Source organism: Bradyrhizobium sp. 18BD, assembly GCF_054185225.1.
Window position 1 is genome coordinate 57,321 of the sequence record NZ_JAVAYL010000009.1, and the last position, 115,343, is coordinate 172,663.

A 115,343-nucleotide genomic window follows, 5' to 3' on the forward strand; every position below is an offset into this window, starting at 1 on the left:
CATGACTAAATCGTCAAGTAACCTGACTAATCGCGATCGTCGAGCGTGTCGTATCTCTCGCCATAGGCCGCCAGCCCCCTCAGGATCGCGTCCATCGCGGGCTTGCCGAGCTCGGCACGCATCTCCTGCTCGGCGACGTCGACTGCGTCGCGGAATGCATTGAGCCATTTGCGCCCGGCCGGCGTGAACATGACGATGCGCGCGCGCCGGTCGGTCGGATCGGCGATGCGATCGACGAGACCGAGCTCGGCGCATTGATCGACCAGCTCGCCCATCGCCTGCTTGCTCATCGACGCACGGCGGGCAAGCTCGGTGAGCCGCGTCCCCTCCACGTCGAGGTTGCGGGTCAGGCTGACATGCGCGATGCGCGTCTCGTCGTGGCCCTTCTCGCTCATCAGTTCGAGCACGCGGCCTTCGAAGCGGCGCACGGCGTTGTTGAGCAGCCGACCGATATTGGCATGCCGCCACGCCGTGCCGGATGTCCTGGCTTTCAATGGATCTGCTTCCGAATCGACCGATCGAGATCGTGCAAGGCTAACACAAGAGCCGCCCCGCGCGCTCCTACGGCAGCTCGGCGTGTCTTGGCGGCTATGAAAGGCAGGCGGCGTGGATCAAAACGCCGCCAACCATGGCGTGTTGGAGTGGTCTCTGTGGCGGACGACGCCTTACTGCGAGCGGTCCGAGGTCCAGCCCTTGTACTCGGCGACATTGTCCCTGGTCACGAGCTTGGACGGCAAGAGCTCGACGGTGGATGCCGGCTTCTGGCCATTGAGAATGCCGACGCCGACCTGCACGGCCCGCCGCGCCATGAAGAACGGGTCCTGCGAAGCGGAGGCCTGGATCTGCGGCGACTGCGGATCCTTCAGCGCCGCCTCGATGTCGGGCGCGCCGTCGACCGCAGTGATGATGATGCCGCTGCGGCCCTGCTGGCGCGCCGCAAGATCAGTGCCGATCGCCTGCGGATCGTTGATGGCGAAGATGGCGTCGATCTTAGGGAAGCGGGTCAGATAGCCCTGCGCCACGTTGAGACCGCCTTCGCGCGAGCCCTTGCCGTCCTGGTCGCTGGACAACACCTTGATGCCGGGGTTCTTCGAGAAGACGTTCTTGCAGCCGACGACGCGATCGATCACAGCGGAGACCTGCGGCCCGTTCTCGATGACGACGTCGCCTTTGCCTCCCAACTTGTCGACGATGTACTGGCAGGAGATCTCGCCGGCCTGCACGTTGTTGGTCGTCACGGTGGCATCGGCGCCTTCAGCCGCGGTGTCGACCGCGACGACAACGACGCCTGCCGCCTGCGCCTTCTTGATCGCCGGCCCGATCGCCTTGGGATCGCCCGGGTTCAGCAGGATCAGATCCACACCGGCAGCGATGAAATTGTCGATCTGGGTGACCTGCTTGCCGAGATCGTATTCGAAGCCGACCGCCGTGATCTTCACATTGGGATTGGTCTTCCTGGCCTCGAACTCGGCGCCCTTCGACAGCGCGACGAAGAAAGGGTTGCCCATCGAACCGAGCGAGACGCCGATCGACTTGAGCTCCTTGGCGAAGGACGGCGCGGTGCTTAGGGCGAGCGCCATGGCAGCGCCGGCGAGCGTTATCGTCTTCAACATTGGCTTCCTCCCTGGTCTGTCTTCATCCCCGGCACGGCAGACCAGTTGCCGCAACGGAACATCGCATCAGGCCACGCGCACTCGGCTGCGCGCCGGGCCTTTCACGTTCTGGCCGACCCTTGCAGGCGGTAACGGTCGAGCGCCACGGCGCCGATGATCACGAGGCCCTTGATCACATATTGCCAGATATCGGAGACGCCGATGAGGATCAGGCCGTTCGACAGCACCGCGATGATCAACGCACCGACCAGCGTGCCCCAGATCGAGCCGATGCCGCCGACGAACGAGGTACCGCCCAGGATCACGGCGGTTATCGCATCGAGCTCGTAGGACTGGCCGAGCTGCAGACCGTTGGCCGCATAGAGGCGCGCCGCCTGCATGGCGCCGCCGAGCCCCGCGAACAGTCCCGAGACGCCATAGACGAAGATCAGCACGGCCCAGACCTTGATGCCGGCAAGCCGTGCCGCGCTTTCATTGCCGCCCACCGCATAGATGTGCACGCCGAGCACGGTCCGGCGCAGCACCAGCCAGGAAATGAGGATGACAAGCAAGGCGATAACCGAGAGCCACGGGATCGACGCGACGCCGGGAATAAGCGTCAGCGAGCCGTTGCCGATGAACGCATAGGGAATCGACGGATTGAACACGGTCGTGTCGGCCCCGAGCAGTCGCGCCAGGCCGCGCACGGCGGTGAGCGAGCCGAGCGTGACGATGAAAGGTGGCAGGCGCAGGAGCGCAATCAGCGCGCCGTTGACGACGCCGAAGCCAAGGCCGGTAAGCAGCGCAGCCGGCAGCCACAGCATGCCGAGCTCCGGCAGCTTGGACATCGTCAGCCCGGCCATCGCGGAGGCCGCCAGGATCGAGCCGACCGACAGGTCGATGCCGCCGGTGAGGATGACGAAGGTCATGCCGGCGGCGAGCACGGTGTTCACCGCGGCTTGTTGCAACACGATGCCGAGATTTTGTCCGGTGAAGAAGCGGCCCTCGGACAGGAAGTGGAAGCCGATGCAGAGAATCAGCAGCACCGGCAACATACCGAGCGCGCTGATCAGCATCCTCACCTGCTGACGCTTCGTCTCTGCTGCGGCACCATTGGTCGCCATCGGGGTGGAACGGGCCTCGGAAGCACCATTGTCAGGCATCGAGATGCTCCATCCCCGTGGCAAGCGCCATGATGTCTTCCTGCGCCAGCGGCGAATTCGGGCCGCGCGTGACTTCGCCGGCGATGTGCCCGGCACGCATCACGACGACGCGGTCGCAGATGCCGATGATCTCGGGCAGATCGGACGAGATGACGAGGATCGCGGTGCCGGCCTTGGCCAGATTATCGATGATCGAATAGATCTCCGATTTGGCGCCGACGTCGACGCCGCGCGTCGGCTCGTCCAGGATCAGGACCTTCGGCGCAATGGCGAGAAGCCGCGACAGCAGCACCTTCTGCTGGTTGCCGCCGGACAGGCCACCGGCGGCGACGCCGACATTGACTGCGCGGATGCTGAGCCCCGCGAAGGCCCGCTCGGCGCGCGCACGCGCCTTGTCGCGATCCAGGATCCAGCCGAGCTTCGCATCGCGCCCGAGCACGGCGAGATTGATGTTGTCCAGGCATGACATGTCGAGGAACAAGCCGAGCGCCTTCCTGTCTTCCGTCAGGTACGCGATGCCGGCCTCGAGCGCCTCGCCCGGCGTGCGGATGTCGATCGGGCGTCCCTCCAGCTCGAGGCGGCCGGCAGTCTTCGGCGCCGCGCCGATGATGAGATGCGCAAGCTCGGTGCGACCGGCGCCGATCAGGCCGGCGAGCCCCACCACCTCGCCTGCATGCACGGTGAGCGAGCAGCCCTTGACGCGGTGCCCGTCAGCCATGCCGATCGCCGCGAGCACCGGGTGTCCGCGTCCCGCTTCGGGATCGTGTTCCTTCTTGTAGAACGACGACACATCGCGTCCGACCATCATGCGGACGATGGCGTCGGCGCGGATGTCCTGCTTGTCGAGCGAGCCGACCAGCCGGCCATCGCGCAGCACGGTGACACGGTCGCCGAGCGCGTAGACCTCGTCCATGCGATGCGAGATGTAGATGATGGCGAGCCCCTCGGAGCGAAGCTGGCGGATCAGCGCGAACAGCCGCTCGCTTTCGGCGGCGGACAACGAGGTTGTCGGCTCGTCCATGATCAGGATTTTTGATCTGGCGTGCAGCGCCCGGGCGATCTCGACCAATTGCCGCTGTCCCATGGACAGGTGCGCCACCAGCGTCGACGGCAGGAAGTCCGCGCCCAGCCGCTTCAGGATAGGCCCGACGCCCTCACGCATCTCGCCGCGCGCCAGCAAGCCCGCATGCGATAGCTCCCGTCCCAGATAGATATTCTCGGCAACGCTGAGATTGGGAGCCAACGACAGTTCCTGATAGATGATGGAGATGCCCGCCGCACGGCCGCCGAGCGGACCTTCGATCCGAACCGGATGTCCTTCGATGCGGACCTCGCCGCCGGGATCAGGCCGGTAGGCGCCGGACAGGATCTTCATCAGCGTCGACTTGCCGGCGCCATTCTCTCCCATCAAAGCATGGATCTCGCCGGCATAGACGGTGAGATCGACGGCACGCAGCGCCTTGATGCCGAAGAAGGATTTCGAGACCCCGCGCATCTCGAGGACCGGATCGTCCATCGTGCCTCCCGACGCACAATGCGTTTCCTAACCGCGTCTCTCTTGTCAGCGCGGTTCACGCATTAAACAAAAGGCCGCAGCACAGGGCAATACCGAACAGGCACAAATGCGACGTCGAGGCGAAGCTAGTGGCGCGGCCGATACAGTTCGCGCCAGGCGGGAAGCCGTTCGACATAGGCATCGACCAGTCCGGCGTCCGGTTCATACGTCTCGATGCGCTGCGGCCGCGTACACACGGCGGCGACCGCCTCTCCGGTGACAGCAAGCCGCCCCAATCTCGCCGCACCGAACGCCGCGCCGGCTTCACCTCCGGCAAAACGATGGATTGGAACATTCAGCACGCTCGCCAGCACCGAGAGCCAGAACGGGGACCGCGAACCTCCGCCAATGGCATCGGCCTCCGCGATCGCAATGCCGGCGTCGGCAAGTGCGTCGCGACAATCGGCCAGCGCGAAGGCGACGCCTTCGAGCACGGCCTGCACGATCGTGCCGCGATCGGTGCCATGGCTCAAGCCATCGAGCATCCCCCGGACGTAGGGATCGTCATGCGGCGTCCGCTCGCCGGCGAGATAAGGCAGGAAGCTCACCGGCGACGGCGCCCGCGGGTGCGATCCAAGCGGCGCCAGCAACTCGGCCTCGCTGGCGCCAAACAGGCGCGCGATCCAGGCGAGGCAGGAGGCGGCCGAGAGAATCGCACCGGCCTGGATCCACATGCCGGGAATGGCGTGACAGAATGTATGCACCGCGCGATCCGGGTTGGCGGCGATGGCGCTGGTCGGCGCCAGCAAGGCGCCCGAAGTTCCCAACGACACGAATGCTGTTCCAGGCCGGATCGCGCCGATGCCGACGGCGCCCGCCGGATTGTCACCGGCGCCGCCCGCGATCACCGGCTGCCTGCGCATGCCCCAACGCTGGGCGAGCTCGCTGCGTAGCATTGATGCGGGCGCGCATCCCTCGACCAGGCGCGGCATGTGAGCGCGTGATAGGCCTGTCGCTGCCAGCGCGGCGTCGGACCAATTCCGGCGCGCGGCGTCGAGCCACAGCGATCCCGATGCATCCGAGGCGTCCTCGACGGCCTCGCCTGATAGCACCAGGCGCAAATAGGCCTTTGGCATCAGAACGAGCTTGGTCGCCGCAAATGTTTCGGGCTCGTGCGTTGCGATCCAGAGCAGCTTCGGCGCCGTGAACCCCGGCATCGCCTTGTTGCCCGTGGTCGCCCGCAAGGCGGGCCAGCGTCGTTCCAGAATGCGACACTCTGCGGCCGCGCGTCCGTCGTTCCAGAGGATGCAAGGCCGGAGCGGCCTCAAGCTCGCATCGAGCAGCGTGGCGCCATGCATCTGACCGGACAGTCCGACGCCTTCGACGGCCGCCAACGCACCGGCATGGCTCGCCTTCAGAGCGTCCAGCGTGGCGAATGTCGCATCGATCCACTGAGCGGGGTCCTGCTCACAATAGCCTGATAGCGGCGAGGCCGTCACAAGCGGTCGGCTCTCGCTTGCGATCACGCGTTGCGCATCGTCGACGAGAACGGTCTTGACCGCGGAGGTCCCAAGATCGATGCCGAGATACATGGATGCTCTCCGCTCACTTTGCCGCGTCGATCCAGATGCCCGGCTGTGACTGCTCGCGAATATAGCTGACCAGGAAGTCGGAAAAGACCCTGATCTTGGCGGGCAGCCTGACGCGGTTTTGATAGGCGATGTTCATGGTGAGCAGCGGCAGCTCCCAGCCCATCAGTACCGGCACCAGCCGGCCGGCCGCGATATCGCTCTGCACGATGTAGAGCGGCTGGATCAGGATGCCGAGCCCGGCACGCGCGGCGCCGCAGATGATCTGGCCGTCATTGCTGTCGAGCGTCGGCGCAATCCGGATGGTCTGCGTCGTGCTGCCCTTGCTCAGCCGCAGCGAATAGGGATCGTTGGCGAGATTGTAGATCAGCATGTTGTGGCGGGCGAGATCGGCGGGCTGCTCCGGCCGGCCGTGCTTCTCAAGATATGACGGAGCAGCCGCGAGCACGCGGTGCATCTGGCCGATGCGGCGGACGACGATATTGGAATCCGGCTCGTGCTCGCGCGTGCGGATCGCGACATCGATGCCGGCCTCGATGAAGTCCAGATAGCGGTTTGCGCTGATGATCTGCACGCTGAGATCGGGATAGAGCGCGCGGAAGTCCGGCAACATCGGCGCGAGATAAATCATCGCGAAGGACAGCGAAGACGTGACGCGCAGCATACCCTTCGGCGACAACGCGCGGTCGGAAACGGCATCCTCGGCTTCGGCGAGTTCGTTCAGAAGCGTGCTGCAGCGCTGCAAAAGCTCCTGCCCTGCCTCGGTCAGCCATTGCCGGCGCGTGTTGCGCTCGATCAGCCGGACTGCGAGCCGCTCCTCCAGCGCGCTGAGATGGCGGCTGGCGGCCGCGTTCGACATCCGCAGGATTTCGGCGGCCTTGGACAGGCTGCCGAGCTCGGCGGTTTTAGAGAAGACTTCGAGTTGTAACAGCCGGTCCATTTTTGCAGAAAGAGGAAAAGAGACTTACGAAGATTGACCTTTATTTCCGATTTCTGCAAGGCAAAATGGCATCAACAAAGCACAATGGCAGGCGAGGAAATCAGGAAATGTCGGGCCCGATCAGGCACATCGTGATGTGGCGGCTGCGCGGGGAGACCCCCGAGGAGCGGTCCGCCGCCCGGGTCAAGGTCAAAACCCTGTTCGAGGGCCTCAAGGGGCGGATCGACGGCCTCACCCATATCGAAGTCGGCATGGACGTCAGCGCGGTCGACTACGCCTGCGACGTGGTGCTGTTCTCCGAGTTCACCAATCAGGCCGCGCTTGCGGCCTATGCCAACCACCCCGAACATTTGCGCGTCCGCGAGGCACTGGGCGACTTGCGGATCGGGCGCTTCCAGGTCGATTATCCCATCAAAGAGACCGGCGCATGATCGGTTCGTTCACCTTTGAAAACCTGCCCTGCCGCGTTGTGTTCGGCAGCGGAACGTTGGCTAGCGCCAAGGCCGAGGTCGAGCGGCTCGGCGGCAAGCGGGCGCTGGTGCTGACGACGCCACAGCAGGAGGCGCAAGGAAAGAATCTCGGAACCGCGCTCGGCCCGCTCTATGCCGGCATCTTTCCGGGCGCGACCATGCACACGCCGGTCGACGTCACCGAGCGCGCGCTCGCGGCGATGAAGGTCTGCGAGGCCGATTGCGTCGTCTCGCTCGGCGGCGGCTCGACCACCGGCCTCGGCAAGGCGCTGGCCTTGCGCACCGGCGTCAACCAGCTCTGCATCCCCACCACCTATGCCGGCTCGGAGATGACGCCGATCGTCGGCCAGACCGAGAATGGCCTGAAGACCACAGTGCGCGATGCGTCCGTGCTGCCGGAGACCGTGATTTATGATGTCGATCTCACCTTGACGCTGCCGCCGAGTCTGGCCGCGACATCCGGCATCAATGCGGTCGCGCATGCGGTGGAAGCGCTCTATGCGCGCGACACCAATCCCGTGACATCGCTGATGGCGGAAGAAGGCATCCGCGCCCTCGCCCGCGCCCTGCCCGCCATTGCCGCCAAGAGCGACGACCGCGAGGCCCGCACCGAAGCACTCTATGGCGCCTGGCTGTGCGGCGTCTGCCTCGGCACCGTCGGCATGGCGCTGCATCACAAGCTCTGCCACACGCTCGGCGGCACGTTCGATCTGCCGCATGCCGAAACGCACACGATCGTGCTGCCGCATGCGCTCGCCTACAACGCACCGGCCGTGCCGGAGGCAATGGCGCGCATCTCGCGCGCGATCGGCGTGGCCGATGCATCGCAGGGACTTTTCGAACTCGCCAAACGGCTGGGCGCAAAGGTCGCGTTGCGCGATGTCGGCATGCCCGAGAGCGGCATCGACAAGGCGGCAGATCTCGCCGTCACCAATGCCTACTGGAACCCGCGCCCGCTGGAGCGCAATGCCATTCGCGACCTGATCGCGCGCGCCTGGGCCGGCGAGCCGCCCGGCGCCGTCAAAGCGGCGGCGTGAGACGATGCGGCGCACGCTGATCAGATCGGCCACCGTCATCACCATGGATGACGCGATCGGCGACCTCAGCACCGGCGATGTGCTGGTCGAGGGCGGTCACATTGTCGACGTGCGTCCGTCGATCGACCTCGGCAGCGGCGCGGCCGAGACCGAGATCGTCGACGGTAAGGACCGCATCGTCATCCCCGGCCTGATCAACGCGCATATGCACACCTGGCAGACGGCCTTGCGCGGCTATGCCGCCAACTGGACCCTGCTGGAATATTTCCGCCGCATGCATGCCGGGCTCGCTACCGTGTTCCGGCCTGAAGATATTCACATCGCGACCCTCGTCGGCGCGCTGAACCAGATCAATTGCGGCACCACCACGCTGGTCGACTGGTGCCACAACAATCCAACGCCCGATCACACCGACGCGGCCGTGCGCGGTCTGATCGAGAGCGGCATCCGCGCCGCCTTCTTCCACGGCTCGCCCAAGCCGGAGCCGAAACCGGGCCAGCCGCATTTCTCCGAGATCCCGCATCCGCGCCGCGAGGTCGAGCGGCTGCTGGCCGGCCCCCTCGCCGATCGCGACGGACTCGTTACGCTCGGGCTTGCGATCCTCGGGCCGCACTATTCGACGCTCGATGTCGCCATGCACGACTTCCGCCTAGCGCGCGAACTCAACCTGATCGCATCGATGCATCAAGGCGGCGGTCCGGCCAAGACGCCTGGCCGCTGGGATAAGCTGATCGAGGCCGGCCTGGTCGGGCACCATATCAACATTGTCCATGGCAACGATCTGCCTGATGATTTGCTCGATCGCCTCGTCGATCTCGGCGTCTCCTTCTCCGTCACGCCCGAGAATGAGATGATCCAGGGCCACGGCTTTCCGATCACCGGCCGCCTGCTCAAGCGCGGCGTGCGGCCGACCATCGGCATTGATCTTGAGTCGGTGCTGGCCGGCGACCTCCTCTCCGTCGCGCGCGTCGCGCTGTCGATGCAGCGGGCGCTCGACAATGCGGAGTCGCGTAAAGTCAGCGGCACCATTCCGGCGACGACCACGATCCCCGTGCGCGAGGCGCTGCGCTGGATCACCACCGAAGGCGCGCGCATGCTCGGCCGCGAGCACCAGATCGGCTCGCTGACGCCGGGCAAGCTCGCCGACCTCGTGGTCATCAACGCCTCCGATCTCAATCTCCATCCGGTGCACGATCCCGTCGCGACCGTCGTGATGCAGACGAGCCTCGCCAATATCGAGGCCGTCATGATCGGCGGCACGTGGAAGAAACGGAACGGACGGCTGCTGGTCGAAGGACTGGAGACAAAGAAAGAGCTGCTGGCGCAATCCGGCCAGCGGCTGGTGCAGGACATCGAACGACAAGGACGCGCCGCCTGAAGGCGCCTACGGACAAGAGCAATGACAGACACTGCAAGGAACGTCGCTTTCATCGGGATCGGCAAGATGGGCCTGCCGATGTCCGTGCTCGTCGCTAAGGCCAGCTACGCCGTGACCGCGTACGACCAGAGCGCTACGCGCATCAGCGAGGCACGCGCGCAGGGCATTTCGATTGCCGCTTCGCCGGCCGAAGCCGTGGGCGGCAAGGCCGCGGTCGTGACGTCCCTGCCCGACGATACAGCCTTGCGTGGCGCGCTGCTCGGCCCTGCCGGCCTTATCGCCGCGATGACGCCCGGAGCCGTCTTGATCGAAACCAGCACTGTGAGCGTCGAGGCCTCCACCGAAGTTGCGGCTGCGGCACAGGTGCGCGGGATCGCCTACCTTCGTTCGCCGGTCTCCGGCAATGCCAGCATCGTTCACACCGGCGCCCTGACCTGCTTCGTCTCGGGGCCGAAGGACGCCTTCGAGAACGCAAAACCGCTGTTCACCGCCTTCACCCGCGCCCAGACCTATCTCGGACCGGCCGAGGAGGCGCGCTACGCCAAACTTTCGGTCAATCTGATGATCGCGGTGTCGGCCGCAATGATGGCGGAGAGCCTGGCGCTGGCGCGCAAGGGCGGCATCGCCTGGCAGGACATCTTGAAGGTGCTCGACGACAGCGCGGTCGCTTCCCCCATGGTGAAATACAAGACCGCGCCGCTGCGCACGCGTGATTTCGAGTCCACTTTTTCCTGCAAGCAGATGGCCAAGGACCTCGATCTCATCCTGGGTGCCGGCCACGCCGTCGGCGTGCCGCTTCAGCTCGCAGCCCAAGTGCGCGAGACCTATGGCTCGCTGGTCGCGCAGGGTGATGGCGACACCGACTTCATCGCGACGGTCAAGCACCTGGAACGGTTGTCCGGGCTTGACGAACCCAAACTCTGATCGCGGAGATCAAGATGCGTAACTTCAACGAGAACACGATCACCGACGCGGTGCTGGAGCGGATCAAGGACGCGATCGATCCGCGTATCAAGCAGGTCAGCGAAGCGCTGGTGCGCCACATGCATGCCTTTGTGCGTGAGGTACGGCCGACCCAGAAAGAATGGGAATACGGCATCGACTTCCTGACCCGCACCGGGCACATGTGCGACGACAAGCGCCAGGAGTTCATCCTGCTGTCGGATACGCTCGGCGTCTCCATGCTGGTCGATGCGATCAACCATCCGGTGCCGGAGGGCGCGACCGAGACCACGGTGCTCGGCCCGTTCTTCGTGCAGGCGGCGCCCGAGAAGGACAGCGGCGCCGACATCTCCGGCCCGATGGAGGGCGATCCGATGCTGGTGACCGGCTCGGTCTCGACCGTCGACGGCAAGCCGCTGGCGGGCGCCACCGTCGATGTCTGGCACTCCGACGATGACGGCTATTACGACGTGCAGCAGCTCGACGACATCGGCGATCTCGCGATGCGCGCGCGCTTCCACACCGATGCCAATGGCCGCTTTCATTTCTGGTCGATCAAGCCCGCCGCCTATCCGATCCCGCATGACGGCCCTGTCGGCGAGATGCTGGAGGTCCAGGGCCGCCATCCCTGGCGCCCTGCGCATGTCCACTTCATGATCTCGGCGCCCGGCTTCGAGCAGCTCGTGACGCACGTGTTCGTCGCCGGCGACAAATATCTCGACTCTGACGTGGTGTTCGGTGTCAAGGACAGCCTGATCCGCGAATTCGTCCGGCATCCCGCCGGCCGTGCGCCGGATGGTCGCATGGTCGACAACGATTATTTTCACCTCAATTACGATTTCGGCCTGAGGCAAGTCGCGAGCAACGCGAGGGCCGCCTAAGCTGAAGCGGCGACGGACCAGCAGAGTCCGGCGACAGGGAGCAGACGGGAGCCAAGGATGGGACCGCGGGTCAGCACAAGCATATTGGCCGAACGCCTCACCGGCATGATCGGCCCGCGCGCCAGCGTTGCGCGCGGCGTGCTCGATCAACATGGGCAGAGCGAGTCGCATTATCGCAACTTGCCGCCCGATATCGTCGTGTTCCCCGAGACCACGCAGGAGGTCGCAGAGATCGTCAAGCTGTGCGCGAGCGCGGGCATGCCGATCGTTCCGTTCGGCGCCGGGACCTCGCTTGAAGGTAACGCGGCGGCGGTCGCAGGCGGTGTCTGTTTCGACTTCGGGCGCATGAACAAGGTGCTCAGCGTTCACGATAGCGACATGGATGTCGTGGTGCAGCCCGGCATCACCCGCAAGCAACTCAATGCGGAGCTGCGCAATACCGGACTTTTCTTTCCGATCGACCCCGGCGCCGACGCCTCGATCGGCGGCATGACCTCGACGCGCGCCTCCGGCACCATGGCAGTGCGCTACGGCACCATGAAGGACAATGTCATGGCGCTCGAGGTGGTGCTGGCCGACGGCCGCATCATCCGCACCGCGAAGCGCGCACGGAAGTCGGCCGCCGGCTATGATCTGACGCGCATGTTCGTCGGCGCGGAAGGCACGCTCGGCGTCATCACCGAGATCACGCTGAAGGTACACCCCGTGCCGCAGGCGATCTCGGCCGCGGTCTGCAGCTTCGACACCCTGCACAATGCCGTGGACACCGCGATCTCTGTGATTCAGTCGGCGATCCCAGTGGCGCGCATCGAGCTGCTCGACGACGTCATGATGCGCGGCATCAACGCCTACGCCAAGCTCGGCTATCGCGAGGCGCCCACCCTGTTCTTCGAATTCCATGGTTCCGAGAGCTCCGTCGCCGAGCAGGCCGAGGCCGCGCAGGCGATCGCCGCCGACCATGGCGGCCACGGCTTTGCCTGGGCGAAAGCGCCGGAAGACCGCAGCCGGCTCTGGCACGCCCGCGACAACACGCTCTATGCGGGCCTGGGCCTTCGGCCCGGTGCACGTGCCGTGATCACCGATGTTTGCGTGCCGATCTCGCGCCTCGCGGAGTGCCTGACCGAGACGCGGCGCGATGCGGACGAACACGGCTTTACAGCGCCGATCGTCGGCCATGTCGGCGACGGCAATTTCCATATGCTGATCCTGATCGACCCGGCAAAGCCCGAGGAGACTGAGGGCGCCAAGGCGCTGCAGGCCCGCATGGTCGCCCGCGCCATCGCCATGGACGGCACCTGCACCGGCGAGCACGGCATCGGGCTCGGCAAGATCGACTATCTCGCTGACGAACTCGGCGAAGCAGTTGACGTGATGCTATCGATCAAGACCGCGCTCGATCCGAATGGACTGATGAACCCCGGAAAGATTTTTGCCAGCGGAGCCAGGGCATGAGCGACGCGCTCCCGATCGAAGTCACCTCGCCCACGCCGCTGCTGGAGCTGCGCGGTATCAGCAAGGAATTCCCCGGCGTCAAGGCGCTGGATGACGTGTCCTTTGCGGTCTACCCCGGCGAAGTCCACATGCTGTTGGGAGAGAACGGCGCCGGCAAATCGAGCCTGATGAAGGTGCTGTGCGGCGCTTACCGCGCCGATGCCGGCGAGTTCTATTACAAGGGCGACAAGGTCGCGATCGGCTCGACTGCGGATGCGCAGAAGCTCGGCATTGCCGTGATCTTCCAGGAATTCTCGCTGGTCCCCTATCTCGACATCGCCCAGAACATCTTGCTCGGCCGCGAGCCGAAGGGCCGCATCCCCGGCACCATCGACCGCCGCCGAATCCTGGCTGACGCCAAGCGCGTGCTCGACACCATTGGCTTCGACATCGACCCCTCCACCACCGTCGACAAGCTCGGCGTCGCGCAGCAACAGATGGTCGAGATCGCCAAAGCGATCAGCCAGAATGCGCGCATCCTCGTCATGGACGAGCCGACCGCGGCGCTGTCCGATCGCGAGACCGAGCTGCTGTTCGCGCTGATCGCGCGGCTGAAGGCCGACGGCGTCTCGATCGTCTACATCTCCCACCGCATGGCCGAGGTGTTCGCGCTCGGCGACCGCATCACGGTGCTGCGCGATGGGCGCCGCATCGACGGCGTCAAGCCCGCCGATGTCACGCCGGACCAACTCGTTCGCATGATGGTCGGCCGCAACGTCGACATGACCTATCCGCGCAACTTTGCCGACAAGCCCGGCGAGCTGCTGCTCGAGGTCAAGGGCCTGTCGGCGTCGACCGGCATCGCTGACATCAACATCGAGGTGCGCCGGGGGGAGATCGTCGGCCTCTGCGGCCTGGTCGGCTCCGGCCGCAGCGAAGTCGCACGCGCGATCTTCGGCGCCGATCCCGTCAGTTCCGGCGAGATCATCTTCGATGGCAAGAGCATTTCCGGCGAGCCGGATCTCGCCGCCCGCCGCGGCATCGCGCTGATCCCGGAAAGCCGCAAGAGCGAAGGCCTCGCGCTGCTCCGGTCAGTGGGCGACAATCTGGTGGTGTCGGCGCTGAAAAAGCTGTTCCCGAGCGGGCTGTTCGACCAGCGCAGTGCGCAGCGCACTTCCGACGGCCTGATCCGGCAGCTCCGGATCGCGACCCCAAGCGCGCGTCAGACCGTCGGCCTGCTCTCGGGCGGCAACCAGCAGAAGGTCGTGATCGGCAAATGGCTGGCGGCCGGCTCAAAGCTCTTCATCTTCGACGAGCCGACGCGGGGCATCGACATCGGCGCCAAGTCTGAGATCTTTGCGCTGATCGACTGCCTGGTGGCCGAAGGCGCCGCGGCGCTGATGATCTCATCCGAGCAGGTCGAGATCTGCCATGTCTGCGACCGCGCCTATGTGATGCGCGAGGGGCGCATCGCCGGGCATTTGGCGCGCAACGAACTGACTGAGGAGAACATCGTGCGACTGGGGATGCATCATGCGTGAGGCCGCGGTCGTTTCTCAACCCAATCCGCTGCAGCGCATTCCCGGCGTTGCCATCGTGCTGGTGCTGCTGATCGCGTTGTTCAGCGCGATCGCGCCCGGCTTCCTCTCGGTCGCCAACCTCTCCAACGTGCTGGTGCAGTCGACAATCCTGACCATGCTCGCGCTGCCAATGACCTTGATCATCATGACGGAGGGACTGGACCTGTCGATGGGTGCGGTGCTGACGCTGACCTCGCTCTGCGTCGCGATCGTGTCGCTCGCGACCCATTCGATGCTGCTAGGCCTTGGGGCCGGTCTGCTCGTCGGCGCAGCCTTCGGCGTCGTCAACGGCTGGCTGGTTGCGATCCTCGGTATCCCGCCGTTCGTCGCGACGCTGGGAACGCTCGGCATGGCGCAAGGTCTGTCGCTGATCGTCAGCGACGGTCAGAGTGTGGTCGGTATCCCCCACAGCGTGCGCGACATCTATTCATCGACGCTGCTCGGCATTCCTGTGCCGATCGTGATGGCACTCGTGACCTACGCCGCCTTCCACGGCCTGCTCTATCACACCCGCTTCGGCACCTACATCTTTGCGCTCGGCGGCAATCGCGAGGCGCTGCGCTATGCAGGTCTCTCGCCGAACAAGCTGCTGATCGCGGTCTACGCGATCGGCGGCGCGATGGCCGGCATCGCGGGCCTCTTGATGACCGCGCGGATGAATTCTGGCCATCCCACCGCCGGCCTCGGCCTCGAGTTCGACGCGATTGCTGCCGTCGCCGTCGGCGGCACCTCGTTCGAGCGCGGCAATGGCTGGCTGCTCGGCACCGTGCTCGGCGTCTTCGCGGTCGGCGTGCTGCGCAACGGGCTGAACCTGATCTCGCTGCCATCCTCTGTGCAGGTCGCAAGCGTCGGCGTCCTCGTCATCGTCGCCCTGTTCCTCGACGGCCTCAGGAGCCGCGCATGACCGACATCTCCAAAGAGGCGATGATGCCGTCCCGCTCGTTCCTGTCGCAAGACGCGATCCAGGTGTTCTATCGCCTGCTCGCGGCGCTGCTGATCTGCGCGGTGCTCGCCGTGCTCAGCGATTCCTTCCTGAGCCTCGGCAACATCCTCAACGTGCTCCGGCAAGCGAGCCTCACCTTCTTCATCGCCTCGGGCCTGACGCTGGTGGTGCTGACCGCAGGCCTCGATCTCTCCGTCGGCGCCAACGTGGCGCTGTCGGCCTGCATCGCCGGCACCGTGATCCACAAGACCGGCTCGCCGGCGCTCGGTATCCTCACCGGGCTTGCCTGCGGCGGCATCGTCGGCCTTCTCAACGGCATCATGGTCACGGCGCTGCGCATCCCCTCCTTCATTGCCACCTATGGCATGCTCTGGGTGCTGAACGGCCTCACCTATTGGTACATGGCGGGCGAAACGCTTCACGGCTTCCCCACAGGCTTCCGCCAGATCGGCAGCGGCTATCTGTTCGGTCTGCCGATCCCGGTCTATCTGCTGCTGGTGTTCCTCGGCATCGGGACGCTGTTTGCGCAGCGGACGATCTGGGGCCAGGAGATCTACGCGATCGGCGCGAATCCGGTCGCGGCACGGCTCTCCGGCATTCCGGTCGCGCGGCGCCTGCTGCTGGTCTACGCGGTCTCAGGCACCATGGCGGGGCTCGCCTCGATCATCTTCCTGTCGCGACTCAATTCGGCTGAAGCCGACATCGGCGAAAGCCTGACGCTGCCGGCAATCGCGGCCGTGCTGATCGGCGGCACCTCGCTGTTCGGCGGCGTCGGTACCGTGTTCGGCACCTTCATCGGCGCGCTGATCCTGACGCTGGTGCTGAACGGCATGAATCTGCTCTCGGTCAGCGCCAACTGGCAGCCGCTGGTGACAGGCATCATCGTCATTCTCGCGGTCTGGCTGGACATGAAGACCCGCCGCCGCGCGCAATGAGCTCTTAGAAATCCAACAAGCAAAATGAGGGATGGAGGCAACATGAAACAGAAACTGGGCTATCTCGCGCTACCGCTGCTGATGGCGGGTGCGTTCACCACGCAGGCGCGCGCCGACGGCGAGACCATCGCCGTCTTCACCAAGAACCAGACCAACCCGTTCTTCCAGACGGTGCGGGTCGGCGCCGACAACATGGCGAAGGCGCTGAACGCGAAGACGCTGCAATACATCCCGACCAAGCCGGATTCGATCCCCGAACAGCTCAGCCAGATCGAGGACGTGGTGGTGAAGAAGCCGAGCGCGATCGTGTTCACGCCGGTGGACTACAAGGCGATGGTGCCGGGCGTCGAGAAGATCAACGAGGCCAAGATCCCGGTCGTCAACATCACCGACCGCTCGGCGGGCGGCAAGTTCCTCTCCTTCGTCGGCGCCGACGATTACAGCCTCGGGCTCGAGACTGCCCGCTTCCTGCTCAAGACCTTGGGCGGCAAGGGCAACATCGTCATCATCGAGGGCGTCAAGGGCTCGCTGACCAATGTCGACCGCGTCCGCGGCTTCAACGACGCGCTGAAAGAGACCCCCGGCGCCAAGCTGCTGGCCTCGCAGCCCGGCAACTATCAACGGCTGCAGGCGCTCCAGGTGATGGAGAACCTGATGCAGTCGAACGCGCAGATCGACGGCGTGCTCGCCGCCAATGACGCCATGGCGGTCGGTGCGATCGAGGCACTCGACGGCGCCAATCGTAAGGCCCAGGTGATCGGCATCAACGGCACCAAGGAAGCGATCGACGCCATCAAGTCCGGCAAGCTGCTCGCGAGCGGCGACTACAACGGCTTTGCGCAGGGCTGCCTCGGCACCATGATGGCGGTTCGCTCCTTGCGCAATCAGCCTGTTATCAACGAGATCGTGCTGAAGCCCACCGTCATCACCAAGGACAATTACCAGCCGTTCGACGTGCCGCTGGAGCAGCGCTCCTGCCCGACCTTCGAGGAAGCCGGCAAGCTCGGCGCCAAGTAGGCTAACTCATCACGACGAACACGGACGGCCGCGGTCGCGGCCGTCTTGACAAAAATGGAGACACAATGCTTTTCGCCATCCACGCCGTCGACCGCGCCGGCGCGCTTCCCACCCGGCTCGCCAACTATGACGCGCACAAGACTTTCCTTGGCGACACCTCGCCGTTCGGCGTCAAGATCGTGATGTCGGGACCGCTGGTCTCCGACGACGGCGCGACCATGATCGGAAGCTTGTTCCTGATCGAAGCCCCCAGTCGTGCGGAAGCCGAAGCCTTCAACCGCGCCGATCCCTTCGCCGCCGCCGGCATCTGGGAGAAGGTCACGATCACGGGCTTCCTGCGCCGCCAGGGCTGAGGCTCAAAAAGGCTGAAGCCAAACCAAAAAAGGCTGAGGCCAAACCAAAAACGCGAAAACAACCCCATGCACAGTAGAATGGGGGTTGTTTCGACTAGCGAATTTCGCACCGGCGAGCGACGTTGACTCGTCGGGCAAAACAGGAGCAGAATGCAATCATCCCCCGATGATGTGACGAACGCGGCGACTGGGTCAGTCAGTCGTACTGCGCGGTGTGCGAGCTGCCTCGCGTCGCCTTACTTTCCGCAACTGCCGCTCCGATTGCGGAGACACCATCGGGTGATTTCGTCAGCTCCAACGTCTCGGTCAGTTCACCGCGTGCCATGATCACCTCCCGGCGATGCACTGAACGAAGTTGCCAGCCCTGATAGTCGGCGTCGAGCTTGAGGCGCAGTGTGGCCTTGCTGTTCTCGTCGAAGAAGATCCCGATGCTCTGATCACCGCCGATAACGGTTCCGACCAACACCAGGTGCAGCTCCGCTTGCTGGACGGGTGGCGGCAGTGGCGGTGGCGCGTTTGCCGCAGATGCCGAGACTGCGGGTGGCGGCGGCCGCCGCGAGGCCGAAAAGATCGGGCGTTCGCCAGTCTCCGACAGTGTTGCGAGTGGGACCGTCCAGAGTGGATTGCCTTTCATCGCCTCCCGCGGGACAGAAGACGGCAATCGCACGCCAGGATTCACAGCCGGAACTGATGCTGCGGGGACATCCACAAGGGGGCGGTCGAGCCCCGTCCCGGCGAAGCTTGGCACATCGACATCCGCGAAATCCGCGGGTAGCGCGAAGCTCGGGACGGAAACGGCGAGCAACGGCGCCAGCATGGGCACGAGCCACGCCGAGAGACGCCGTATCGCCCGATGTCCTCTCATGGTCCTCGTCATCGGCGACAGCAACGCGCAAGATTCTCAGTCAGGAAAAGCCGGACCTGCGTTCGACAAGCGGGACTCGCCGTGCGTAGAACCGGGGGAGCAAGGCTTATCGGCCGCCCATGTGACACCCGTGCGAAGCGGCGGCCATCGCGTCCACGTTTCCACCGCCTATTGCGCTTCCGGCACTCCGCGGCCTCTCGATTGCCGCCAGACGCCAGTATGATGTTGTTGCTCGATCGTCATACTCACCCTATACGGTGGGTCCTGCTGAGGTTGATTGTCGGACGGAGACGTGGTCGTGCGTGGGGCGTTGTTGAGGGTGTTTTCGGCCGCCGCATCGTCCACCCTGTTTGCTCTTCCCACGGCGGCCCACGAGCGCGCGGTCGCGCCCGGCGAGCTTCCACCGATCAGCGTTGCGGCGCCGGACCATCCACATCCCCATCGGCACGCCCGCAAAAAGCCACCGAAAAACGCCGGTGCGCGCAATCAGACTGCGGCTCGCACGGACAGTCCGACCGAGGGCGGCGGTGCGGGCGGCGCCGCGCCCGACGGCGCGGCCGGCTTGCAACCCACCGCCGCCAGCGCAACGCGCATCAGCGGCAAGGAGGTGAACGCAGTACCGTTCTCGCGGCCCGGCGAGGCGCTGGAGGTGGTGCCAGGCCTGATCGTGACGCAGCACTCCGGCGAGGGCAAAGCCAATCAATATTTCCTGCGCGGCTTCAATCTCGATCACGGCACTGATCTTGCGATCAGCGTCGACGGGATGCCCGTCAACATGCCGACCCATGGGCACGGGCAAGGCTACGCCGACATCAATTTCCTGATCCCCGAGCTGATCCAGTCGGTCGACGTCCGCAAGGGACCGTACTTCGCCGACCAGGGCGACTTTGCCTCGGCCGGCGCCGTGGCGATCGACTACGTCAACAAGCTGCCGAACAATTTTGCGGAGATGACCTTCGGCAGTTTCGGCTATCGCCGCGCATTGGCGGCAGGATCGACCAAGGTTGGCGAGGGCACGCTGCTGGCTGCGATCGAAGCCAACAAGTATGACGGCCCGTGGGACGTGCCCGACGATGTCCGCAAGCTGAACGGCGTCCTGCGCTATAGCCAAGGCACCGCGACCGACGGTCTGACCCTGACGGCGATGGCTTATTCCAACGGCTGGAATTCGACCGACCAGGTCCCGCAGCGCGTGATCGACCAGGGCCTGATCAACCGGCTCGGCACGCTCGATCCAACCGATGGCGGCACCTCCAGCCGCTTCAGCCTGTCGAGCAACTGGGCACAGTCGAGCGACTATGGGCAGACCAATGTCAGCGCCTATGTGGTGCGATCCGACCTGCGGCTGTTCAACAATTTCACCTACTTTCTCGACAACCCCGTCAACGGCGACCAGTTCAGCCAGCTCGACGCGCGTACGCTCGGCGGCGTTGACGCGCGGCATACATTCGACTGGCGCTTTGCCGCCTTCGAAATGCAAACCCGCGTCGGCATAAAGAGCCGCTATGACGACATCCATGTCGGCCTGTTCAAGACCGAGCAGCGATCATGGCTCTCGACCGTTCGCGATGACCGCGTGCAGGAGGGCAATGTCGGCCTGTGGACCGACACCACCACGCGCTGGAACGACTGGCTGCGCACCACGGTCGGCATCCGCGAGGATTTCTTCGCCGGACACGTCTTCAGCGATACGCCGGAGAATTCGGGCAACGCGCAGGCGTCGATGGCGAGCCCGAAGGCCGGCATCGTGCTCGGCCCCTGGTACAAGACCGAGTTCTACGGCAATGCCGGCTACGGCCTGCACAGCAACGATATCCGCGGCGCGACGATCACCGTCGATCCCAACGACAAGGCGACCCCGCTCGAGCGCGTGCCGCTGCTCGTGCGCTCCCGCGGTGCCGAACTCGGCATCCGCACCAAGGTGATCGAGGGCCTCACCAGCTCGCTGGCGGTGTTCGTGCTCGATTTCGACTCGGAGCTGTTGTTCGTCGGCGACGCCGGCACCACCGAGCCGAGCCGGCCCAGCCGCCGCGTCGGCGTGGAGTGGACGAACCAGTACAAGCCGTTGCCGTGGATGACGGTCGATCTCGACGTCGCCCAGACCCATGCGCGTTTCACCGATTTCGACCCCGCCGGATCCCGCATCCCCGGCGCACCGGCATGGGTCGCCAGCAGCGCGATCACGCTGGGCGGCGACACCGGCTGGTTCGGCGCTCTCAAGGCGCGCTATTTCGGTCCGCGCCCTCTCATCGAGGACGACAGCGTCCGCTCGAAGTCGTCGCTGATCTTCAATGCGCGCGCCGGGTACAAATTCGACAATGGCCTGCGGGTTCAACTCGACGTGCTCAACCTCTTCAACGCCCAGACCAACCAGATCGAATATTACTATCTGTCGCGCCTGCCGGGCGAGCCGATCGACGGCGTTGCCGATCGTCACGTCCATCCGGCCGAGCCCCTCGCGGTGCGGCTGACGGTGGCGGCACGGTTCTGACCGTAGCGACTGCCGGCGCTGACCGGCCGTCACAAATCCTGAAAAAATCTGACATAGAGCAAATGCACTGATCGGCCGAGACCGCCGGCTCGACCGGTGCAGGTGCGACCCACACAGCCGGTTCGCGTTCGAAGCAGGAGTGAGGGAATGCAATCTGAGCCGGACAGCATGGCGATCGCTTCGGCCGACCGGTTCGACGGCGCGGTCCGGGACGAGGTCGCATCGGCGCGGACGCGTCAGGCGGCACGCCGCGCCTGGGCTCTCGTGCCGATCGTGACCGCGTCGGGCTTCGCCGGCCTCGGCTACGAGATCGTCTGGACGCGCCAGTTGAGCCTGGCACTCGGCACCGAGATGATGGCGGTGCTCGGCGTCATTGCCGGGTTCTTCGGCGGCCTTGCGCTGGGCGCATTCGCGCTCGATCGGCCGATCCGCCGTGCGACATCGCCATGGCGCGTCTATGCGATGCTCGAAGCCGTCATCGCCGTGTGGGGCCTGATCAGCGTCTGGCTGCTGCCCGCGGCCGGCCGCGCACTGTCTCCCCTGCTCGGCACCGAACCGTCCGCTGCGCTACTCTGGGCCGGGAGCCTCGCGCTGCCGACCCTTGTGTTGCTGCCGGCAACGATAGCGATGGGCGGGACCCTGGCCGCGCTGGAACGGATGATGCGAGACGCACGTGGCGAGGCCCGCGTCACGGCCGGCGTCTATGGGGCGAATACGGCCGGAGCTTTGGCCGGCACCCTCGCCTCGACATTTCTGCTGATTCCGGCGCTCGGATTTTCGGGAACGCTGATCTGCCTCGCCGGCATCAACGCGCTCTGTGCGCTGGGCGCGCTCGCGCTCGGATCGGCGGCGGGCAAGGCTGATGCCGAGAAAAGGCGGCCGCAGCGAATTCGCGATTTGCGGCTCACCATCACCTTGTTCGCCACGGGACTCCTGGGAATTGCCTTCGAGGTCCTCGTGGTCCGGCTCGCCGCGCAGGTCATGGAGGACACCGTCTACACCTTCGCCGGCCTGTTGGCAGCCTATCTGCTCGGCACTGCGGCGGGGGGCCTGCTCTGGCAGCGAACGGGGCGAGGTGCAGACGATGGAAATCTCCGCGGCCTGCTCGCCCTGACGGCGTTTGCCTGCGTCGTAACCGCGGTGCTTGCGCCGTATGCCGGCCTCCTGGTCGAGGCCATATCGCCTGCGGACATATTCGGTGAGCTGGCCGTCGCGATCGCGCTGTTCCTGGTGCCTGCAACCGCCATGGGCGCGCTGTTCGGTCTGCTGGCGCAACGGGTGAGCGATCAGCGCGGCTCGGTCGGATCGGCGGTCGGCATCAACGCCCTTGGCGCCTGCATCGCGCCACTGCTGGCGGCGCAGTTCCTGATTCCGACCCTTGGCGCTTGGACGGCGCTGCTTGCCGTTGCGGTAGGTTATCTGCTGCTGCTACCGCCGGGCCGATCAGCGCTGCTGTGGTCCGCAGCACCGGCGATCTCCGTGCTCGTCCTGTGGCTCAATCCCGCGCCATCGCTGACGCGCGTGCCGGCAGGCGGTGCGCTGCTGGCGGTCCGTGAAGGGCCGATGGCGACGGCGAGCGTCGTCGATGACGCCGCGGGCACGCGCTATCTCGAGATCAACGGGCACTTCCGCATGGGCGGAACGAGCTCGACGCGATCCGATTACCGGCAGGCGATGCTGCCGCTTCTGCTTCACCGGGATCCCCACAGCGCCTTGTTCCTCGGCATCGGCACCGGCGCCACCATTGTCGGCGGGGCGCAGATGCCGGGCGTCAGCGCGCGGGGTGTCGAACTCTCCCGCGAAGTGGTGGAGCTGCTGCCCTGGTTCCTCAATCCGGCACCCACGTCAATGCCGCGAGTGACCGTGGCGGATGCCCGCCGCTACGTCGCGGCGGATACGGGCCAGCATGACGTGATCATCGCTGACCTCTTTCATCCCGCCCTCGACGGCAGCGGCGCGCTCTATACGGTGGAGCATTTCGAAGCGGTGAAACGCCGCTTGGCGCCCAGGGGGATTTTTTGCCAATGGCTGCCGCTGTACCAGCTCGACCTGCCCTCCCTGCGCGCGATCGTCCGCGGCTTTCTGAACGTCTATCCCGACGGCTCGGCCTGGCTCAATCACTACAGCGTCCGCACACCAATGCTCGCACTCATCGGGACGCGGGATGGCGGCCGTCTCGACACCGAGACGCTCGCCGCGCGGCTTCGTGATTCTGCGACCGCAGCGGTCGTTCGTCCGCTCGGGTTCGAGGCACCGATCGATCTCCTCGGCCAATATCTGGCGGGACCGCGCGCCCTTTCCGCGTTCGCCGGCGATGGCCCGCGCAACACGGACGACTATCCGTTCGTGACCTTCGATGCGCGGCGCAACGTCCGTGCGCTCACGGCAGCCCCCTGGTCGCTGCTGCTCGCCGTCACGAGAGACATTCGCCCCGATCCGAACGAGCTCCTCGCGCACGCAGCCGATCGCGAGGCGCTGGGCGGGCGCCTCGCTGCCTATTGGGCCGCGCGCAACCGCTTTCTCGAGGCCGGCGCGTCCCTGCCGGGCGATCCGCGCGGCGCCGCGCTGATCGAGCTGGCATCGCCCGGCCTCATCGACGCACTTCGCCTGAGCCCCGAGTTCGATCCGGCCTATGCGCCGCTGATGGGGATGGCGCGATCCCTGCTCGGCTCGGACCGCGCGGCAGCCGCACGCCTGCTGCGTAAGATCAACGAGGCGGCGCCGTCGCGCCGCGAAGCACGAGACCTGCTGCTGCGGGAATTCGGCTTGAGAAACGAGTGATCAGCGGCCTCAGGGCGCGAAATTGATGCGATAGCCCCAGCAATCGAGATGATCGGGAATGGCGTTGAAGGCGATCGTAATTCGCTGCCCGCCCTGATTCCTCGGCACCTCGTGATAGAGGTAGCTGGGAAACAGCACGAGATCGCCGGGCTCGGCCTCCGGCAGGGCGTACTTTCCGGCATTGTAGGGCCCAATGGCTGCGCTTCGCGTGTGATGCCGGAAGGAGAAGTCGAAACCACCTGGTGGCCGCACGAAGACGGTTTTGCAGGCCGGATGCGAGGGCGTCAGATAGAAGATCCCCGAGACGAAACTGTTGGCGTGCGAATGCAGCGTCTGGTTGCCGCCGGTCTCGAGCATGTTGGTCCACATCTCCTTGACCGTCCAGCGCAGCTTCTCACCGAACAGAAGGACGCCGAAATCGACCAGCTTCGGAATCGCGAGCTCGGCGATCTGGCGAAACAGCTCGTTATCGCGGGGGTCGGCGACCTCGGTGTGGAAGAGCTGGCCCGAGCGCAGATTGCCCTCCACCCGGGTGTCACGAATCGCCGCGACTGCGGCTTCGTTCAGCGCCGGCGGGAGCAGCCCCGGCGAGCGCAGCAGCGGAATCGGAAAAAGCGGCTCGATCTGGTCCATGTCGCAACGTCTACCTGTTCTTGAAACGCGCGCCGACAATGCGCGGGCAAAGATGACGCTGCGATGACAGCGCGCAGGATCTGCAAAATTCTACGGTCCTGCTACTCGTCAGCCCCGAGCACTTTCAGCTTCTCGCCCGGTTGCAGCTCATGGCGCCGTTCGCGCACCTCGTCGGAGGCACGCGCGGCCATGTCGACGCATTCGTCGAACTCGCCGTTCCCGGCTTCGGCCATCGCCTGGTGCAGGTGCCGTTCGGCGAAATAGCGCGAGAGATGATCGGCCGGCAAAGTGGCCGCCAATGCGCGCGCCTCAGCAACCGCAGCGTTACATTGTTCCCGGGTCGGCTCCTCCGAAACGGAGACGTCAGCAGCGGGGGCGGCCGCAGCGCAGCCGATGCCTGCGAGCAGGCTCAGTGCGCAGAAGGTGATACGAAACAGATGCATGTCAGTCGTGCCGGGCATGAGGCCGCTTCAAAAAGAGTACGACGGGACGCACCGATCGTTGCGCCCCGCCGGATGGCTTCACATCACATTAGTGGTGGTCATGATGATGATCGTCGTGGTCGTGGTCATGATCGTTGTCGGCCCGCTGACCGAGCTTACGCGCCAGCTCGGCATTGGTCTCGACCAGAAGCTTCGGCGAACCTTCGGGACGGATGAAGATCGGGTTGGCGTAGAACCAGACGTTCGAATAGGCCTGAACGTCGTGGGTCACCTTCTTGGCGCCATTCACGGTCTCCAGATGCGTCGGGCACGCCGGATCGGTGCAGCTGACCTGCGCGTTGTTCGCGTCGAGCAGCGGATTGCCGGCGGTATCGGAGACGTTCGGAGTGCCGTTCGGAATGTTGGTTCCGCGCGCACGGATGTAGAACGGCTTGGTGCCCGCGACAAACGTCGTCGTGAACCGCAGCCGCACGCCATCACGGTCGCCCCGATGCTCGCGCTGCATCTGCTCCGCGGAGATCTGCCGGGCGATGGTCGCCGACGGATTGTAGACGATCGCCGCACCGGCCGTGCCCGCGGCATTCGCCACCGCGTAATTGGCCGCGTCAGGCGCAACGACGCCGGTGATCTGGCCGGTGATCAGATCGACGTGGTCGAGCGTCGGCTTGTTCAGCGGCTGCTTGATTCCCACCGGCAACAGCAGCGGGTTGTCGAAGCTGTAGGGGCTGTTGTTCTCCTTCGGGACAGTCAGCTCCATCTCGACCGTGATCTTTTCGCCGGGCCGCACGACCAGGGTCTCGCCCATGGTCTTCCAGTCGTCGCCACGCGTCTTGGCACGGAACACCATGTCCGGACCGATCAGGTCGGCGTTGACCGAGTAGGAGTTGCCCGAACGCATCCCGTCGATGACGTGCTGCGAAGAGAAGCGTCCCGCATTCGGCACATACAGCTTGGTGTATTCGCCGGGGATGAAATCGGCCGTGGTGAAGGAGTCGCGCGCACCGGCCGCACCGCGGCTGTGCCAGTCCGAGCTCACATACATGAAGAAGTTGCGGCCTTCGCCGAGCAGTCCGTCCCAGAGGCCGCCGACCTTCGCGGTGTAGATGCCGCTCATGCCGTAGGTGCCGCCGCCGACCGCGTTGGTGGTGTACGAGCCGGAACCGCCGCTCGCTCCGCCCTCAGCGAAGTGACCGGGCGATTCGATGCCGAACGCAACCGTCGGGCCCGCGTTGTTGAAGTCGCGGAAGTGCTCGATGTTGTAACCCTTGTTGGCGGTCGCGCTGAACGGCCCCTGACGTTCGGTGTGAGTCGGGATGATGTAGGACTGCAGCGGATAGTTCGCCTGCAACCATTTGACGCCGGTAAGCGCCTTCTGATGGCCCGCCGTGCCGGTGTTGTTGACGTTGTCCTTGCCCGGCCAGAGCTGATTGCCGCCGGCGTCGATGACGGGACCGATCGCGTCGGTGTCGGCGCGGTCGAAGCGGTATTCGAATTCCGCCATCTTGTCCGCGTTGCCGGGCCCCTTCTTCTTGTGCATCGGATGCTGGCCGGTGATGACGGCCACGTCGACGTGTTCATGGCCAGGCGCGATCCACTCGAGACCCTCGATCAGCACCTTGTCGTACTTCGCCGAGCGATCGACGATGGTCGGATACTCGATCTCGCGGATCGACTGCCAGCGCCACATCTGCGCACCGGTGCCGGATCCGTTCGGGGTGCCCTTCAGGCTGCTGATCGTGATTCCGTCGATGGTCTGGCCGAGCGTCTGGCTCCAGGTCGTCGTGGTCTGTCCCGGGAGATTGGCGCTGGTGTCGCTGAAGCGGCAATCGCGATTGCCGGAACCGCCGTGGTTGCCGAGCGTGAACCAGTCCAGATCGAAATTGTTGCCGCCCGCGGACGCGGTGCCGCGCCCGACAGCGCGGTCGATGGTGTAGCCGGCGGCAACCGAACCGTCCGTGCAAGTGTTGTGATTGTGCATGTCACCGGCGACATACGGATTGCCGCGGCGCTCGTTGTGCCCAAAGCCCTCGGCTGCAGCGCTCTGCGTCAGCGCCAGGGATGCCGAAGCCGCGGTCAATAGGATTGTCTTGCCAGATGGAAACATGTCGCCCCTCATTTGAAGTCAGATATCGCGAATGCACCGAAGGTGCCGGGATTGAAGACCGGGTGGCCTGACCGCGTGAGCGGCTCCCTACGGTCGCGATAGAGACCAGAGTTCCGATACAGCTTCGTGAAAGATTTGTGTTCGACCAACGCAGGCCCGCACTGTCGGTGCGGCATCTTGTCTCTTGCATTTGCCTGTTGCATTTTCCCGCGCGTCGTGAGCGTAAGACGACAGATGAGATGCTCCGCCGCGCAACGCGCAGCGGCGCTGTGCTGTGGGAATTTGTGACAACCATATGTCAATGCAAGCGACACCAGTTGAAGTGCAGTCCTTTCCGAGATCGCACACCGAAGGTTCGGACGGCGCAACGAAGCCTTCGCGTTCCCTTGTCTCCGTGCTCTCGCGGCTCGCGCGCGAACCGTTGCTGCACTTCACCTTGCTCGGCGCAATCATCTTCGGCGCCGACGCCCTGTTGCATCCGCCCGCCAAGGACGAGAAGGTCATCACGGTGACCAAGGCGATGCGCCAGTCCTTCATCGACAATTTCGACGAGGACAAGGAACGCGCGCCGTCCAACGACCAGCTCCAGAAAATGATCGACAGCTGGGTCGCGAGCGAGATCCTGTACCGTGAAGGCAAGACGCTCGCCGTGGACCGCGGTGACGAGACGATCCGAGATCGGATTGCCTACAAGATGCAATTGCTGATCTTCGACCAGATCCGCGTCCCCCGTCCGACCGACGAGCAGCTGCAGGCATGGTTCGCGGAAAATCACACCCGCTTCGACGAGCCCGAACGCGTGTCGTTCTACATCACGCCGCCGACGGACCAGGCCACGGCACAGCATCAGCTCACGGACATCGTCGAGCAGCGAGAATCCGAGGAGCTGCAGAACCTGACGCGCGCCATCCTTGCCCGGCCGGTCGCGAGTCTCGCTCCATCCTTCGGCGAGGATTTCCGCGATGGCCTGCTGAAGATGCCGGAGGGGGAATGGAAGCTGCTGCAATCCAGGGACGGCTGGCACGTCGCCCGGCTGGATTCGCGGCGTCCTGGAAATCTCGCCAGTCTCGACAAGGTGCGCGATGAAGCCGCCCGCATCTGGCATACGGAAGAAACCCGCAAGCTGGCCTGGGAAGCGGTCAAGCGGCTGAAGGCGTCCTACCAAGTGCGGTACGAGTAGTGAAAACGTTCCGATATCTGCGATTGATGCTGCTGGCGCTGACCTTGGCGCTGGCCGCACTCATACGGCCCTCGGCGCTCAGTGCGCATGAAGCGGCGATGGGCGTGCTGGAATTCCGCGAGGTCCGGCCCGGCGCATTCGTCGGCCGCTGGAGCATCGAGCCCTCGATCGGCGCATCGCGCGTCGATCTGCGGATGCCGCCCCATTGTTTTCTCCGCCTGCCCGAGATGAACTGCGGCCAGAAGGGGTTGGTCGGTCCGATCACGATCACCAATCTCGGCTCCAACATGTCGGTCGTCCTGATCAAGGTGATCCCGGTCGAGGGCGAGCCGCGCAGTTACACGATCTCGACGGCTAATCCCGTTGTCTCCGTCCTTGGCACCGGCGCCCCGACGCTCGAGGCGTGGATCGAGCTGGCCAGGACCTATGTGAACTACGGAATCGATCACATCCTGCTCGGCGCCGATCACCTGCTGTTCGTGCTTGGCCTGATCTGGATCGTCGGCGGCGGCTGGCGTCTGGTGAAGACGATCACGGCCTTCACGATCGGACACAGTGCCTCGCTTGCCGCGGCAGCGTTCGGCGTGATCGGCGTGCCGGAACGCCCGCTCAACGCCTGCATCGCATTGAGCATCGCGTTCGTCGGCGTGGAGATCGTCAAGCAGCAGCGCGGCGAGATCGGACTCACCGCCCGCTATCCCTGGATCGTCGCGTTCACCTTCGGCCTGGTTCATGGCATCGGCTTTGCAGGCGCCTTGGCGGGACTCGGACTCGAACGCCGCCTGCTGCCCGCAGCATTGCTGTTCTTCAACATCGGCGTGGAGATCGGCCAGCTCGTCTTCGTGCTGCTCGTGCTCGCCTTGATCTGGGCGCACCGGCGGCTTCATGCCGTCGTGCCGCGCTGGGGCGAGGCTATCCCGGCCTACCTCATCGGGTCGGTGTCGATGTTCTGGTTCTTCGGCCGTCTGGCGCGCGTGTTCGTCGCGATCTGAGCGAGAGTCACATACAATGTCCTTACGCGTTCCCCGAGCCCTCACGATAGCGATCGTTTCGTTCGCACTGACGCAGCCGGCTCTCGCCCACGAGCAGGCGGGTGTCGCCGGCGGCCTCGTCAGCGGCCTGCTGCATCCGGTCACCGGCATCGACCATCTGATCGCCATGGTGGCGGTCGGTATCTGGGGCGCGCAGCTCGGCGCGCCCGCCATCTGGATCCTCCCGATCACCTTCCCGCTCGTCATGGCGGTCGGCGGCGTGCTGGGGGTGCTGCATGTTCCGCTGCCGATGCCGGAGGTGATGATTGCCGCATCGGCCGTGATTCTCGGGGTCGCGGTTGCCGCGAGGCTGCGCCTGCCCTTTGCCGCAGCCGCAGTCGTCGTCGCGATCTTCGCGATCTTTCACGGACATGCGCACGGCGCCGAACTTCCGCGCGCAGCCAATGCGCTGGCCTATGGCATCGGCTTCGTCACCGCGACCGGCCTCCTGCATCTGCTCGGCATCATGATCGGCACCTTGACGCGCTGGCCCGCTGGCGAGCGCCTCATTCAGGGACTGGGGGCCGGCATCGCGGGAATTGGCTGCTATTTCCTCGCCCAGGGCGTCGGAGCCCTCGCATGAAGCTGAAATTCACACGGGCCTTGTTGGGCGCAGCGATGCTGCTGGCCGGGGCGAATGCCGCCGAGGCGCATATCGTGGCGGCGCGTCTCGGCGATTTCTATGCGGGTGCGGCGCATCCCCTCACCGATCTTCAGGATATCGTTCTCTGGATCGCGACCGGCGTGCTGGCCGGGACGCTCGGAGCCGCCAAGGGGCGCTGGCTCATCCTGGTTTTTCCCGTTGGGCTGCTGATCGGCTTGCCTTTTGGAAATGTTTTCGGCGCGGCTTCCACGCAACTTGCGGACGCGGCCATGATGCTCGCAATCGGCATGCTGCTCGCAGCAGCGGCGCAAGTTCCGGCGTTGCTGCTGTGCGCGATCGCCTTCGCCGTCGCCGTGATACGGGGCGCAGCGAACGGCGCCGACCTCGCGCCCGAAACCGACCGGCTGTTGTTTGCGGCGGGATTGGTTTGTGCCGGCTACGCGGTCATCACGCTGACGATGGCGCTGACCGCCATGTTCAGGCGAACGAATTCGGACAGCGCAACATCCTGGCGGTCCATCGCCGTTCGTGCGCTCGGCGGCTGGATCGCAGCCATCGGCCTGATGATGGGGAGCCTCGCTCTCGCTTCATGAGCCGAAACGCTGAGGAAGGGGCATCTAAACTCAGCGCGGCTTCAGGAGCTCGCGCGCCACGATCAGCTTCTGCACCTCGGTCGCGCCCTCGTAGATACGCAATGCCCGGATTTCGCGATAAAGGCTTTCGACAATTTCGCCCTTGCGCACGCCGCGGCCGCCGAACATCTGGACGGCGCGGTCGATGACGCGCTGCGCGGTTTCGGTCGCGGTCAGCTTTGCCATTGCCGCCTCGCGCGTCGTCGGAAGCTTCTGGACGTCGCGGCGCCAGGCCGCGCGGTAGGTCAGGAGCGCGGCAGCATCGGTGTCGGTCGCCATGTCGCCGAGCGCGGCCTGGGTCAGCTGCAGGTCGCCCAAGGTCGCACCGAACATGTTCCGGCTGCGTGCATGCGACAGCGCCTCGTCGAGCGCACGCCGGGCGAAGCCGAGCGCTGCGGCCGCGACCGACGCGCGAAAAATATCCAGCGTCTGCATCGCAAGCTTGAATCCGCCGCCCGGCGCACCGAGGCGACGGCTCGCCGGAATCCGGCAATTGGTGAAGCGCAGGGTCGCCAGCGGGTGCGGCGCGATCACGTCGATGCGATCGGCGATGCCAAAGCCGGGATCGTCGGGAAACACGACGAAAGCCGAGATGCCGCGCGCGCCCGGCGCCTCACCCGTTCGCGCGAACAGCGTGTAGACGTCGGCAATGCCGCCGTTCGAGATCCACGTCTTCTCGCCGTCGATGATGTAGTCGTCACCCTCGGCCCGCGCCGTGCAGGACATCGCGGCGACGTCCGACCCTGCTTCCTTCTCGGACAGCGCGAAGGCCGCGAGCCATTCGCCGGAGCGCACTTTTGGCAGAACAGCCTTTCGCAGTTCCGCCGAACCACCGAGCGCGATCGCGCCGGAACCGAGCCCCTGCATGGCAAAGGCGAAATCGGCGAGACCGTCGGCATAGGCCAGCGATTCCCGCGACAGGCAGATCGAACGGGAATCGATCGACGTCGCATCGCCATCGGGCGCGGCAACCGCGCAATCGAGCAGTCCCGCCTGCCCCATCGCGCGCACGAGCTTGCGGCAGGCATCGTCGACATCGTTGTGATCGATCTTGTCGAGGGCTTCCGACTGCACGAAGCGGTCGAGCGCCTCGCCGATTGCATGATGACGGGCCTCGAAAAACGGCCAGTCCAGCCATTCGCGCCGGATCACCTTCGCTGCCGAGCTCATCCGATCATTCCTCCGCTCACTGCGCGGCCGCAGCAGCAGCGCGCGCGAGATTGGTTTCGTATTGTCCCTTGGCGGACATGTATTGCTTCGGCCAGCTGACCGCGGTGATGCCGATGCGCGCGGCCTCGTGCAGCGTCCAGGCGGGGTCGGCGAGATGCGGCCGGGCGATGGCGCAGAGGTCGGCGCGGCCGGCCGCGAGGATCGAGTTGGCGTGATCGGCCTCGGAGATCGCTCCCACCGCAATCGTCTCGACGCCGACTTCGTTACGAATCAGGTCGGCGAACGGCGTCTGGAACAGCCGCCCGTAGATCGGCCGCTCCTCCTTCCAGACCTGCCCCGACGAACAATCGATCACGTCGGCCCCGGCCTTCTTGAACATCGCGGCGAAGATCGCTGCGTCGGCCGGGGTGTTGCCGCCTTCGGTCCAGTCATGGCACGACAGGCGCACCGACATCGGCCGTTCGGACGGCCACGCCGCGCGCATCGCGTTGAACACCTCAAGCGGAAAGCGCGCACGGTTTTCGTGGCTGCCGCCATAGTCATCGGTCCGCCGGTTGGTCAGCGGCGAGAGAAAGCTCGACAGCAAATAGCCATGGGCGCAATGGAGCTCGAGCCATTCAACGCCGGCCGCCGCCGCCCGGCGAGTTGCCGCGACGAAATCGTCGCGAACCCGGTTCATGTCGTCGCGGTCCATCGCGCGCGGCAACTGGCTGTGCGGCAGATAAGGCAAGGCCGATGCGGAGATCAGCGGCCAGTTGCCCGACTCCAGCGGTTGATCGATCCCCTCCCACGCGAGCCGCGTCGATCCCTTCCGCCCGGCATGGCCGAGCTGGATGCCGACCTTGGCGTGTCCGAGGCTGTGGACCAGGCCGACCAGCCGGCGCCACTGCGCCTCTTGCGCATCGTTCCAAAGCCCGAGGCAGCCCGGCGTGATCCGCGCATCCGGCGAGACGCAGGTCATCTCGGCAAAGATCAGCGCGGCGCCGCCCATGGCGCGTGCGCCGAGATGGGCAACGTGAAAGTCGTTGATGAGCCCATCCTGCGCCGAATACATCGCCATCGGCGAGACCATGATGCGGTTGGCGAGCGACAGGCCGCGCACACGGTGCGGTGTCAGCATCGGCGGCGGCACCCGTTCGCCGTCCTTGACGGCGATGCCCGAACGCGCCGCAAACCACCGCTCAAAGCCTTCCAGCCAGGTGCGATCGCGCAGGCGGAGATTTTCGTGGCTGATGCGCTGTGAGCGCGTCAGCATCGAATAGAAGAATTGCGGCGGCTCCAGCGTATCGGCATAGCGGCGGCCGACCACCTCGAACCATTCCATGGCATTGCGTGCGGCGTTCTGGATGCGCGCCACGTCGACGCGGCGCACCTCTTCATAGGCTTCCAGCACGGTCTCGATGCCGTCGCGGCCGTGACCATGGCGATCGAACTGGTTGGCAAGCTCGATGGCATCGTCGAGTGCGAGCTTGGTGCCCGATCCGATCGCGAAATGCGCGGTGTGCGCGGCGTCCCCCATCAGTACGACATGGGATCGACCGTTGAACACGCTCCACTTGCCGCAGATCAGGCGGCTGAAATTGAGCCAGGCCGAGCCGCGCAGATGGCGGGCATTGGTGAGCAGCTTGGCGCCATCGAGCGTCTCGGCGAAGATCTTCTCGCAGAACTCGATCGAGGCCTGCTGATCGAGCTCGCCCAGCCCGTGGGCGTTGTAGGCCTCTTCCGTGGTCTCGACGATGAAGGTCGAGGTCTCGGCGTCGAACTTGTAGATGTGCGCCTGGAACCAGCCGTGCTCGGTCTTCTGAAAATCAAACGTGAAGGCGTCGAACGCCTTCTTGGTCCCCAGCCAGATGTAGCGGTTCGGGCGGATCACCATGTCGGGCTTGAACTGCTCGGCATAGCGGGCGCGGATCCTGGAATTGACGCCGTCGCAGGCGACGATCAGGTCGGCCTCGGGAAACTCGAGATCGGACTCGACGTCGCGCTCGAAGACGAGCTCGACCCCCAGCGCCTCGCAGCGCCGCTGGAGGATGTTGAGCAGGTGCTTGCGGCCGATCCCGATGAAGCCGTGGCCGGTCGTGCGCTGGCGCGTCCCCTTGAAAACCAGCTCGATGTCGTCCCAGTGATTGAAGGCGTCCTCGATCTCGGCCGCGCTTTCAGGGTCGGCCAGGCGCATCGCCGACATCATGGCATCGGAGAACACCACCCCCCAGCCGAATGTATCGTAGGGCTTGTTGCGCTCGACGACGGAAACGACGTGCTCGGGATGCCGGCGCTTCATCAGCAGGCCCAGATAGAGACCGGCCGGGCCGCCGCCGATACAGACTATGCGCATGATCCCTCGCTTTCGCGCGCCGCGCCGTGTGCCAAGCTGTCACCGAAATTGTTTTAAGTATAAAATATTTTGTCGCGAGCCTTGTCAAGGTGGGTTCTGCGTGGCCCAGGCGGCCGCCCCGGCCGGCCACAGCCGGCGCGAGGCCGAAACGGGGGAACCGGCGGGCCCGCTCGGCTGCGTTCCTTGCCAAATCCGGATTCCCAAAACCCGGCGACCGACGTCAGCGGAGCGGGATCAATGCGCGCAGGATATCCGGCTTCCAGGTCTGACGCGCGCTGTCGAAGGCCGCGAAATCATGGTCGAACTGCCAATAGGCCCATGCCCAACCGAGCCTGTCGGCGCTCCTCGCCACGAACGACAGATATCGCTGCCGGCTCTCGGAGGGGGCGCGCTCGTACACGCCGAACTCACCGAGATAGATGGGGCGCCGCTCCTTCTCAGCCCAGAGATTCATCTTCCTGAAGTCAGCGGCAGCTTTCGCTTCGTCGTCCGGACTGCCCCAATCCAGCGGGCCGATCCGCGAAAATGTCTGGGACCACGGTGCGCCCTGATGCGTGAACCTTATCGGCGCGTAATAGTGAAACGTGACGACGAGGTTTCTGTCGTCGGCCGGCAAGGACAGCTCGTCGACAGGAATGTCATCCGTGTTGAGAACGGCCGCAATGACCGGCCGCTTCGGGTTGGTGCGGCGGATGATTTCAAGACATTCGTTGAAAAGTGAATTCCACTCGGCAGACTTCATCTGCCCACCGGGCTCGTTCAACACCTCGAAATGCAGCGTCGGATATTTCCCGGCATATCGCTCGGCGATCTGGCGCCAGAACGCCCTGAGCTTCTCGGCGCATCCGGAAACGTCGCTTTGGCAGACATGGGTGTCGTGCTCGTCGACGACCGGAATGAGCCTTCTCGCGATGACTTCCTCGATGACGGCATCGAGCCGCCTCAGGACGATCTCGTCGAGCACGTTCCCGGCGCCCATGAACTTGAAGCCGAAGAAATTGATCCGGACATGCGAGAACCCGGCCTTCTTGATGGCGGCCAGATTGTCGAGGCGGAATGGCACGTTCTGACCGCCCTCCCAGATCCCGTCATAGCCGAGAATGTTGATGCCACGCCCCAATCCCGACGCATCACGGGAAGCGCCCTGCTCGGCCGCTTGCGCATGGGCGCACAGCGACGTCAGGCAGAGCAGCGCGGTGGCGAAACTGAGACTTTTCGGCCAGCGAACGCCAATCGCGGTCATCTTGCTTCCATTCGTCAAAACTAGAGATCGGCCTGCGGCACAGCCCTGCATATCGCAAAGAAGAATGACACCAGCAACACCGACGTGAACATCGTCGATCGAAGAAACGTCGTCTCCGTAAAGTTCGTCTGGAAGCTGAGAACGACAAATCCGATGATGACGGCGCAGTGCGACCGGTCGATCGCACGCGCTGAAATCAGATGGAGAACCTTGCTCGAAAACAGAAGGACGCTCGTTGCGAAAAGCACATAGCCCAGGAATCCGGTTTCCATCAGGATCGCGATATAGCCGCTGTGATAATTGTCGAGCACCCAGCTGTGGTTTTGCTCGAAATAATCGTAGATCGACGGGATCGTCCAGAAGCCGTTGATCCCGAAGCCGAGCAACGGCGCATCGTCGAAATGGCTGATCGCGTAGTGCCAGATCAAAGTCCGCTCGGTCAAATCAATGGTCGCATCGCCGACATGGATCGAATCATATCCCGTCGTGTAAAAATAGAAGATCAGCGCGCCGGCCAGCAGGCACATGACGAACGGCAGGACCGCATAGATCCGCATGCACATGACCGACCACATCGAGGTCAGGAGCAGCGCGCAGGCGGCCAGGGCGACGGCTCCGGCGCCTCGCGACTCTGACGCGAGGACGCATGTTGACGCGAGCAGGAACATCGCCAGGAAGGCCAGCCACCCCTGCCCCCTCATCTTCAGATAGCAGGAGAAGAACATCAGATACGCGCCGACGAAGCCGAGCGTCTGCTTCGATTCATAGATGCCCTGCCATTGACCATTATGCATCCAGCTATGGTCGACCCCGATATCGGGCACGGCGAGCGCAAAGAACGCCGAGGCGGCGACCAGGATGAAGAGCCCGAGGGCCGTGGCCCCGATCACCTCGTCCAGGTCGATGCGCGTGATCAGGCAGAACGCACCGAACGTCGTCATCGCAAGCGCCGCGCTCTTCATGACCGCGGCAAGGCTCAGGCTGGCCCAGAACACGGACATGACTGCAAGCGTGTAGAATCCGACCAGCGCGATCAAATCGGGATTGATCTGCAAACGCAGGCGCGGGCGCACGAAGGCGCTCGCATAGATGAGGACGGCCCACATCAGGATCGCGACGGCCTGCTGCAGATAGGTCAGCTCTGTCGGCAACAGACCCGTGTTGAAAGTGCCCATCGACGCGACCACGTTGACGGTGATCGAACAGGTGATCGCGAACCTGGCAATCCTCTCAACGCCAATGCTGCGCGTCTTCCAGATCGCGCTCTCGAGTGCCCCGGATTCCACCTCGGTCTGCAGGCTGGCCATGGAGCGACCTTCCTTAATCGCGGTTAATTATTTGCTAGCGCGGCTCTGACCTCTACGCACCCGGCCCTGGGTCGTTAAGATTCCGGCAATGATACGAACGCCGTTCGAAGCGTTAATGCAAATTATACCCCGTCGGTATCTCGCTCCTCACTCCCCTGCTATAAACCTCGCGTCCAGCTCGATCGCCCATTCCCGAGCGATGTGAATTTTTCCCGGCTACGCATGAACACGTCTGGCAATACCTTTGACATCGCCGTCGAGCCGACATTCGACTTTCTGTCTCCGGAATATGCGGAGCTGTTCGAGGGTTCCGCCGCGACTGCGTTCCAGCATCCGCTCTGGCTGCATAGCCTCTACACCGGGCTCGCGCCTCATGCCGGAGCGTCTCCCCTGGTGGTGGTGGCTCGTCACCGCGCGACGCGGGGTCTTGCGATGGTGCTGCCCCTGCTCCGGATCCGGCGCGGACCGATACGAACCGTCGAATTCGCCGATCTGCGAGTCTCCGACTATCTTGCGCCGGTCTGCAGCCCGGAGGTGTTTGCCGCGCTGCTCCGGGATGTCGATGCATGCGCGGAGATTCACGATATCGTCCGCCCCTTCGATCTGCTCCGAATTACAAAACTGCCGGACGGACGGCTTCCGATCGAGAACCTGCTGGCCGCGCCTCGCCGTGTGGCGATGGACAGCAATGCCTATGCGACCGTTCTCGTCGCGCCATTCGAGCAATGGCGCGCCAGCGCGATGGATCGCTCCTATCAGAAGGAGCTCGCCAAGAAATATCGTCAGCTCCAGAAAAAGGGCGCGCTGAGCTTCGCGTGCTGCGATGACAGCGCCTCCGTCCTCGAGGCGCTGGACGTGATGAAGAGGTTTCGCGGTCCGCGGTTTCAGTCGCAGGGTGACGGGGACCTGCTTCAGCGTCCCGAATATTACGGCTTCTATTCCGACGTGGCGGTCCGCGGTCTCGGCTCCTTCGTGCGGCTCTATGCCATGAAGATGGATGGCCAGGTGATCGCTGCCGTGCTCGGGCTGCGCCATCGCGACAGCTTCCTCGTCATCATGAGCGCCTTCGACATCGACGGATACAAGAGCCAATCCCTGGGCGCGCTGATGTTCGAGCAGGTGGCGAGGGATTGCATCGAGCGCGGCGATCAGATGCTCGACTTCACCATCGGCGACGAGCCGTACAAGAAATTGTTCGGCGCTCAGCCTTCGCCGATGTGGGCGGTCACGCAGGCCGGCAGCACCGCGGGCGCCATATCCCTGTTCGCACTGAAGCAGGCACCCTGGCTCAAGCTGGCCGCCAAGCGTGTGTCGCAATTCAGGTTTTCGCCAACCCGCACCTCGACGCCGACGCGCTGAACTGCGCGCGGGCGCCGACCGGCAATCCACTCAAGCCCGTAGCGCGCTTCGGACCTTCGCGAGCCAGCCCGGCCGCATCTGATCGACCTGATGGGTGATCCTGCGCCGCAGGAAGTGCAGCCGACGCCGCACGTCCCAGCTGATGTCGTTGCGCGACGTCAACGCCTGACGGAAGCGCGCCATCTTCAGTGATTGCTGGTCGGCCGCGATCTTGGCGGGATCGGAATAGAACTGCGATATCTTCTCCGTGCCCATGCCGGCCGTTGCGAGCCACCGCGGCGCATATTCGGTGCAGAGGCGTTCGACGTCCACCAGCAGTCGGGCGACACCGGTTCCTGCGGCAGGACAGTTGGTCTGGAACGCATCCCCGATGAGCACGATACCCGGCTGAAGATGCCCTTCGACGACGGACAGATCCATCACCCAGTTCTGGACCCGGTCGGTCACGCGAAAATCGCCGAGGAACGGCTGCAATCCCGGCAGCAACCGCAACAGCGTTGCCTCCGTGTCGCGACGCAGATCGCGCATGACCGGATCGGTCGGGTCGCGGAACATGAAGAGGTTTGCGCGCATGCCGGCACGCACCGGAAACAGGCTGAGATAGTCGATCCCGTCTGCCGTGCGCTCGCCGTAGCAGGTCAGCGCGTCGAAATTGAACGGTGCCCCGTCGCGGCGTGCGATCGTGAAGCCGAACGACACCGAATGGCGCTCGGCCAGCACGCGTCGCTTGATGCCGAGCTTGTAGCCGAGCGCGCCCGCCATGCCCGTGGCCAGAACGACAAGACGCGCTTCCACGCGCCGTCCGGACGCAAGCGCGAGATGCTGGATGTCGCCACCAGTGGCGATCGCGGTGACCTCGTCGACGATCAGGTTGGACGGATCGGGTAGCTGGCCGCGCGCCATGGCAACGAGATCGGCATAGGGAAGCCCGTAGGCCTGGCCGATACTGACATCGACCACCTTGCCTTCCCTGATATTGAGCACGCGATCGTAGGAGCATCCAGCGTTCGCGAGCGCATCGATGAAGCCGAGCCTGCGGAACATCTCCAACTGGTGGCCGCCGATCTTCTCGACCCGAAACTCGTCCGGATGCACCGCCCGCTTGTCGATCAGTGCGACACGATGCCCTGCCCGCGCAAGAACGGCTGCCGCAAGCGAACCGGCAAGGCCCCCGCCGACGATGGCGACATCGGCAACGATCGTTGCGTTCCCGGTGGCCGCGATCGGCTCGGTCACGGTTGTCTCCGCCGGCATCATTCAGGCTCCCACGATTAACGGTGGTTCCACGTGCAATTATCCCGCCTGATGTCGCATCCCGGGGGCGAGCGCGATCAATTCCGTCGATCGAGGTTAATGAATGCCGGAGCCGATCCGGCAGCACGACCTGACGGCACGCGTCTTGCTCAGGATGGCCCGACAAAGTGCGAACTTCAGTAATGCTACGGTGGAATGCATGACGACTTCTTGTCAGGGCGGTATCACATCGCTGTGCGATGACAGGCGGCGCTTGCCCTATCTGGGACAGCCCGGACGAACCTGTTTCACCGTGACGCAGGGCGCGCATTCCCGATATCGGGCACGACCGGCGGGGCTCCGCGGGGTGCCCATTAACACTCGTGGTTTTCCGGCATGCTAGGCTTCCCCCGATATTGTAATGCGTACGTGGGGAGAGACACCCCTTAACCCTCCATGATCGACTCCATCATCCAGTTCATGCGGCGCGACGTGACGCGCGGTGTTGCCGGGACCATCCTGCTCAAGGTTGGTAGCGGCGCGCTGGCGTTCGCGTTGTTCTCGCTCGCCGCGCGGACGATGTCGCCCGATGGATTCGGTATCTTCGCGACCTGGCTTTCGGTCGCCCAGATCGCAGCGGTCGTCGGGCTGGTCGGACAGGAATCGCTCCTGGTGCGATTCCTCAACGAATACCAGGTCGGAGACCGACCCGATCTCACCAAGGGCGTGCTGCTGTCGAGCCTCAAGATCTCGTCCGTCGCGATGCTGGGTGCGATCGGCGTGATCGCGATCGTGGCGCACATGAAAGGCGACAGGTGGTTGCTGATCCTCGCGGTGGTGGCCTACACCGCTGTGAGCGCTGGGCTGATGCTTGGCAGCCAGATCGCGCGCTCGCTGGTCAGCATTCTCATGGGCGAAGGAAACCGCGAGTTCTTCTGGCGGGTCGGCGTCGTACTGTTTCTGCTTGCCGTGATGACCGGACATCGGCAGCTCGATCCCGCCGAGCTGATCGCCGTGATGACGATCTCCATGTCCGTGGGCCTCGGCGCGCAGATCATTTCGATTACGCAAGCGCTGCCGGGCTTCCGGGCTACGGCCGCGCGTTCCGAGACGTCGCGCTGGCGCGCGAGTGCGCTTCATTTCTGGGTCGCCTCGATCCTGGAAGCCGCGAACCAGTATTTCGACGTCATCCTGGTCTACTGGATGCTCGATCCGGCGACTGCCGGAATCTATTTCGCTGCGTCGCGTCTCGCCAACATTTTTGCCATGCTGTCGGCGGCGCTCTACAGTTTCGGCGCGCGACGCCTTCCGACGCTGTACTTCAGCAAGAACCATCAGGAGTTCGAGCGAACGCTGCAGTTGATGGCGGAAGTGACTGCACTTTGCGTCGTCGGCGGACTTCTCCTGATCTGGGTCGGCAGTCCGTATCTACTCAACCTGTTCGGGCCTCACTTCGCCGCACAGCACTGGGTGCTGATCGTGCTCGCGATCGGAACGGCCTTCCAGGCCGCGGGTGGCCCGGCTGCGGCGATCTTGCAGCTCACCGGTCATGAGCGCATCTATGTGCCCGTCGTCGCGGCAAACGTGGCGCTGCGGCTGATTGGATTTCTCGTCCTGATTCCCTGGCTCGGCGTGCTTGGCGCGGCGATCTCGGCGACCGCGTCGCTGGCGCTCGCGACCATCGCGCTCAACATCCTCTGCCGCCGGCGGACCGGCGTCGATCCTTCGATTCTGGTGCTGTTGCGTTTCTCGGCAGAAAAGCGCGGCGCCTATGCGGTCCGCAGTGCCGACACCAGCGACTAGGCGTCGATCAGCCAGTCAAGCCGAGCACTTCACCGCGGCGTTGAGCCGAGGGATCAACCGGCACGCGATTGACGACGATCCCGGTCGGCACGCCGCCGAAGCGGGAGAGCGCTGCCGTCACCCTGCGCATTGCGGCTGAATCGACGGCGTCTTCGCGCGCGACCAGAATGACCAGATCGGCGTGAGCGGCAAGCGCCACCGCCTCCGGCTGCAAGGCCAGCGAGGTTGCGTGAACGACGACCAGATCGAACTCCGAACGGATATCGTCGGCGTGCGCCAGTTCGGGGCTCTTGCCGGCGCTCAGAAGCGCATCGACACCGGGAAAGCTTGCCGTGGTCGTGCCGTCCGCGTGCCCCCTGGCCTGTCCCGCGCCGGCACCGCCGAGATCAGGCTCGACCCGGATCAGCACGCTCAGCTTGCCCCTGTTCACCGCCCACCGGTTCAGCGAGCGCGCGACGGTGTTGCCGCCGGCACGCTTGCCGACCGACATGACGAGAGCGACCTTGCCCCGCTGGGCCAGCAACTTCTCCAGCCGATCGGCCAGCGGACGCAGATAGGGACCAAGATCAAGCTCGGCCGTCGCGGACACCGGACCTTGCCAGATATTCCGCGGGGCATCGCCAGGCACCAGGTCCGGAATGCGGGCCCACACCGGCGGACGCGGCCACGCCGGAGGCTGGCGCGGCGCCGGATCGGGGGCGCGAACCTCTTCAACGGCCTTGTCCGATCCGCGTCCGGGTCCGGTGGCGACGACGACCGCGGTCGATGTCAGCAGCGAGCCGATCGCGAGCGCGGCAAGCAGCAACGGCAGCGGCGGAAGGGTCGAGCGCAGCGGCGGGATGGCGGAGGACGCGACCTTGGTCTGCGAGCTCTGCAGCAGGCGCTGCTCGTTCGTCGTCTTGGAGCGCGACAGGAACTGCTCGTAGATGTTCCTGTTGGCCTCGGCGTCGCGCTGCAACTCCTGCAGCTTCACCAGCGCCTGACCGTCGACCAGCAGCTGCGATTCAGCCGCCTTCATCTGGCTCTCCAGCGCCTTCTGCTGGTCGCGCTGAGCCTCGTATTCCGACTTCGCAGTGTCGATGCTCTTGGACCGCTCGACCTCGATCTGCCGGTTGAGATCGTTCAACTGGCTGTACGACATCACGAGGTCGGGATGGCGATCGCCGAACACCGCCCGCTTCTGCGCGATCTGGTCGTTGAGGGCCGATCGCTGGGCGCGCAGGGCACTCAGCAGATCCTGCTTGGCAGGCGCCTCGACATTCGCCTTCACGTCGCGCTGCGCCTGCTCGAAGCGCGCTTTCGCCTCTTCGGTCCGGGCGCGCGCGGCAGCAACCTGCTGCGACAACTCGGTCACGCGCAATTGCTGGGTCGTCGAATCCTTGCCGGCGTTGACGATCCTGTGCTCGAGCTTGAACGCGGCGACGGCATCCTCCGACGTCTTCAACCGGTCGTTCAATGTCTTGAGCCGGCTGCTCAGCCAGTCGGCGGCCTCGTCCGTCGCCTCGGTGCGGATGCTTCTCTGGCTCGCGACGAACGCCTCGGCGATCGCATTGGCATAATAGGCCGCCCGCTCCGGCCGGTTCGAGGTGAAGCGGATGGCGATGACGTATGTGAGCCCGCGACGGGAAATGTCGAGGCGATTGCGGAATCTCTCGAGCAGGCGTGCAGGGTCGGTGTGCCCGCCGGAGATGTCTTCGTCCTCTTGAACCTTGAGCTGCTCGATCAGCGGCTTCAGGAAGCCGTCGGACTTCGCCACTTCAACCAGGCTCTGCAGCGCCGCGCTGTCCTGTCCGATGCCCGGCAGAACGTCCTGCTCCGAGGTCACGCGTTGCTCGCGGGGATCGACGACGACCAGCGCGGTCGCGGCAAAGCGAACCGGGATGGCCAGGATAACGACGACACCGAGGGCAAAGATCGCCAGAGCCAGCGTCAAGATGCGGCGGCCGTTGTCGCGAATGAAGGAGAGCGCGCCTGAGGCGGTCAGAATGCCGCCAAAGCGCGCGGCGCTACCGCCGGCTTCACCGTTCGACATAGTGCGAGTCTGCCACGACGCGGCGACACCGGTCGATCCGGAAACTGTCGGCTCTGCGCGGCGACCGAACGTCATGGACTTTACTCGGATTAACTGGCGAACACTGTTCAGTGGCCTGCTCCACCGTAAATATCTATGGTTAATCGGCGGTTACCCCGCCCCTGGGCAACTATGACCAATTGGTTAATGCAGCCGCCTCACTCCGATTGAAAACCGCTGCAATTGCCTTGTGCGCGATGCTCTTCCGGTAGGCCGCGCATTAACTCCGTTTGTTGCTAGTCGATGTCTGCGCGAGGCCCGCATGGTAGGTACCGGGTTAAAGAAGGTGAACGTTTCATTAGCGGGTCGGGATCCGTGCTTCATTACCAGCCAGGCGCAGAACTGGGCGATGCCGCGAAGCTGCCGTCGGCCGCGGCGGCCGCCGCAGCACCGGACAGCGGCCGGGCGACGCAGCATGTGCTTCTCATCCAGACCCAGGCCGAGAACGCAGGCGCGCAGGAGATCTCCAGGCTGCTCGGTGCGGGCCTCAGAGCACGCGGCTACCGGGTCACCAACCTGTTCTTCTTCCGCAAATCGGAGTCCTTCGACGAGCCGCCGGATACGCTCTATTGCGCATCAAGCCGGCCGGGAAATCCGCTGGCGCTGCTGCGGATGCTGTGGACGCTCGGCCGCCATATCAGGACCCTCAAGCCCGACGCGGTTCTGACCTTCCAGCATTTCGGCAACGTGATCGGCGCAGGTGTATCTCGCCTCGTCAGCCGCGCGCCCGTCGTCGCCAATCAGGTCTCCTCCGCACTGTCGATGAGCTGGCCGGTCCGCACCGCCGACATCGTCATGGGCAGCCTTGGCTTCTTCGACCGCATCACGCTCAATTCGAAGGACATGGAGCGCGAATATTCGCGCTACCCCGCGGCCTACCGCGCGCGCATGATGCATGTCCCGCACGGCTTCGACGACAAGGCCCTCACTTTGTCGAAGCAGGCCGCGCGGCAGACATTCAATCTGCCGCCGGACCACATCCTGCTCGGCTGCGCCGCGAGGCTGCATCCGCACAAGCGGCTCGATCTGGCGATCCGCCTGTTGCCGGATCAGCCGTCCTGGCATCTCGCATTGGCCGGCCAGGGCGCCGACGAGGCGCGGCTGAGGCAGTTGGCGGATGACTTGAAAGTATCGGATCGCCTCTATCTGCTCGGCGAAATCCCGCCGCGGCGGATGGCGGATTTTCTCGCCTGTCTCGACGTATTCGTCTTTCCGACCCAGGCCGAGACCTTTGGGCTCGCCGCGGTCGAGGCCGCCAACGCCGGTGTCCCCTCCGTCGTCACCGATCTCCCCGTGCTGCGCGAGGTGTTGTCCTTCGAAGGCAAGCCGACTGCCCTCTTCGTCGACGCCGCCGACCACGCAAAGCTGTCGACGGCCGTCTCCCAACTCCTGACCGACCAACAGCTGAGCGACGAGCTGCGACAAAACGCCAAAGGCCTGAGGCTGCGGTATTCGGTAGACGCGATGGTGGAGGAATACGTTCGAATTCTCGGCCAAGTCATTTGACCTGATAATCTGAAATAGATCGGCTCGACATGATCATCGAGTTTCGTTGTGAACGTGAATATGCGCGGCAATGGATGGACCGCGAGACGCTGTCGGTCGACGGCCGGGATGTTCCAGTGCAGATCGCATGGACGGCGACGACGGAGCCGCGGCCCGCGGGTCTCGACGCGCTGTTCGGGCTCGAACGCGTGGTGTTGCGCAAGGGCGCGCTCGGCGGCGCCGACAGGCTGAAGCTCGTTCCGGAGCGGACGCAGGCGCGCATCAGCACGGCGGATGTCATCGTCGATTTCACCGGCGCGGCGCGGGATCCCGACTGTCCGGCTTCACTGTATCTGCGCCCACTGTTCAATGGCGCCGCAGGCGAGAACGCTGCGCTCGCCGCCATTCTTGCCGGCGACCTGCCGGTGATCGAGATCGTCAACGAAATCGACGGCGCGGTGCTTGATCGCGGCCACCCGTCCGCGGAAATTGCTGCGGGCCTCGGCGGCGCGCTCGAAACGATCATGGCGCGCACTCTGACCATGGTGGCGGCCATTCTGTCGGGCCGACCGCGCATTGTGCCGCAGCTCGCGCGTCCTGCCGTCAACACCAACGGCCGCGGAGCGGCCGGTTACGTCGTGCGCGGCCTTGCCGTATCGATCGCCAAGGAGATCTATCGCCTCTGCTGCTACGCTCCGCATTGGCATGTCGGATGGCGGTTCAACGACAATGCCGGCGTCTGGCAGACCGGCGATCTCTCCGGGCCTGGCTGGAACGTGCTCGGCGATCCCGGCAACCATTTCTACGCCGACCCCTTCCCCATCACGTGGCGGGGACGGACATTCGTGTTCTTCGAGGATCTCGATCACCGCGTCGGCAAGGGCATCATCTCGGCGATCGAGTTCGGTGACACCGGGCCGATCGGACAAATCCTGCCCGTGCTGGAAGAGCCCTGGCACCTCTCCTACCCGTTCCTGATCGAAGACGACGGCGAGTTGTGGATGATCCCGGAGAGCTCGCTCCACGGCGACGTCGCCCTCTACAAATGCGTCCGCTTTCCCGACAAATGGGAACGGCATGCGACGCTGTTGTCAGGCCTCGAGCTCGCCGACGCGACGATCACGCGGCACAACGGCCTGCACTATCTGTTCGGCGCCTGGCGCGACGGGACCGGTGGCTATTCGGACTCGCTTGCGATCTACTACGCCGATCATCTGCTCGGCCCCTGGCGGCCTCATGCCAGCAACCCGGTCATGATCGATCGCGCGAGCACGCGACCGGCGGGGAATTTCGTCACCATCAACGGCAAGCTGTGGCGACCGGTGCAGGATTGCGCTGCTGGATACGGCGCGGCGCTTGGCCTTGCGGAAGTCGTCGAGCTGTCGCCGACGACGTACAGGCAAATCGTTCGCCACTCGCTCAAGCCCGGTCCGGCATGGCCCGGCCGGAAGCTGCACACCCTGAACCGCTGCGGCCGGCTCGAGGTCATCGACGGATCTCGCGTTCAGCCCAAGACGAGCGCCCTCGCGCGCCAACTCCCGGCGGCCGTCTTGCCGTCGCGCCCCCGTCCTTCCACGGCCTGCTGACGCGAGGCCCGCAAACGGTGCATTGCTCGCCTGAGCACGACCGCTGTTCAACTCGAACAAGATTCGTGGCAAACAGGAGCGAGCGACGCCGGCGCGGGAGACTCTCCATGGCAAACGAAACCAGCTCGACACAGCGACCCTTCGATCCCCGCAGCAAATGGGCCGAACTGTCCCCGGCCGAACGCAGCGCCGCCTATGACAACAACGCCGCCGTCAAGAACAGCCCGGCGCTGATCGCCGAGCGCAACGAAGCCTCGGCGCGGCTGCGCAGCACGCGGAAGTCCCATCTCGACCTCGCTTACGGCCCGCGCGCGAACAACAAGATCGACCTCTATCCGGCCGCCAAGCCCGACGCGCCCTGCCTGGTGTTCGTGCACGGCGGCTACTGGCAGCGCAATTCCCGCGAGCTGTTTGCCGCGCTGGTCGAAGGCGTCGCGGCACATGGCTGGTCGGTCGCCCTTCCCGGCTATTCGCTGGCGCCCGAGGTGTCGCTCACCGACATCGTCGCCGAGATCCCGCGCGCGCTCGACTGGCTCTCCGCGCACGGCGCAGACTATGGCGTGACCGGACCGGTCGTGCTGTCTGGCTGGTCCGCCGGCGCCCATCTCGTTGCGATGACGCTGAACCATCCGCGCGTCCATGCGGGGCTGGCGATATCGGGCGTCTACGAGCTCGCACCGATCCGCGATACCGGCCTCAACACCGCGCTGAAGCTGACGGACGAGGAGATCGCCACGCTTTCGCCGCTTCGCCTGCCGGTGACGCAGAAGCGGCTCGACATCGCCTATGGCACCAACGAGCTGCCGGCGCTCGTCTGCGATTCAATCGCTCTCCACGACAAGCGCACGGCCGCGAAGGCACCCGGCAAGCTCATCCCGGTCGAAGGCGCCGATCATTTCACCATTCTCGAGACATTGCGGCGCCCCGACGGCGTCCTGGTCGATGCCGTCAGGCGGTTGGTCGACTAAAAAAATGCGAAAACAACCCCATGCACAGTAGAACGGCGTTGTTTTCAAAGGCGAAATTTTCACCGCAGGTGACTTTGACTCGTCGGGCAAAACAGGAGCATGATGTCATCATCGCCCCGGCCGGCGCTCCTGCACCTCAACCCAGATCTTCTCGCCCGTGACGCGCACCGGGTAGAGCCGTAACGGCGGGCTCGGCCATCCCGCGGTGATCGCTCCGTCGCGCAAGTCGAATGATGCCGCATGGCGCGGGCAATAGAGCCGCCCCGCAGCCACGCGTCCCAGACCCAGATCCGCCTGTTCGTGCGGACAGGCGCGCTCGCAGGCGACGACATCCCCCTCGTTCCAGATCAGAAGCAGATCGCGCCCGGCGACGCGAACGATCGTCTCCGCCTCCAACCGGTCGAGATCGCAGACCGCAGTCCATCCCTCGTCCGGACGGGTGGCTTCGTCACCCACCGAGATAGGCCTTCCGCACATGCTCGTTCTCGATCAGCTCGGAGCCGGCGCCCGACAGCACGATGCGGCCGTTCTCGAGCAGATAGGCGTGGTCGCACATCTCGAGCGCGGCGAACGCGTTCTGCTCGACCAGCAGTACCGTGGTGCCGGCATCGCGGATGCCGCGGATGATCGCAAAGGTGCGCTCGACGATGTTCGGCGCAAGCCCGAGCGAAGGCTCGTCGAACATGACCAGCCGCGGCCGCGACATCAGCGCGCGCCCGATCGCGAGCATCTGCTGCTCGCCGCCGGACAGCGTGCCCGCCGCCTGCTTGCGCCGTTCCGCCAGCCGCGGAAATTCGGCGTAGATGCGATCGCGATCGGCAGCGATCTCACCTGAACCACGACGGAGGTAAGCCCCCATGTCGAGATTTTCCTCGACACTCATGTGCGGAAACACCCGCCGTCCTTCCGGACAATGCGCGATGCCGCTGGCCAGCACGCGCGGCGGCCTGGCGCCGGTGATGTCGATGCCTTCAAACCGCATCTGCCCGGAGCGCGGCGGCACGAGGCCGGAAATCGCGCGCAGCGTCGTGCTCTTGCCGGCACCGTTGGCGCCGATCAGCGCGACGAGTTGCCCGGCCTTCACGTCGAGCGAGATGCCGCGCAGCGCGGTGACACCGCCATAGCCGCAGACCATGTCACGGATCTCAAGCACGCGCGGCTCCATGTCCGAGATAGGCTTCGATCACGGCGGGATCGTTGCGGATCACATCAGGGGTTCCCTCGGCGATGATGCGACCATAGTTGAGCACCACGATGCGGTCCGAGACCGTCATCACCATCGGCATGTCATGCTCGACCAGCAGGATCGTGATGCCGCGGTCGCGAACGCTGCGGATCAGTTCGACGAAGCGATGCGTCTCCGAGGCGTTCATGCCCGAGACCGGTTCGTCCAGCAGCAGCATCGAGGGCTCCGCCGCGAGCGCCAGCGCGACGCCGACGAGGCGTTGCTCGCCATAGGAGAGCGAGCCCGCCGCATCGTGTGCGCGGCGTTCGAGCCCGACCCATTCGATCAGCTCGCTCGCCTTCTGCCGCAGCCTGCGCTCCGAGGCGCGCGCAGCGGGCAGGCCGAGGATGGCGTCGAGCAGGCGGACCCTGCCCTGACGATGCAGGCCGATCAGGAGATTGTCGTAGACGGTGTCGTTGGGAAACACGCTGGTGCGCTGGAAGGTACGGATCAGGCCGAGGTCGGCGATCTCGTGCGGCTTCAATCCGGTGAGCGTCGTGCCCTGATAGGTGACGCGGCCCGCGCTCGGCGTGAGGAAGCCGGTCATGACGTTGAAGGCCGTGGTCTTGCCCGCGCCGTTCGGTCCGATCAGGCTGACGATCTCGCCCTCGCCCACGGTGAAACTCATGTCGGAGATCGCGACCAGCCCGCCGAAGCGGACGGCGACCTGATCGATCGTCATGGCCACGCTGCGCGCCGTCATCACGCCGGCTCCTTGGCGCCGGTCTCAGTCAGCGCAACCGGCGCCAGCGCCGCCGTCGCGCTCCGCCGTTTGGTGAAGCGGAGCGCGAGCGAGGGCACGATGCCGCGCGGCAACACGAACAGGATCGCCATCAGCACGCCGCCATAGGCGATCCATTGCGCTTCCGGCGCCATCACCGGACGCAGCGCGACCGGCAGCAGGCCGAAGATCAGACCGCCGACGACGGGACCTGCCAGCGAACCCTTGCCGCCGCTAATGACCATGATCACCATGGTGACGGTGTTGATGAAGGCGAACACTTCAGGATCGATGATCCTGATGTAGTGCGCGTAGAGACTGCCGGCGGCGCCCGCGATCGCGGCCGAGATCACCGCGGCCAGCGTCAGCGTCCTGGTCACGTCGATGCCGACGGAGACGGCCAGCGTCTCGTTCTCCATCAGCCCGCGCATGGCGCGGCCGAAATGGGAATGAACGAGGCGCGCGATCAGGAGATAGGCGATCAGCGCCACGACCAGCACGAGATAGTAGTTCTGCATCTTGGTGCGCAGCGTCAGCTCGCCGAAGCCGGGCAAAGGCAGCGCGATGGACGGAATATTGGTCAGCGCCAGCGGGCCCTGTGTCAACTCCACCCAGTTCAGCGCGACCAGCCGCACCACCTCGGCAAAGGAGATCGTCACGATGACGAAATAGGCTCCGCGGACGCGGAACGACAGCAGGCCAACGAAGTAACCACAGAGTCCCGCGACGATAATCGCGAGCACGAGGCCCGCGATCGGCGGCCAGGGTGTGTGGACCAGACGGATATCACCGGGCAGGCCGATGTCGAAGCCGAGCGAGGTCAGCGCGCTGACATAGGCGCCGATGCCGAAGAAGGCAATGTGGCCGAGGCTGAGCTGGCCGGTGAAGCCGAGCAGCAGATTGAGGCTCATCGCGCCGATGACGAAGATGCCGGTCGTGATCAGCGCATTGAGGAGATAGGGATCGCGCAGCCAGAGCGGCACCGAGGCCAGCGCTGCGACCGCGAGGATGGTGACGACTGTTCTCATCCGACCCGCTCCGCGCGCGCGAACAGGCCGGTCGGCCGGAAGATCAGCACCGCAATGATGATCAGGAAGCCCATGGCGTCGCGATAGCCGGACGAGATGTAGCCGGCGCCGAGCTCCTCGGCGAGCGCCAGGATGAAGCCGCCGATCACCGCGCCCGTGATGTTGCCGAGGCCGCCGAGGATGACGATGGCGAAGGCCTTGACGGCGGCAAGATCGCCCATTTGCGGGAAGATGACGTAGACCGGTCCGAGCAGCGCACCCGCGGCGGCGGCAAGGCTAGAGCCGATCGCGAAGGTCGAGGTGTAGATCATGTCGACATTGACGCCCATCAAAGAGGCCGTGTCGTGGTCCTGGAACGTCGCCCGCATCGCGCGGCCGAGACTGGTCTTGTTGATCAGGAGATACGTCACCAGGATCAGCAAGGCCGCGGCGAAGAGAACGAACAGGCGCAGCCACGAGACCGACACCGGCCCGAGCACCAGCGGCGCTTCCGGGAACGGCGAGGCCACCGATTTGGCGACGCCGCCCCAGATCCACAGCGTGCCCGACTGCATCGCGATCCAGGCGCCGATCATGACCAGCATCGTGGTGTCGATGTCGGAGCCGCGCAGCGGCCGCAGCAATGTCAGCTCGATCGCCGCCCCGAGCAGCCATCCGGCCAGCACCGCAACCGGCAAGGCCAGGAAGAAGTTCAGCCCGAGCTGTTGCACCACGATGAACATGATGTAGGCGCCGAACGTATACAGCACGCCGTGGGTGAAGTTCACGACGTTCATGATGCCGAAGATCAGCGTCAGCCCGATGCCCAGCAGCGCATAGGTGCCGCCGAGCACGAGCATGTTGACCAGATGCTGAAGAAACTCGCTCAAGACCGTTCCCAAATCACAGGTGATGGGACGAGAGCGGCGCTGTGCCGCCCTCGCCCTGATGACACGCCGCTAGAGCGTCTTCATCCCGACCTTGCCATCGTTGATCTCGATGAGATAGACGTTCGGCTGACTCTGCCCGCTTTCCTTGCCCTCGGGGCCGGACTTGCGGAACACGATGTCGCCGTTCAGTCCCTTGATGTTGATCTCCCAGAGCGCCGCCTTGATCGCCGCGGGCTCGGCCTTGCCGGCCTTCTCGATCGCGGCAGCTGCAGTACGGATACCGTCATAGCCGCGAAAACTCTCGGTGCAGCCGGCGAAGTCGAAGCCGCGCTTCTTCCATTCCGTGATGAAATAGTTGGTCGCCTCCGGGTTCGGCGTCTTGTCCGGGAACCAGGGCAGGAAGGTCGTCAGATGCATGGTGCCGTTGGCCGCAGCTCCCGCCTGGGCGATGATCTGGTCCGGGTTCTGCGAGCCGCCGGTGGTGATGATGCGCTTCTTCAGGCCGAGCGCAGCCGCCTGCTTGAAAATCAGCGTCAGCTGGTCGACCGCCGTGGTGACGATGACAGTCTCGGAATCCGAGCTCTTGATCTTGGAGAGCTGGGCGCTCATGTCCTGCGCGCCCTGATCCATGGTCTCGACCAGGCCGATGGTGATGCCCTTGTCCTTCATCATCTTGCTGAAGTCCTCGGCGGTGCCGCGGCCCCAGTCGTTATTGATGACGAGGAAGTCGACCTTCTTCAGCGCGAGCTTGTCAACGATGCCCTTGAACGCCGCGGCCTCGACCGCCGAGGGCGGCGAGATGCGGAAGATGAAGGGGTTGCCCGTCGTCGTGATCTTGCCGGAGGACGAGGTCTCAACGACCATCGGCGTCTCGTATTCCATCAGCTTCGGCATCACCGCGAGCGTCAGGCTCGAACCCCAGGCGCCCATCAGCACCGGCACCTTGTCGCTGGTGATCAGCTTCTCGGCGACGGCGGCGGCTTCCGTCGGGTTGCTCTTGTTGTCCTCGATGACGAGCTCGATCTTCTTGCCGAGAATGCCGCCCTTGGCATTGATCTCGTCGGCGGCGATCTTGGCGCCGTTGACGACGTACGTGCCGGACGCCGCAAACGCGCCGGTGAGCGGCTCATTGACGCCGATCTTGATGGTCTGCGCCCCCGCTGCGCCGCCTAACAAGGCCGTCGCCAGCGCGATGGCCGGAACCAGTCCGAGTGCTCGTGTCATGTTGTCTCTCCAAATCCCACGCTGTTGATGTCCAGGGCAGTCCAGGCTTCGTCACTCTGCGGCGCCGGCGCGCCGATCATTCCGCGCCACCTTTTCCGGTGAAGACGCGGCCAAACACGCGCGCAAGACGGGCGCGCAGAACGTCCGATGCGATCGACCAGAGGCTGAGCTGCGCCGCGGGCGCTTGCCCCGACGTCGCGCCGGACATGTGGCGGTCGAGATTTGCCGCGAACTCGGCAACGAGGCGTCTGGCGAGATCGCGCACGAGGCCCGGCCGGCCGACCTGCGCCAGCATGCCCGTGAGCGTGTAGCCGATCGAGAGCTCGACGGCGGTCGCCGCGCCGCCTTCGAGCGGAAGCAGGCGATAGCGGATTTCACCCTGCGTCGCCGAATGGCTGCGCTGGTCGGTGCCGATGCCGACGATGCGCCCCGACAGCGTCGCGGGATCGCGTTCGACGCGCGCGGCGCCCTCGAAGGCTGCCGCGATCGGCCCGAGCCTGACGCGGATCAGGCCCTCCATGCGCTCGGGCCTTGGCGGTGTGGTCAGCGACACGCCCGGCAGGCAGGACGCGATGGCGGCGATGTCATCGAACATCGCGAACACTTTTGCGGGCGGATGCGGCAGTGCGAAGCGCTGCTCGAGCATGGTCGCCGGGGTGAAGTCCGGAATGCGATCCGGAGCGGCATTCTCCGATGCCGGCGCCGACGCCTGCCGCGCAGACACCCCCTCTCCGCCCGACGTGGCGCGCCCCGATCCGACCGGGCCAAGACCGGCGCGGCCGCCATCAGCCTGCGGCGCAATGTTGCGCGCGCGCCGGGCTTCGATCACGGACTGCACCGCGCGCACGATCCCGACATAACCGGTGCAGCGGCAGAGATTGCCGCTGAGGCCGACGCGAATGCGCCGCTCGTCGGCGTCGGGCAGGCGCAGCACGAGATCGCGCGCCGACACCAGCATTCCGGGCGTGCAATAGCCGCATTGCAGGGCATGCTCGTGGGTGAAGGCCGCGCGCAGCTCGGTCGTGACCTCGTCCTCGTCGAGGCCTTCGATCGTGGTAACATCGGCGCCCGCGCAGGCCACCGCATAGGTGATGCAGGAGCGCGCCGGGACGCCGTCGAGCAGCACGGTGCAGGCGCCGCAGACGCCGTGCTCGCAACCGAGATGGGTGCCGGTCAGATCGAGCCTGTCGCGGACGAAGTCGGCAAGGCTGGTGCGCGGCTCGGCCGGCAGCTCGACCGCACGGCGATTGACGTTGAGCGCGATCGTGGTCATGCCGCAGCCTCCAGCACGGCGCGCTTCAACACGCTGACATGGATATGGCGCTGCACGGCATCGTCGATGCCGGCCTTGACGAGAAGCGCGTCGGCGACACGCGCGTCGAAACGCTGCTTGTAGTCGGCGGCGATCCTCCCGCCGAACAGCTCGGTGGCATCGGTCACGACGATCGGCGCCGTGTCGATCGCGCCGATCACGACGCGCGCCGAGGCGGCGGCCGGATCGACCAGCGCGGCTCCGATGGCATGGGCGAACTCACCGGTCTTGCGGCAGCTCTTGGCATAGCCCCAATGCGCGGAGGCCGCCCGCGAGGGAACGTGGATCGCCTCGACGATCTCGCCGACGTGCAGCGCCGATTCAAGGGCACCGACGACGAAGGCCTCGACGGCCATCGTCCGCGCGCCGGCAAGACTGCGCAGCGTCACCCGCGCCCCCAATGCGGCGAGCGCCGAAATCCAGTCCGCGGCGGGATCGGCGTGGCTGAGCGAGCCGCCGATGGTGCCGCGGTTGCGTACTGCGCGATAGGCGATATTGGTGGCGACGCCGCGCATGGCGCCGCGTGTCACGTCGGCCGTGCGCCCATCTTCGATATCGGCATGGGTGACGAGGGCGCCGAGCACGAGCTCGCTGCTAGCTACCTCCGCGCGCTTGAGTTCGGCAAGGCCGGAGATGTCGACAATCAGCTCCGGCTGCACCAGCCGCAGATTGAGCATCGGCCCGAGCGACTGGCCTCCGGCGATGATCTTTGCCGATCCGCCGGTGGCCGCGAGCATCGACAGCGCAGCGTCGAGATCACGCGGGCGCTCATAGCTGAACGGCGCCGGTTTCATGCCGCGCTCCTTTCGGTGACGCGCGCCGCCAGCACGGCTTCGACGACACGATGCGGCGTGATCGGCGACTGCATCAGCTCGACGCCGAGCGGGCGCAAGGCATCGTTGACGGCATTGGCGATCGCGGCGGGCGGGGCGATCGCGCCGCCCTCACCGATACCCTTGACGCCGAACTGCGTATAGGGCGACGGCGTTTCCATGTGATCGAGGCGCGCACCCGGAACCTCCGTCGGGCCCGGCAGCAGATAGTCGGCAAGCGTCGTCGCCAGCGGCTGGCCGGAGGCGTCGAACGGCATTTCCTCGTAGAGCGCGGTACCGATGCCTTGCGCAAGGCCGCCATAGATCTGGCCGTCGACGACGAGCGGATTGACCAGCACGCCGCCGTCCTCGACGATCACGTAGTCGAGGATCTCGACCTCGCCGATATCGGGATCGACAGCGACGACCGCGGCATGCGCGGCGTAGCTGAAGGTGCCGCTGTCGCGCACCGGCTTATAGCCTTGCGTCACTTCCAGCCCGCCGGGATCGACATCGGCCGGCAGGTCCTGCGGGCGGCGGTACCAGGTGTGGGCGATCGTCTTCAGGCTGACGCTGCCATTGACGCCGCGCACCTCGCCGTTCTGCAACACCACCGAGGCCGGATCGTGCTGCAACAGCTTGGCGCCGATGCGCCTTGCCCGTTCGCCGAGCTCGCGGCAGGCGGTTGCCACCGCGCCGCCTGCCATCACCATCGAGCGCGAGCCCCAGGTGCCGGTCGAATAAGGCGTCATCGCGGTGTCGCCGAGGATGATGCGGATCTTTGCGACATCGATGCCGAGCATCTCGTGCGCGACCTGGGCGAGCGTGGTCTCCATACCCTGCCCGTGCGAGTGCACGCCGACGCGCAGCTCGAGGCCGCCATCCGGCGTCAACCGGGCCGAAGCCTGCTCGTGGCCCGGCACCATCGGAATGCCCCAGCCGGAATAGACGGAGGTGCCGTGCGCGGCCTGCTCGCAATAGATGGAGACCCCGACGCCGATGCGGCGGCCGTCTGCCTCGCCCCGGCCTTGCCTGGCGCGAATGGACTCGATGTCAACAGCGGCAAGCGCGCGGCGCATCGCTTCCGGGTAATCGCCGCTGTCAAAATGCTTCTTGGTGATGTTGTCGAACGGCATCTGCTCCGGCAGCACCAGATTGCGCAGCCGCACTTCGCCCGGCTCAAGTCCGGCTTCGGCCGCCACGAGATCGAGCATCAGCTCCAGCGCAAAGCAGACGCCGGTGCGCGCCACGCCGCGATACGGCAGGATCGGACATTTGTTGGTGGCGACCGAGAAGGTGCGGCAGCGATAGGCCGGCATCTTGTAGGGGCCGGGCAGAATGCTCGCGACCTGCGCGGCTTCGAGGCAGGCCGAGAACGGGTAGGACGAGTAGGCGCCGGAATCCACCGTCGCCTCGCAATCGATGCCGCGCAACGTGCCGTCACGGTCGGCATAGACCGTGATCTTGTAATGATGCTCGCGGCAATTGGAGCTGGCGACGAGATGCTCGCGGCGGTCCTCGGTCCAGCGCACGGGATGGCCGCAGCGCATGGTCAGCCAGGACAGGCAGACCTCCTCGGGCAGCAAGATGCCCTTGTGGCCAAAACCGCCACCGACATCCGGCGAGATGACGCGGATCTGGCCCTCCTCCATGCCGAGACATTCGGCAAGGCCGCTGCGCGTGATGTGCGGCATCTGGGCCGCCGAATGCAGCGTGAGCTGGTCGAGCCTGGGATCGAAGGTCGCGACCACGCCGCGGCCTTCCAGCGGCGACATGCATTGCCGCGCGGTCGAGATCTCCCGCGTCACCTTGATCGGCGCATCGAGCGCGGCGGAGATGTCGACCTCGTAATTGGTCTCGAGGAAGACATTGTCGCCCCAATGCTCGTGCACCAGCGCCGTATCAGGCTCGCGCGCCTTCAGCATGTCGTAGACCGCCGGAAGCTCTTCCAGATCGAGCGTCACGGCGGCCGCGATGTCCTCGGCTTCGGCCCGCGTCGGCGCGAGACACATCGCGACGAGCTCGCCGACCTGGCGCACTTTTCCGGTGGCGAGCACCGGCTGCTCCGAGATCTTGAAGCCGGCAAGACCCGACACCGCGCGGATCGGCTTGATGCCGACGAGGTCCGCGGCCGTGAACACACGATCGCGATAACGCTCGGGCACATGGATGCCGCGGATGCGTGCGTGCGCCATCGGGCTGCGCACGAAGGCGACGTCCTGAAGCCCCGCGAGCCTGATGTCCGCGACATACTGGCCGCGGCCCCGCATCAGGCGATCGTCCTCCTTCCGCGGCAGGCGCGCACCGACGCCCTGCCCGGACCTGCCCGAAGGAAATTCCCGCTCGTTGCGCACGAAGGCGTCCTCCTTCACCGCCTGGCCTTACGCCGCGACGGCCTGCGGCAGGATCGGTGCGACCGCGTCGAAGCGCGTGCCGGCGCGCAGGCAGAAGGCCGGCTGCAGCAGACGCTCGGCGATCACCTCGTTTTTCTCGTTGTCCTTGAGGACGAAGCGGCCGTTCTGCTCCGTGAGCACGGAGACGTCGGCATCCATGCCGACCTTGAGCGCGCCGATCTCGGCGCTGCGGCCGAGCATCTTCGCTGGATTGGAGGTCACCATCGGCACCACCTGCTCCAGCGACAGGCCGAGCGCCATCATCGAGCTCATCGCCTGCACCAGGCTGAACTTGGCCTGGCCGGCGAACGGATGGTTCTCCTCGTCCTCGTGCTGATCGGGCGTTCCGGCCGGCGCGGGCACATGGGTGTTGTAGCCGTGGATGTCGGCGCCGAGCGTGGTCGGAATGATGCCGGCGGCGATCGCCTTCTTGGCAAGGCGATAGGAGAAATGGCTGCCGTGACCGACATCGACCTTCAGGCCACGATCGAGCGCCGCCTGGATCACCGGATGCACCTCACCCTCGCGATTGACGAAGCCGCCGGGATGGCGCGTGAACGGATGGGCGAGAATATCGCCTTCGCGCAGCAGCGGAATCACGCGCGTGAGGATGGTGTCGGCATCTTCGCCATTGGCCCCGCTCTCGGGCAGGCCCCAGAGCTGGCCGAAATGCACATAGACCGGCAGATCAGCGCGCTTGCCGATCTCCGCCGCCATCTCGATGACGCGGATGCCCCAGCGCGCGAAGCCACCGATCTCGGCGTGAGCCTTGATGCCGCGCACGAGGTCGAGATTGGCCGTCGCCGATTTCACGGTGGCGTCGACGTCGACGCCGTCGGGGCTGTAGAGCTGCGGATAGAAATGTCCTTCCAGGCCGCCGACGAGATAGGCCGACAGGAACGCGTAGACGCGCGAGGCCGAGGGCTCGGCGATGAAATGGCGAAAGCCGGGCAGCGTCATGCAGGACGGGCCGCCCTGGTCGACCAGCGTCGTCACGCCCGACTGCACGCCGACCATGTCGGGGTTCATGCCGAAGCGGCCGGAGACATATTGGTAGACATGGGCGTGGGTGTCGATCAGCCCGGGCAGCACCAGCTTGCCGCTGACGTCGACGACCTCCTTCGCGCTGGTCGGCAGGATGTCCGCCGCGACCGCCGCGATCTTGCCGCCGCGGATGGCGACGTCCCTGACGCCGTCCACACCCGAGGCCGGGCAGATCACGCGACCACCTCGCAGCAGAAGGTCGAAGCTGGCAGTAACGGACATGGTGCTCTCCTCGGTCCCACGCAGGCGGTTGCCCCGCCCCGGATTACGAAGCATGCTTCGCATTTGAATACGAAGTATGCTTCGTATTTTGACAAAAGCAAGCATCATGCCATGATCAGGCGGTAGCAGCCGCGCTCGAATCGAGCTAAGCGCGGCGGGGTTTCGGGTTGGGAGAGCGTGCATTGCGGCAAGCACAGAAGCGGCGCAGCGGGGGCAGGCACAGGCCCTGGCCCTTGTCGCAACGTCCCGGCTATCTGATCCGGCGGCTGCACCAGATTCACGTCGCGCTGTTTCAGGATGCCTGCGGCGAGTTCGAGGTCACGCCGCTGCAATACAGCCTGCTCTCGGCGCTGGCGGTGCGCGAAACCGCCGATCAGACCACTTTGGCGGCCGATATCGCCCTCGATCGGACCACCACGACCGGCGCATTGAAGCGCCTCGCCGCCCGGAACCTGGTCGAACGCGCCGTCAACAAGGACGATCGCCGCGCGCGATTGTGCCGCCTGACGCCGGCCGGCGCTGCCCTTCTGGTCAAGATCGAGGGCGCCGCACGGCGCGCGCATCGCGCCACGCTCGGCGATCTCAGCGAGCGCGAACAGGCATTGTTCATCGAAATGATGCAGCGCATCGTGGCCGGCGACCCCAGTCGCGGCAGCGCCGCTGCCCTATTCGACTAGAGGCACCTGCTGCCGTTTTGAGTTGGGCTGCTTAATTTATCATCGTACCGCTGCCCGGCCGTGCGACATCCTTCGCCTCGCGGCGACAAGCCCGAACCGAGTAACGTTGCCGCAAACGGGTCGCCGCGAGCCGGCGCGTGAAGTCGCGCGCACACTTGAAAACGCAATAGCAATCGGCACGAGCGACGCTGCACCTGATGTCCGCGCACGCCCTGCTCCTGCCGCTCGGCAACCCATGGCACGATTTATGCTGCGATGATGCGAAGCGTGCTTCGTATTTGGGGGATGTCATGACGGATTCCGAACTTCGCGCTGATATTCACAGCATCGAGCCCATTCCCGATGCGGACCGGGACTCCACCGGCCCGCAGCAGATGTGGATCTGGGCTGGCGCCAACATCGCACCGGTCAACTGGGCGCTCGGCGCGCTCGGCATCATTCTCAAGCTCGGCCTGATGGAGACGATCGCGGTGATCGTGCTCGGCAACATCGTGGGCTGCGCGATCTTCGCGACCTTCACGGTGATGGGGCACAAGACCGGCGTCAACCAGATGGTGCTGAGCCGGTCCGCCTTCGGCGTCCGCGGCGCCTACCTGCCGAGCATCCTGATGTTCCTGATGACGCTGGGCTGGATCGGGGTGAACACCTACTTCCCGGTCAAGGTCTCGATGGGCATCCTCGGCCAGTTCGGCGTTCCCGACACCTGGTTCATCGAGATCGTCGTCATCACGCTGGTGATGGTGGTGCAGGTGCTGATCGGCGTCTACGGCTTCTACGCGATCCGCACCTTCGAGAAATACACGGTGCCGCCGACCATCGCCATCATGGTGCTGATGAGCGTGCTGGCGTGGACGCGTCCCGGCGTCGTCAACTGGGGTCTCACGACCTCGCTGCCTCCAGGCGCGCATCTGGCGATGCTGACCCTGCTGATGACCGCGATCGGCGTCGGCTGGGGCATCTCCTGGGTGACCTGGGCGTCCGACTATTCGCGCTTCGTGCCCAGAAGCGTGCCGTCGAAATCCGTGTTCTGGTACAGCTATATCGGCATGTTCGTGCCGACGGTCTGGCTCGGCATCCTCGGCGCAACCATCGCCTCGACGACGCTCGACACCGATCCCGCAAAAATGGTCAGTGCGGTGTTCGGCGGACCGGTCAGCATCCTCGTGCTGCTGATGGTGCTGCACGGCCCGATCGCGACCAACATCCTCAACGTCTACTCAGCGACGCTTGCGGCGCTGAGCGCGGGGCTGAAGATCCCGCGCTTCTGGCTCACCGTCATCGTCGGCATCGCCGGCTATCTGGTCACCCTCTACTTCATCTTCGCGCCGTCCTTTGCGAAGGCGTTCGACAATTGGATGATCAGCCTATTGCTGTGGATGAGCCCGTGGGCCGGCGTGGTGCTCGCCGACTTCTTCATCAAGCGCAAGGGCAAGATCGAGGTCGCCGAACTCTATCGCTCGCCGGAGACCAGCGCCTATGGCGACATCAACTGGGCCGGCATGATCGCGTTCTTCGCGGGCCTTGTCTCTGGATGGCTGGTGGAGGACGGCCTCGTCGGCGCGCTGCAGGGGCCGGTCTCGATCAATCTGCTCGGCGGCGCCGATCTGAGTTGGCTGTTCGGCATCGGGGTCGCAGGCCTCGCCTACCTTGCGCTGGGCAAGTTCGCGACGTCGCCCTCATCGATCGTTGCGAGCAGCGCAGGCAGGTAGTGCAAGATCATGGACCACGTGCTGCGCTCCACACCCGGCAATGTCCAGTGGGGACTCTGGGATGGACGATTGAAACCCGTGCTCCGGATCGCATCCGGAGACCGCGTGACGATCGAGACGCTCTCGGGCGAGCCGGACGACCTGCCCGATCCCGCGCTCGGCTATGACACCGTCCCCGGACATGCGGAGGTGCTGGCAAGCACCTTCCGCGGCCCGGGGCCGCACCTTCTCACCGGGCCGATCCACATCGAGGGCACTGAGCCCGGCGACGTGCTCGAAGTGCGCGTCCTCGACATCGCGCTGCGCTGCAATTGGGGCTGGAATATCCAGGTCCCGACGCTCGGCACGCTGCCGGAGGACTTTCCGGAATTCCGCCGCATCCACATTCCCCTGGACCGCGCGCGCAACGTCGCAACGCTTCCCTGGGGGCAGGAGCTGCCGCTTGCGCCCTTCTTCGGCAATTTCGGCGTCGCGCCGCCGCCAGGCTGGGGAAGGCTGTCCTCGAAGGAGCCGCGCGCGTTCGGCGGCAACATGGACAACAAGGAGCTCGGCGTCGGCAGCACGCTCTATTTTCCGGTGTTCGTGCCGGGCGCGCTGTTCTCCGCCGGCGACGGCCATGCGCTGCAGGGCGACGGCGAGGTCTGCCTGACCGCGATCGAGGCCGCGCTCACCGGCACCTTCGAATTCCACGTCCGCCGCGATCTCCGCCTCACCTCGCCGCGCGCGGAGACGGCGTCGGACTGGATCACCATGGGCTTCGACGAGGATCTCGACGATGCGGCCAAGGCGGCGCTGCGCGACATGATCGCGCTGATCCGCGAGACAAGCGGCCTCAGCGCGCAGGACGCCTATACGCTCTGCTCGATCGCCGCCGACCTGCGCGTCACGCAGCTCGTCGACGGCAACAAGGGCATTCACTGCGTGCTGGCCAAATCCCGCATGCCACGCCCGGCCTGACGGGCTCGCGCTAGCGGCCTCGACGGGAGTCTCGCTGGATGTGCAGGCCATCCGGGCGGAAGAGTTGCGAGCAAACAGCCCTTATGAAAGCGTCTGGCCGGCGACGTCCTCGCAGGTCAGGAACACAACTCCGTCGAGCCCCCGCAGCCAGGTCAGCAGCCCGTCGAGCGCGGCGACGCGGCTTGCCCGCGCGCTACCGTAGTCGCTGCGCGGATGCAGCGTCAGCGTGATCAGGCAGCGCTCGCGATGCATCGCCTCGATCTCCTCGCGCCACATCTTCATGACGCGATCATGCGTCTGGCGCTGGCCGTAGAGGATCGCGTCGATCAGGATCTCGGCATGCGGCACCTCGGCCATGCCGCGACCGCCATCGGCATCGAGCCGATACGCATGGTCGTCGTCCTGGAAGCTCGAATCATAGCGATAGCCGAGATCGGCGAGATGTCCGAGCGTGCGCTCGGTGAGGTGGCCATGCGGCGCCCGAAAGCCGCGCGGCGCGCGGCCGACGATCCGCGACAGCGCCACATGCGTGCGCTCCAGCAGCGCCCGCTCGTCGATACCAACCGCGTCCATCTCCTCCATCGCCCAGCCATGCGCGGCGATCTCATGTCCGCGGCCGGCGAGCGTCGCGATATAGGCGGGATTGGCTTCCGCCTCCGCGCCGGGCACGAACACGGTGGATTTGATGCCGTGGCGATCGAGCAGACCGAACAGCCGCTCGCAACCGACCGCGTAGGCGTATTTCCCGTAGGAGGCGCGGCCGAACAGCGCATCCTCAGGGAGCTGGGTCAGCTCCACCGTCTTGCCCTGGAGATTAACGGTCACGACGACGGGAATGATCGGCTTCGTCATTGTCCGCTCCAGTCCCGCCGCCAGTCCGACGGACGCTTCAGGCACCATTCCGCCAGCTCCAGCATGCCGACGAAGCGCACGCCTTCGTGGCGCTTGGCATAGTTGATGAGCCCCTCGACCGCCGCGACGCGTGCGGGCGAGCCGGAGCCGTAGCCGACGCGCGGATGGAAGGTCAGGTTGTAGTATCCGCCCTCGGCGTAGATGGCGTCGAACTCCTGCTCCCAATGCGTCAGGACTTCCGACGGCGGCGTGTAGCTGACGCGGTAGAACGGAAAATCATCGAGGCTGGACGTGTTGTTGGGCAGGCAGACATAGTCGCTGCGCTCCTCGCCGTCATAGCGCGCGAGATAAGGCAGGTCGAAATCCTTGTCGCTGGAATCGTAGACATAACCAAGCTCGCGGAGTTTGCGCAGCGTCCGTGCCGTCTTGTGTCCCGACGGCGAGCGCCATCCCCTTGGCGCGATGCCGGTGATCTCTGTGAGCAGCCGGTGCGTCCGCTCCAGCAGCTCCGGCTCGGCATCGCCGGGATCGACGCCCTCGTGGAAATAGCCGTGCGAGCCGATCTCGATGCCGGCACGCGAGATGTCGCGCACGAGATCGGGGCTCTCCTCGGCGTCATAGCCGGAGACATAGAACGTCCAGGGCACGTTGTGGCGCGTGAACATGTCGACGAAACGCGGGATGCCGCATTTGGCGGAATAGCGGCCGTGCGAGCGGGCCCCTAACGGCAATTGCCCGCGACCGCGCTCCAGCGAGGTCCCGTCGAAATCGAGCGTGAGGCCGACGACGCAGCGCGCGCCATCCGGCCAGGCATGTTGCCTGCGTTGGGCAAGGGAGATCATCTGACAACCTCGACGTTCCAGAAGCGGGGTTTGCGGCCGGCCCATGGCGCATAGCCGCGCACCGCGGGCGCGACCGCGGAGACGTTGACGCCCGAGCTCCACACGATCATCGGCACATCGTCAACGAACAGCTTGTGAAGCGCATCGAACAGCGGCTGGCGCGCCTCGGGCGCGGCCGTCTCCATCAGCTTGCCGAGCAGGTCGATCGCCTCACGATGGCCCCAGACGCGATCCGGCTGCGCGGCCTTGTCGCCGACGAACCGGTCGAGACCAAAGGCGGGATCGAGATAGGGCGTGTAGTTCCACACCATGAGCTGATAGTCGCCCTTGTTGTAGCGGCTGAGCTGGGTCGCGAATTCGACCACCTCGACGGTGAGATTGAGGCCCGCCTGCTGCGCCATCGCCTGCGCCAGCACGGCGACGTCGTTCATGACGGGAAAACGCGAATTGGTGGTGATCCTGATCGGCTCGCCCTTGTAGCCCGCCTCCTTCAGAAGCTTCTTCGCACGCGCGATGTCGAGACTGTAGCCGGCCTGCTCGACCGCGCCGTAATAGCGGCTGGAGAGCGGCACCAGGGACGTGCTCGGCTTGGCATAGCCATCGGTCAGGCTGTCGCTCATGCTGGGATAGTCGAGCGAGGCCGCAATCGCCTCGCGGATGCGCTTGTCCTTCAGCAGCGGATCGTTGGTCTGCATCACGATCGCATTCAGCGAGGCGACCGGCGCCGCTGCGATCACGAGCCCTGCCGATTTCAGCTCGCCCGCGAATTTGGGATCAGCCGACGGCCAGAGATCGAGATTGCCTGATTGGATCGCCGCCTTCGCCGCCGCAGGGTCCGGCACGATCGACAGCCTGATACGGTCAACCTTGGCAAGCTTGGCCCCAGTGAGGCCATCCGCCGGCTCGCTGAGCGCGGCATAGGCCTCGTTGCGAGCAAGCTCGATGAACTCGCCGCGGCGCCATTCGGCGAGCTTGAACGGACCCGTGCCGATCGCCTTCTGCCAGACGCCATCGGCGCCGACCGACTCCGGATGTGCAATGCCGGTCCCGTCGCAATCGGCCCGCGCCATCGTGCTGAGGAAGGCACCGCTTGGCTCTGCGAGGCGGAAGACCACCTGCTCCGGCGACGGCGCCGTGATCTCGACGATCTTGATCTTGCGCGTGCCGTCGAAATTGGTCCGGCACGGCCAGCCGGAATTCGGGTCGAGAAAGCGCTCCCAGGTCCACGCCACCTCCTTTGAGGTCAGGGGCGCGCCATTGTGGAACGTTACACCGTCGCGCAGCGTGAAAGTGTAGGTTCGCCCGTCCGTGGATGTCTCGATGATCCTGGCCAGCATCGGGGCGACGGCGCCGTCGGCGCGCCAGGCAACGAGGCCTTCATAGATCTGCTGCAACACGAGGCCGGTGTTGTCGTCGGGGCTGTTGCCCGGCATCAGGCCGCGGATGTCGGTCGTCACCATGCTGCGCAAAACGCTTTCGGCACGGGCTGCGGAGAGCGATACCAGCATCAGACACAACGCAACGACAAACCGCTTCATACGCACAATCCTGTCTAGCCCGAGGCACGCGCCGCCGCCGCACCGGCGAAGTCCAAGACGGGCGCGGCCGCGAGCAGCGCCTTGGTGTAGTCATGCTGGGGATGGTCGAAGACCTCGTCGCGCGAGCCCTGTTCGACGATCCTGCCACCCTGCATCACCACGACGCGGTCGGCGACCTGCTCGACGGCGGCCAGATCGTGGCTGATGAACAGGCAGGCAAAGCCGTATTGGGCCTGGAGCCGCTCGAACAGTTTGAGCACCTGCGCCTGAATGGTCATGTCGAGCGCCGAGACCGGCTCATCCGCGACGACGAAGGCCGGCTCGCGCACGATGGCGCGGGCGATCGCGATCCGCTGGCGCTGACCACCGGACAATTCATGCGGCCAGCGCCTGCCGAGACCGGCGAGCCCGACCTCCTCCAGCATCGCCTCCACGCGCCTGTCGCGCTCACTGGTCGTCAGTTGCGGCACGTGACGCAGCGGTTCGGCGACGATCTCGCCGACGCGCATGCGCGGATCGAGCGAGGAGTAGGGATCCTGGAACACGAGCTGCGAGGCGAGACGGAAGTCGCGATCGACGGTCGTGGTGACGTCCCTGCCCCGGAACCTGATCTCGCCGGCTGACGTCGGGATCAGCCGCAGCATGGCCCGGCCAAGCGTGGTCTTGCCGGAGCCGCTGCCGCCGACGACGGCGACCGTTTCGCCCGCGGCGATCTCGAGATCGACGCCGTTGACGGCGGAGACACCGGTGTCGCGGCGGAACAGCCGCTGCCGCCCGGCGAAGCCGACCTTGAGATCACGCACGCTGACGAGCGGCTCGCCGCCCTGTCGCGCCTTGGTCGTGGCGCCCCGGCGCGGCAGGGCTTCGACCAGACGTTTGGTATAGGCCTCGCGCGGCGAGAACAGGATCTGCCGCGTCGTGCCGGTCTCGACCATCTTGCCCTGGCGCAGCACCAGCGCACGCTGCGCATAGCGCGAGACGAGGCCGAGATTGTGGGTGATCAACATCACCGACGTGCCGTGGTCCCGCGCCAGCCCAACCATGAGGTCGAGCACCTCGCGCTGCGTCAGCGTGTCCAGCGCCGTGGTCGGCTCGTCCGCGATCAGCAGCTTTGGCTTCAGCAGCATCACCGAGGCCAGCATGATGCGCTGGCGCATGCCGCCGGAGAATTCGTGCGGATAGGCGTCGAAGGTCCGCTCGGGATCGCGGATCTGGACCCGCACAAGCATGTCGAGACAGCGGCGCCTGATCTCGCGCTTGCCGAGCCGCTCGTGCAGGCCGAGTCCTTCCGCCATCTGTGCCCCGACGCTGATGGCGGGATTGAGCGACACCATCGGCTCCTGGAACACCATGCCGACGGTCGGCCCGCGCAACGTCCGCATCTGGCGCGCCGAGAGGTTCGCGAGATCGACGCCGTCGAGCGCGATGCGGCCGCCGGCCTTGCGCAGTCCCGGCGGCAACAGGCCGAGCACGGCGCGCGCCGCCGCGGTCTTGCCGCTGCCGGATTCGCCGACGACGGCCAGGAACTCGCCGCGTTCGACCGCGAAGGAGACCCCGTCGACGATCACGGCCTTGCTGGCCGAGACCTCGATGCGCAGATTGTCGACCGACAGCAGCGTCATCCGTGCGCCATCCTGGGGTCGAGGCGATCGCGCAGGGAATCGCCGAGCAGATTGATGCCGAGCAGCGTCAGTGCGATGCACAGGCCCGGCGCGATCGAGAGCCAGGCCGCGGTCTCCATGAACGGACGGCTTGCCGCCAGCATGTTGCCCCAGGTCGGCGCCGGCGGCGGCACGCCAAGACCGAGGAAGCTCAGCGCGCTCTCGGCCAGCAGCACCCAGCCGAACATGCTGGTCGCGAGCACCGCAACCGGTGCGACCGCATTCGGCATCACATGGCGGAGCATCGAATAGACCTCGGAATTGCCGATGACGCGCGATGCCTCGACATATTCCTTCTCGCGGATCGACAGCACGGTGCCGCGCACCACGCGGACGACCGACGGGATATAGGCAAGGCCGAGCGCGAGAATGAGCCCGACCTTGTTGGCGCCGACCACGATCATCACGGCCAGCGCCAGCAGGATGCCGGGGAACGCGAGCAGGGCGTCGTTGACGGCCATGATGATGCGGTCAGCCCAGCCGCGGATGTAGCCGGCCGCGCAGCCGATCATCATGCCGGCTGCCACGGCCAACAATACGGTGACCAGGGCAATCACGACGCTGGCGCCTGCCCCGACCATGATGCGGCTCAGCACATCGCGGCCGAATTCATCCGTGCCGAGCCAGTGCAGCGACGACGGCGCCTGCAGCCTTGCGCGCAGATTGATGCGCAGCGGATCGAACGGGGTCCAGACAGCACCGGTGACCGCCGCACCAAGCAGGAGCGCGACGAGAGTGCCGCCGATCGCGGTGTTGGCGCGCATCCTCATGCCACCGTCACCCTCGGATCGAACAGGGGATAGCAGAGGTCGACGATGAGGTTGACCACGACATAGATCACGGCAGTGAACAGCAGGCAGCCCTGCACCACCGGATAGTCGCGCGCGAAGATGGAATCGACCAGCAGGCGTCCGAGCCCAGGCAGCGTGAACACGGTCTCGATCACGGCGATGCCGCCGAGGAGATGGCCGAGCACGAGGCCTATCAGCGTCCAGGTCGGCGCGAACGCATTGGGCAGCACGTGCCGGGCCAGCACCCGCCATTCCGGCACGCCCTTGGCGCGGGCATGCGTGACATATTCGAGCCGGAGCACCTCGATCGAGGCGGCCCGCGCCATGCGCGTGAGCACGCCGATCTCGACCATGGTGAGCGTGGCGATCGGCAGCACGATGAAGGTCGCCGCCTGCCAGAAATTTTCGGCGAACGGCACGTAGCCGATGACGGGCAGCCATTTCAACTTCAGCCCGAACAGGAGCAGCAGCAGGAGGCCGAGCCAGAAGCTCGGGATCGACAGCAGCAGCGTGGCGCCGCCGACGACGGAAAGATCGAGCAGGCTGTTCTGCTTCCAGGCCGCGACGAGGCCGGCCGGGACCGCGATGCAGGCCGCCGCCGCGACCGCCACCAGCACGATCACGGCGCTGACCTGGAAGCGATCGAGGATCAGCGGCAGCACCGCGAGATTGTTGGTGATGGAGTGCCCGAAATCGCCGGCCGCAAGCTTTGCGATCCAGTGCATGAACTGCACGGGGATCGGCTGGTCGAGGCCGAGCTGGGCGCGGAGCTGCGCCGCCTGCGCGGGATCGGCGGCATCGCCGAGCATCACCTGCACGGGGTCACCGGGGATGAGCCGGACCAGCGCAAACACGGCGATCGCGACCAGCAGCAGCGTCGGGATCGTCATGGCCAGCCGTCTTGCGAGGTAACCCAACATGGCGCGCCCTTGCTACTGCACCGTGACGCCCCAGAACCGCGGCTCCGGATAGAGCCAGCCGGCATAGCCCTTGATGCTCTTGCGCAGCGCCGTCAGCTCGGCGCCGTTGAACAGCACGATCATCGGCACGTCGGCGATGAACCGCTTGTGCATCTCGTCGAACAGCGCCTGCCGCTTCACGGTATCGTCCGTGATCATGGACTGACGCAGCATCTCCTGCGCCTCCGGATTGTCCCAGACCTTGCGCGGTTGCGTCGCCTTCGGCCCGGTCAGCATCTCGAAGCTCAAGGAGGGATCGAGCCGCGCAGAATAGACGAAGGCCATCGACTGGTAGTCGCCGCGGTTGTAGCGGTCGAGCTGCGCCGCCCAGTCCATCACCTCGAGCTCAATATTGATCCCGACGGTCTGCGCCATCGCCTGCACCAGCACGGAGGCATCGAACACGAAGCTGTAGCGCTTGTTGGTGATCATCTTGATCGGCTGGCCACGATAGCCGGCCTCCGCCAGGAGCTTCTTGGCCTCCGCGATGTTCTGCGCGTAGCCGTTGGATTGGACGAGGCTGTAGAAGGGACTGCCGAGCGGCAACGCGGAATTGTTGGAGCGCGCCGTTCCCTGCGTTACGGCGTCGACGATCTGCGCGGTGTCGAGGGAGAGCGCAATGGCGCGGCGGATCCGGACGTCCTTCAGCAACGGATCCCGGGTCTGGAACAGGATGCCGGTAAGGCCGAGCGCGGGCGTGATGCTGAGCTGCACTTCGGGGCGCGATTTGAGCTCTTCGAGATCGGGGATCGACAGGCTCATGATGACGTCGAGCGAGCCGCTGAGCAGCCCCGCCTTCGCCGCCGAACTGTCCGGGATCACGTTGAAGCGCACGCGATCGACCTTGACGTCCTTGGCGCCGGTGTAGCCGGTGCGCGGCTCGCTGCGCGAGACATAACCGTCGAAGCGGACGAGATCCATATATTGCCCCCGCTTCCACTCGCCGAGCTTGAACGGGCCGGTGCCAACAGGCGCGATCCACTTGCCGTCCGGTCCGACGGAGTCGTGGTGAATGACGGCGGTCTGGCCGCAATCGGGCCGCGCCAGGGTTGGCAGGAACAACGCCGTCGGCTGGTCGAGCGTGATGGCGACGGTCTGCGGATCGGGCGCCTCGATCTTCTCGATCCGCGCGATGCCGGTGGCACTGAATTCGGACAGGCAGCGCCATTGCGTTGCAGGGTCCAGCCAGCGCTTCAGCGACCAGACCACGTCATCCGCGGTCATGGTCGCGCCGTTGTGGAACTTGACGCCCTGACGCAGGCGGAAGGTGTAGGTCTTGCCCTCGTTCGAAACGGTCCAGCTGTCGGCGAGCATCGGGCCGATCGAGGTATCGTCGCGGAAGGCGACCAGGCCTTCGACGATGTGCGCAACCACCGCATCCGTGTTGGCGTCACGGTTGGTGCCGGGATCGGTCGAGCGGATGTCGGCATTGAGCCGTGTCCGCAACAATGTCTCGGCGCCGGCTTTCCCCAGCAAGGCCCACAAGGCGAGTGCGGCCAGACCGACCGCCCATGCCGGCGATGGCCGACGCCGCCGCATCACGCCGCCCCCGCCGCGGCCGACCTCTCGAACGCGGCCCGCCCGATCTCGTCGATCTCGAGCCGGTACTCGGTGAACTCGCGATTGAGCGACGGCAGCGGCGCCGCCTGCATCAATCCGCTCGCCGGCTCCATCAGGATCATCGCCACAGTAGCGCTGAGATTGTTGCTGAGATTGCGCCGCGGCGGACGGCACACCGACCAGGGATAGGCGAACTCGTCGAACAGCGCAGTCTTGACGGTGTCGAAGGTGATGTTGCCGATATGCGGCTGGAGCAGATCGCGGACGCGGATGTCGCGGTAGAGACTGTCGGGCGTATCCTGGATACCCGCGTCCTTGAGCTTGCCAAGCGCAACCGGGCTCACGAAGTGATTGGCATGCACCAGCAGGCCGTTCTGCGGATGCACCTGAAAGGTCTCATCCGGCGCACATTCGAAATCGATCGCCACGCCCTCGCGATGGCTGACGATCATGTTGTTGGCCGCCGATTTCTTCGTGCAATAGACCGCCCGCATGGCAAGCGCGACATGCTCCTGCTCCAGAACCTTGCGGCGGATCAGCGCCAGAGGCACGCCCACCTGGCGGTAGTCGCGGTCACTTTGGAGATAATTGGCCGTGATCGCGATGCCGACGGCATTGAAGCCGCAACGGCCGAGCGCACCGGCCTCGGTGAAGGTCATGAGATCAGGACCATCGTCGCGCCGCACCTTCAGCACCACGGCCGTCTCCGCGCATTCGCGCTTCCAATCCCAGTTCTGGGCATGGATCAGGCGACCGTTACCGGTCGCCGTCGGCAGCGCAACGACGCCGGTGCAACCATCGGGCTCGTCAGGGGTCTTCAGGCGCGCGCGGATCTTTGGATTGGCAAGCTTGAGGATCTCGGTGCGGGCGTTGAGCAGGACGATATCCTCGAATGGGACATCGGCGCCCTCGGCGATGCCGCGCATCTCCTCGATATAGCCCGGCTCGAAAGCTTCGATGACGGGCAGATAATCCCGCACCAGATCGGCGACCCCCTTCGCGTCGAGCGAGAGCTCCTTCAACTGCGCGAAGTAATGCGTAGTCCCCTTCTTGATGCGGCCTGCCGCCTTCTGCCCGTACTGACGGCCACGCTCGCGCGGAGCACCGGAGATTTCGATGAGGGGAAAGGGTTCGACCATGGGACGCCAAGTTCCTTTTGCTTTCTCGGGAAGCGTAATGTATTTTGTGATGACATGAAACAAAAATCTTCTGCCGCGAAATCGACCGTGGAAAAAACGTCCCCAAGCCGGCTCCAGCGTGAACTCTCCGCCGGGATCATCGACCTGATCCGGAGCGAAGGGCTCGCGCCCGGAACAAGGCTTGCCGAGGTCGCGCTGGCCGAGCGCCTCCAGGTCTCGCGCACGCCGGTGCGTGCCGCGTTGAAGCTGCTGGCGCGGCGCAAGCTCGTGCACGCCGGCGCCAGCCGCGGCTATTTCGTCGCCGAGACGACCCCGGCCCCGCACAAGGCGCCGCCAAAACCGAGCCCTGACGACACCGACCGGCTGTTCCTCGCGATCGCGCGCGACCGCCGCGCCGGCCGGCTGCCGGATGAGGTATCGGAGCGTGACCTGATGCAGCGCTACGATGCGACGCGGCCGATCGTGCAGCGCGTGCTCACCAAGCTTGCCGAAGTTGCCGCGGTCCAGCGCAAGCCCGGACACGGCTGGCGCTTCCAGCCGACGCTTGCGGATACGCAGGCGCGCGACGAGAGCTATCGCTATCGCCTGCTGATCGAGCCGGCCGGCCTGCTCGAGCCGGGCTTCCAGCTCGATCCGGCCTGGGCCGCCGAGATGCGCCGGCGGCATCAGGAGATGCTGGCGATGCCATGGAGCGACACGGCCAGCATCGCGCTCTACGAGATGAATGCGGCCTTTCACGAAGGCCTCGCCGCGGCGTCAGGCAATCGCTACCTGCTGGTCGCGGTTCAGCAGCAGAACCGGCTGCGGCGCTTCGGCAACTACGACTGGACCTTCGGCCATGAGCGCGTGATCGTGAACTGCCGCGAGCATCTCGCCATTCTCGACCAGCTCGAAGCCGGCCAGAACGAAGCCGCAGCCGCGCTGCTGCGCCGCCATCTCGAAGGCGCAGCGAAGCTCAAGCGCAGCCCGGCCAATTCCGCTCCATCAAAGATCGCTTAACGACGTGCAAGAGTTGTCATGACCATGAATGCGTTCGCCTCGTCCAACAGTCCCCTCACCCGCGAGGCCATGGAGCCGTTCTGGCTGCCGATGACGCCGAACCGGCAGTTCAAGGCGAAGCCGCGCATCTTCGTCGGCGCCGAGGGCATGCATTACATCTCCGATGACAACAGGCGCATTCTCGACGGCATGGCGGGGCTGTGGTGCGTGAACGCAGGGCATGCGCAACGACGCATCGTCGAGGCGATCCAGGCGCAGGCGGCGAAGCTCGACTTCGTCTCATCGTTCCAGATGAGCCACCCCGCCGCCTTCGAGCTCGCGCGCCGCATCACCGAGATCGCGCCCGACGGGCTGGACCACGTCTTCTTCACCAATTCCGGTTCGGAATCAGTGGACACCGCGCTGAAGATCGCGCGCGGCTATCACCGCGCTCGCGGCGAAGCCAGCCGCATCCGCTTCATCTCGCGCGCCAAGGCCTATCACGGCATGGGCTGGGGCGGCCTGTCGGTCAGCGGCATCGTCCGGCACCGCCGGGATTTCGGCCCGCTGCTTCCGGAGGTCGATCACCTCCCGCATACGCACGATCCGGAGTATGCGGCGTTCTCCCGAGGGCAACCGCAATGGGGCGCGCATCTGGCCGACGAGCTTGCAAAGCTGCTGCAAGTCCACGATCCCTCGACCATCGCCGCCGTCATCGTCGAGCCCGTCACCGGCTCCGGCGGCGTGTTGCCGCCGCCGGTCGGCTATCTCGAGCGGCTGCGAACGATCTGCGATCAGCACGGCATCCTTCTGATCTTCGACGAGGTGATCACCGGATTCGGCCGTCTCGGCGCGGCATTCGGCGCCAATGCCTTCGGCGTGACGCCTGATCTCATCACTTGCGCCAAGGGCATGACCAACGCCGCCGTGCCGATGGGCGGCGTCATCGTCAGCGGCAAGGTCCATGACGCGCTGATGCAGGGGCCAGACAACGCGATCGAGCTGTTCCACGGCTACACCTATTCGGCGCACCCGCTCGCCTGCGCGGCGGGCCTTGCCGCGCTCGACGTGTATCAGGATCTCGGCCTGTTCGAGCGGGCGCGCCGCCTCGCACCGGTCTGGGAGAACCACGCGCACGGCCTGCGCGACCTTCCCCATGTCGTCGATATCCGTAACATCGGGCTCCTGGCCGCGATCGACCTAAAGCCGCGCGAGGGTGCGCCGGGTGCACGCGGCAGCGAGTGCGCCAGCCGCTGCTATGAGGACGGCATCCTGATCCGCGGCAGCGGCGACACGCTGCTGATCTCGCCGCCCCTGATCATCACCGAGGAGCAGATCGCGGACATCTTCGCGGCCATCCGCCGCGCCGTGACCGCGATCGGCTGACGCCGTTCCAGGGGCTCACGCCGGCAGTGCATCCAAATGGCACGCCACCCATTGCTCGCCCTCGGCAGCGCGGAGCGTGGGCTCCTCGGTCCGGCACCGGTCGAACACGAACGGGCAGCGGGTGTGGAAGCGGCACCCGCTCGGCGGATTGATCGGGCTCGGCACGTCGCCGCCGAGGATGATCGGATTGCGCTGGGCGCCCGGCTCGGGCAGCGGCACCGCCGAGAGCAACGCCTTGGTGTAGGGATGCCTCGGCGCAGCAAAGATCTGCCGGCGCGGCGCCACCTCGACGATCTTGCCGAGATACATCACCGCAACACGATGGGTCATGTGCTCGACGATGGCGAGGTCATGGCTGATGAACAGCAGCGCGAGGCCGAATTTCTGCTGCAGGTCCTGTAGCAGATTGACGACCTGCGCCTTGACCGAGACGTCGAGGGCGGAGACCGCCTCGTCGCAGACGATCAGCTCGGGCTCGGCCGCGAGCGCCCGCGCGATGCCGATGCGCTGGCGCTGGCCGCCCGAGAATTCGTGCGGCCGGCGATTCAGCGCCTCCCGCGGCAGCCGCACGGTGTCCATCAGCTCCGTGACGCGGACCTCGAGATCCTCCGCGGACTTGGCGAGGCCGAAATTGCGGATCGGCTCAGCGAGAATGTCGCGCACGCGCATGCGCGGATTGAGGCTGGAGAACGGATCCTGGAACACGACCTGCACGCGGCGCCGCATCTGACGCATGGTGCTCGGATGCGCGTCGTCGATGCGCTGGCCATCGAGGATGACCTGGCCTGCGGTGATGTCGAACAGGCGCAGAATAGCGCGGCCGACCGTCGACTTGCCGCAGCCGGACTCGCCGACCAGCGACAGCGTCTCGCCGCGCGCGATCTCAAACGACACGCCGTCCACCGCATAGACGAATTCGGTTTGCCGCCCGAACAGGCCCTTGTTGATCGGGAAATGCTTCTTGAGGTCGTTGACCTGGAGCAACGGAACACTCATGCCGCAACGGCTCCCTTGGCCGCATAGTGGCAGGCGGCAATGTGGCGCGGGCCCTTCTCCTCCAGCCCCGGCGCATATTGGCGGCAGAGATCGGTCGCGAGCGCACAGCGCCCGGCGAACACGCAGCCGACGATCGGCTTGCGCAGATCAGGCACCTGCCCGGGAATCTCGGAGAGCCGCGTCGCGGTGCCCGCGAGCGAGGAGCCGAGCCGCGGCACCGCACCTAACAGGCCCTGCGTATAGGGATGGCGCGGCGCGCGGAACAGCTCTGCCACCGGCGCCTCCTCGACCTTGCGACCGGCATACATCACCATGACGCGCTCGGCGATCTCGGCGACGACGCCGAGATCGTGGGTGATCAGGATGATCGCGGCGCCGACCCGGCGCTTGAGGTCCAGCATCAGCTTGAGGATCTGCGCCTGGATGGTCACGTCGAGCGCCGTGGTCGGCTCGTCCGCGATCAGGAGCTTTGGATTGCAGGCCAGCGCCACGGCGATCATCACGCGCTGGCGCATGCCGCCAGAGAGCTGGTGCGGATATTCGCGCACCCGCCGTTTCGGCTCGGGGATGCCGACCAGCGTCAGCATTTCGACCGCGTGCGCCTCGGCGGCCTGCTTGTCGAGGCCCTGATGGATCATCAAGGTCTCGCGGATCTGGCGGCCGACGGTGAGCACCGGATTGAGGCTCGTCATCGGCTCCTGGAAGATCATCGAGATGTCGTTGCCGCGGATCGCACGCATCTCGCGGTCAGAGAGTTTCAGGAGATCCCTGCCAGCAAAGCGGATGGAGCCGGCGATCCTGCCGGGCGGCTCCGGCACCAGCCGCATCAGCGACATCGAGGTCACCGACTTGCCGCAGCCGGACTCGCCGACGATGGCGAGCGTCTCGCCTTCGTTGACATGGAAAGACACCCCGTCCACCGCGCGGTTGATGCCGCCGGGCGTGCGGAAATGGGTCTGGAGGTTCTCGACTTCGAGCAGCGCCATCGTGTTCAGCCTCTCGACATCACAGGCTCTTGGCCATGCGCGGATCAAGCGCATCGCGAAGGCCATCGCCGAGCAGATTCACGGCAAGCACGGTGACGGACAGGAACGCGGCCGGGAAGAACACGATGTAGGGCTTGACCTGCCAGAGCGCGCGGCCCTCGGCCATGATGTTGCCCCAGGACGGAATGGTCGGCGGCGTCCCCGCCCCGATGAAGGACAGGATCGCCTCCGTGATCATGGCGCTGGCGCAGATGTAGGTCGCCTGCACCAGCATCGGCGCCAGCGTGTTGGGGAGGATGTGGCGAAGGATGATCATCGGCGTGCGCGTGCCGCAGGCGACCGCCGCGTCCACATAGGGCTGCTCGCGCAGCGACAGCACGACGCTGCGGACGAGGCGCGAGACGCGCGGGATCTCGGCGATGGTGATCGCCAGGATGACGTTGCCGACGCTGCCGCGCGTCAAAGCCATCAGCGCGATCGCGAGCAGGATCGGCGGGATCGACATCAACCCGTCCATGAAGCGCATCAAGATGCCGTCGGCCCAGCGGATGAAGCCCGAGACCATGCCGATCGCGAGCCCCGCCACGGATGCGAAGATCGCGACCGACAGGCCGACCGTGAGCGAGACCCGCGCGCCGAACAGCACGCGCGAATAGATATCGCGGCCGAGTACGTCGGTGCCGAACCAGTAGGCCGCCGACGGCGCCCTTGTGCGTTTGGCGGGCGCGAGCGCGGTTGGATCGACCGTCCAGAGATACGGCGCGAAGATCGCGATCAGCACGAGCACCAGCAGCAGAGCTCCGCCAATCGCGACCGTGGGATGGCTGCGCAGGAACCCGAAGAAGCCGCGCCGGATCTTGACCGGCCGCAGGATGTCCGGCAGTTGCGGCGCGAGGACGAGGCCGGCCGGAAGCGATTGAGGATTGACGGTGGTGTCGGTCAATAGCGGATCCTCGGGTCAACGAGCGTATAGGTGACGTCGATCATCAGATTGACGAGGACGTAGACGAAGCTGAACAGCAGCACGATGCCCTGGATGACGGGATAGTCGCGGCGCAGGATCGCATCGATCGTGAGCCGGCCGAGGCCGGGGATCGCGAACACGCTTTCGGTCACCACCGCACCGCCGATCAGGAGCGCGATGCCGATCCCGATCACGGTCACGATCGGCACCGCCGCGTTCTTTAGCGCGTGAATGAACAGGATGCCGCCCTGCCCCATGCCCTTGGCCTTGGCGGTGCGGATATAGTCCTGCTGCAGCACTTCGAGCATGGCGGCGCGGGTGATGCGCGCGACCAGCGCGATGTAGACGCAGCCGAGCGCGATCGCCGGCAGGATCAGGTTCTCCAGCCACGGCCAGAAGCCTGCGGTGAGCGGCGTGTAGCCCTGCACCGGCAGCCACTCGAGCTCGAGCGCGAAGATGTAGGCGAGCATGTAGCCGACCACGAACACGGGCAACGAGAAGCCGAACACGGCGAAGCCCATGATGACGCGGTCGATCAGGCTGCCGGCCTTCCACGCCGCCACCACGCCGAGCGGCACGGCGACGACGATCGTGAGCAGCAGGGTGACGATCATCAGCGACAGCGTCGGTCCGAGACGCTGCCCGATCATGGTCGAGACCGGCAGGTTGGTGAAGATCGAGGTGCCGAGATCACCGTGCAGGATGCGCCAGACCCAGCTTCCGAACTGGATCAGGAACGGCCGGTCGAGGCCGAGGCTCTGGCGGATGCGCTCCACATCCTCCGGGCTCGCTTGGTCGCCCGCGATCACCACGGCCGGATCGCCCGGCGCGATGTAAAGCAGGCTGAACACGAACAGCGCGACGATTGCCATGACCGGCAAGGTCGCGACGATGCGACGGAGGATGTAGGAGAGCATCTGGCCTCAACGCACGATCAAGCGGACTTCGACACGCCCCAGAACAAGGGCACGGGGCCCTTGGCAACACCCGAGACGTTCTTGCGCCACGCGGTGTAGCTGAGGAAGAAGCCGGTCGGCGCGTAGACGACGTCGTCCATCGCCGCCTTGTTGAGACGACCGATCGCGGCCTTCTCTTCGTCGATGTTCTTGGCCTCGAACCACGACGCGACCTCCTTCTCGGTGGCCGTGCTGGTGGGCCAGCCGAACCATGCCTTGTCGCCGGTAGCGCGGATGGCGGTGTAGGGAGCCGGATTGACGCAATCCGCGCCCGCATGCCAGGTGTGGAACATGTTCCAGCCGCCCTGTCCCGGCGGTGTCTTCTGCGCGCGGCGGGAGCCGACGGTGCCCCAATCGGTCGCCACGAAGTCGACATTCATGCCCAGCTTCTTGAGGAGATCGGCGGTCACGTCGCCCATCGCCTTGGTGATCGGCTGGTCCTGCGCGACCAGGCAGGTCACCGGCTGGCCGGAATAGCCGCTCTCGGCGAGCAGCTTCTTGGCTGCGTCGAAGTCGCGCTTGCCCTTCAGGATATCGCCGCCCACCTCGGTGTAGAGCGGCGTATCCGGCGTGAAGAAGCCGGGCAGCGGCTTCCACAGCGAATTGTCGTCGCCGACGAGCGCACGCATGTAGTCTTCCTGGCTCAGCGCCATCAGCACCGCACGCCGCGCCTTGACGTCGTTGAAGGGCGGATAGAGGAAATTCATCCGGAACGAGCCGATATTGCCGAGCGGATCGCCGATATCGACGCTGATGTTCTTGTTCTTCTTCAGAACCGGAACGAGATCCGCGATCGGATTCTCCCACCAGTCGACCTCGCCGTTCTGCAACGCGGCCGCCGCGGTTGCCGGGTCCGGCATGATCACCCATTCGACGCGATCAATCATCACCTGCTTGCCGCCGGCGAGCCAATCCGGCTTCTCCTGCCGCGGCACGTAGTCGGTAAATTTCTCGAACACGGCCTTTGCACCGGGGACCCACTCACCCTTCGCGAATTTCAGCGGACCGGAGCCGATATACTCCGAGATCTGCTTGAACGGATCAGTCTGCGCGATGCGCTCCGGCATGATGAAGGCGACCGGCGCGTTGTTCTTGCCAAGCGCGAAGAGCAGTTTCGGGAAAGGCTGCTTCAGCACCCATTTGAACGTGCGGTCATCGACGGCCGTGAGCTCCTGCTGGACCGCCTTGATCATCAGCCCCATCGGATCGCGCGCCGCCCAGCGGTTGAGGCTCGCGACGACGTCCTTGCTCAGCACCGGCTCGCCGTCGTGGAATTTGAGACCCGGCCGCAGCTTGAAGGTCCAGGTCGTGCCGTCGTCGCTCACCTGTTCGGACTCGACCATCTGCCGTTGCGGCTGAAACTTGGCATCGATGCCGTAGAGCGTGTCCCAGACCATCGCGGCCGCATTGCGCACGACGTATTGCGTGCCCCAGATCGGGTCGAAATTGGCGAGATTGGCCTGCGGCACGAAGCGCAGGGTCTTGGCCGCTGCGCCCTGTGCGATCGCAGGGGCCGAGATGCCACCCGTCAATGCCAGACCGCCCGCGCCAGCCAGTCCCTTCAATACGGTCCTGCGATCCATGAAGTCCTCCCAGTAATGCCGTGATGCCGGCCAATCGTTGGCCAAGGGCAAGTGAAACCGAGCCCATTGGCTTGCAAATGGTATGCCAGTAAATGCGCCCTCGCCAGCGGGATCTTGCCGACTTTCGGGCCAAACCAGGTTGATTTGACCATGGCTTCAGAGAGCAGCCGCGAGCGCAGGTCCGGTCTCGATATGGGGGATCGCCTCGACCAGCTTGCGCGTGTAGTCGGTCTTGGGATTATCGAACAGCGCCCGGCTCTCTCCCTGCTCCACGATGCCGCCGTTGCGCAGCACGATGGTGCGGTCGCACAGCATGCGCACCACGTTGAGATCGTGGCTGACGAACAGCAGTGCGATGTCGTTCTCGCGCCTGAGGCGATCGAGCAGTTGCAGCACGACGGCCTGCACCGAAACGTCGAGCGCGGCGGTCGGCTCGTCCAGCACCAGCAGCCGCGGCCGGCAGGCGATGGCGCGGGCGATGCCGACTCGGGCCTTCTGTCCGCCGGAGAGCTGGTGCGGAAACCGCGGCAGCAGATCGAGCGGCAAGCCCACCCGCTCGGCGCATTCTTCCACCCGCTTGCGCAGCACATCGCCGGCACGCATGCCGTCGAGCCGCATCAGCGGATGGGCAATGCAGTCGAAGGCGGTGAAGCGCGGATTGAGGCTCTCGTTCGGGTCCTGGAACACCATCTGGATGTCCTTGCGGAAGCGCGAGCGATGGAAATCGCGCGACGCGACATGGCCGATCGACTGTCCGTCGAACACGATGTCGCCTTCGCTCGGGTCGATCAGGCGGCAGATCATCCGTGACGTCGTGCTCTTGCCGGAGCCGGATTCGCCGACGAGGCCGACGCTCTCGCCGCCGGCCATCGTCATCGAGAAGTCGGCAACCGCCGCAGAGCCCTGGTCGAAACGTTTTGCAAGTTTCCGCACCTCCAGCAGCGGCGGCGTGCCGTGCGCAGGCTCCTGCCGGGGCTTGATCACGACGGCGGCGGCGCGCTCCCGCTCCTCCTCCGTGACGAGATCCTCGATGCGGGAGGTCGCGGTCGGCGATGCCGCCACCAGGCGTTTCGTGTAAGCGTGCTGCGGCGCGGTGAAGAGTGTCTTGGAACTCGCCTCCTCGACGATACGCCCGCGCTCCATCACCGCGATGCGGCGGCAATAGCGTGCCGCGAGGCCAAGGTCGTGCGTGATCAGGATCGTCGCCATGCCGCGTGCGGCGGCGATGTCCGCCAGCAGATCCATCACCACCTTCTGCGTGGTGACGTCGAGACCGGTGGTCGGCTCGTCCGCGATCAGGAGCGCGGGATTGCAGGAGATCGCGATCGCGATCATTACGCGCTGGCACATGCCGCCGGAGAGCTCGTGCGGATAGGCGTTCATCCGCGTTTCGGGATCGCGGATCTGGACCGCGCGCAGCAGGTCGAGCGCTTCGGCGCGCGCGGCGTCTTTCGAGATGCGCTTGTGGGTGAGGATCGCGTCCGCGATCTGCAGGCCGATCGCCCGGATCGGATTGAGCGCCGCCCGCGGATTCTGGAAGATCATCGACATCGCGGCGCCCTGGAGATGACGGAGGTCATCGCCCCGGAGCTTCGTCACATCCTGCCCGCGGAACAGGATCTTGCCGCCGGTGACGCGGCCGGCCGCATCGAGCAGCCGCGTCGTCGCAAAACCGGTGACCGATTTTCCCGAACCGCTCTCGCCGACGAGGCCGAGCATCTCGCCCTTCCCGACCGAGAGCGTCACGCCGCGCACGGCCTCGACCAGGCCGCGCCGCGTCGAGAACGCGACGTGGAGGTCCTCGATGCTGAGCAGATCCTCGCTCATGTACGCATGCGCGGATCGAGAATGTCCCGCATCCCGTCCCCAAGGAGATTGAAGCACAGCACAGCCATCATCAGTGCAAGGCCCGGAAAGGCCACCAGCCACCAGCGTCCCGTCGAGATGAAGCGCGCGCCTTCGGCGATCATAATGCCCCATTCCGGCGTCGGCGGCTTGACGCCGAGGCCGATGAAGGACAGGCCGGCCGCATTCAGGATGGCCCAGCCGAGATTGAGCGAGATCTGCACCGCCATCGCCGGCAGGATGTTCGGCAGCAGGAAACGCAGCACCACCGAGAAATGGCTCTCGCCGCAGGCGCGCGCGGCCTCGACCCAGCCGACATTGCGGCGGACGTTCACCTCGGCGCGCGCGAAGCGGATGTAGAAGGGCAGATTGATGATCGCGGTCGCGATCACGATGTTCTCGATCCGGTTGCCGAGGGCAGCGACCATCGCCATCGCCAGCACGAACAGGGGAAACGCCATCATCACGTCGACGAAGCGGCCGACGCCGCGATCGAGCCGGCCGCCCGCATAACCGCAGAAGGCGCCGACGACGGCGCCGATCACGAAGGAGATGCCGACCGCGGACACCGCAATGGCGAGGTCAAGCCGCGCGGCGATGATGAGGCGGCTGAACACGTCGCGGCCGAGCTGGTCCGTGCCGGCGAGATGCGCTGCGCTCGGCGGCAGCAAGGCCTCCGAGACGTTGGAGACCACGGGATCGTAAGGCACGATCCACGGCCCGAAGATCGCAAGCAGGACGAATAGGGTCACGCCGGCCGCGGCGACCGCCGTGAGCGGATTGCCGCGCAAAATCCAGACCGAGTGGCGAAGGGTGGCGCTGGTCATTCGATCGACACCCTGGGATCGGCGATGCCATAGGCGACATCGACCACGAGATTGACCAGCACGAACAGGCTGGCCATCAGCAGCACAAAGCCCTGCACCGGCGCATAGTCGGAGGACAACAGCGCATCGAGCGCGTAGGACGCAACGCCCGGCCAGGAGAACACCTTCTCCACCAGAACATTTGCGCCCAGCATGGTCGAGAACACGATGCCGGCGATGGTGATGACGGGCAGGATCGCGTTCCTCAACGCATAAGTGACGACGACCTTGTGCCAGGACAATCCGACCGAGCGCGCGGTGCGCACGAAATCACTGCCGAGCGACACCAGCATCGAGGCCCGCGTAATCCGCGCCAGCGGCGCGATCACGAACAGCGCCATACTCACCGCCGGCAGGATCAGCTGCTTGCACGCCGCCCACCAGCCTTCCATGTCACCGGCCAGCAGGAAATCGATCGAGAGGAAGCCGGTGCGCTGCGGCGGCAGCGAGGTAAAGACGTCGATCCGCCCGGTCGGATCAGGCGCAAGCCCGAGCAGATAGTAGAACACGTAGATCAGCAGCAGGCCCGAGACGAAGGTAGGCACGCAGACGCCAAGCGCGCAGAATAGCCGCACACCATGATCGACGACCGACCCTGGTCTGAGCGCCGCGATCACGCCGAGCGGCACCGCCGCGATCAGCGCGATCAGCAGCGCGGTGAAGGTCAGCTCGAGCGAGGCCGGCAGCCGCTCGCGCAGATCCTTCAGCACCGGCTGCCCCGTCATCATGGAGCGGCCGAGATTGCCGTGGCCGATGTCGGAGAGATAGTAGACGAGCTGCTCCGGCACCGACCTGTTCAGCCCCATCTGCTTGCGGATCTGCTCGATCTCCTCCTTCCCGGCATTGGGCCCCGAGGCGAAGAACACCGCGGGGTCGCCGGGCAGGACGCGCATCAGCAGGAAGGTGAAGACCAGCACACCGAACAGCGCCGGCAGCGACGACAGAAGCCGCCTGCCCGCCCGTACCAATGTTGCACCAAGACCGGTCGTCACCTTTCAGAGCTCCTCTTTGTGGATGTCACTTGCGGCTGACGTCGCGATAGTCGACCTGGCGGTGGAACTCGTAGGTGTAGCCCTCGATCGACGCCGCCATCACCGCATCCTGGTTCGGCTGCCACAGCATGATCTGCGGCATCAGGTCGGCATGCATCGCGTTGAGCTTGCGGCCCGCTTCCTCATACTTCGCCTTATCCGGCTCGAAGCGAGCTTCCTGCGCGATCGCGGCAAGGTCGGGATTGTTGATCGAGCTGTAGTTCCAGCGCTGATTGCCGGTGTAGAAGTTGCGGTAGAAATAGTCGGTCGACGGCAGCCAGGCGACGATGCCCTCGGTGAAGAACGGCAGTTTCTTCTCGTTGATCTGCGTCGACATCTGCGCATCCGGCAGCTTCTGAATGTCGACCCTGATCCCGATCTTCGCAAGCGATTCCTTCACCAGCGCCGCCATCGGCTCGGCGGTCGAGGCCTGGCCGACGTTGAAGCTGAAGGTGGTCGAGAAGCCCTCCGGCAGGCCCGCGGCCTTGAGATATTCCCTGGCCTTGTCGAGGTCGATCTTCACCGGCTGCTGGAACGGATAGGTGCCGTTCAGCGGTTTGCCGTCCGGCCAGGTCGCGCCGAACAGCGGCGCGCCGCGGCCGAACAGAGCGGCCTTGAACATGTCGCCATAGGGCAGCGCGTAAGCGATGGCGCGGCGGACATTGACGTTGTCGAACGGCGGCATCTGGTTGTTCATCGAGACATAGGTGATCGCGTTGTATTGCGGCGTCGAGATCACCTTGAGCTTGCCCTTGGCCTCGAGCGACTGCACGTCGCTAGCCTGGAGATCGACGACGATATCGGCATCGCCGCGCTCGACCAGGTTGGCGCGGGTCGCCGGCTCCGGCACCGACTGCACGATCACGCGCTTGAAGAAGGCCGGCTTGTTGGCCGAGCCGCGGTTCCAGCTCTCGTCGCGCTTGAGGATGACCTGCTCGCCGGGTTTGAAGGTCTCGACCGTATAGGCGCCGCTGCCGGCAGTATGCTCCTTCAGCCATGCGGTCGCCCAGGGATCATCCGCCGTCGCGTGCTCTTTTGCCACTTTCGAATTGATGATCATCGGGTAGACGGTGGCGAGATTGGGCAGCGCCAGCTTGTCCGGCTTAGGCAATGTCACCTCGATCGTCAGGGGATCGATCACCTTGAACTGATCGGCCGACGTCAGGGATCCCGTCAGCAGCTGCGCCTTGCCGAGGATCGGCGCGGTGACGCAGCGATCGAGCGACCATTTCACATCTTCGGCCGCGACGGGCGAGCCGTCCTGGAACTTGGCATCCTTGCGCAGGCGGAAAGTGAGCTTCAGACCATCGGGGCTGACGTCGTAGGATTCGGCGAGTTCGCCGGTGATCGTGTCGAGATCGAACACCCATTTGCCGTTGAGTTGCTTGCGACCGAACGCGACCAGCCGGTCATAGGTGCTCATGCTCAGCGCGAAGGACTCGCGCGTCGAGCCGGGAATGTTGGGATCGAGCGTATTGACCGATGCGCCGGTGACGTAACGCAGTGTCTCCGCCCGGGTTTGCGCCTGCGAAGGCGCGGTCGCGATGAGCAACAGCGCAGTGGTGGCGAGGACTGAGGTCGCGGACCTGAAAGACACAAAACGCATTCGTTTTCCCCAAGATTTTGGCAAGAAACGCCGGCAAAGGCTGGTCAAGAAAGAAGCAAATTGCGCGCCAATCTCATGGCTCGTTCATGGAGGCGCGTCGTCGCGGCGGTGCATGGTTGATCATCATTGCTCCTCCATTGTTCGCGCCGGCCGCGCAACCACGGCCTGCGGCACGTCATAGGCGCTGAGCGAGGCCCAGTGACGCTCGACATCGGCGCGAAACAGGCCGCGCGTGAGGCCATTCACGAGCTTCGGCACCGCGGTCGTCATCGCATTGATCGACGATCCCGACGGACCGAAGCTCATGGTGGAGGCGATCGCGAAGAGATGGATGTCAGAGATCCACGGCGTCGCGCCCGGCACGCGCTCGGTGAAGGCGTAATCGTCGGCGAGATAGGGAAAGCGGCCGAGCCGTTCGTTGCGTTCGTCTGCCGGCGGCTGGTAGCGATCGGCCCAGGTCGCGATATTGCCGGCAAACCGGCTGAGTTCGCCGCGCCCGGCAAAGTCCATGTCGATCCCGGTGCCGCAGATGACGAAATCCGCAATGATCGAACCGCGCGGCGTCTCCAGTTCAACGCCGGCGACCGTCTGGCGCGCGGCCTCGAGCGGGGCGCCCTCGTGCAATGTGAAATTGGCGTGACGCGCGCAGCGGTCGTAGGTCGGCTGCGGAAAGCCCTCGCGCATTTCCAGGACCTTGCGCATGAAGCGCCACCGCCAGGCATCGTCGAGATCGCTGAGATGACGCAGGAAGCCGCGAAAGGTCAGCCAGCGATAAGGCTGGATCACCTGGATTTTTGTACGACGGCAGAGCAGATGAACCTCGGCCGCCCCCGCCTCCAGCGCAGTCGCCGCATTGTCGAAGGCGGAGGCGCCGGCACCGATCACGGCGACGCGCTTTCCGCGCAGGCCCTCGAAGTCGATGTCATCGGCGACGGTTGCGACCGAGCTTGCCGGCAGATCGCGCAACTGCTCCGGAATCATCCAGTCGCCCATGCCCTCCTGCCCCGTCGCGAGCACGATCTTGCGGGCATAGAGCGTTTCGACCGTGTCGTCGCGCTTCACGCGCGCAGCGAGCAGGCCATCGGGGGCTTGCGCAATCTCCAGAAGCTCGCAGCCGTTGCGCACGGGCATGCCGATCGTGCGTCGCAGCCAGAGCAGATACTCCGCCCAATGCTCGCGCAGGATCAGGTTCAGCGTCTGCCAGCTCTCCTTGCCGAAGCGCGCCTCATGCCAGGACTGATAGGTCAGGCTGGGGATGTCGAGGTCCGGACCGGTGTAATCCTTCGGGCTGCGCAGCGTCGGCATGCGGGCGTAGGTGAGCCACGGGCCCTCCTTCCCTTCCTCGGCCTTGTCGAGCAGCAGGATGTTGCTGACGCGGGAGCGCATCAGGCCGAAGCCGATGGCAATGCCGGACTGGCCGGCGCCGATGATGAGCACATCGAGCGCGGGCCTGCCGTCCGGTCCCGTTTTCGGTTCGAGCCATGCGGCGTGGGGATGCGCGATCCGGGCAAGATCGGCGCGAACGCATGCTTCGAGCTCTGTCAGCGCCTCACTCATGCCGCGAGCCAACCTCCGTCGACCACCGCCACGGTCCCGGTCGTGAACGAGGACGCATCGCTCGCCAGATGCAGCGCGGTCTGCGCGATTTCTTCCGCCTGGCCGAACCGCTTCATGGCGTGGCGGTTGCGGGAGGCTTCGCGCACCTCCTCCGAATTCGCGTGACGGGCAAAGCTGCGGCGGAGCATCGGCGTGTCGATCGCGCCGGGCGCAATCGCGTTGACGCGAATGCCGTCGGTAGCAAAGTCCACAGCCATCGTCCGCGTCAGGCTGACGATCGCGCCCTTGGCCGCGATATAGGCGCTGTTGCCCTTGCCGCCGGCGATCGCGAGCTGCGACGCCAGCGTGATGATCGAGCCGCCCTTCTGCCGCTGCATGTGCGGCACCGCGGCCCGCGCCCACAGCCAGGTGCCGCCGACATTGGCGCGGAACACCGCGTCCCAGTCATCAGGGCTCGTCGTCAGCACCGTGCCGCCGCAGGAGAAGCCGGCCGCGGTCATGAGGACGTCAAGACGGCCGTGGCGCGCGATGACCTCGCCGACGACTGTCTCGGCGAATTTGGCATCGCCGACGTCGCCGACATGCGTTGTCGCTTCGCCAACCAGATCCATCGTCTCGGCGAGACCCGCAGCATCCCGATCGACCAGCGCGAGTTGCGCGCCTTCTTCCGCAAACAGCTTTGCGCTGGCGCGGCCGATGCCGGAAGCTGCTCCCGTGATGATGGCCGTGCGCCCTTGCAGCCGCATCTCAGATCCACTCCTTGTGCTCGGTCAACCAGGCGTTCATCGCGGCGGCGGACTCGGCGCAGCCGAACCGTGCGCGCCAGCCGAACTCGTCTTCCATCCGGTTGATCGCGAGCGGCGCGCGATGCCGCCCGTGCAGCTTGATGACGGTCTTCTCTCCGGCCGCTGTGAGCCGGCACTCCAGGCCGGGATTCAACGCAGCAAAGGCTTCGCCCCATTGCAGCGCCGGCCATAAACCGCCGCGGGAGATGTTGTAGAGCCGGTGACGCGGCTTCTCCGCTTCGATCAGGATCGCGACAGCCTCGGCCGCGTCCGGCGCATAGATCCAGTCCCTCATACCCGGCTCGGGCATGAGCGCCGCCTCGCCGCGCGCGAACGCGGCCAGGATCTGGTACTGGAGGCTCGGCGTATCGCGCACCGAGCCGGGCCGCTCCCACGGGCCGAACACGGCACTCAGCCGCACGCTCAGGAAATCGCCGCCGAAGAGTTCGGCATGCCGCGCGACCGATCGCTCGGAAGTGAATTTGCTGATGGCGTAGAACGAGACGGGATCGCAGGGCGTGTCTTCGCTCAGGATCTCGACCCGCCCACCCGCAGCGCCATAAGCCGAGGCCGACGACAGATTGACGACGCGGCGAACGCCATGGCGGATCGCGGAGAGCAGGATCGGGATCTGCGCCATCACGTTGATTTCGAGCACCCGTGCGGTCGATGCCCGCTCGAGCTCGTCGCCCGCCGTGATCGCCGCACCGAGCACGATCGCATCGCAGCCCTCGGCGATGAGGGCGTCGACCGCCTCCGCGTCGGTGATATCGCCCTGCACGGCCTTGAGCCGCGCGCCGTAGTCGGCAAAAGATCGCCGCGCGGATGGCGGCAACTCCGCGCGGTCATGCAGCGTCACGTCGTGGCCGCGCGCCAGCAGCGCCTCCGCGACATTGAGACCGACAAAACCGGCACCGCCGAAGATGATGACCTTCATCGCGCGCGATCCATCATCACAGCAGCTTTGCTCCAAAATTCCGTTCCGGATCCATGTCGGCCACGAGCCGGCCGGTGGGCTTTGCCGCCTCACCGCCGCTGCGCGCCAGGAATTTTCCGCTGCCGGCGGACGCGAGGCACTTGTTGCCGTCGACGATGACGCGGCCGCGCGACAGCACCGATACCGGCCAGCCCTTCAGCTTGCGGCCCGCGAACGGCGTGTAGCCGGCGAGGTCGTGCATCATCTCGTCGGCGATCACGGTCTCGCGATTGGGATCCCAGATCGCGATGTCGGCATCGGCGCCAACAGCGATCGAGCCCTTGCGCGGATGCAGATTGTAGATCTTTGCGGGAGCGGTCGCGGTCAGCTCGACGAACTTTTCGAGGCCAAGCCGGCCCTTCGACACCATCGCGTCGAACAAGAGCGGCAGGCGCAGCTCCAGGCCCGGCAGGCCGTTGGCGACCTGCTTGAAGTTCGGATTGGGGCCGGCGCGCAGCTTGCCGGTTTCGTCATAGCGGTACGGCGCGTGGTCCGAGGAGATGGTCTGGAGATCGCCGAGCGACAGCGCCTGCCACAGCGCCTCCTGGTCCGCATGCGTGCGCGGCGGCGGACTGCACATCCACTTGGCGCCTTCCGAACCGGGCTTGTCGAGATCGTTCGCGGTGAGGAACAGATATTGCGGACAAGTCTCCGCAAAGACCTTCAGCCCCTGCCCGCGCGAGTCGCGGATCACCTTGGCGCCCTCGGCGGTCGAGACGTGGAAGATCATGATCGGCTGGTCGATCAGCGCCGCCATGCCGATCAGCCGGGTGAAGGCCTCGGCTTCCGACACGCGCGCATGACTGACCGCGTGGTATTTCGGCATGGTGTAGCCGCGCGCCAGCAGGCGCTTGACCATCCAGGCGATGATGCCGTGATTTTCGGCATGGGCGCACAACATCGCGCCGGACTGGCGTGCGGCAAGGAGAATGTCGAGCAGCGGCTCGTCGTCGACCTTGAGCCGGTCATAGGTCATGAAGATCTTGATCGAGGCATGACCCTGCTTCACCAGCGCCGGAATGTGCTCCTCGACCGTCTCCTTGGTCGCATCCGCGATGATCATGTGAAAGGCGTAGTCGATCACGGCGCCCTTCTTGGCGAGCGCGTGATAGTCCTCGACGACCTGCGGCAGCTTCATGCCGACATGCTGGGCGGCGAACGGGATCACCGTTGTGGTGCCGCCGAAAGCGGCAGAAACCGTCGCGCTCTCGAAGCTGTCGGCGTTCATGATGCCGGCCGCTGAGAGCTGCTCGATATGGGCGTGGCTGTCGACGCCGCCGGGCAGCACCAGCTTGCCGCGCGCGTCGATCTCGCGCTTGGCCGCCGGCAGCCCGCGGCCGATCGCCGCGATGGTCTCGCCGGAGATGGCGACATCGGCCTCGAACACATCGGTCGTGGTGGCGACACGGCCGCCGCGGATGATCAGGTCGTAAGTGGGTTCAGTCATGAGGCACTCCATGATATGCCTGAGCCAATTGATCGCCCTCTTGCAGGAAGACCAGCATGTCCCGGCCGCGTATTCTCGTCATCAATCCGAACTCCAACCCTGCGGTCACGCGCGGGCTGGAGGAAGCGTTGAAGCCGCTCGGCTTCGAGGGCGGCCCCGAACTGGTCTGCCAGTCGCTGGCCGAGGGGCCGTTCGGCATTGAAAGCCAGGCCGATGTCGACGGCGTCGCCATGCCGCTGCGCAAACTGGTCGAGGGTGACAACAGCTCGGCCGCCTTCGTCATCGCCTGCTACAGCGATCCCGGGCTTCAGGTCTGCCGCGAAGGCACCAACCGTCCCGTGTTCGGCATCGCCGAGTGCGGCGTGCTGACGGCGCTTGCCCGTGCCGAAACATTCGGCGTCATCGCGATCGCGCAGCGCTCGATCCCGCGCCACATGCGCTATCTCAGGCAGATGGGACTGACGGAGCACCTTGCCGGCGAGCGCCCGCTCAACATGAGCGTTGCGGAAACCGCCTCGGGCGAAGGCACACTGGCGAAGATGATCGAGGTCGGCCGCGCGCTGCGCGACGAGGACGCCGCCCGCGCCATCGTGATGGGCTGCGCCGGCATGGCGCGCCACCGCCGTCCGCTCGAGGACGCGCTCGGCATTCCCGTGATCGACCCGACACAGGCGGCCGTCACCATGGCGCTGGGTGCGGTGCAATTCTCGGCTCACTAGGCGTCCTTCAGCTCTTTCCCGTCCTGGCGTTCGAGCCATTGCGCATGGCTCTCGCGCGACAGCGCAAACGTATCCCGCTGCGTCGTGTAGAGATTGCCGAACATGCGGCCGATCGGGCGGTAGGCGTCGAGATCGACATACATGTTAGCCTCGTCGACGAGACCGTCGCGGGCGTGAACCCTGAGCACCTCGCCGACCAGCAACTCGCGATCCGGCGAGAAGGTCAGCACGACATGACGGCGGCATTCGAGCGCGAAAGGCGCGGCCGCAAGCCGCGGCACTTTCACATCGACGGATGGAAGCGTCGCCAGCCCCGTTGCCGCGACTTCGCTGTCGCCGGAGGGGAAATCGACGGCGCAGTCGTTCATCGCGCCCGACAGCGACTCGTCCACCATGTGCACGACAAACTCGCCGTCGCGGTGGATGTTACGCGTCGTGTCCTTTGGCGAGTGATCCGGCTTGTGTTGCAGACCGAGCACGATCAGCGCCGGGCTCTCGGAGAACACGTTGAAGAAGCTGAACGGCGCGGCATTGACCGCCCCGTTCTCGTCCAGCGTCGTCACCAGCGCGATCGGCCGCGGCACGATCACGCCGCAGAGCAGCTTGTAGCGATCGCGCGGATCAAGCTCGCGCAGGGATATGCCCGATGTGCCCTTGTCCGCCATCTACATCACTTCTCCGGCGGCGGCACCGCGCCGGTGCGGCTGGTGATCAGGCCGTAATGCTCGACGCGGCGATGCGCCGCAAAGTTGAAGATCGTGGTCTTGCCGAAGGTGGTGGCATCGAGGTCGCAGGCGTGAACCAGAAGCTCGTCTTCCTCCGTTTTGGCCTCGGCGACGATCTCCCCGTTGGGATCGACGATCAGGCTGCCGCCGAACAGCGGATGGCCGTCCTCATTGCCGGCCTTGGCGACCGCGACGACCCAGGTTGCGTTCTGATAGGCGCCGGCCTGCACCGAGAGGCGGTTGTGAAATAGGCGCTTCTCGACGCCCTCCTCGCTTTTCTCGGCATTCACGGACGGTGTGTTGTAGCCGATCAGCACCATCTCGACGCCCTGCAGGCCCATGACGCGATAGGTCTCGGGCCAGCGCCGGTCGTTGCAGATCGCCATGCCGATGATGCCGCCGAGTTCGCGCCAGACGTTGAAGCCGAGATCGCCCGGCTCGAAATAGCGCTTCTCCAGATGCTGGTGCGACCGCTTGGTGTCGTATTCGACATGGCCCGGCAGATGGACCTTGCGGTATTTGCCGACGATCTTGCCGGACTTGTCGGTCAGGATCGCGGTGTTGAAGTGGTGGCCATCGGGCGTCAGCTCCGCATAGCCGAAATTCATCGCCATCTGATGCTGCGCCGCACGATCGAACAGCGGCTTGGTCGCCGCGTTCGGCATCTCGCGCTCGAACCAGATGTCGGCCTCGGCCCGGTCCTCCGAATACCAGCGCGGGAAGAACGTCGTCAACGCCAACTCTGGATAGACGATGAGATCTGCGCCCTTCGCCTTGGCCTCGTCCATCAGCGCGATCATGCGCTTGACCACGGCCTCGCGGCTGTCGGCCTTCTGGATCGGGCCCATCTGGGCGGCGGCAACGGTGACGATACGCATCAGCGAGTTCCTGATTTCTTCACAAGTTTCTTGGTGAGGCTGGCGATCGCAGCTTCGGGGGTGTGCCGGCGCGCGCAGCATAACGCGGTCTTGCGCCGTTTTTCCAGCCAAGCAGCTTTCATGCCGTCCGCCCCCATTCGGCATCCTGCAAAAGCCGCCAATTGATCTTGTTGCTCGCGGTGCGCGGCAGCTCGTCGACGAAGACGACGGCGCGCGGCGCCTTGTAGCTCGCCATCGCCTCGCGCGCCCAGTTCACGATTTCGTCCGCCGAGGTCGTTGCGCGCGCGGCTTCGTCCAGCACGATCAGTGCCTTCACCGTCTCGCCGCGATAATCGTCCGGTGACGAGACGATGCAGCACTCCCGAATGGCGCGGTTCTGGTACATCGCGGCCTCCACCTCGGCCGGCCACACCTTGAAACCGCTGACATTGATCATCCGCTTCAGGCGGTCGACGGCGAAGAAATAGCCCTGGGCATCGCGATAGCCGAGATCACCCGTGCGCAGGAACCGCTTTCCGGAGATTTCGATGAAGGATTCGGCATTCGCCTGCTGCCTGTTCCAATAGCCCTGCAGTACCTGCGGCCCGTGCACGACGATCTCACCCACGACATTGTCGTCGAGCTCGATCAGGCTATCAGGATCGACGACCCGCGCATCGGTTTCCTGCACGGCAATGCCGAGGCACTGCCGCTTCGGCGCGGCCATCGGGTTGATGTGGGTCGGCGACATCGTCTCGGTCATGCCGTAGCCCTCGACGAAATCAAGACCGAAGCGGCTCTTCAGCCGCTCCGCCACCGCAGTCGGCATCGCTGCACCGCCTCCGGTCAGCACTTTCAGCCTGGCAAAACAGCGGTCGCGGAACCGGGCACTGGCAAGCACGTCGACGATCATGGTCGGCGCCGCGTTCCAGAACGTCACGCCATAGGTCTCGAACAGATCAGGTAGAAGATCCTTGTCCCAGCGCGCCATCAAGAGCAGCGTGGCGCCCGCGACCATCGCTGCATTCATCGAGCCCTGCATGCCCGCGACGTGGAACAGCGGCATGAAGCCGGTCATCACGTCGTCGCCGCCCATGCCATACCAGCGTGCCTGCAGAACAGCGGTGAACAGCGCGCTGCGATGCGTATGCATGCACGCCTTGGGCTTTCCTGTTGTCCCCGAAGTGTAGGGCAGGATCATGAGATCGTCCGGCCCTGCACTCATCGCAGCGGGGACAAGGCCTTGCGCGATCGCGGATGACCACGAATGCCAACCCGGCAAGGACGGCACGGCCGATGGCGCTTCGGTCACGCAGGACGGCAGCGTATAGGGCGTGGCGGCCGGCACCTCGTCGCGATATTGCGCGACAATCGCATCGGTGACGGCATTGCCCACCAGCGGCGCAAAGACATCGCTCAGCTCGCTGCCGATGATCGCAATCCGGGCCCCGCTGTCTTCCGCGAGATAGGCGATCTCGGCGGTCTTGTTCATGGGATTGACCGGTACGATCACGGCATCGGCCCGCATCACCGCATAATAGGCGACGACATATTGCGGCGAGTTTTGAAGCGCGATCATGACGCGGTCGCCGCGCTTCACGCCACAAGCGTGTTGCAGGAAGCCGGTCAGGGCATCGGCCCGCGCGCGCAATTCGGCATAGCTCAGGCTCGCGCCGTAAAACACCGTCGCCGGATGTGACGGGCGCGCTTGCGCGGCGCGCGCCAAGGCATCGTACAGCGTCCCCTCCGGCATCGCGAGATGCCAGGGCTCGTCCGCCGGCCAGGCCGGCGATCGACGCGACGCTGCGTGGTCCGCGTTCACCCGTGCTCCTCGTCGGCGATATCGAGACCGTGGTCGAGCGCATCGAGCAGCAGCGTCGCCTCGCGCTCGGAGATCACGAGCGGCGGCGCCAGGAACAGCGAGGTCTGCTCGCCGCTGGTGCCGATCACCGCGCCCGCCTCCAGCGCCCGCGCCGCGACACGCGAGGCGATCGGCACCTCCGTGGTATCGGCGTGCCAGGTGCGCCAATCCGGACCGTGCAGCTCCACCGTCCAGTGCAGCCCCTGCCCGGCCACGCGCTGCACGCTCGGATGCTTTTGCGCGATCGCGAGCAGACGGCGGGTGAACAGCTTTTCGAGCATCTGCACGTGCTCCAAAATCTTGTCGTCAGTGACGACCTTCAGATAGGCGCTGACGGCCGCCATGCTGATCGGATGACCGCGCAACGTGCCGTAATTCTGCCAGCTCGCGCCCTTGAGCCGCTCGACGATGTCCTTGGACACCACCACCGCAGCGACCGCGGCGGCACCGCCGCCGAGCGATTTGCCGAGCGTGACGATATCCGGGCGGCTCTGGGCGCCCTGGAACGCGAACCAGCGTCCGGCGCGGCCCGCGCCGGTGACGACCTCGTCCGCGATCCAGTACGAACCGGCCTCTCGCGCACGCTTCGCCACCTCGTCCTGATAGGCGCCGTCGTAATAGATGCCGCCCTGGGTGTAGTCGATGATCGTCGCCGCCGTATCCGAGAGCAGCCGCGCGGCATCGGCGAGATATTCGCTCGGCGGAGTGTTGTTGGCGGGAGCCCCATAGATCGCGCCATCCGGCGCCGGCAGAATCCGCACCGGCGCCATCGGCGCCGGCAGCTTTGAGCCGCCTGCGTGCACCGCAAGGCCGCCGTGCCATTGCGGCTGCACGGTCATGCTGCGCGACAGGCCGGTGATGCCGTGATAGGCGCGTTCACGCGTCGCCAATGCGGAGCGCTGCGTCAGCGCCTGGCAGAGCGACAGCGCCATGTCGTTGGCCTCGCTGCCACTGATACAGAAGCGCACCGCGCCGACCCAATCGTCTTCGCCTTGAAACGCCGTGGCCATCAGGTCGTCGGCGGCCTGCTCGCGGCCGACCCAGGTCCACCCCTCATTGACGACGGGTGTATCCGCCGCGCGGCGGATCGCCTCCACCATCGCGGGATGACGATGGCCGAGGCCGCCGCCGGTGTTGCTGCCGTCGATCAGCTTGCGGCCATCCGACAGATGGAAGTAGACGCCCTCGCCGCCGACCACGGCCATCGGCGCGCTGTCGCCCGCGTTCAAACCGGTTCGCAACAATCTGCTCATCGCGGGTCCCCTCACTTCGCAGCCGCGGCGCCGTAGCCGCCGCCGCCGCACATTTCGATGGTGACGAGATCGTCTTGCTGCAACACCAGGTTCGATTTGCCGTCGATGGCAACGTTCGCGCCCTGCCTGACCAGCGAGATGCGGCAGGCCTTGCCGGACTCGCCGCCCTGCATGCCCCAGGGCGCGACCACCATGCGCTCGATGCAGGTGGTCAGATGCGTCGAGGGCGCCAGGACGCGATAGGTGCGGACGGAGCCGTCGCCGCCGCGATGGGCGCCCGCACCGCCGGAATTCCAGCGGATGGCCTGCTGCTCGAGACGGATCGCGTAGTTCGCCTCGATCACCTCGACCGGCGTATTCGAGGTATTGGAGAGATGCACGCGCGTCGCCGACATGCCGGCACGGTCATGCCGCGCCCCCTCACCGCCGCCGTGAACCTCATAGAGCATCTTCCATGAGCCGTTCTGCCGCGGCTCGGCGAAGAACAGCACACCTGCGGTGGTCGCGCCGCCCGCCGACAAACGTTCCGGAATGGTGTCCTGCATCGCGCGAAAGATCGCATCGACGATGCGCATGGAGGTCTCGTGATTGCCGGCAGCGACCGACGCAGTCCAGCCCGGCTCCAGGATCGAGCCCGGACGCGTGATGATGGTGAGAGGCCGGAGCGCACCGGCATTCTGGTGCATGTCGCGCCCGCTCATGATGCGCGCGGCATAGGCGACGGCCGAGCGCGCCATGAACGGCGTCGTGTTGCAGAAGTTGGAGACGCGATCGCAGCTTCCGGAGAGATCGAAGGTCGCCTCGTCGCCGCGAATCGTGATCTTCACATGGATACGCGCCGGCGCGTTGTTGACGCTGCCGTCGTCGAGATAGTCTTCGCCCTCGTAGACACCGTCAGGCAGAGCACGCAGCGCTTCGCGCATCTCGATCTCGGAGAGATCGTGCAGGCGCGACTGGGTCGCCATGAAGACGGCCTTGCCGTGCACGCGGCAGAGCTCGACGATGCGCTTCTCGCCGGCCTTGGTCGCCGCGATTTGGGCGAGCAGATCGCCCTCGCAGGATTCGGCGTCACGGACATTGGCCTTCAGCAGTTGCACGATCGGCGTGCTGATGCCGGCCGCGGTCGCAATCAGCACCGGCGGAATCCGCATCGCCTCCTGGAACGTGTCGATGGCCTTGGCAAAATAGCTGCCGGGCCAGGTGCCGCCGATGTCAGGCCAGTGCGCAAGGCTGACGGCGAAGGCCACGATCTCGCTATCGACGAAGACGGGCCGCACGACCTTGACGTCGTTGAGATGATTGCCGCCGAGCGCGCCGACATTGTAGATCAGCACGTCGCCGTCGTTCAGGCTGTCGCGCGGCACCACCTTCAGCATTTCAGGGATGGTGTAAGCCATCGCGCCGAGATGGATCGGGATGTCGCGGCCCTGCCCGACCAGGCCACCGTGGCCGTCGGTGATCGCCGACGACAAATCGCCGGCCTCGCGCAACAGCGGCGAGCGCGCCGAGCGCGTCATCACCAGGCTCATTTCCTCGGCGGCCGCGGAAAGTCCGTGCCTGATGACCTCGACGACGAATGGATCGAGCTTCATGCCGCCCTCCGCGTCAGGAACAGATTGCCGGCGGCATCGGGTCTCGCCTGCCAGCCGGGCGGCACCACCACCGTGGACCAGGCATCTTCGATGATGGCGGGGCCGCTGACCGTCTCGGTCAGCGAGGCGCGATCGATGATCGCGGTCGCGGTGTCGTGGAGGCCGTCGAACGAGCAGGCCCGTTTGCCCGTCGATACCGCCCGCACCGCCGTCTCCGGCCGGCTCACGACGGTCGTGGACGGGCGGCGCGCCTGCACGCGCACGGATTCGATGACGCAAGCCTCGCTGGTCGCGTAACCGAACAGCTCGTGATGCCGCGCCAGAAAGTCCTTCTTCAGTTTAGCGACATCGAGCGGCAGCGTGAACGGCACCGGTATGGCGTCGTTCTGCGCGGCGTAGCGCATCAGCGCGACGAGTTCGACCTGGATCTCTGCCTTCGCGACGCCGTTGGCGATCAGCGGCGCGGAAGCATCCTCAATCAGCGTCCCGATCCGGTCCGAGACGCGAGCGAGATCGATGCCGTCGAGCGCCGCTCGCAGCGTCTGCTGCTGCAGGAAGCTGAAATCGGCGGTGAGGCAGCCAAGCGCCGAGAATGCGCTCGACGCACTGGGCACGACGACCTCTGCGATCCCGTAGAGATCGGCAAGGCCCGCGGCATGCATCGGGCCGCCGCCGCCGAAGGCGAGCAGCGTGCAGTCGCGTCCGTCGATGCCGCGCTCAACCGTGACGCGGCGGAGCGCACGCGCCATGGTCGCATTCGCGACCTTGATGATGCCGAGCGCGGTTTCGGTCAGGCTCAGGCCCAAGGCCTGCGCGATCGGCGCGATGACGCGCCTTGCGGCCTCGATGTCGATGCCGATGCGATCGCCAAGTTTCGTTTCGGGATTGAGATAGCCGAGCACCGCATTGGCGTCGGTGATGGTCGGCTCGGTGCCGTCGCGGCCGTAGCAGGCCGGGCCCGGCTCGGAGCCGGCGCTCTCGGGCCCGACAGTCAGGCCGCCGGGGCCGTTACGCACGATCGAGCCACCGCCCGCGCCGATCGAATGAACCGCGAGCATGGGCTGGCGCAGCGGCTTGTCGCCGAGCATGCGGCCGTCGGTCATTTCGGCCTGGCCGTCGACGATCAGGCACACGTCTGTCGTCGTGCCGCCCATGTCGAAGGTCAGCATCCGCGACGTGCCAAGTTGCCGCGCGATGCTGACCGAGGCCGAGACGCCGGCTGCGGGGCCCGACATCGCCATCACCAGCGGCCGCCGCTTCACCGCCGAAATCGGGATCATGGCGCCGGCGGAATGAAACACCTGCAGGCCGGGGCCGATCGGCAGCCGCTGCTCCAGCTCGCTGAGATATTCGACCGCGATGGGCATCGCGGCCGCATTGAACACGGTCGCCGAAGTCCGCTCATATTCGCGGGCCTCGGGATTGACCTCGTGCGACAGCGAGACATGGGCAACGACGTCCTTGAGCCGCTCGCCGAGCATCTTTTCGTGGACGGGATTGGCATAGGCGTGGAGCAGCGCGACCGCGACGCTCTGCACGCCGGTCTCTTTCAGCCACGCGACCAGACGTTCGATCTCGGCGTCATCAAGCGCCTTCAGCACCCGCCCCTCGTGATCGAGGCGCTCGGCCAGCCCAAAGCACCGGTCCGGCGGCACCAGCGGCGGCGATTTCGGGGGAATGTCGAGGCGATAGAGATCGCGGCGGCGATAGCGCGCGATCTCCAGCACATCGGCAAAGCCTTGGGTCGCGACCAGCGCCACTTTCGGCAGCCGGTTTTCGACGATGGCATTGGTGACGCGCGTGGTGCCGTGGACGAAGCGCTTGACCTCGCTCTTGCGCAGGCCCACCGCCTCGATCGCCTCCAGCATGGCCTGGACCGGCGCCTGTGGCCGTGACGGCACCTTTGCGATCCGCGCCTCGGCGGAATCGCGCCTAATGGCGATGATGTCGGTGAAGGTGCCACCGATATCGGTGCCGACTTCCCAGTGATGTTCGGAAGAGCTCATGTGCAGGGTCAGCTACGAATGGCGTCTGAACCGGACGCCGGATCCTTGCCGTCCATCGCAACGTCCAATGCCAAACCGAGAGCGTTCATCATGCATCCCTTGTCATGCCACCGACTGGGAGCGTGCGACAGAGCGACTGGCTCAGGATAGGGCCAGAGTTGTCGCAAACCACTAGACCAGCGCACGACCGACGCCGCGCGCCGCGCCACCTACTGCACGTTTTGGTGCAGCCATGCCTGCGCGGAGTGCACAAAAATGGCGATCGTTCCACGCAGTGAAAGTGCAGCGCACCACGGAATTCTCCGCATAAATCGCGACGCCTCTCGCAGTGCAATCGAAGCGCTCAAAATCAGCTGTCTATTTTGCAGGCGATTGAACGGCAGTGCGGGATCACCGGATGCCTACGAGCTATGCACGGTCGTCGGCTCAGCTTTTCGTTATTGTACGAACAGTACGGGAGGATTTGGCCGGATCGGATGGTGCATTGCCGCTGCCGATGCAAGCCGCGATTCTCGCGAGCAGCGGCGCCGCATCCTCGACGTGCAGCCGGCCGTAGCCGAACACCAGGCCTTGCCGCGTCGGCTGCTCCAGGAAATTCTGCGACAAGGGTTGCACGTGAAGACCGGCCTGCTTCAGCACGGCCGCCGCCTCGCGATCGCTCATCCGCGCCTGCATCGCGTCGGTGAACAGCGCCACCAGATGCAGGCCCGTGACGGCGGAGGATACGGAGAGATCGTCAGGCATCAGCGCCGTGATCGCATCGATCAGGGCCTTCCGTCGCTCCGCATAGAGCCGCCGCATCCCGCGCAGATGTCGCAGCAGGTGCCCTTCCCGCATGAACTCGGCGAGCGCGAGCTGGCCGATGCCGGAGGTGTGGACTTCGATCCGAGCGCGGCCCTTCGAGAAGCCTTCTATGAAATGCCTGTTCGCAACCATGTAGCCGAGCCGCAGGTTCGGCATCATGATCTTCGAGAACGTGCCGAAATAGATCACCCGCCCCTCGCGGTCGAGCGAGCGCAAGGACGCGATCATGCTGTCCTGATGCCTGAACTCCGAATTGTAATCGTCCTCGATCACCCAGACGTCGTTCTTGTTGGCCCAGTCGAGCAGCTCGAGCCGCCGCTCGAGGCCCATGCTGACGCCGAGCGGATATTGATGCGACGGCGTCACGACGATCAGCTTCGCGCGCGGTGCGCGCCGGATGCCCTCGGAGACGACGAGGCCCTTGTCGTCGACCGGAATCGGAACCAGCTTTGCGCCGGCCGCCGTGAGCGCCCAGCGCGCCTCGACGAAACCAGGCTCCTCGACCCACACCTCGTCGCCGGGATCGAGGATCATCCGGCTGCAGAAATCCAGCGCGCCTGATGTCCCTGACGTGACGACGACCTCTTCCGGCGAGCAGACCAGCCCGCGCACCGAACCGAGGAAATTCGCGATCTCGCTGCGCAGACGCGGATGACCTTCGGAGGGAAGATCAAGGCACTCCTGCTCTCTCGGGTTTTGCCAGCTCTGTCGCAGCAGACGCGACCATTCCTTGAACGGGAAGGTCGAGATATCGGGCGCGCCGGGGGCGAACTCCGAGGGCCAGTTGGTCTCGTAATCGGAGGCCAGCAGCGAGCGCCAGCGCTCCGACATGTGGCCGGGCGCGGTCGCCGGCGGCGTCGCGGACGGAGGCTTCGCAAGGGGCGTTGCGACGGACGCCACCATGACGCTACCCCGCGGTGTCGATTCCAGATAGCCCTCGGCATAGAGCAGATCCCAGGCGGTCAGCACCACGGTGCGCGAGCAGCCGAGTTCTCGCGCGATCTCGCGCGAGCCCAAAAACTGCGTTCCGGCCGGAAAGACACCGCGCAATATGCCGTCGCGGATATGGGCCGCGATCTGCAGATGCAGCGGCACGGCCGAATTCCGGTCGATATGCATCCCCGCAAGGGACACGCGCGGGTGCGGTTGACGGCTGTTGTCCATCACATGGCGGCGGTGGTTGGAATGGCCGGCGATGCCCGCCGGCGTCGCCTCAGGATGGGCTAGAAGCGGATTCGGGTCCAGTCTCGGCTGGGTCAGTCACCCCGACGGTGTGGTAGGCACGGCCAAAATAGATCAGATTGTCGGCGCAGCCGGATCTTTTCAGGGCCACTACGCGACAGAACAGCACATCGTGCGTGCCGACATTGACGACATCAACGATCCGGCAGTCGAACGCGGCCGCACAGTCGGCCAGCACCGGCGCGCCGGTTGCGAGTGTTGACCATGCTGCGGCGGCAAACCGTTCCTCGGCCGGCACCTTGCCACCGAACAGGCGCGACAGCGGCTCGTGCCGGGCCGAGAGCACGTTGACGCACACCACCTTGTTGGTCGTCACGCCGGCATAGGCGGAGGAGCCGCGGTTGATGCAGACCAGCAGCGTCGGAGGATCGTCGGTGACGCTGCAAATCGCCGACGCGGTAAATCCGGCGCGGCCCGCAGCGCCGTCGGTCGTGACAATGTTGACGGCGGCACCGAGGCAGGCCATCGCGTCACGGTAGTCCTGTGGAGCGACGTCCTGCACCATCTTCACTACGCCTCGACGGCTGGCGCAAACGCGAGCCCACGCAACACTTGCGCCAGCACGGAGGCGCCGGCGGCAACATGATCAGGCTCGGCCCATTCGTGCTCGACATGGCTCGCACCGTCGCGGCACGGGATGAAGATCATCGCGGCAGGACAGATTTTTGCGAGATGACGGGCGTCGTGACCGGCGGCCGAGAGGATGGCCATGGCCGAATGCCCCTGTTCACGGGCGGCTTCCGCGATGCTGGCCCGCAGGCGCGCGTCGAAAGCGTTCGAGGGCGCATCGACCAGCGGCGTCACCGTCACAGTGCACGGCGACGCGTTCTGCTCGCAGAGAGCTTTGATGCGCACACCGGCCGCATCGAGCACGGCATTATCAGGATGGCGCAGATCGATGCTGAAGCTGACGCGCGACGGCACCACCGACGGCGCATTCGGCGAGACCGTGACCCGGCCGATGGTGAATTTGATGTCAGCATCGATGCTGCCGATCTCGGCATGAAGCGCCGTCGCCATCCGGGCAAAGGCCGCAAGCGCATCGCGCCGCTCCTGCTGCGCCAGCGTGCCGGCATGGCCCTCGGCGCCCTCGACCACCACCTGAAACGTCTTCTTGCCCTGGATACCCGTGACAACCCCGATGGTGCAGGCGGCCGCTTCCAGCACCGGTCCCTGCTCGATGTGCAATTCGAGATAGGCTCCGGCGGCAAAGCCGAGCGGCCTGCGCGGCATCTCGGGAAAGGCCTGATGCAGACGATCGAGCGCCTCGCCGACGGTGATGCCGTCCGCATCGCGCGCGGCGCGGATCGCGTCGATGTTGCGCTCGCCGGTGAAGGCCTCCGAGCCCATCATGCCCGGGGCGAAGCGCGAGCCCTCCTCGTTCATCCATGCAACGACAACGACATCGCGCGCGGGCTTGTCGCCTTGCTCGGTCAGCGAGACGACCGCCTCCAACGCGGCCATCACGCCGGCCGCACCATCGAATTTGCCGCCGGTCGGCTGGCTGTCGAGATGGCTGCCGAGGAGAAGCGGCGGCGCTGCGCGATCGCGCCCGGCCAGCGTCAGGAACAGGTTTCCCGCGGCATCCGTCGAAGGCGCCAGATCCGCCTCGCGCGCCCAACCGATGACGCGACGCCAGGCCACGATCTCGCCGTCGCTCAAGGCCTGACGGTTGACCCCGCCGGCCGGCGTCGCGCCGATCTCCGCGAGCGCCATCAAGCGGGCCCAGAGCCGGTCGGCGTTGATCAGGGGCAGACTCGTCATCGGCTACTTCGTGCGCATGATCTGGCCCGGCAGCGCGCGTGGATCGCGTGGCAGCCAGTGTCCGGCCTCGACCTGCGCGATGAACTCGGCGAGCAACGCGTTGAACGCCGCAGGCTCTTCGAGATTGAGCGTATGGCCGGTCTTGGGGAAAACCGAGAGGCCGCACGCCGGAATGGTCTTCTTCAGGAAGATGCCGGGCTGGAGGCAGTGATCATCCTCGTCGCCGACGACGACCAGCGTCGGCACCATCATCTTCTTCAAGCCGTCTTCCAGATCATAGAAGGACGGCCGCCGTGCCTGTACGCCGCGCATGGTGTTGGCGGCGCCGCGATCGGGATGGGTGGCGAGCCGATCGGCGAACTCCTTCCAGCCGCGCGGATCCTTGTTCTGGAACTGCACCCGGCTCGCGCCGAGCGCATAGATCTTCGAAAACTCCTTCGCGCCCTGCTTCTCGAAATTGTCGGCCACCTCGAGCGAGACGCCGCGGAAATAGTCCTCGAATTCCTTCTCGCAGCCATAGCCGGCGCCGGCCACGGTGAGCGACAGCGCGCGGTCAGGCGTGCGCAGGCCGAAATGGACCGTGCAGAATCCGCCCATCGACAGCCCGACGATGTGCGCCTTGTCGATTCCGAGCGCGTCGAGCACGGCGACCGCATCGTCCGCGGCAATCGCCTGCGAATAGGCCTCCACGCTGTCAGGCACGTCCGACGGCGGATAGCCGCGCGCGGCGTAGGTGATGCAGCGATGGCGCCGGCTGAAATAGCGCAGCTGCGGCTCCCAGCTGTCGTGATTGCCGCCGAATTCATGGATGAAGAGGATCGGGGTGCCCTCGCCCGCCTCTTCCACATGGAGCTTCACGCCGTCTCTCGTTGTGATCATCGTCATCGGCATCGTCCCTAGAATTGCGGCGGCAGGTCGTTGAGCGTGCGCGCTCGCGCGACCATCTCCGGCAGCAGCGTGCAGAGCTTTTCGACCCAGGCTTGCGGCACGGAGGTGCTGATCTTCACGAAACGGTCGCCGAAGCGTTGGGTGTGATAGGTACCCTGGCGGATCATGATGCCCTGGCGGCGATAGCATTCGACCAGCGCTTCCGGGCGGATGCCGGCCGCGATGGTCTCGAGCACCAGGAAGTTGCCGTGCGAGGGCATGATCGGCAGCGCCAGCCCTTCGATCCCGGCCGCCGCCTCCTGGATCATCGCCTTGTTGGCCCGGTCGGTGCTGCGGACCTTCTTCATCCATTCGGCCTTGACCGACAGGCCCGCTTGCGCCGCGCGCTGGGCAATGACGCTCGCGCCGAGCACGCTGGTGGAGGTCTGCGCCAGTTCCTCGAACAGATCGGGCGCGGCGACGAGCGCGCCGATCCGCAAACCGGCGAGCCCGAGCCATTTCGAAAAGCTGGTCGAGACCACCGCGCCCTTCGGGGCGACGTGAAGCGCCGGCGTGTGGCCATCGGCGAAATCACGATAGGTGCAATCGTGCACCAGCAGCGCGCCGCAATCGCGCGCGATCGCCGCAAAGCTTTCGATCTCCTCGCGGGTGTAGCGAATGCCGAGTGGGTTGTTGGGATCGACGAGATAGATGATCGCGGTGCGCTCATCGACATTCGCCTTCAACGCCTCGGGCGTCAGGCGATAGTTGCAGGCCGGATCGTAGATCGGAATCTCGATCACCTCGGCGCCCTGCTGGCGCGCGAACAGGCACGGCCATTTCCAGGTCGGATCGGTCGTCACCAGCGTGGTGCCCGGCTTGCAGCGCGCGCGGCAGATCATCGCCAGCGCGTTGACGCCGCCCTCGGTCACCAGCGCTTCTGCGCCCGGCGTGCCGAGATCGGCGACGATGGCGGCGCGCAGCGCCTCGAAGCCGAGCGGCGGGGCATAGGCGTTGAACTCGCCCGCCTCGATCGAGCGCAGCATCGCCTCGCGCACGGCGGGATGGCTCTCGATATGGTTGGTGTTCTGGCCAAGCCAGAAGAGCCCCGGCGTCGCCGAGAGCTCGTCGAAATAACGGTTGCGGACCAGCGCCGCGGATTGAGACCCCGACATCGACGCCTCAGATCACCGAGCCGCGCGCGGCAATGCCGCCGTCGATCGTCACCACGGTGCCGGTGATGTAGCCCGACCGCGGCGAGGACAGGAAGGCGACGAGATCGGCGACCTCCTCCGACGTCGCGGGGCGCTTACCCGGATATTTGTCGAACAGCTCCTCCCAGCGGCTTTCGTCGCCGAGCATGTCGATCGCCTTGCGCTTCATGATCTTGAGCATGCGGTCGGTGGCCACCGGCCCCGGATTGACCGCGACGACGCGCACACCGTGATCGAGGCTGCGGCCGCCGAGCGCCTTGGTGAAGGACATCAGCGCGGCATTGCCGGTCGAGCCTGCGATGTAGCTCGCGTCCCAGTTCTCACCGGAATTGCCGATGATGTTGATGATGACGCCGTCCTTGCCCTTCATCCGCGGATAATAAAGGCGCGACAGCGTGATGTAGCCGAACACCTTGAGATCGAAGCCGCGCCGCCAGGCGGCGTCGTCGAGGATCTCCAGCGAGCCGGCCGGGATGTCGCCGGCATTGTTGATGAGGATGTCGATGTCGCCGACCTCGGCCGCGAGCTTCTCCATCGCAACCGTGCTCGACAGATCGAGCGCATGGATCGTGATCTTCACGCCATGGCGGGCTTCGAGCAGCTTCTTGGCCTCGAGCATCGCCTCGCCGTTGCGGGCGGCGAGATGCAGATGACACCCCTCCGCGGCGAAGAGCTCGGCCACCGCAAGTCCAATTCCTTTCGACGCGCCGGTGATCAGGGCGGTCTTGTTCGTCAGCTTCAGGTCCACTCCGGGTCTCCAGGATGCAAGCTAGATATACAAAGTCTAGCAATTTGCATACCAAGACGCCGGAAGGTCATTCGAAGGCGGCAAGGAAGTCCAGGAGATTGTCGCCGAGCAGGTTGACGTGGTCGTGCATGGCGCTGTGCGCCCGCTCGGGATCATGCGCCAGGATCGCCTGCATGATCGCCTCGTGCTCGCGGACAGTGTCGGCGATCCGGTTCGGCATCCGCGTGACCCGGCGGCGATAGGCCGCCACCTGGTTGCGCAGCTTGCGGGTTTGATCGGCAAGGAAAATATTGCGCGAGGCTTCGTAGATGGCTTCGTGGAATTCCTGGTTGATGTCGTAGAAGACGTCGATGTCGCCGGTTTCGCCCGCAGCCACAAGTCGCTGGTGAATCTCACCTATTTCGGCTCCCCAAGACTGCGAGACGCGCCTTGCGGCAAGCCGCGCGCAGAGCCCCTCCAGCTCCGCCATGACCTGGAACATCTCGATCAGGGCCTGCGCCTTGATGCTGCGGACCGTCGCGCCCTGCCGGCCGCGCAGCTCGACCAGATTGTTGGCTGCCATCAGGCGGAACGCCTCCCGCACCGGCGTGCGCGAGACGCCGAAGCGCTGGGCGATCTCCTGCTCGTCGAGCCGGCTGCCCGGCTCGAGATGGCCGGCCGCGATCGCGCCCTCCAGCTTCTGGCGGAGACTCTCGGCGAGGGTCATGCCCGGGCTTGCGGGAAGGGTTTCGTGCCCATTTTTCACGCGCTTGCCTCCGCCATGTGCACCAATATCCGCCATCATGTTTCTCCGATATCGATACAAGTATACAAAATGAACACTCATCTTCCAGCGAAAGGGCCGGATTTCTCGCGGAGACGCCTGCGACTCCCGACAGGTTCGCTACCAATCTCGCAAGTCTTATGCCTGATTTGCCGGGAAATCGCACTGGCACACGAGTTGCTAAGAGATTTCAACGCGGTCCGCTTTCGTATGCGAATGGCCGCCGTCATTATACAAGGACATCCCGGTGCAGGCTGCCCGCCTTCCCAATCCCGGACCGGCCACCGAAGCCCCGCAGCCTCACCCGGCGCCTCAGCCGCTGCTCGAACTGCGCGCGATCAACAAGACTTTCGGCGCCGTCGCGGCACTGTCGGGACTTCAGGCCAACATCGCCCCCGGCGAGTTCGTCACCGTCGTTGGCCCGAGCGGCTGCGGCAAGAGCACCCTCTTCAACATCGTTGCCGGTCTCGAAGAGCCCGATGCCGGCGGCATACTTCGTTTCGAAGGCAAGAGCTGCCATGCCGCCGATCTGCTCGGCCGCGTCTCCTTCATGCCGCAGCGCGACCTGCTGTTCCCCTGGCGCAATGTGGTGGACAACGCCATCCTCGCGCTCGAGGTCGAGGGCATGCCGCGCGACCAGGCCCGCGCCAAGGCGCTTAAGATGCTGCCCGAGTTCGGCCTCGCCGGTTTCGAGAAGCAATATCCCAATCAATTGTCCGGCGGCATGCGCCAGCGCGTCGCCCTGATGCGCACCTTCCTGTTCGAGCGCGACCTGATGCTGCTGGACGAGCCATTCGGCGCACTCGACGCCCTGACGCGGGCGATGATGCAGCGCTGGCTGCTCGACGTCTGGCAGAAATACCGCCGCACCATTCTCTTCATCACCCACGACGTCGACGAGGCGATCTTCCTCGGCGACCGCGTGCTGGTCATGACGGCACGCCCCGGCGCGGTGAAGCTCGAGCAGGTCGTCGATCTCCCGCGGCCGCGCCGACCCGAGATCGTCACCTCTCCCGAATTCGTGCGCCTCAAGCGCACGCTGCTCGACGCGATCGAGGAGGAAAGCATGAAATCGTTCCAGTCCTCCATCGCGCAGGAGAAATCGCAGTGAACGCAATGCCAGCGAGAGAACCGCGCGGGATCGATCCCGCCGAGTGGGATGCCCGCGTCAAGCTCGCGGCCTGCTATCGCATGGTCGCCAGGCTCGGCATGGACGACCTGATCTACAATCACATCTCCTTGCGCGTTCCCGGCCACGACGATCAATTCCTCATCAATCCCTATGGATTGCTGTTCGACGAGATCACCGCGTCGAGCCTCGTGAAGATCGACACCAAGGGTGACAAGCTCGACGACACGCCGCAGGCCGTCAATGTCGCGGCTTTCGTGATCCATGCCGCGATCCACACCTCGAACCACGACGCGGCCTGCGTGCTGCACACGCACTCCGACGCGAGCGTCGCGGTCTCCGGGCAGGAGAAGGGCCTGCTGCCGCTCAGCCAGTTCGCGATGCGCTTCTACGAGCGCCAGGCCTTCCACGATTACGAAGGCGTTGCCATCGATCTCGACGAGCAGGCGCGCCTCGTGCGCGATCTCGGCCCGCACAAGGTGATGCTGATGCGCAACCACGGCATCCTCACCGTTGGCCGGACGCCGGGCGAAGCCTTCATGCTGCTCTATTATTTCGAGCGCGCGGCGCGGATCCAGCTCCAGATGCAGGCAGCGGCCGCGGCCGGCGCCAGGCTGGTGATGCCGCCGCACGAGGTCTGCGACAAGGCCGCCCGCCAGTTCTGGGAATTGCAGGGCGACATCCTCGTGCCCGGCGAACGCGAATGGCCTGCGCTGATGCGCCAGCTCGACCGCACCGATCCATCCTATCGCAATTGATTTTCACCGTCTGGAGCATGACCATGTTGAGCCGTCGCCACGCCCTCTCCGTCCTCTCCGCCATCGCACTGGCGACCGGCTCGCTGGTCACGGCCGCGCCCGCAGCCGAGTTGCAGAAGGCGAGCCTGCGCCTGAAATGGCTGCCGCAGGCACAGTTCGCCGGCTTCTACGTCGCGGCCGCCAAGGGCTACTACAAGGCCGAGGGCATCGACCTCACCATCAATCCCGGCGGGCCCAACCTGCTCACCGAAAACCTGGTCGCGACCGGCGCCGACACGTTCGGCCTCTCCGGCGGCACCGACAGCGTGTTCGCGGCCCGCGACAAGGGACTGCCGATCGTCTGCATCGGCGTGTCGCACCAGATCACGCCCTTCATCTTCGTCACCCGCAAGGACGGCCCGGTGAAGACGATCCAGGATTTCAAGGGCAAGACCGTCACCACCTGGTTCACCGGCGCCAACCACGTGCTGAACGGCATGCTCGCCAAGGAAGGCATCAAGCCGGATGAATTGAAGATCCAGCCGCAGCAGGTGTCGGTGACGCCCTTCGTGGACGGCAGCGTCGATGTGGTCACCGCGACCTATTACAACGAGTTCTACACCATCCAGTCGCGCATGCCGAAGGACAACCTGAAGACCTTCGTCGCGGAGGATTACGGCATCACCTTCCCGCGCGACACGCTGATCGTGGCCGAGGCGACCGCCAAGGAGAAGCCGGAACTCGTGAAGGCCTTCCTGCGGGCGTCGCTGAAGGGATGGAAGGATGCGTTCTCCGATCCCAAGGGCGCCGTCGACACCGTGATGGCCGCAGCTCCAACGCTCGACCGCGCGCATCAGGAGTTCATGCTCACCGAGGTGAAGCGCCTGATGACATCAGGTGCGGCGGCCAAGAACGGCATGTTCTGGATCGACGCGGACGCGGTCAAGACCGCGCATGATTTCTTCCTGAAGTATGGCGTGATCTCCAAGCCGGTCGATCTCGCCGCCGCCTATGACGCCAGCTTCATCCAGAGCGTCCCGGCGGCGGACCGGCTGCCGTGAGCAGCCCTGCCGCGACATCGCTGGGTGAAGGCCGCGCGGCTGCGCGGCCCATGGCCATGCCGGATTCGCTGCGCAAGCTGATCCGGCTGCTGCTCGGCCTCGCCATCGCGGCGGTGATCTGGGAAGGCGCGGTGCTGTTGTTCGGCATCCGGCCCTATTATCTGCCGCGCCTCAGCACGATCCTGATGGCGATGGCGGCAACGCCCCGCGCCTATGTTGACGGCTTCCTACGGACGCTGGCCGAGACGCTGATCGGCTTCGCGTCGGGCGGCGCGTTCGGCGTGCTCATGGGCGTGGTGTTCTTCCGCGTCCGCGCACTGCGCGAGATGATCTTTCCGATCTTCGTGGTGTCGCAGACCATCCCGGTCATCGCCTTCGGCGCACTGGTCGTGCTCTGGTTCGGCAATACGCTGCTCGCCAAGGCGATCATCGCGTTCTACCTGACCTTCTTTCCTGTCACGGTGAACACGCTGCTGGGCCTGGAGACCGTCGATCCCAAGCAGGTCGCCCTGATGCGCAGCTTTGGCGCCTCCAATCGCCAGCTCCTGCTGCGCCTGCAGCTTCCGACTGCGCTGCCGCAGATCTTCGTCGCGCTGCGGCTCGCGGCATCGCTGAGCCTTGTCGGCGCGATCGTCGGCGAGTGGTTCGGCGACACCACCGGGCTCGGCGTGCTGCTGCTTCAGGCCATGTTCACCGAGAACGTCGTCGCGATCTGGGCGGCCCTGCTTGCCGCCGCCCTGCTCGGCACAAGCTTCTATGCGGTGATCGCCGCGGTCGAGCGTCACCTCGTGTTCTGGAGCGCCGAGCAATGAACCGCGCGCTGGCCTCCCCCTCGCTCGCCGTCCAACGCGGCATTCTCGGCGCCGTCCTCCTGATCGCGTGCTGGGAAGGCACGGCGCGCGGACTGCATCTGCCGGCCTATGTGCTCCCCGCCGTCAGCGACATCCTCGTCGGCCTCTGGTCCAAGCGCGCAATCCTCGTCGATGCCGCCGGCTACACCCTGCTCGAGGCACTGGCCGGCTACGGCCTTGGCTGCCTGATCGGCATCGGGCTTGCCGTCGCCATCGCCCTGGTGCCGGCGCTTCGCGCAGCGATCCTGCCGCTCGCGACCGCGATCAATTCAGTGCCCGTGGTCGGCTATTCGCCGCTGATCCTGCTCTGGTTCGGCATCGGCGTCAGCTCGAAGATCGTGATGGTGGCGATGGCGGTGAGTTTCACCATCCTGCTGTCGATGCTGGCCGGGCTCGACCGCGTCGATCGCCGCGCCGTCGACCTCATGAAGAGTTTTGGCGCGAGCCGCTTCAGCGTGCTGTGGCGCCTGCGGCTGCCGACCGCGCTGCCGCTGCTGCTCGCCGGCATGCGCGTCTCCACGGTGCGCAGCGTGATCGTGGCGATCGTCACCGAAATGCTCGGCGCCCATGGCGGGCTCGGCTGGGTGATCTACCAGGCCGTGCTCCAGATCGACTTCGTCCAGGTCTGGTCGGCGATCTTCGTGGCGTCCGCCGCGAGCCTCGCCTTTTTCGGCCTGATCGGCTTCCTCGAGCGAAAAATCCTGTTCTGGACATGACGCCATGAAACGACAGATGCATCTCGGCCTGTTCATCCTGGGCACCGGCAGCCATGTTGCGGGCTGGCGCTATCCCGGCGCGGTCGACAGCTTCCAGGATTTTGCAGCGATCCAGGAGATCGGCCGCACCGCCGAGCGCGGCAAGTTCGACCTGATCTTCATGGGCGACAATCTCTACGCAGACGCGGCCGCCCATCCCTCCTACACGCTGCGGCTGGAGCCGCTGACCATGCTGGCCGCGCTCGCGACCTCGACCAGCCATATCGGCCTCGGCGCGACCGTCTCCACCACCTACAGCGATCCGTTCTCGGTCGCGCGCGTGTTTGCTTCCCTCGACCATATCTCCAAGGGGCGCGCGGCATGGAACGCGGTGACGACGGCCAATCCGGCAACCGCAGCGAATTTCGGCACCACCCATCCCGACCACGCCCGCCGCTACGAGATGGCCGGCGAATTCCTCGACGTGGTCAAAGGCCTGTGGGACGGCTGGGCGGATGGTGCCATCGTCGCCGACCGCGCCAGCGGTCTCTACATCGATCCGGCAAAACTTCGCCCGATCGACCATGATGGTGCGTTCTTCAAAGTGAAGGGCCCGCTCAACATCGGCCGCAGCCCGCAGGGCCGCCCTGTCGTGCTGCAGGCCGGCGGCTCCGAGGCGGGACAGGCGCTCGCCGCGCGCACGGCCGACATCGTATTCTCCGTGGTGCAGGACATCGAGGAAGCCAAGGCCGGCTACGCGTCACTGAAGACACGCCTGCCGGCGCTCGGCCGCAGACCTGAGGACGTCACGGTGCTGCCGGGCGTGATGCCCGTTGTCGGCCGCACCGATAAGGAGGCGTTCGAGAAGCTCAACACGCTGCAGAGCTTCGTCAGCGGCAGCAATGCGCTCGCGATCCTGTCCGACCGCTTCGGGCGCGACATGTCGGCCTATGATCTCGACGGGCCGATCCCCGACATCGCGCCGTCGGACAGCTATCACAGCTTCGCCAGCGTCATGCTCGCCAAGGGCCGCCGCGAGAACATGACGCTGCGCGACCTCTATAATCTCACCGCCGCCGCCCGCGGCCATTGGGTGCTGTGCGGCTCTGCCGAACGCATCGCCGACACGCTCCAGCTCTGGTTCGAAGAGCATGCCGCCGACGGCTTCAACGTCATGCCGCCCTATTTCCACGAAGGGTTCGAGGATTTCGTCCAGCTCGTCGTGCCGATCCTGCAGGAGCGCGGGCTGTTCCGCGCAGACTATGAGGGCACGACGTTGCGCGATCATCTCGGCCTTGCGCGGCCGGCCAATCCGTTCTTCGCGGCCTAAAGCGCGCCGGAGATCCGCAGCGCCTGTTCGAGCGCCCGCAACTCGCTTGGTGTGGCCGGCGGCTGCGGTGGCCGCGCCGCGTCACAGGACAGACGCCTGAGCAGCTTCAGGCAGGCCTTGAGCCGCACCGTCGCGCGCCCACCGGGCGCATCGCGGTAGATCGCGACCGCGAGCGGATACAGTTTCTCGTGCGCCGCGCGCGCCCGCTCCCAATCGCCGGCCTCCGCCGCGGTCCAGAGACCGACCACAAGTTCCGGCACCACGCAGGCGAGGCTGACCTGGCTGCCGGCCGAGCCGACAATGTAGCTCGTCAATAGATGCTCGTCGCCGGAGCCGAGCACGACGAACTCCGGCCGCAGCTTGCGGATCAGTTTCAGATTCTGCTCGTAAGTCGCGACCTCCCAGCTGCCCTCCTTGATCGCGACGAAGCGGGGATCAACCACGAGCCGTTCCAGCAGCGGCGGCGCATAGGCCATTGCACCGGCACCAACAGGCGCGGCGTAGAGCATCAGCGGCACCGTCGTAGCATCGCGGATATGTCGGTGATGTTCGATGACACAGTCGTCGGCGTGACCGAGCGCCCAGCTGTTGGGCGGAAACACCAGCAGCCCATCCGCACCGACCTGCTCCAGCGTGGTCGCCTCTCGCGCCGCCTCCAGGCTGGATTCATGATTGACGCCGGAGACGATCAGGCAGTCCTTCGGAGCGTGCTCGCGCGCCAGCGCCACCACGCGCTGCTTTTCAGCGAGCGACAGCACGAAATTCTCGCCGGCATGGCCGTTGACCAGCAGCCCGTTGATGCCGGGCGTGGAGGTGACCGAAGCGAGATGCGCTGCGAGCTCCGCCTCGTCGATCCCGAAGTCAGGCGTCATCGGCACGATCGTGGCGGCATGAATGCCGCGAAGGCGATCGCCGAATGCGCGCGTCCCGACCGACATCGGCTAGTGAATGATCTGGTCGAGGAACGTCCGCGCCCGCTCGGACCTCGGATTCTTGAAAAACTCCTCCGGCGCGGCTTGCTCGACGACCTTGCCTTCGTTCATGAACACGATGCGGTCGGCGACCTCGCGGGCAAAGCCCATCTCGTGGGTCACGCACAACATGGTCATGCCCTCCTCCGCCAGCTTCTTCATGGTCTCCAGGACCTCCTTGACCATTTCGGGGTCGAGCGCGGAGGTCGGCTCGTCGAACAGCATGATCTTCGGCCGCATACAGAGCGCGCGCGCGATGGCGACACGCTGCTGCTGGCCGCCGGAGAGCTGCCCGGGGAATTTCTCAGCCTGATCGGGAATCCTGACCTTGGTGAGGAAATGCATGGCGAGGTCCTTCGCCTCCGCCTCCGTCATCGAGTTGACGGTCATCGGCGCCAGGATGCAGTTCTCCAGCACCGTCATGTGCGGGAATAGATTGAAGCTCTGGAACACCATGCCGGTGTCCCGTCTGATCGCATCGATGTTCTTACGCTGATGATCGAGTTCGACGCCGTTGACGTAGATCAGGCCCTCGTCGTGCTTCTCGATGTGGTTGATGCAGCGAATGAGCGTGGACTTGCCCGAACCGGAGGGGCCGCAGACCACGATCTTCTCGCCCTTGGCGACCTTGAGATCGATCTGGTCGAGCGCAGTGAAGTCGCCATAGTGCTTGTAGACGGCTTCCATGCGAACCGCCGGGATGTCGCGCAGCCCCACCATTGCGCTCTCGACACCGCCATTCGTGGCCGCCGACATCTCGCTCATGCCCTCGCCTCCACGCTAGCCTGTGCCTGCGCAACCGGCGCCCTTGCCGCGACCCGCCGGGACTTCGCGGCGCTCGACCGACCAAAATGCTTCTCGAGCCGGCGCTGGATCGCATCCCAGACCGAAGTGAGGATCAAATAGTACGCCGTTGCCGCGGCATAGACTTCGAGGATCTGGAAGTGCTCCTGCATCAGCATGTCGCTGCGGCGCATCAGTTCCTCCACCGAGATCACCGAGGCGAGCGAGGTCGCCTTCAACAGCGAATTGATGGAATTGCCGAGCGGCGGGATCATCAGCCGGAACGCCTGCGGCAGGGTCACGCGACGGAACGTCACCCATGGCGACAGGCTGAGCGCCCAGGCCGCTTCGCGCTGCCCCGCCGAGACGGCCATGAAACCGCTGCGCACGATCTCGGCGAGATAGGCGGCTTCGTTGAGGATCAGCCCGACGAGCGCGCAGGTGATCACCGAGAACTTGATCCCGAGCTGCGGCAGGCCGCTGTAGATCACCACGAGCTGGATCAGCAGCGGCGTGCCGCGGAAGAACCAGATGTAGAAGCGCGAGACGCCGGACAAGACCGGATTGGACGACATGCGCATCAACGCGATGCCCATGCCGAGGATCAATCCGCCGATGACCGCCGCCACCGTCAAGCCGATGGTGACGAGCACTCCCTTCATCAGGAAGTAGTTGAAGAAGTAGCTGACGGCGGCCGTCGGACTGAAGTGGCTCATCGGCTCGTCTCCACAGGTGTCAGGCCGGACCGGGGCCGGCGATCGCGAGCGGCTGGTCGGCCGGCATGCTGGTCAGGCCGAACTTGTCGAACAGCGTCTGATAGAAGCCGTCGGCGCGCATCGCGTTGAGCGCCTTGACGACGGTATCGGCCACCGTCTTGTTGCGGAAGCCAAGCGTGGTCCGCGCCGTGCCGAGCCCGCTCAGGGCTTCCTTCACGCGGCCGCGGCCGACGAGATCGCGCGCCACGCTGTCGACGAGCAGCGCGTTGTCGACCTGGCCCGCGAGCAGCGCGCTGACGACGTTGGTCGCGGTCGGGAACGTGCGCATCTCGATGGCCGGACCGCCCTTCGCCACGTTCGTATCGCTGAGCTTCTTGAGCCAATTCATCTGGTAGGTGCTGACCTCGACCGCGGATGTTTTTCCGATCAGATCAGACTCGGTAGCAATTTTTGTGCCGCTATCCGGCGCAACCACGACCGAAATGGCCTGAATGGAATAAGGCACCATGTACATCAGCTTCGAACGTTCCTCGGTCCAGAACATGCCGGTGTTGATGCCGTCGATACGGCCCGCGCCCATGGCCGGGATCATCGCCGGAAAATCCATCCGGACGAGTTCGACCGGAAGACACAACCGGTTGCCGAGCTCGGCAGCGAGTTCCACATTGAGGCCCTGCAACTGGCCGTCCTTGTCGACGAATTGCTGCGGCGGATTGGTCGGGTTGATCGAGAGCTGCAATTTCCCCGGCGCGATCAGATCGCTGTCGGCGATCGCCGCCGTACATGCGGCATGCGCCGCATGGGATGCGATAACGAGCGCGGCAGCGGCACTCAAGCGAAGCAGTGTCGAGAACATGTTGTACCTCCAGTAAGACGCCAATGACCGATGCAATTCCTCGCCCGACTTTCCCCCTCAACGTTCTTGGATGCCGCTGGCCGGATCTTTCGACACGACAGGCTGCATCATCATCGATCCCTCAGGCCGGTCCCGACATCGGCTTGAGCTGGATGCGCATGAAATTCTTCACCAGGGATGCGAACGGGCCGAATCCCTTCACCTTCAGAAACTCCGGCGTCTCGAACGCCCACCGCCCCGCGACCTCGTACATCGCCGCGTATTTCGGCCCCTCGCCGACCGAGACGAAACGCTTTGCCGACAGCCAGCCCGGACAGGCGAGCAGATCGGGAAAATGCCGCTGCTCGTACCAGGCGTTGAACGCAGCCTCGTGCTCGGGATCGATGTCGACCCGCACGATGTGGATGAAGGCTTCGTCCGCCATGGCTGAGTCCATCATGGCTGCGTCCCTCATGCCAGCCTGATATCGCCGGCCGCGCGCGCCGCGCCGACGGTGGTTGCGATGGAGTCGCACAGTGCCGGAAGGACCGGCAGCAACGGCGGCCGTGGATCGGCGTTGGCGATCAGGCCGAGTGCCTTCAGTCCGACCTTCATGCGCGTATGCATGTCCATGATCGGCGCTGGGCCGTAGATCGCCCGGACGATCGGATAGAGCCGGTCGTTGACGGCGCGCATCGCCTTGAGATCGTCGGCGAGCGCGGCCTGCCAGAGCGCCGCGAACAGATGCGGCGCGAGGCTGACGAGACCCGAGAGGATGCCGTCGCCACCGACAGCGAGCTGCGGCAGGAACCAGTTGAAGTTCGACGGCAGGATCGCGACCGACGGGTCGGCCTGCTTCACCGCGCGACGGTTCTCGTCGTAGGCCAGCATGGTGTCGCTGCCTTCCTTGATGGCGATGACGCTATCGAGGGCTGCGAGCTTCGCGAGGGTCTCCGGCGAATAGCCGAAGCCCGAAGCAAGCGGATACTGGAAGATCGACACGGGAATCCCGATGGCCGAACTGACCGCCTGCACGAAGGCCACCGGCGCGCGAGAAGTCGCCGATGCACCGCCGCCGAGCGGCGCCGGTGGGAACAGCACGGCGCAGTCGACGCCGGCCGCCTCGGCCTGCTGCGCCTGATGGATCGCTTCCGCGGTGGAGTGCGCGATGATGCCTGAAAGCAGCGGCTTGCGGCCGATTTGCCCGCGCGTCCGTTCGATCACGGCGCGACGTTCGTCCTCCGAGAGCGATC

At 65.5% G+C, this 115,343-nt stretch carries 100 protein-coding genes (1 of these 100 only partly in view); 34 read left to right on the plus strand and 66 right to left on the minus strand.

Translation table 11 applies throughout. The features are described 5' to 3' along the window. Positions 1-26: 26 nt before the first annotated feature. The 6 genes from RAD16_RS17805 to RAD16_RS17830 all read right to left on the minus strand — a co-directional run bounded on the left by RAD16_RS17805 (position 27) and on the right by RAD16_RS17830 (position 6,779). Positions 27-494 (minus strand): MarR family winged helix-turn-helix transcriptional regulator, encoded by a 468-nt coding sequence (locus RAD16_RS17805; protein ID WP_458159196.1) that lies wholly within the window; start codon positions 492-494, stop codon positions 27-29. Positions 495-665: 171 nt separating this feature from the next. Further along, positions 666-1,613 (minus strand): ABC transporter substrate-binding protein, encoded by a 948-nt coding sequence (locus RAD16_RS17810; protein WP_458159197.1) that lies wholly within the window; start codon positions 1,611-1,613, stop codon positions 666-668. A gap of 101 nt (positions 1,614-1,714) precedes the next feature. Next, the gene (locus tag RAD16_RS17815) at positions 1,715-2,755 is read right to left on the minus strand and encodes an ABC transporter permease subunit (RefSeq protein ID WP_458159198.1); all 1,041 of its coding nucleotides are present in this window, start codon (positions 2,753-2,755) and stop codon (positions 1,715-1,717) included. Further along, a complete protein-coding gene (locus RAD16_RS17820) occupies positions 2,748-4,271 on the minus strand; it encodes a sugar ABC transporter ATP-binding protein (protein ID WP_458159199.1) in 1,524 nt (507 codons plus the stop codon). The genes RAD16_RS17815 and RAD16_RS17820 overlap by 8 nt, the downstream gene beginning before the upstream one ends. A gap of 125 nt (positions 4,272-4,396) precedes the next feature. Further along, a complete protein-coding gene (gene xylB / locus RAD16_RS17825; RefSeq protein ID WP_458159200.1) occupies positions 4,397-5,842 on the minus strand; it encodes a xylulokinase in 1,446 nt (481 codons plus the stop codon). A 13-nt stretch (positions 5,843-5,855) separates the two neighbouring features. Further along, positions 5,856-6,779, minus strand: coding sequence for a LysR family transcriptional regulator (locus tag RAD16_RS17830; RefSeq protein WP_458159202.1), 924 nt, complete (start codon positions 6,777-6,779; stop codon positions 5,856-5,858). A 107-nt stretch (positions 6,780-6,886) separates the two neighbouring features. Here RAD16_RS17830 and RAD16_RS17835 point away from each other — a divergent pair, with 107 nt between their 5' ends. The 11 genes from RAD16_RS17835 to RAD16_RS17885 all read left to right on the plus strand — a co-directional run bounded on the left by RAD16_RS17835 (position 6,887) and on the right by RAD16_RS17885 (position 17,746). Then, positions 6,887-7,210, plus strand: coding sequence for a Dabb family protein (locus RAD16_RS17835; RefSeq protein WP_326898811.1), 324 nt, complete (start codon positions 6,887-6,889; stop codon positions 7,208-7,210). Beyond that, positions 7,207-8,286: a maleylacetate reductase gene (locus tag RAD16_RS17840; RefSeq protein ID WP_458159203.1), complete on the plus strand. Its 1,080-nt coding sequence runs from the start codon at positions 7,207-7,209 to the stop codon at positions 8,284-8,286. The genes RAD16_RS17835 and RAD16_RS17840 overlap by 4 nt, the downstream gene beginning before the upstream one ends. Positions 8,287-8,290: 4 nt before the next feature. Further along, positions 8,291-9,664 carry an amidohydrolase family protein gene (locus tag RAD16_RS17845; protein ID WP_458159204.1) on the plus strand — a complete coding sequence of 458 codons (1,374 nt, stop codon included), beginning with the start codon at positions 8,291-8,293 and terminating at the stop codon, positions 9,662-9,664. A gap of 21 nt (positions 9,665-9,685) precedes the next feature. Beyond that, a complete protein-coding gene (locus RAD16_RS17850; RefSeq protein ID WP_458159205.1) occupies positions 9,686-10,588 on the plus strand; it encodes an NAD(P)-dependent oxidoreductase in 903 nt (300 codons plus the stop codon). Positions 10,589-10,602: 14 nt separating this feature from the next. Continuing rightward, a complete protein-coding gene (locus RAD16_RS17855; protein ID WP_458159206.1) occupies positions 10,603-11,487 on the plus strand; it encodes an intradiol ring-cleavage dioxygenase in 885 nt (294 codons plus the stop codon). Between the two features lie 57 nt (positions 11,488-11,544). Further along, positions 11,545-12,939: an FAD-linked oxidase C-terminal domain-containing protein gene (locus tag RAD16_RS17860; protein ID WP_458159207.1), complete on the plus strand. Its 1,395-nt coding sequence runs from the start codon at positions 11,545-11,547 to the stop codon at positions 12,937-12,939. Next, positions 12,936-14,459: a sugar ABC transporter ATP-binding protein gene (locus RAD16_RS17865; RefSeq protein WP_458159208.1), complete on the plus strand. Its 1,524-nt coding sequence runs from the start codon at positions 12,936-12,938 to the stop codon at positions 14,457-14,459. Before RAD16_RS17860 ends, RAD16_RS17865 begins: the two co-directional genes overlap by 4 nt. Beyond that, positions 14,452-15,402 carry an ABC transporter permease gene (locus tag RAD16_RS17870; protein ID WP_458159209.1) on the plus strand — a complete coding sequence of 317 codons (951 nt, stop codon included), beginning with the start codon at positions 14,452-14,454 and terminating at the stop codon, positions 15,400-15,402. Before RAD16_RS17865 ends, RAD16_RS17870 begins: the two co-directional genes overlap by 8 nt. After that, positions 15,399-16,376 carry an ABC transporter permease gene (locus tag RAD16_RS17875; protein ID WP_458159210.1) on the plus strand — a complete coding sequence of 326 codons (978 nt, stop codon included), beginning with the start codon at positions 15,399-15,401 and terminating at the stop codon, positions 16,374-16,376. The genes RAD16_RS17870 and RAD16_RS17875 overlap by 4 nt, the downstream gene beginning before the upstream one ends. 42 nt (positions 16,377-16,418) lie before the next feature. Further along, entirely contained in the window at positions 16,419-17,393 is a 975-nt protein-coding gene (locus tag RAD16_RS17880; protein WP_458159211.1) for a sugar ABC transporter substrate-binding protein, read from the plus strand. Positions 17,394-17,458: 65 nt separating this feature from the next. Next, positions 17,459-17,746 carry a YciI family protein gene (locus RAD16_RS17885; RefSeq protein WP_458159212.1) on the plus strand — a complete coding sequence of 96 codons (288 nt, stop codon included), beginning with the start codon at positions 17,459-17,461 and terminating at the stop codon, positions 17,744-17,746. A gap of 196 nt (positions 17,747-17,942) precedes the next feature. On the opposite strand, the gene RAD16_RS17890 is transcribed toward RAD16_RS17885, so the two are convergent. After that, positions 17,943-18,563, minus strand: a complete 621-nt coding sequence (locus tag RAD16_RS17890) for a hypothetical protein (protein ID WP_458159213.1) — start codon at positions 18,561-18,563, stop codon at positions 17,943-17,945. Positions 18,564-18,930: 367 nt separating this feature from the next. On the opposite strand from RAD16_RS17890, the gene RAD16_RS17895 reads away from it, so the two are divergent. After that, positions 18,931-21,102, plus strand: a complete 2,172-nt coding sequence (locus tag RAD16_RS17895) for a TonB-dependent receptor (protein WP_458159400.1) — start codon at positions 18,931-18,933, stop codon at positions 21,100-21,102. A gap of 147 nt (positions 21,103-21,249) precedes the next feature. After that, on the plus strand, positions 21,250-23,883 hold the full coding sequence (locus RAD16_RS17900; protein ID WP_458159214.1) for a spermidine synthase: 2,634 nt from the start codon (positions 21,250-21,252) through the stop codon (positions 23,881-23,883). Between the two features lie 9 nt (positions 23,884-23,892). On the opposite strand, the gene RAD16_RS17905 is transcribed toward RAD16_RS17900, so the two are convergent. From RAD16_RS17905 to RAD16_RS17915, 3 genes are all read right to left on the minus strand, one after another. Continuing rightward, complete coding sequence (locus RAD16_RS17905; RefSeq protein WP_458159215.1) at positions 23,893-24,516, minus strand: 2OG-Fe(II) oxygenase family protein; 624 nt, start codon at positions 24,514-24,516, stop codon at positions 23,893-23,895. Positions 24,517-24,617: 101 nt separating this feature from the next. After that, positions 24,618-24,977, minus strand: a complete 360-nt coding sequence (locus RAD16_RS17910) for a hypothetical protein (protein WP_458159216.1) — start codon at positions 24,975-24,977, stop codon at positions 24,618-24,620. Between the two features lie 70 nt (positions 24,978-25,047). Further along, positions 25,048-27,063 (minus strand): hypothetical protein, encoded by a 2,016-nt coding sequence (locus tag RAD16_RS17915; protein WP_458159217.1) that lies wholly within the window; start codon positions 27,061-27,063, stop codon positions 25,048-25,050. A 421-nt stretch (positions 27,064-27,484) separates the two neighbouring features. On the opposite strand from RAD16_RS17915, the gene RAD16_RS17920 reads away from it, so the two are divergent. Genes RAD16_RS17920 through RAD16_RS17935 form a run of 4 tightly spaced genes read left to right on the plus strand, consistent with a single transcriptional unit; the run spans position 27,485 to position 30,471 of the window. Then, a complete protein-coding gene (locus RAD16_RS17920; protein WP_458159218.1) occupies positions 27,485-28,243 on the plus strand; it encodes a peptidylprolyl isomerase in 759 nt (252 codons plus the stop codon). Between the two features lie 26 nt (positions 28,244-28,269). Continuing rightward, on the plus strand, positions 28,270-29,235 hold the full coding sequence (locus RAD16_RS17925; RefSeq protein WP_458159401.1) for a HupE/UreJ family protein: 966 nt from the start codon (positions 28,270-28,272) through the stop codon (positions 29,233-29,235). A 16-nt stretch (positions 29,236-29,251) separates the two neighbouring features. After that, the gene (locus RAD16_RS17930) at positions 29,252-29,857 is read left to right on the plus strand and encodes a HupE/UreJ family protein (protein WP_326898793.1); all 606 of its coding nucleotides are present in this window, start codon (positions 29,252-29,254) and stop codon (positions 29,855-29,857) included. Positions 29,858-29,892: 35 nt separating this feature from the next. Further along, complete coding sequence (locus tag RAD16_RS17935; RefSeq protein ID WP_458159402.1) at positions 29,893-30,471, plus strand: HupE/UreJ family protein; 579 nt, start codon at positions 29,893-29,895, stop codon at positions 30,469-30,471. Between the two features lie 30 nt (positions 30,472-30,501). On the opposite strand, the gene RAD16_RS17940 is transcribed toward RAD16_RS17935, so the two are convergent. The 4 genes from RAD16_RS17940 to RAD16_RS17955 form a co-directional block, all read right to left on the minus strand. Next, positions 30,502-31,680 carry an acyl-CoA dehydrogenase family protein gene (locus RAD16_RS17940; RefSeq protein WP_458159219.1) on the minus strand — a complete coding sequence of 393 codons (1,179 nt, stop codon included), beginning with the start codon at positions 31,678-31,680 and terminating at the stop codon, positions 30,502-30,504. A gap of 16 nt (positions 31,681-31,696) precedes the next feature. Next, positions 31,697-34,015 carry a bifunctional salicylyl-CoA 5-hydroxylase/oxidoreductase gene (locus tag RAD16_RS17945; RefSeq protein ID WP_458159220.1) on the minus strand — a complete coding sequence of 773 codons (2,319 nt, stop codon included), beginning with the start codon at positions 34,013-34,015 and terminating at the stop codon, positions 31,697-31,699. Positions 34,016-34,235: 220 nt separating this feature from the next. Then, positions 34,236-35,258, minus strand: a complete 1,023-nt coding sequence (locus tag RAD16_RS17950; RefSeq protein ID WP_458159221.1) for a glycoside hydrolase family 5 protein — start codon at positions 35,256-35,258, stop codon at positions 34,236-34,238. A gap of 20 nt (positions 35,259-35,278) precedes the next feature. Further along, positions 35,279-36,565 (minus strand): O-antigen ligase family protein, encoded by a 1,287-nt coding sequence (locus RAD16_RS17955; RefSeq protein WP_458159222.1) that lies wholly within the window; start codon positions 36,563-36,565, stop codon positions 35,279-35,281. 222 nt (positions 36,566-36,787) lie between these two features. Here RAD16_RS17955 and RAD16_RS17960 point away from each other — a divergent pair, with 222 nt between their 5' ends. Further along, the gene (locus tag RAD16_RS17960; protein WP_458159223.1) at positions 36,788-37,924 is read left to right on the plus strand and encodes a GNAT family N-acetyltransferase; all 1,137 of its coding nucleotides are present in this window, start codon (positions 36,788-36,790) and stop codon (positions 37,922-37,924) included. Between the two features lie 30 nt (positions 37,925-37,954). Here the strand turns inward: RAD16_RS17960 and RAD16_RS17965 are convergent, their stop codons facing one another. Next, the gene (locus RAD16_RS17965; RefSeq protein ID WP_458159224.1) at positions 37,955-39,178 is read right to left on the minus strand and encodes an FAD-dependent oxidoreductase; all 1,224 of its coding nucleotides are present in this window, start codon (positions 39,176-39,178) and stop codon (positions 37,955-37,957) included. A gap of 435 nt (positions 39,179-39,613) precedes the next feature. Here RAD16_RS17965 and RAD16_RS17970 point away from each other — a divergent pair, with 435 nt between their 5' ends. After that, positions 39,614-40,960, plus strand: coding sequence for a lipopolysaccharide biosynthesis protein (locus RAD16_RS17970; RefSeq protein ID WP_458159225.1), 1,347 nt, complete (start codon positions 39,614-39,616; stop codon positions 40,958-40,960). A 7-nt stretch (positions 40,961-40,967) separates the two neighbouring features. Here RAD16_RS17970 and RAD16_RS17975 read toward each other — a convergent pair whose 3' ends face one another. Beyond that, entirely contained in the window at positions 40,968-43,067 is a 2,100-nt protein-coding gene (locus RAD16_RS17975; protein WP_458159226.1) for a lipopolysaccharide biosynthesis protein, read from the minus strand. A gap of 279 nt (positions 43,068-43,346) precedes the next feature. On the opposite strand from RAD16_RS17975, the gene RAD16_RS17980 reads away from it, so the two are divergent. The 3 genes from RAD16_RS17980 (at position 43,347) to RAD16_RS17990 (ending at position 47,070) form a co-directional block, all read left to right on the plus strand. After that, on the plus strand, positions 43,347-44,537 hold the full coding sequence (locus tag RAD16_RS17980; RefSeq protein WP_458159227.1) for a glycosyltransferase family 4 protein: 1,191 nt from the start codon (positions 43,347-43,349) through the stop codon (positions 44,535-44,537). 29 nt (positions 44,538-44,566) lie between these two features. Further along, positions 44,567-46,102 carry a glucosamine inositolphosphorylceramide transferase family protein gene (locus RAD16_RS17985; RefSeq protein ID WP_458159228.1) on the plus strand — a complete coding sequence of 512 codons (1,536 nt, stop codon included), beginning with the start codon at positions 44,567-44,569 and terminating at the stop codon, positions 46,100-46,102. 107 nt (positions 46,103-46,209) lie between these two features. Further along, entirely contained in the window at positions 46,210-47,070 is an 861-nt protein-coding gene (locus tag RAD16_RS17990; protein ID WP_458159229.1) for an alpha/beta hydrolase, read from the plus strand. A gap of 108 nt (positions 47,071-47,178) precedes the next feature. Here RAD16_RS17990 and RAD16_RS17995 read toward each other — a convergent pair whose 3' ends face one another. The 10 genes from RAD16_RS17995 to RAD16_RS18040 all read right to left on the minus strand — a co-directional run bounded on the left by RAD16_RS17995 (position 47,179) and on the right by RAD16_RS18040 (position 57,920). After that, positions 47,179-47,547 carry a Rieske (2Fe-2S) protein gene (locus RAD16_RS17995; protein WP_458159230.1) on the minus strand — a complete coding sequence of 123 codons (369 nt, stop codon included), beginning with the start codon at positions 47,545-47,547 and terminating at the stop codon, positions 47,179-47,181. Beyond that, positions 47,519-48,223, minus strand: a complete 705-nt coding sequence (locus RAD16_RS18000) for an ABC transporter ATP-binding protein (RefSeq protein ID WP_458159231.1) — start codon at positions 48,221-48,223, stop codon at positions 47,519-47,521. The genes RAD16_RS17995 and RAD16_RS18000 overlap by 29 nt, the downstream gene beginning before the upstream one ends. Continuing rightward, complete coding sequence (locus RAD16_RS18005) at positions 48,216-48,998, minus strand: ABC transporter ATP-binding protein (RefSeq protein ID WP_458159232.1); 783 nt, start codon at positions 48,996-48,998, stop codon at positions 48,216-48,218. The genes RAD16_RS18000 and RAD16_RS18005 overlap by 8 nt, the downstream gene beginning before the upstream one ends. Then, entirely contained in the window at positions 48,998-50,044 is a 1,047-nt protein-coding gene (locus RAD16_RS18010; protein ID WP_458159233.1) for a branched-chain amino acid ABC transporter permease, read from the minus strand. Before RAD16_RS18010 ends, RAD16_RS18005 begins: the two co-directional genes overlap by 1 nt. Continuing rightward, positions 50,041-50,913 (minus strand): branched-chain amino acid ABC transporter permease, encoded by an 873-nt coding sequence (locus tag RAD16_RS18015; protein ID WP_458159234.1) that lies wholly within the window; start codon positions 50,911-50,913, stop codon positions 50,041-50,043. The genes RAD16_RS18010 and RAD16_RS18015 overlap by 4 nt, the downstream gene beginning before the upstream one ends. A gap of 69 nt (positions 50,914-50,982) precedes the next feature. Further along, the gene (locus tag RAD16_RS18020) at positions 50,983-52,137 is read right to left on the minus strand and encodes an ABC transporter substrate-binding protein (protein ID WP_326898764.1); all 1,155 of its coding nucleotides are present in this window, start codon (positions 52,135-52,137) and stop codon (positions 50,983-50,985) included. 76 nt (positions 52,138-52,213) lie between these two features. Then, entirely contained in the window at positions 52,214-53,410 is a 1,197-nt protein-coding gene (locus tag RAD16_RS18025; protein ID WP_458159235.1) for a xanthine dehydrogenase family Fe-S subunit, read from the minus strand. Next, the gene (locus RAD16_RS18030; RefSeq protein ID WP_458159236.1) at positions 53,407-54,243 is read right to left on the minus strand and encodes an FAD binding domain-containing protein; all 837 of its coding nucleotides are present in this window, start codon (positions 54,241-54,243) and stop codon (positions 53,407-53,409) included. Before RAD16_RS18030 ends, RAD16_RS18025 begins: the two co-directional genes overlap by 4 nt. Further along, positions 54,240-56,633, minus strand: a complete 2,394-nt coding sequence (locus tag RAD16_RS18035; RefSeq protein ID WP_458159237.1) for a xanthine dehydrogenase family protein molybdopterin-binding subunit — start codon at positions 56,631-56,633, stop codon at positions 54,240-54,242. Before RAD16_RS18035 ends, RAD16_RS18030 begins: the two co-directional genes overlap by 4 nt. Positions 56,634-56,642: 9 nt before the next feature. Beyond that, entirely contained in the window at positions 56,643-57,920 is a 1,278-nt protein-coding gene (locus RAD16_RS18040; RefSeq protein ID WP_458159238.1) for an amidohydrolase/deacetylase family metallohydrolase, read from the minus strand. Positions 57,921-58,153: 233 nt separating this feature from the next. Here RAD16_RS18040 and RAD16_RS18045 point away from each other — a divergent pair, with 233 nt between their 5' ends. From RAD16_RS18045 to RAD16_RS18055, 3 genes are all read left to right on the plus strand, one after another. Continuing rightward, positions 58,154-58,597, plus strand: a complete 444-nt coding sequence (locus RAD16_RS18045) for a MarR family winged helix-turn-helix transcriptional regulator (protein ID WP_458159239.1) — start codon at positions 58,154-58,156, stop codon at positions 58,595-58,597. Positions 58,598-58,887: 290 nt separating this feature from the next. After that, entirely contained in the window at positions 58,888-60,306 is a 1,419-nt protein-coding gene (locus RAD16_RS18050) for a cytosine permease (RefSeq protein WP_458159240.1), read from the plus strand. A gap of 6 nt (positions 60,307-60,312) precedes the next feature. After that, positions 60,313-61,263, plus strand: a complete 951-nt coding sequence (locus tag RAD16_RS18055) for an acetamidase/formamidase family protein (RefSeq protein ID WP_458159403.1) — start codon at positions 60,313-60,315, stop codon at positions 61,261-61,263. A gap of 81 nt (positions 61,264-61,344) precedes the next feature. On the opposite strand, the gene RAD16_RS18060 is transcribed toward RAD16_RS18055, so the two are convergent. Genes RAD16_RS18060 through RAD16_RS18095 form a run of 8 tightly spaced genes read right to left on the minus strand, consistent with a single transcriptional unit; the run spans position 61,345 to position 70,605 of the window. Continuing rightward, the gene (locus RAD16_RS18060; protein WP_458159241.1) at positions 61,345-62,115 is read right to left on the minus strand and encodes a polysaccharide deacetylase family protein; all 771 of its coding nucleotides are present in this window, start codon (positions 62,113-62,115) and stop codon (positions 61,345-61,347) included. Further along, on the minus strand, positions 62,112-62,957 hold the full coding sequence (locus tag RAD16_RS18065; RefSeq protein WP_458159242.1) for a polysaccharide deacetylase family protein: 846 nt from the start codon (positions 62,955-62,957) through the stop codon (positions 62,112-62,114). The genes RAD16_RS18060 and RAD16_RS18065 overlap by 4 nt, the downstream gene beginning before the upstream one ends. Then, positions 62,954-64,495, minus strand: a complete 1,542-nt coding sequence (locus RAD16_RS18070; RefSeq protein ID WP_458159243.1) for an ABC transporter substrate-binding protein — start codon at positions 64,493-64,495, stop codon at positions 62,954-62,956. Before RAD16_RS18070 ends, RAD16_RS18065 begins: the two co-directional genes overlap by 4 nt. 14 nt (positions 64,496-64,509) lie before the next feature. Beyond that, entirely contained in the window at positions 64,510-66,117 is a 1,608-nt protein-coding gene (locus tag RAD16_RS18075; protein WP_458159244.1) for an ABC transporter ATP-binding protein, read from the minus strand. Then, positions 66,114-66,926 carry an ABC transporter permease gene (locus tag RAD16_RS18080; protein WP_458159245.1) on the minus strand — a complete coding sequence of 271 codons (813 nt, stop codon included), beginning with the start codon at positions 66,924-66,926 and terminating at the stop codon, positions 66,114-66,116. Before RAD16_RS18080 ends, RAD16_RS18075 begins: the two co-directional genes overlap by 4 nt. Beyond that, entirely contained in the window at positions 66,923-67,867 is a 945-nt protein-coding gene (locus tag RAD16_RS18085) for an ABC transporter permease (protein ID WP_326898749.1), read from the minus strand. Before RAD16_RS18085 ends, RAD16_RS18080 begins: the two co-directional genes overlap by 4 nt. 12 nt (positions 67,868-67,879) lie before the next feature. Continuing rightward, positions 67,880-69,445, minus strand: a complete 1,566-nt coding sequence (locus RAD16_RS18090; RefSeq protein ID WP_458159246.1) for an ABC transporter substrate-binding protein — start codon at positions 69,443-69,445, stop codon at positions 67,880-67,882. Further along, a complete protein-coding gene (locus RAD16_RS18095; protein WP_458159247.1) occupies positions 69,445-70,605 on the minus strand; it encodes a C45 family autoproteolytic acyltransferase/hydolase in 1,161 nt (386 codons plus the stop codon). Before RAD16_RS18095 ends, RAD16_RS18090 begins: the two co-directional genes overlap by 1 nt. Positions 70,606-70,692: 87 nt before the next feature. Between RAD16_RS18095 and RAD16_RS18100 the strand changes: the two genes are divergently transcribed. Next, positions 70,693-71,604 (plus strand): GntR family transcriptional regulator, encoded by a 912-nt coding sequence (locus RAD16_RS18100; RefSeq protein WP_458159248.1) that lies wholly within the window; start codon positions 70,693-70,695, stop codon positions 71,602-71,604. Between the two features lie 18 nt (positions 71,605-71,622). Next, positions 71,623-72,969, plus strand: coding sequence for an aminotransferase class III-fold pyridoxal phosphate-dependent enzyme (locus RAD16_RS18105; RefSeq protein WP_458159249.1), 1,347 nt, complete (start codon positions 71,623-71,625; stop codon positions 72,967-72,969). Between the two features lie 15 nt (positions 72,970-72,984). Here the strand turns inward: RAD16_RS18105 and RAD16_RS18110 are convergent, their stop codons facing one another. The 13 genes from RAD16_RS18110 to hydA form a co-directional block, all read right to left on the minus strand. Next, complete coding sequence (locus tag RAD16_RS18110; RefSeq protein ID WP_458159250.1) at positions 72,985-73,965, minus strand: ABC transporter ATP-binding protein; 981 nt, start codon at positions 73,963-73,965, stop codon at positions 72,985-72,987. Next, positions 73,962-74,951: an ABC transporter ATP-binding protein gene (locus tag RAD16_RS18115; RefSeq protein WP_458159251.1), complete on the minus strand. Its 990-nt coding sequence runs from the start codon at positions 74,949-74,951 to the stop codon at positions 73,962-73,964. The genes RAD16_RS18110 and RAD16_RS18115 overlap by 4 nt, the downstream gene beginning before the upstream one ends. A gap of 19 nt (positions 74,952-74,970) precedes the next feature. After that, positions 74,971-75,894, minus strand: a complete 924-nt coding sequence (locus RAD16_RS18120; RefSeq protein ID WP_458159252.1) for an ABC transporter permease — start codon at positions 75,892-75,894, stop codon at positions 74,971-74,973. After that, entirely contained in the window at positions 75,891-76,832 is a 942-nt protein-coding gene (locus RAD16_RS18125) for an ABC transporter permease (protein ID WP_458159253.1), read from the minus strand. The genes RAD16_RS18120 and RAD16_RS18125 overlap by 4 nt, the downstream gene beginning before the upstream one ends. A gap of 17 nt (positions 76,833-76,849) precedes the next feature. Further along, entirely contained in the window at positions 76,850-78,454 is a 1,605-nt protein-coding gene (locus RAD16_RS18130) for an ABC transporter substrate-binding protein (RefSeq protein ID WP_458159254.1), read from the minus strand. A 156-nt stretch (positions 78,455-78,610) separates the two neighbouring features. After that, a complete protein-coding gene (gene nikE, locus RAD16_RS18135; protein WP_458159255.1) occupies positions 78,611-80,281 on the minus strand; it encodes a nickel ABC transporter ATP-binding protein NikE in 1,671 nt (556 codons plus the stop codon). After that, positions 80,278-81,126: an ABC transporter permease gene (locus tag RAD16_RS18140; protein WP_458159256.1), complete on the minus strand. Its 849-nt coding sequence runs from the start codon at positions 81,124-81,126 to the stop codon at positions 80,278-80,280. Before RAD16_RS18140 ends, nikE begins: the two co-directional genes overlap by 4 nt. Further along, a complete protein-coding gene (locus RAD16_RS18145) occupies positions 81,123-82,157 on the minus strand; it encodes an ABC transporter permease (RefSeq protein WP_458159257.1) in 1,035 nt (344 codons plus the stop codon). The genes RAD16_RS18140 and RAD16_RS18145 overlap by 4 nt, the downstream gene beginning before the upstream one ends. 25 nt (positions 82,158-82,182) lie before the next feature. Continuing rightward, complete coding sequence (locus RAD16_RS18150) at positions 82,183-83,802, minus strand: ABC transporter substrate-binding protein (protein WP_458159258.1); 1,620 nt, start codon at positions 83,800-83,802, stop codon at positions 82,183-82,185. A 123-nt stretch (positions 83,803-83,925) separates the two neighbouring features. Further along, on the minus strand, positions 83,926-85,359 hold the full coding sequence (locus tag RAD16_RS18155) for an NAD(P)-binding domain-containing protein (RefSeq protein WP_458159259.1): 1,434 nt from the start codon (positions 85,357-85,359) through the stop codon (positions 83,926-83,928). Then, entirely contained in the window at positions 85,356-86,105 is a 750-nt protein-coding gene (locus RAD16_RS18160) for an SDR family oxidoreductase (protein ID WP_458159260.1), read from the minus strand. The genes RAD16_RS18155 and RAD16_RS18160 overlap by 4 nt, the downstream gene beginning before the upstream one ends. 1 nt (position 86,106) lies before the next feature. Then, positions 86,107-87,081 carry an NAD-dependent epimerase/dehydratase family protein gene (locus RAD16_RS18165; protein WP_458159261.1) on the minus strand — a complete coding sequence of 325 codons (975 nt, stop codon included), beginning with the start codon at positions 87,079-87,081 and terminating at the stop codon, positions 86,107-86,109. A 16-nt stretch (positions 87,082-87,097) separates the two neighbouring features. Continuing rightward, entirely contained in the window at positions 87,098-88,567 is a 1,470-nt protein-coding gene (hydA, locus tag RAD16_RS18170) for a dihydropyrimidinase (protein WP_458159262.1), read from the minus strand. 56 nt (positions 88,568-88,623) lie between these two features. Between hydA and RAD16_RS18175 the strand changes: the two genes are divergently transcribed. Beyond that, complete coding sequence (locus RAD16_RS18175; RefSeq protein WP_458159263.1) at positions 88,624-89,286, plus strand: aspartate/glutamate racemase family protein; 663 nt, start codon at positions 88,624-88,626, stop codon at positions 89,284-89,286. Here RAD16_RS18175 and RAD16_RS18180 read toward each other — a convergent pair. The 13 genes from RAD16_RS18180 to RAD16_RS18240 form a co-directional block, all read right to left on the minus strand. Continuing rightward, positions 89,283-89,951 (minus strand): flavin reductase family protein, encoded by a 669-nt coding sequence (locus RAD16_RS18180; RefSeq protein WP_458159264.1) that lies wholly within the window; start codon positions 89,949-89,951, stop codon positions 89,283-89,285. The two genes, RAD16_RS18175 and RAD16_RS18180, sit on opposite strands and share 4 nt — an antisense overlap. A 5-nt stretch (positions 89,952-89,956) precedes the next feature. Continuing rightward, positions 89,957-90,889, minus strand: a complete 933-nt coding sequence (locus RAD16_RS18185) for an N-carbamoyl-D-amino-acid hydrolase (RefSeq protein WP_458159265.1) — start codon at positions 90,887-90,889, stop codon at positions 89,957-89,959. Between the two features lie 118 nt (positions 90,890-91,007). Then, positions 91,008-92,690, minus strand: coding sequence for a long-chain-fatty-acid--CoA ligase (locus RAD16_RS18190; protein WP_458159266.1), 1,683 nt, complete (start codon positions 92,688-92,690; stop codon positions 91,008-91,010). After that, a complete protein-coding gene (locus RAD16_RS18195) occupies positions 92,687-93,982 on the minus strand; it encodes an aminotransferase class III-fold pyridoxal phosphate-dependent enzyme (RefSeq protein WP_458159267.1) in 1,296 nt (431 codons plus the stop codon). The genes RAD16_RS18190 and RAD16_RS18195 overlap by 4 nt, the downstream gene beginning before the upstream one ends. A gap of 11 nt (positions 93,983-93,993) precedes the next feature. After that, on the minus strand, positions 93,994-95,574 hold the full coding sequence (locus RAD16_RS18200) for a hydantoinase B/oxoprolinase family protein (protein ID WP_458159268.1): 1,581 nt from the start codon (positions 95,572-95,574) through the stop codon (positions 93,994-93,996). Further along, positions 95,571-97,580, minus strand: a complete 2,010-nt coding sequence (locus RAD16_RS18205; RefSeq protein ID WP_458159269.1) for a hydantoinase/oxoprolinase family protein — start codon at positions 97,578-97,580, stop codon at positions 95,571-95,573. The genes RAD16_RS18200 and RAD16_RS18205 overlap by 4 nt, the downstream gene beginning before the upstream one ends. A gap of 426 nt (positions 97,581-98,006) precedes the next feature. After that, entirely contained in the window at positions 98,007-99,479 is a 1,473-nt protein-coding gene (gene pdxR, locus RAD16_RS18210; protein WP_458159270.1) for a MocR-like pyridoxine biosynthesis transcription factor PdxR, read from the minus strand. Between the two features lie 118 nt (positions 99,480-99,597). Then, a complete protein-coding gene (locus RAD16_RS18215) occupies positions 99,598-100,131 on the minus strand; it encodes a flavin reductase (protein WP_458159271.1) in 534 nt (177 codons plus the stop codon). Between the two features lie 5 nt (positions 100,132-100,136). After that, the gene (locus RAD16_RS18220) at positions 100,137-101,390 is read right to left on the minus strand and encodes a Zn-dependent hydrolase (protein WP_458159272.1); all 1,254 of its coding nucleotides are present in this window, start codon (positions 101,388-101,390) and stop codon (positions 100,137-100,139) included. 3 nt (positions 101,391-101,393) lie between these two features. Further along, on the minus strand, positions 101,394-102,275 hold the full coding sequence (locus RAD16_RS18225) for an alpha/beta fold hydrolase (RefSeq protein ID WP_458159273.1): 882 nt from the start codon (positions 102,273-102,275) through the stop codon (positions 101,394-101,396). An 11-nt stretch (positions 102,276-102,286) separates the two neighbouring features. Further along, entirely contained in the window at positions 102,287-103,432 is a 1,146-nt protein-coding gene (locus RAD16_RS18230; RefSeq protein WP_458159274.1) for a pyridoxal phosphate-dependent aminotransferase, read from the minus strand. 7 nt (positions 103,433-103,439) lie between these two features. Next, a complete protein-coding gene (locus RAD16_RS18235; protein WP_458159275.1) occupies positions 103,440-104,219 on the minus strand; it encodes an SDR family oxidoreductase in 780 nt (259 codons plus the stop codon). Positions 104,220-104,286: 67 nt separating this feature from the next. Further along, positions 104,287-104,925 (minus strand): GntR family transcriptional regulator, encoded by a 639-nt coding sequence (locus RAD16_RS18240; protein WP_458159276.1) that lies wholly within the window; start codon positions 104,923-104,925, stop codon positions 104,287-104,289. A 304-nt stretch (positions 104,926-105,229) separates the two neighbouring features. Between RAD16_RS18240 and RAD16_RS18245 the strand changes: the two genes are divergently transcribed. Genes RAD16_RS18245 through RAD16_RS18270 form a run of 6 tightly spaced genes read left to right on the plus strand, consistent with a single transcriptional unit; the run spans position 105,230 to position 110,785 of the window. After that, positions 105,230-106,093 (plus strand): ABC transporter ATP-binding protein, encoded by an 864-nt coding sequence (locus RAD16_RS18245; RefSeq protein ID WP_458159277.1) that lies wholly within the window; start codon positions 105,230-105,232, stop codon positions 106,091-106,093. Continuing rightward, a complete protein-coding gene (locus RAD16_RS18250; RefSeq protein WP_458159278.1) occupies positions 106,090-106,869 on the plus strand; it encodes a class II aldolase/adducin family protein in 780 nt (259 codons plus the stop codon). The genes RAD16_RS18245 and RAD16_RS18250 overlap by 4 nt, the downstream gene beginning before the upstream one ends. A 23-nt stretch (positions 106,870-106,892) precedes the next feature. Next, a complete protein-coding gene (locus tag RAD16_RS18255; protein WP_458159279.1) occupies positions 106,893-107,909 on the plus strand; it encodes an ABC transporter substrate-binding protein in 1,017 nt (338 codons plus the stop codon). Continuing rightward, positions 107,906-108,721 carry an ABC transporter permease gene (locus RAD16_RS18260; protein WP_458159280.1) on the plus strand — a complete coding sequence of 272 codons (816 nt, stop codon included), beginning with the start codon at positions 107,906-107,908 and terminating at the stop codon, positions 108,719-108,721. Before RAD16_RS18255 ends, RAD16_RS18260 begins: the two co-directional genes overlap by 4 nt. Continuing rightward, positions 108,718-109,476 carry an ABC transporter permease gene (locus RAD16_RS18265; RefSeq protein WP_458159281.1) on the plus strand — a complete coding sequence of 253 codons (759 nt, stop codon included), beginning with the start codon at positions 108,718-108,720 and terminating at the stop codon, positions 109,474-109,476. Before RAD16_RS18260 ends, RAD16_RS18265 begins: the two co-directional genes overlap by 4 nt. Positions 109,477-109,480: 4 nt before the next feature. Beyond that, positions 109,481-110,785: an LLM class flavin-dependent oxidoreductase gene (locus tag RAD16_RS18270; protein ID WP_458159282.1), complete on the plus strand. Its 1,305-nt coding sequence runs from the start codon at positions 109,481-109,483 to the stop codon at positions 110,783-110,785. Here RAD16_RS18270 and RAD16_RS18275 read toward each other — a convergent pair. The 6 genes from RAD16_RS18275 to RAD16_RS18300 form a co-directional block, all read right to left on the minus strand. After that, the gene (locus RAD16_RS18275; protein ID WP_458159283.1) at positions 110,782-111,723 is read right to left on the minus strand and encodes a dihydrodipicolinate synthase family protein; all 942 of its coding nucleotides are present in this window, start codon (positions 111,721-111,723) and stop codon (positions 110,782-110,784) included. The genes RAD16_RS18270 and RAD16_RS18275 overlap by 4 nt on opposite strands. Before the next feature lie 3 nt (positions 111,724-111,726). After that, positions 111,727-112,512, minus strand: coding sequence for an amino acid ABC transporter ATP-binding protein (locus RAD16_RS18280; RefSeq protein WP_458159404.1), 786 nt, complete (start codon positions 112,510-112,512; stop codon positions 111,727-111,729). Positions 112,513-112,517: 5 nt separating this feature from the next. Next, entirely contained in the window at positions 112,518-113,255 is a 738-nt protein-coding gene (locus tag RAD16_RS18285) for an amino acid ABC transporter permease (RefSeq protein ID WP_458159284.1), read from the minus strand. A gap of 19 nt (positions 113,256-113,274) precedes the next feature. Further along, entirely contained in the window at positions 113,275-114,111 is an 837-nt protein-coding gene (locus tag RAD16_RS18290) for an ABC transporter substrate-binding protein (protein ID WP_458159285.1), read from the minus strand. Between the two features lie 121 nt (positions 114,112-114,232). Further along, positions 114,233-114,550 carry a hypothetical protein gene (locus tag RAD16_RS18295; protein ID WP_458159286.1) on the minus strand — a complete coding sequence of 106 codons (318 nt, stop codon included), beginning with the start codon at positions 114,548-114,550 and terminating at the stop codon, positions 114,233-114,235. An 11-nt stretch (positions 114,551-114,561) separates the two neighbouring features. Further along, a protein-coding gene (locus RAD16_RS18300) for a dihydrodipicolinate synthase family protein (protein ID WP_458159287.1) crosses the window boundary here: on the minus strand, positions 114,562-115,343 show its 3' portion. It continues 172 nt past the right edge of the window; only the last 782 of its 954 coding nucleotides appear in the window; its start codon lies off the right edge, out of view; it ends in the stop codon at positions 114,562-114,564.

Coding starts and splice junctions, on each gene's coding strand:
- RAD16_RS17810 (WP_458159197.1), bottom strand. CDS start 1,613: ATGTTGAAGACGATAACGCTCGCCGGCGCTGCCATGGCGCTCGCCCTA.
- RAD16_RS17815 (WP_458159198.1), bottom strand. CDS start 2,755: ATGCCTGACAATGGTGCTTCCGAGGCCCGTTCCACCCCGATGGCGACC.
- RAD16_RS17820 (WP_458159199.1), bottom strand. CDS start 4,271: ATGGACGATCCGGTCCTCGAGATGCGCGGGGTCTCGAAATCCTTCTTC.
- xylB (WP_458159200.1), bottom strand. CDS start 5,842: ATGTATCTCGGCATCGATCTTGGGACCTCCGCGGTCAAGACCGTTCTC.
- RAD16_RS17830 (WP_458159202.1), bottom strand. CDS start 6,779: ATGGACCGGCTGTTACAACTCGAAGTCTTCTCTAAAACCGCCGAGCTC.
- RAD16_RS17835 (WP_326898811.1), top strand. CDS start 6,887: ATGTCGGGCCCGATCAGGCACATCGTGATGTGGCGGCTGCGCGGGGAG.
- RAD16_RS17840 (WP_458159203.1), top strand. CDS start 7,207: ATGATCGGTTCGTTCACCTTTGAAAACCTGCCCTGCCGCGTTGTGTTC.
- RAD16_RS17845 (WP_458159204.1), top strand. CDS start 8,291: ATGCGGCGCACGCTGATCAGATCGGCCACCGTCATCACCATGGATGAC.
- RAD16_RS17850 (WP_458159205.1), top strand. CDS start 9,686: ATGACAGACACTGCAAGGAACGTCGCTTTCATCGGGATCGGCAAGATG.
- RAD16_RS17855 (WP_458159206.1), top strand. CDS start 10,603: ATGCGTAACTTCAACGAGAACACGATCACCGACGCGGTGCTGGAGCGG.
- RAD16_RS17860 (WP_458159207.1), top strand. CDS start 11,545: ATGGGACCGCGGGTCAGCACAAGCATATTGGCCGAACGCCTCACCGGC.
- RAD16_RS17865 (WP_458159208.1), top strand. CDS start 12,936: ATGAGCGACGCGCTCCCGATCGAAGTCACCTCGCCCACGCCGCTGCTG.
- RAD16_RS17870 (WP_458159209.1), top strand. CDS start 14,452: ATGCGTGAGGCCGCGGTCGTTTCTCAACCCAATCCGCTGCAGCGCATT.
- RAD16_RS17875 (WP_458159210.1), top strand. CDS start 15,399: ATGACCGACATCTCCAAAGAGGCGATGATGCCGTCCCGCTCGTTCCTG.
- RAD16_RS17880 (WP_458159211.1), top strand. CDS start 16,419: ATGAAACAGAAACTGGGCTATCTCGCGCTACCGCTGCTGATGGCGGGT.
- RAD16_RS17885 (WP_458159212.1), top strand. CDS start 17,459: ATGCTTTTCGCCATCCACGCCGTCGACCGCGCCGGCGCGCTTCCCACC.
- RAD16_RS17890 (WP_458159213.1), bottom strand. CDS start 18,563: ATGCTGGCGCCGTTGCTCGCCGTTTCCGTCCCGAGCTTCGCGCTACCC.
- RAD16_RS17900 (WP_458159214.1), top strand. CDS start 21,250: ATGCAATCTGAGCCGGACAGCATGGCGATCGCTTCGGCCGACCGGTTC.
- RAD16_RS17905 (WP_458159215.1), bottom strand. CDS start 24,516: ATGGACCAGATCGAGCCGCTTTTTCCGATTCCGCTGCTGCGCTCGCCG.
- RAD16_RS17910 (WP_458159216.1), bottom strand. CDS start 24,977: ATGCCCGGCACGACTGACATGCATCTGTTTCGTATCACCTTCTGCGCA.
- RAD16_RS17915 (WP_458159217.1), bottom strand. CDS start 27,063: ATGTTTCCATCTGGCAAGACAATCCTATTGACCGCGGCTTCGGCATCC.
- RAD16_RS17925 (WP_458159401.1), top strand. CDS start 28,270: ATGCTGCTGGCGCTGACCTTGGCGCTGGCCGCACTCATACGGCCCTCG.
- RAD16_RS17930 (WP_326898793.1), top strand. CDS start 29,252: ATGTCCTTACGCGTTCCCCGAGCCCTCACGATAGCGATCGTTTCGTTC.
- RAD16_RS17935 (WP_458159402.1), top strand. CDS start 29,893: ATGCTGCTGGCCGGGGCGAATGCCGCCGAGGCGCATATCGTGGCGGCG.
- RAD16_RS17940 (WP_458159219.1), bottom strand. CDS start 31,680: ATGAGCTCGGCAGCGAAGGTGATCCGGCGCGAATGGCTGGACTGGCCG.
- RAD16_RS17945 (WP_458159220.1), bottom strand. CDS start 34,015: ATGCGCATAGTCTGTATCGGCGGCGGCCCGGCCGGTCTCTATCTGGGC.
- RAD16_RS17950 (WP_458159221.1), bottom strand. CDS start 35,258: ATGACCGCGATTGGCGTTCGCTGGCCGAAAAGTCTCAGTTTCGCCACC.
- RAD16_RS17955 (WP_458159222.1), bottom strand. CDS start 36,565: ATGGCCAGCCTGCAGACCGAGGTGGAATCCGGGGCACTCGAGAGCGCG.
- RAD16_RS17960 (WP_458159223.1), top strand. CDS start 36,788: ATGAACACGTCTGGCAATACCTTTGACATCGCCGTCGAGCCGACATTC.
- RAD16_RS17965 (WP_458159224.1), bottom strand. CDS start 39,178: ATGCCGGCGGAGACAACCGTGACCGAGCCGATCGCGGCCACCGGGAAC.
- RAD16_RS17970 (WP_458159225.1), top strand. CDS start 39,614: ATGATCGACTCCATCATCCAGTTCATGCGGCGCGACGTGACGCGCGGT.
- RAD16_RS17975 (WP_458159226.1), bottom strand. CDS start 43,067: ATGACGTTCGGTCGCCGCGCAGAGCCGACAGTTTCCGGATCGACCGGT.
- RAD16_RS17985 (WP_458159228.1), top strand. CDS start 44,567: ATGATCATCGAGTTTCGTTGTGAACGTGAATATGCGCGGCAATGGATG.
- RAD16_RS17990 (WP_458159229.1), top strand. CDS start 46,210: ATGGCAAACGAAACCAGCTCGACACAGCGACCCTTCGATCCCCGCAGC.
- RAD16_RS17995 (WP_458159230.1), bottom strand. CDS start 47,547: ATGTGCGGAAGGCCTATCTCGGTGGGTGACGAAGCCACCCGTCCGGAC.
- RAD16_RS18005 (WP_458159232.1), bottom strand. CDS start 48,998: ATGACGGCGCGCAGCGTGGCCATGACGATCGATCAGGTCGCCGTCCGC.
- RAD16_RS18010 (WP_458159233.1), bottom strand. CDS start 50,044: ATGAGAACAGTCGTCACCATCCTCGCGGTCGCAGCGCTGGCCTCGGTG.
- RAD16_RS18020 (WP_326898764.1), bottom strand. CDS start 52,137: ATGACACGAGCACTCGGACTGGTTCCGGCCATCGCGCTGGCGACGGCC.
- RAD16_RS18025 (WP_458159235.1), bottom strand. CDS start 53,410: ATGACCACGATCGCGCTCAACGTCAATCGCCGTGCGGTCGAGCTGCCG.
- RAD16_RS18030 (WP_458159236.1), bottom strand. CDS start 54,243: ATGAAACCGGCGCCGTTCAGCTATGAGCGCCCGCGTGATCTCGACGCT.
- RAD16_RS18040 (WP_458159238.1), bottom strand. CDS start 57,920: ATGTCCGTTACTGCCAGCTTCGACCTTCTGCTGCGAGGTGGTCGCGTG.
- RAD16_RS18050 (WP_458159240.1), top strand. CDS start 58,888: ATGACGGATTCCGAACTTCGCGCTGATATTCACAGCATCGAGCCCATT.
- RAD16_RS18060 (WP_458159241.1), bottom strand. CDS start 62,115: ATGACGAAGCCGATCATTCCCGTCGTCGTGACCGTTAATCTCCAGGGC.
- RAD16_RS18065 (WP_458159242.1), bottom strand. CDS start 62,957: ATGATCTCCCTTGCCCAACGCAGGCAACATGCCTGGCCGGATGGCGCG.
- RAD16_RS18070 (WP_458159243.1), bottom strand. CDS start 64,495: ATGAAGCGGTTTGTCGTTGCGTTGTGTCTGATGCTGGTATCGCTCTCC.
- RAD16_RS18075 (WP_458159244.1), bottom strand. CDS start 66,117: ATGACGCTGCTGTCGGTCGACAATCTGCGCATCGAGGTCTCGGCCAGC.
- RAD16_RS18080 (WP_458159245.1), bottom strand. CDS start 66,926: ATGAGGATGCGCGCCAACACCGCGATCGGCGGCACTCTCGTCGCGCTC.
- RAD16_RS18085 (WP_326898749.1), bottom strand. CDS start 67,867: ATGTTGGGTTACCTCGCAAGACGGCTGGCCATGACGATCCCGACGCTG.
- RAD16_RS18090 (WP_458159246.1), bottom strand. CDS start 69,445: ATGCGGCGGCGTCGGCCATCGCCGGCATGGGCGGTCGGTCTGGCCGCA.
- RAD16_RS18095 (WP_458159247.1), bottom strand. CDS start 70,605: ATGGTCGAACCCTTTCCCCTCATCGAAATCTCCGGTGCTCCGCGCGAG.
- RAD16_RS18105 (WP_458159249.1), top strand. CDS start 71,623: ATGACCATGAATGCGTTCGCCTCGTCCAACAGTCCCCTCACCCGCGAG.
- RAD16_RS18110 (WP_458159250.1), bottom strand. CDS start 73,965: ATGAGTGTTCCGTTGCTCCAGGTCAACGACCTCAAGAAGCATTTCCCG.
- RAD16_RS18115 (WP_458159251.1), bottom strand. CDS start 74,951: ATGGCGCTGCTCGAAGTCGAGAACCTCCAGACCCATTTCCGCACGCCC.
- RAD16_RS18125 (WP_458159253.1), bottom strand. CDS start 76,832: ATGCTCTCCTACATCCTCCGTCGCATCGTCGCGACCTTGCCGGTCATG.
- RAD16_RS18130 (WP_458159254.1), bottom strand. CDS start 78,454: ATGGATCGCAGGACCGTATTGAAGGGACTGGCTGGCGCGGGCGGTCTG.
- nikE (WP_458159255.1), bottom strand. CDS start 80,281: ATGAGCGAGGATCTGCTCAGCATCGAGGACCTCCACGTCGCGTTCTCG.
- RAD16_RS18140 (WP_458159256.1), bottom strand. CDS start 81,126: ATGACCAGCGCCACCCTTCGCCACTCGGTCTGGATTTTGCGCGGCAAT.
- RAD16_RS18150 (WP_458159258.1), bottom strand. CDS start 83,802: ATGCGTTTTGTGTCTTTCAGGTCCGCGACCTCAGTCCTCGCCACCACT.
- RAD16_RS18155 (WP_458159259.1), bottom strand. CDS start 85,359: ATGAGTGAGGCGCTGACAGAGCTCGAAGCATGCGTTCGCGCCGATCTT.
- RAD16_RS18160 (WP_458159260.1), bottom strand. CDS start 86,105: ATGCGGCTGCAAGGGCGCACGGCCATCATCACGGGAGCAGCTTCCGGC.
- RAD16_RS18165 (WP_458159261.1), bottom strand. CDS start 87,081: ATGAAGGTCATCATCTTCGGCGGTGCCGGTTTTGTCGGTCTCAATGTC.
- hydA (WP_458159262.1), bottom strand. CDS start 88,567: ATGACTGAACCCACTTACGACCTGATCATCCGCGGCGGCCGTGTCGCC.
- RAD16_RS18175 (WP_458159263.1), top strand. CDS start 88,624: ATGTCCCGGCCGCGTATTCTCGTCATCAATCCGAACTCCAACCCTGCG.
- RAD16_RS18180 (WP_458159264.1), bottom strand. CDS start 89,951: ATGGCGGACAAGGGCACATCGGGCATATCCCTGCGCGAGCTTGATCCG.
- RAD16_RS18185 (WP_458159265.1), bottom strand. CDS start 90,889: ATGCGTATCGTCACCGTTGCCGCCGCCCAGATGGGCCCGATCCAGAAG.
- RAD16_RS18195 (WP_458159267.1), bottom strand. CDS start 93,982: ATGAGCAGATTGTTGCGAACCGGTTTGAACGCGGGCGACAGCGCGCCG.
- RAD16_RS18200 (WP_458159268.1), bottom strand. CDS start 95,574: ATGAAGCTCGATCCATTCGTCGTCGAGGTCATCAGGCACGGACTTTCC.
- RAD16_RS18205 (WP_458159269.1), bottom strand. CDS start 97,580: ATGAGCTCTTCCGAACATCACTGGGAAGTCGGCACCGATATCGGTGGC.
- RAD16_RS18215 (WP_458159271.1), bottom strand. CDS start 100,131: ATGGTGCAGGACGTCGCTCCACAGGACTACCGTGACGCGATGGCCTGC.
- RAD16_RS18220 (WP_458159272.1), bottom strand. CDS start 101,390: ATGACGAGTCTGCCCCTGATCAACGCCGACCGGCTCTGGGCCCGCTTG.
- RAD16_RS18225 (WP_458159273.1), bottom strand. CDS start 102,275: ATGACGATGATCACAACGAGAGACGGCGTGAAGCTCCATGTGGAAGAG.
- RAD16_RS18230 (WP_458159274.1), bottom strand. CDS start 103,432: ATGTCGGGGTCTCAATCCGCGGCGCTGGTCCGCAACCGTTATTTCGAC.
- RAD16_RS18240 (WP_458159276.1), bottom strand. CDS start 104,925: ATGACCCTCGCCGAGAGTCTCCGCCAGAAGCTGGAGGGCGCGATCGCG.
- RAD16_RS18255 (WP_458159279.1), top strand. CDS start 106,893: ATGTTGAGCCGTCGCCACGCCCTCTCCGTCCTCTCCGCCATCGCACTG.
- RAD16_RS18265 (WP_458159281.1), top strand. CDS start 108,718: ATGAACCGCGCGCTGGCCTCCCCCTCGCTCGCCGTCCAACGCGGCATT.
- RAD16_RS18270 (WP_458159282.1), top strand. CDS start 109,481: ATGAAACGACAGATGCATCTCGGCCTGTTCATCCTGGGCACCGGCAGC.
- RAD16_RS18275 (WP_458159283.1), bottom strand. CDS start 111,723: ATGTCGGTCGGGACGCGCGCATTCGGCGATCGCCTTCGCGGCATTCAT.
- RAD16_RS18280 (WP_458159404.1), bottom strand. CDS start 112,512: ATGTCGGCGGCCACGAATGGCGGTGTCGAGAGCGCAATGGTGGGGCTG.
- RAD16_RS18285 (WP_458159284.1), bottom strand. CDS start 113,255: ATGAGCCACTTCAGTCCGACGGCCGCCGTCAGCTACTTCTTCAACTAC.
- RAD16_RS18290 (WP_458159285.1), bottom strand. CDS start 114,111: ATGTTCTCGACACTGCTTCGCTTGAGTGCCGCTGCCGCGCTCGTTATC.
- RAD16_RS18295 (WP_458159286.1), bottom strand. CDS start 114,550: ATGATGGACTCAGCCATGGCGGACGAAGCCTTCATCCACATCGTGCGG.